Here is a 91,367-nt window from a genome sequence, read left to right as displayed (position 1 = left end):
CAGGTAAGTCAGTGCGAGGTCGGGGAACCTGTGACTATTGTCGTTAATTTAGCGTTGCGAGTGAAGGGTATGTCTTTATTTGTTGGGGTGGATATTGGTGCTAGCTGTGTGGATGTTGTGGCCTGTGAGGAGGGGAAGTTTGGCAAGCCCAAGCAGTACAAGCAGTCTCCGGATGGACACAATTCACTGGTGTCCACGATGAAGAAGCGTCAACCGAAGTGCATCGTCATGGAAGCAACGGGCGTGTATTACTTTGATCTGGCGGTAGCTCTGGCTGAGGCAGGTCTGCCTGTGGCGGTGATCAACCCCAAGAGCACCAAGCACTTCGCCAATATCAAACTACAGAACAGCAAGACCGACAGCATAGACGCGGCGCTGCTGGCCGAGTACGGCATGCGTATGGAGCCGCGGTTATGGACACCGCCAGATCATCACCGTCAGTCCATTCGAAGCCTTGGAAGGCAGATTAACCGCCTGACCGGTAGCCGAACGCAGGCAAAGAACCGCCTCCATGCCATGAAGGCCACCCAGTCTACGCCCACGCTGCTTGTTGAAGATGAGCAGGAGGCGATTGAGATGCTGGATCGGCGTATTGACCGGCTCAAACAGGCTGCGATGGAGCTTCTGGAACAATCAGCTGAGCTCAAACGCTTGTATACGCACTTCTGCGCGGCCAAGGGCATCGCGGAGGCAACGGCCCTCTCGTTGCTCGCTGAACTATGCGTCTTGCCGGATCACCTGAAATCCGCTCAGGTAAGTCGTCATGCGGGGCTGGATATACGCCTGCACCAATCCGGAAGCAGCGTTCATCAGGCCTCACGGATCAGTAAAGTGGGGAATGTGTACATACGCTCTGCGTTGTATATGCCTGCCATGTCAGCCGTGCGCTTTGATCCGAATGCCAAGGCATTTTACGAGGCCCTGGTGGCCCGCGGGAAAACCAAGTTACAGGCTCTTGTGGCTGTAATGCGTAAGTATCTGACAGGCCTGTGGGCCTGTATTAAGACGGATACTCCGTTCGATTCCTCGCTGCTTTTTAGTGATTGCCATGCGAAAAATGCTTGCGCTTGAACAGGGTATCTACAAGTAAACCTGTGGTTGGTCGCGGTCAGGCCCGCTCCTACATTCATGCGGACACGTTGATTGAAAGGAAGGGAATTGTTGAGTTGGTAGGGCTGTTTTACAGGCATAAAAAAAGGCGGCCTAAGCCGCCTTTTTCTGTAACTCCCAAAGGGAATTACTTGCCCATCGCCTTGCGAATTTGCTGCAGGGTACGCAGCTGTGCAGTGGCTGCTGCCAATTGAGCCGCGGCGCGCGAATAATCGATATCGGCGCTTTGGTTCGTCATGGCATGCTGAGCTTCTTTCTGTGCTTCCAGAGCAGCGGCTTCGTCGAGGTCGTCGGCGCGCAATGCTGTGTCGGCAAGAATGCTCACAACATTGGGCTGGACTTCGAGGTAGCCACCGGAGACGTAGTAAACCTGCTCTTCGCCGTTGTCCAGTACGATGCGTACGGGGCCGGGCTCGAGTGAGGTTAACAGCGGGGCGTGACCGTAGGTCACACCCAGGTCACCCTGAATGCCATTGGCAACGATCAGTTTGGCGCGGCCGGAGAAGATTTCCTCTTCGGCGCTTACGATGTCGCAATGTATTGTCATAGCCATATCTTCAGCCTCTTAGGCGTGAAGCCCGCTTGCGCGGACTTACAGTTTTGACGCTTTCTCGATTGCTTCTTCGATGGTACCAACCATGTAGAAAGCCTGCTCTGGCAGGTGATCGTAGTCACCGTTCAGAATGCCTTTGAAGCTGGCGATGGTGTCTTTCAGAGACACGTACTTACCGGGGCTGCCGGTGAAGATTTCAGCAACGTGGAAAGGCTGTGACAGGAAGCGCTCGATTTTACGTGCGCGTTCTACGGTCATTTTGTCTTCTTCAGACAGCTCGTCCATACCCAGGATAGCGATGATGTCTTTCAGCTCTTTGTAGCGCTGAAGTACAGTCTGTACGCCGCGGGCTACTTCGTAGTGCTCTTGACCAACCAGCAGTGGGTCAAGCTGACGTGAAGTAGAGTCCAGTGGGTCTACCGCTGGGTAGATACCTTTTGCTGCGATGTCACGGCTAAGTACTACCGTTGAATCCAAGTGAGCAAAGGTGGTTGCTGGCGAGGGGTCAGTCAAGTCATCCGCCGGTACGTATACCGCCTGGATAGAAGTGATAGAACCGGTTTTGGTTGAGGTGATACGTTCCTGAAGAACACCCATCTCTTCCGCCAGTGTGGGCTGGTAACCTACCGCTGAAGGCATACGACCCAGCAGTGCTGATACTTCGGTACCGGCCAGTGTGTAACGGTAGATGTTGTCGACGAACAACAGTACGTCACGACCTTCGTCACGGAATTTTTCAGCCATGGTCAGACCAGTCAGTGCTACACGCAGGCGGTTGCCCGGTGGCTCATTCATCTGGCCGTATACCATCGCTACTTTTGATTTCGCGAATTCTTCAACGTTTACAACGCCGGCTTCCTGCATTTCGTGGTAGAAGTCGTTACCCTCACGAGTACGCTCACCAACACCTGCGAATACAGACAGACCGCTGTGCTCAGTTGCGATGTTGTTGATCAGTTCCATCATGTTTACGGTTTTACCAACACCGGCACCACCGAACAGACCAACTTTACCACCCTTGGCAAACGGGCAAACCAGGTCGATAACCTTAATGCCGGTTTCCAGCAGGTCAGAAGACGCTGCAAGCTCTTCGTACTTCGGTGCAGCGCGGTGAATTTCCATGCGCTCTTTTTCACCGATGGGACCACATTCGTCGATGGGGTTACCCAGTACGTCCATGATGCGACCGAGTGTTTCGGTGCCCACGGGTACTTTGATTTTTTCTTTGGTGTTGTCGACATCCAGTCCGCGACGCAGGCCTTCAGAAGAACCCAACGCGATCGCGCGAACCACGCCATCACCCAATTGCTGTTGTACTTCCAGCGTCAGGCCGCTGTCAGTCACTTTCAGTGCATCATAAACCTGTGGCACAGAATCGCGCGGAAACTCCACGTCGATAACGGCGCCGATGACTTGTACGATACGTCCGCTACTCATGTTAGGTTCCTCTTAAAAACCTTAAAAATTTCAAAATCCGTTGCCGGTATCGCCTTATGACGATACCGCTGCAGCACCGCCAACAATCTCTGACAGCTCTTGCGTAATCGCTGCCTGACGGGCTTTGTTGTAAACCAATTGCAGACCGTCGATGATTTCGCCAGCGTTGTCGGTAGCGCTCTTCATCGCGATCATCCGGGCAGCTTGTTCACATGCTCCGTTTTCAACTACTGTTTGGTATACCTGTGACTCAACGTAGCGAGTCAGCAGACCTTCCAGTAGTTCTTCTGGAGTGGGCTCGTAAATGTAGTCCCAGTGATGTTTCAAGCTGTCGTCTTGCTCTGCTTCCAATGGCAGCAGTTGGCGAACAAACGGCGTTTGAGTCATGGTGTTGATAAACTCATTGCCCACCAGGTAAAGACGATCAATCCGGCCTTCGCTATAGGCGTCCAGCATGGTTTTAACAGAGCCGATCAGGTCGCTAACGCTGGGCGCTTCGCCCATGTCGCGCACTGATGCAACAATGTTGCCGCCAAAGCTGTTGAAGAAGCCCGCTGCTTTGCCACCAATCAGGCAAAGATCAACGTCGACGTTTTTGTTGGACCAGCTTTGCATTTCTTTAATAGCTTGCTTGAACAGGTTGGTGTTCAGGCCGCCACACAGACCGCGGTCTGTAGAAACGATAACAAAGCCAACGCGCTTAACGTCGCGCTCTTCCATATATTGATGACGGTATTCCGGATTTGCATTGGCGATATGCCCAACCACTGCGCGCATACGCTGCGCGTAGGGCTTACCCACTTCCATGCGATCTTGAGCTTTACGCATTTTACTCGCCGCAACCATTTCCATGGCGCTAGTGATTTTTTGCGTGCTCTTGATGCTGGAGATCTGGGTGCGTATTTCTTTTGCACCTGCCATGATTAAAAATCCTCAAGCAGTAAAGCGCTCCCGGGAGAGCGCTTTATCCGTCTTACCAAGTCTGTGTTGACTTGAACTTTTCGACCAGTTCTTTGAACTTGCCTTCCAGCTCGTCATTCCAGCTGCCGGTGTCGTTGATCTGCTTCATCACGTCGCTGTATTCAGCGTGTGCGAATGCCAGGATCGCCGCTTCGAAGTCCAGTACCTTGTTTACTTCAACGTCTTTCAGGTGACCTTCGTTCGCGCAGTACAGTGACAGAGCCATATCGGCAATGCTCATTGGGCTGTATTGCTTCTGCTTCATCAGCTCGGTTACGCGCTCACCTTGCTCAAGCTGAGCTTTGGTTGCGTCGTCGAGGTCAGAAGCAAACTGGGAGAAGGCCGCCAGTTCGCGGTACTGAGCCAGTGCGGTACGAATACCACCGGACAGTTTCTTGATTACTTTTGTCTGCGCTGCACCACCAACACGCGATACCGAGATACCGGCGTTCATTGACGGACGAATACCGGCGTTGAACATGTCGGTTTCGAGGAAGATCTGACCGTCGGTGATCGAGATTACGTTGGTCGGTACGAAAGCAGAAACGTCACCCGCCTGGGTTTCGATAACAGGCAGTGCGGTCAATGAACCGGTTTTGCCTTTTACTTCACCGTTGGTGAATTTTTCTACGTACTCTTCAGAAACTCGTGCAGCACGCTCCAACAGACGCGAGTGGAGGTAGAATACGTCACCGGGGTAGGCTTCACGGCCTGGCGGACGACGCAGCAGCAGCGAGATCTGGCGGTAAGCCCAGGCTTGCTTGGTCAGGTCATCGTAGATGATCAGCGCGTCTTCACCGCGGTCGCGGTAGTATTCGCCGATAGTACAGCCGGTGAACGGTGCGATGAACTGCATAGATGCAGGATCAGACGCGGTCGCGGCTACGACAACGGTGTGGTCCATAGCGCCGTGTTCTTCAAGTTTGCGCACAACGGCGGCAATAGAAGAGGCCTTCTGGCCAACAGCGACGTAGACACACTTAATGCCTGAGTCTTTCTGGTTGATGATGGCGTCAACAGCGATGGCTGTTTTACCGATCTGGCGGTCACCGATGATCAGCTCACGCTGGCCACGGCCGATGGGTACCATGGAGTCAACGGCTTTCAGACCGATTTGCACGGGCTGGTCGACCGACTTACGCCAGATTACACCGGGAGCAACTTTTTCAACTGCGTCTGTGAGTTTGGCGTCGATGGGACCTTTACCGTCGATGGGGTTACCCAGTGCGTCGATAACGCGACCCTGAAGTTCGGGGCCTACGGGTACTTCCAAGATACGGCCGGTACATTTACAAGTTTGGCCTTCGGCGATGTCAAAGTAGTCACCCAGGACTACGGCGCCGACTGAATCGCGCTCGAGGTTAAGTGCCATACCGAAATGGCCACCTTCGAATTCGATCATTTCACCGTACATCACATCGGTCAGGCCGTGGATACGTACGATACCGTCTGATACCGAGACGATAGTGCCCTCATTTTGGGCCTCAGCGGTCACATCTAATTTTTCGATGCGCTGCTTGATAATATCGCTAATCTCGGAGGGGTTCAGTTGCTGCATGCTCTGTTCCTCAATCCTATTCTCTTAAACGCTCAGGAATTTACTGCTTCAGCGAGTTTCGCTAAGCGACCGCGCACCGAGCCATCTATAACCAGGTCGCCGGTGCGAACCACAACGCCGCCCAACAGGCTGCGATCTTCGTGGCTGCTTACCTTCACCTGGCGTTGCAGTTTTTTGCTCAAAACGTCGGCAAGACGTTGCTCGGATTCTGAGTCCAGCGCGAACGCTGTCGTCAGCTCGACGTCCACAGATTTCTCCTGGACGGCTTTGTGCGCGTCAAACAATTCGCTGATTAACGGCAGTAATGCCAAGCGCTTGTTTTCTGCGAGAATCCTGATGAAATTTTCACCGCCGGCATTGAGTGCATCGCCGCAGACGTCGATAAATTTCTGCGCTTGCTGCTCGCTGGTGATGGCCGGAGAAGACAGCAGCTTGGCTACCGCTTCCTGGCTGGCGACAGCGGCTGCCGTTGCCAGCATTTGTGACCACTCACCTAATGCCGAAGAAGCCAGGGCGTGCTCGAAAGCCGCCTTGGCGTAGGGTCTAGCCATTGTGCTCAATTCAGCCATGTCAACCTCGCTTACAGGCCTGCGGCCAGCTTGTCGACCATGTCTTTATGAACAGACTCATCGATAGACGCTTCCAGTACTTTTTCAGCACCTGCCAATGCCAGTTTAGCCACCTGTGAACGCAGTGCTTCTTTCGCACGGTTCATTTCCTGCTCTACTTCGGCTTGGGCTGCTGCTTTCAGGCGATCGCCTTCAGTACGTGCAGACTCTTTCGCTTCATCAATAATTTGATTGGCGCGCTTGTTGGCAGCATCAATGATGGAAGCCGCTTCCGCTTTGGCTTCGCGAAGCTGCTTGGCAGCTTTTTCCTGAGCAAGCTCAAGATCGCGACCCGCGCGGTCTGCGGCATCAAGACCGTCAGCAATCTGCTTTTCACGCTCTTCCATTGCCTTGCGAATGTATCCCCACACAAATGCGTGGCAGAACCATACGAAGAACAGGAAGGTGATCGATTGTCCAATCAGTGTGAGATTAATATTCACGCCGATACCTCTGCTATATCAAGTTGCTGAACGTGTCGTATTCCGAATGCGTGCAATTAAGCGGGCAGGCCGGGAACAACAACGAACAGAACGTACATAGCGATACCAACACCGATCATTGGAACGGCGTCGAGCAGACCAGCGATCAGGAACATTTTACCTTGCAGCATTGGCGCCAGTTCAGGCTGACGAGCAGAGCCTTCCAGCAGTTTACCGCCCAGCAGTGCGAAACCAATCGCAGTACCCAGTGCGCCAAAACCGATCATCAGTGAAACAGCAATCAGAGCCAAACCCATGGTAGTTCTCCTACATTTTAAGTTAAGAAAAGTTAGTTAGTTAAAGCAAATACCTTAGTGGAACTGGTCTTCTTCTTCGATCTGGTGCGCCGTTGCCATGTAGACAATGGTCAGTACCATGAAGACGAAGGCCTGCAGTGTAATAACAAGGATGTGGAAAACTGCCCACGCCCACTGCAACACACCTGCAAAGAGTCCCAGAATCAGTCCGGCGCCGAACATTGTGGCGATCAGAATGAAAATCATCTCACCGGCGTACATGTTACCGAACAGTCGCAGACCCAGAGAGATCGGCTTGGAGATCCACGAGATCGCCTCAAGCGCGAAGTTGATTGGCACCAGGAACACGTTCACGTACCACTTGGGGTGATGGAACGGGTGCAGAGTGAGTTCTTTTACAAAGCCCATAAAGCCTTTTTTCACGATGGTGAAGTAAACCATCAGGCCGAAAATGGTGAAGCCCATGCCCAAGGTGACGTTGGGATCAGTTGTGGGAACCACTTTGAAGTAGAAGTGCGGGTCGCCGCTGATCAATGCAGCAAGCTGTGGAATCCAGTCGACGGGCACAAGGTCCATCGCGTTCATCAGGAAGATCCACATGAAAATAGTCAGTGCCATTGGCGCGATCATGGCGTTTTTGTGGTGGAAACCGTCTTTAACTGTTTGGTCGATAAAGCCGATAACCATTTCTACCGCATTTTGTGCGCCGCGGGGAATACCGCTGTGAGCACGCTTGGCGATGCGGGCAAAAAACAACAGGAACAAAAAGCCTAGACCAATTGACCACAACATGGAGTCAACGTGGATAGCCATGAAACCCATGTCCGCCGCTTCTTGGCCGCTGTGTGCCAGCGTCCAAGTGTCTGCCGCCAGCACTTCGTGCACGTGGCCTTCGCTATCAAGGCGCTCGTAGCCAGCAGGAAGCTTGCCATAGGTGAGATTGGTTAAATGGTGCTGGATATATCCAACAGTCGACTGCGATTCAGCTGCCATATGTCACTCTCATTGCAAAACTTAGAAACTGTTTTTTACCTTGCGCCGGTGTTTTTCAACACGGCCACCAGCAAGGTGTTTAAAAGCATACCCACCAGGTATGCCGAAAATACGGCGACGGCGGAAAGGGGTCTAACCATTGCGAACGTGGCGGCAAACAGCCCAACCGTCGCAATAAATTTGCCCGCTTCTGCCCGGTAGAATGATTGATTTACCTCGCGCGCGTATGCCGCGCCGGCGTACTTAAAAACCTGGCGCGCAAAATAGGCATTGGGTAAAACGGAAATCAGCCCACCGATTAACAGGGATTTTGCAACCACCCCGTTAATTGAATATGTAAACCCGCTTGCGACAAGCAGCACGATGCATTGCAGACCATAAATTTTTAGCAGTGGGGGTTTGACGGTGGCTAGCGCAGTTTTCTGCTGCCGCTGTGTTGCTGTCATTGCCCTGTTTACCTGTCGCTGCAACGCATTTTTTGCTTGTCCAAAAAGCGGGGCGAATTATAGGTGGTCATTGGCTAAGGATCAACCGATTTACCATTTATGCGACCAAAGTCTGCAATAAGCACAATTCGCAATTCGTTAACAATATCAGGAATTTAGCAGCACAATTCGCGGGGTTATTTTACCTTGCTACCAGATGGGGTAGCACCGCTACATTGTTGCCACCAAATAAGCTATTTCATATGGCTGAGAATTCCGTCCAATTCGTCCAGGCTGCTGTATTTTATGGTGAGTTTTCCGCGGCCTTTGGCGCCGTGCTGAATTTGCACAGGGGAGCCGAGTTTTTCGGACAGACTGTCTTGTAATTGTTTGATGTCGGGGTCGATGCGCGGGCTGGATTTGGCGGGGCTTTTGGCCTCGTCAACCAAGCGTCGCACCAGGGCTTCAGTCTGGCGCACCGATAAACCTCGGCTGACAACGGTAGCAGCGGCGCTGCTCTGTTGCTCGGCGGGCAGGCCCAGCAGGGCGCGACCGTGGCCCATTTCAATATCGCCATTTTCCAGCAGGGTTTGCACGTCGTCGCGCAGCCCGGTGAGGCGCAGCAGGTTGGTGATGGTGGTGCGCGATTTGCCCACCAGGCCGGCAATTTCAGCGTGGGTGAGTTCAAATTCTTGTTGCAGGCGAACCAGCGCCAAGGCCTCTTCCATGGGGTTGAGGTCTTCACGCTGCAGGTTTTCGATCAGTGCCATCGCCGCCGCGGCTTCGTCGGGCACTTCGCGAATCAGCGCGGGTACGGATTCTAAACCGGCCAACTGGCTGGCGCGCCAACGGCGCTCACCGGCGATAATTTCATAGCGATTGTCGGCGACGGGGCGCACAACAATCGGCTGCATAATGCCCTGGGAGCGAATGGACTCGGCCAGTTCTTCCAGGCCTTCGGCGGGCATTTCGCGGCGCGGTTGGTATTTGCCGCGTTGCAGGTATTCGATGGGTAGGTTTTTCAATTCGCCATCCACGGCGGCGGCGCTCACCGCCGCTGAGGTTATCTCGCTGGCTTGCTCCACGCTCGTCGCGGTATTAGCGATCGCTACCGGTTCTGCGGAGGCGCCCAGCAGGGCGTCCAGGCCTCGTCCTAAACCTCGTTTCTTAGCCATTGATGTGTTCAACCTGTTGTTCGTTCTGGCCGCCCGCGGCGGGCGCTTCAGTGGATGTTGCGCGACGCAAAATTTCCCCGGCCAAGGCCAGGTAGGCCAGAGCCCCTTTGGATTGTTTGTCGTAGTACAGCACCGGCAGGCCGTGGCTGGGCGCCTCAGCCAGGCGCACATTGCGCGGGATGACGGTGCTGTAAAGTTTGTCGCCAAAGTGGTGGCGCAGTTCGTCGGTAACCTGGTTGGTCAGGCTGTTGCGGCCGTCGAACATGGTGCGAAGTATTCCCTCGATACGCAGCTGCGGGTTTATCAGCTGAGTCACCCGGCTGATGGTATTGAGCAGCGCACTCAAGCCCTCCAGGGCATAGTATTCACACTGCATGGGAATGATCACGCCGTCGGCAGCCGCCAGTGCGTTAACGGTGAGCATATTGAGCGACGGCGGGCAGTCGATCAGCACGTAGTCGTAGTCATCGGCGATATCAGCTAGCGCTTCACGCAAGCGGAATTCGCGGCCGATCTCATTGATCAGCTCGACTTCTGCCGCGGTGAGATCCTGGTTGGCAGGCAGTACATCAAAACCACTTTCGGGTGCCACAGTGCGGGTATCTGCAATGGCGCGCTGGGCGACCAATACGTCGTACACCGTGTGCTCCGCCGCGTTTTTATCCACCCCGCAACCCATGGTGGCATTGCCTTGCGGGTCGAGGTCGATAAGCAGCACGCGGCGTTTTGTCGCCGCCAGAGACGCAGCCAGGTTAACACTGGTGGTGGTTTTCCCCACGCCGCCTTTCTGGTTGGTGATCGCGAATATGGTGGCCACGGCCCGGTCCCTATTGATCGCTCGCAGAATGTTCACCGCTGTGCTGGGAGGCGATCACCATCAAGTGGCGGGCCTCGTCGACACCGGGAACGGAAAGAGTATGACAGGCTTCGACGATAAAGTGTTTTGGCAACTGACTCAACTCTTGCTCGGGGTATTGCCCCTTCATGGCATAGAGTTTTCCCTGCGGGGCGAGTAAGTGCTCACAACCGCCAGCCATGTCGGCGAGCGAGGCAAATGCCCGTGAGGTAATGCCGTCAAATCCCTGTTCATCGCGCAGGGATTCTACGCGGCAACAGTGCACCTGCACATTGTCGAGGCCGAGTTGTAATTTGGCCTCGATCAAAAACCGCGTTTTCTTGCCGTTGCTGTCGAGCAGTTCAAACTGGCGCTCAGGGAACAGTATTGCCAGCGGAATGCCCGGCAGCCCGGGGCCGGTGCCCACATCGAGAATGCGCTGGCCATCGACCAGGCTGGCAACACTCAGGCTATCCAGCAAGTGGCGGCTGACCATTTGCATGGGGTCGCGCACCGCTGTGAGGTTGTAGGCGCGGTTCCACTTCACCAGCAAGGCGAGGTAGTTGAGCAGTGCGTCGATATTGGCGTCGGTAAGCGAGAGCCCGAGTTTTTGGACACCCCGCGTTAGGAATTGGCGTTCGTCATTCACCTCAGGCGGACTTCCTTTCCAGCAGACCGCGCTTTTTCAGCGTAATCAGTAACAGCGATACCGCGGCCGGGGTCACGCCGGGAATCCGCGAGGCTTGGGCGAGGGTTTGCGGTCGCGCGTCGCCCAGTTTTTGTTTGATCTCGTTGCTCAGACCTTCGATCACGCTGTAGTCAAAGTCCAGTGGCAACGGCGTTTCTTCATGGCGACGCAGGCGCTCGATTTCGTCTTTCTGGCGCTCGATGTAGCCCGCGTATTTCACGCCAATTTCAATCTGCTCGGCGACATCGTCCACCACTGCTTCGCCGTCTTGCACCATGTCCGCCAAGTCGGCATAACCCAGCTCCGGGCGTTTTAGCAGGTCGAGCAGATTGTATTCGTGACTGATCGGTTTGCTGAACTTGGCCGCCAATTGCTCGGCTTGCGGAGTATTCGGTTGAATCCACGTACTGGCCATACGCTGGCGCTGGCGCTCGATGGCTTCGCGCTTTTCGCAGAACGCGGCCCAGCGCGCATCGTCGACCAAGCCCAGTTCACGGCCCTTTTCGGTGAGCCGCTGGTCGGCATTGTCTTCGCGCAGCAGCAGGCGATATTCCGCCCGCGAGGTAAACATGCGGTAGGGCTCTTTGGTGCCCATGGTAATCAGGTCGTCAACCAGCACACCGATGTAGGCTTCGTCGCGACGCGGACACCACGACTCTTTGCCCTGCGCCAGCAAGGCGGCGTTGGCACCGGCCAACAAACCCTGGGCAGCGGCTTCTTCGTAACCGGTGGTGCCGTTGATCTGACCCGCAAAAAATAAACCGGCAATGAATTTGGTTTCCAGCGAGTTCTTCAGGTCACGCGGCTCGAAGAAGTCGTACTCAATGGCGTAGCCGGGGCGCGTCATATTGGCGTTTTCAAAGCCCTTGATCGAGCGAACCAGCGCCAGCTGAATATCAAACGGCAGGCTGGTGGAAATGCCATTGGGGTAAAGCTCGTGTGTTTTCAGGCCCTCGGGCTCGATGAACACCTGGTGAGAGTTTTTATCGGCAAAGCGATGGACTTTGTCTTCGATCGACGGGCAGTAGCGGGGACCGATTCCCTCGATTACGCCGGTGTACATGGGCGAGCGGTCTAAACCACTGCGAATAATCTCGTGGCTGCGCTCGTTGGTATGGGTAATCCAGCAGCAGACTTGCTCGGGGTGCATGCTTCGGTCACCCAGATACGACATTACCGGGCGGGGTTCATCGCCCCACTGTTGCTCGAGGCCAGCAAAGTTGACGGTTTTTGCGTCAATGCGCGGCGGCGTGCCGGTTTTCAAGCGATCTACCCGGAAAGGCAGTTCGCGAAGGCGGTGCGCAAGTGCAATGGAGGGTTGGTCTCCGGCGCGACCACCGCTGTGGTTATCCAGACCGATGTGGATTTTTCCGCCGAGGAACGTGCCCGCCGTCAGTACAACGCTGCTGGCATAGAATTTCAGGCCGATGTTGGTCACCACGCCGCGAACACTGTCGCCTTCAACGATCAGGTCGTCTACCGCTTGCTGAAAAGTGGCGAGGTTTGCTTGGTTTTCCAGAATTTCTCGCACGGCGGCTTTGTAGAGTACGCGGTCAGCCTGGGCGCGAGTCGCACGAACAGCCGGGCCTTTGCGAGCGTTAAGCACGCGAAATTGGATGCCGCCGCGATCGGTGGCCAAACCCATCGCGCCGCCAAGAGCATCAACTTCTTTGACAAGGTGACTCTTGCCGATGCCACCAATGGCGGGGTTGCAGGACATTTGTCCCAACGTCTCGATGTTATGGGTAAGCAATAGGGTTTGGCTACCCATACGGGCAGCCGCCAAGGCGGCTTCAGTACCGGCATGGCCACCACCGATAACAATGACATCGAAACGCTGCGGATAGTCCACAAAACACCTGAATGAGTAATTTTACTGGGGGCGAAATTATACGGGGTTCTGGGTGGGCTGCAATGAATTGGTGAATTTTTAATCAATTCTTTTTTTGTGTTTAAAGAATAAGATTTTATGAATATATATGTTGATAGTTTTATGTTTTTTTATTCTTGATACTGATGTTAAGGAACACCTTTTCTGTGAGTAAGATTAATAAGTTATTGTATCTAATAGTTTTTTACGATGTATAACTACCGTTTTTATCCACAGATATCCTGTCATCTTGGTGTGGGCTGTTTGGGGATGAAATGTGGATAAATCGGCGTGCTGTGGCGGCTTGTGAGTAAGTGCCGCTTTATAGACGGGTTTTTCACAAGCTCAGCCGCGGCTATCCCGGTCTTATCCTTGGGATAAATACTCTAAAAATGGGCTTAGGACAGCTGTTTAGCAATGCTATTGCGCAATTGCTCTAGCGATACCGGTTTGGAGAGGAAGGCGTTCATACCTGCATTTAAGCAGCGACGTTGCGTTTCTGGGTCGGTGTTCGCCGTTAGGGCGATTACGGGGGTGTGTTGATGCAAGCGTCTGCGGAGCTGCAGCGTCGCTTCAAAACCGTCCATAATCGGCATTTGCAGATCCATTAAGATCACATCGGCGTGGTGTTGCTCCAGTTGGCGGATAGCTTCGGCGCCATTGTTCGCCGTAATGACGTCTGCCCCCCAACCTTCGAGGCTGCGCGCGACCAACAGCTGATTGACCGGGTTGTCTTCAACCACCATTGCGGTGAGCCCAGAGAAACACTGCTCATCATCCACCGTGTTCTCCTGTGCTTGCGCAGCCAGCTTGCGATAGCGCGTGCGCCACACCACGGTGAAACAGGAGCCCTCACCGGGCTGGCTGCTCAGCTGGATCTCGGCCTGCATCAGCTCGCTCAGTCGCTTGACGATGGCCAGACCGAGCCCTGAGCCACCATAGCGGCGAACCGTGGAGTTATCGGCTTGGTGGAAGCTTTCAAATATATGGGCCTGCTGCTCTGGGGTAATGCCGATGCCGGTGTCGCTAACGCGCAGTGTTAATTGCACCGCTTCTGCATCGATAGGCTGTTGCTCCAGACTTACATCGACCTTGCCCTGGTGGGTGAACTTGACCGCATTGGCAGCGAGGTTGATAACAATCTGTCGCAGCCGGGTCTCGTCGCCACGTATTTCGATACGGCGCAGATCTGGGTCGATATGGGTGTTAAAAACGATACCTTTACTTTGCGCATCCAGCTTCATGGGTTGAAGGATTTCGCCGAGCAGTGACTGTGGCGGGAAGAAGCGCTCTTCGAGCTCCATATCGCCTTTTTCGATGCGTGAGTAGTCGAGGATATCGTTGACGATGTGGAGTAAATGCTCGCTGGAGCTTTTGGCAATATCCAGGTAGTGGCGTTGGGATTCATTCAGTTCGCTTTTTGCCAGCAGCTGCAGCATGCCCAGTGCGCCATTCATGGGCGTTCTGAGTTCGTGGGTCATGGTGGCCAGGAACAAGCTCTTGGCCATACTGGCCTCTTCTGCTTCGCCTTTGGCGAGTTTCAACTCTTCTACATAGTCGCTGAGTTCGCGCTGCTGGGCTTCTATGGCGTCGGCCATGTCGTTGATATGGCGCTGCAGTTCGCCGAGTTCGCCACGCGCTAAGTGCTGGATGCGGCTGGCGTGCTTGCCGCTGGCGATCTGTTGCGTGACGTGCTGAATTTCGCTGAGCGGTCGCGACAAACGGCGGCTGACGCGAAGGGCAAAGGCGGCGCCAAGAAGAATTGCCAGCAGTGCAATACTGATGGACACAGCGATAATGCGGCGCTGCAATGCGTTTAGCCCGGCATTGGAGATATCCAGCTCCAGTCGCCCAAGGATATTGTTGATGGGCGGCAGCTGTTCACCGGTGATGGCGTCCGTTAGGGCGATGCTGCGCTGCTCCAACAGGATGCTGATGGTGTTACCGGGCCCGTTTGCGGTGTTTCGGGTGACGCTAATAGGTTTGCTATCGCCAATGCGATAGACGCGTAAGGCGATAATATCGCCCTGCAGCGCCGATTTGAGAATGTCATTGAGTTGTTTGTCGTTGCCGCTAATCAGTGGAAGTTCGATCAAGGCCGCGACGTTTTCCGCAATGCGTTCACCCAGGTCGATCTGGTAGCGTTGGGCATCGCTGAGTCGGGCGGCAAGTGAGTAGGAAAACAGGGCAATAAATAACACCAGCATCGGTGCCAGGCTGGCAATTAAAATCTGTTGAAAGAGGCTTCTTCGCGCGCGCATTTACTGCCCCCTCAAGGTGTTGAGTAGGCTTTGCTCGTCGTCGATTACCAACCCCAGAGAATCGGCGACGTTGCGGTTGACGGTGATACTGTAGCGCTGGGGATAGCGCGCTTTGGGCAGGCGGCCGTGATCCCGGTAATGATTGATCATCGCTTTTGCTTCAGCGGCGTAGTCGCTGGGTTTTGATACCACAGACGCCAGGGCGCCAGCGCTGACAAAGCCGGCGTTTGGACCAATAAGAAAGTTTCGGTGGCGATAGGTTGCCAGTAGCACGCTGCGGATGGTACCGGCGTTATAGAGATTTTGCTCGGGTGTTGCCAGCAGCACATCGCTGCGCTGGATCAAGCGATTTAATTTGCGCTGCGAGGCTGACCCGTCGGCCGGTATTCGTTCACTATTAAATTGGTACTGAGGGTATTGGTCGGTGAGCTGGTCGAGTTGTTGGTGATAACTGGGGCTTTTCCAGGCCATGGCAATTCTCGCGGGCTTGCCCTTGAGTATTGCGTCAATCAGCTTCATTTGCCGGGCTATAGGTTGGTCTGAGTAAACGGCACTGGCATTGTCGGCTCGATAGGGGCTAAAGCGCACACTGTTTGCATACAGCGCTAGTTTGGCCGGGTAGTGAGCGCTGTTGATCATTGGCAGCAGCCCGTCGGAGACAAGCAACAGCACTTCTCCGGCTTGGTTTGAGTCTGGGAGTTCGTTGATATAAACCTGTAAGTGGTAGTCGCTCGGGCTGGCAATTTCGCTGGCAAGTTGCCGTAGGGAAGCGTTATCCACAGGGAGCACTAGGTCGACCTTTAAAGGTGGTTTATCACTGCCATACGCCGCCACTGCCAGGAGCAGTAGTAGCGCGTATTGAAGTCCTTTAAGCAGTGTTTTCAAGGATTCCTTCCTCGAGGTTGATATGCATTACGGCTAGTAGCGCAGGCTCAGTGTTAATAGCTGTCGCAGTTCTTCTCGGTAAAAATTATCCGATAACAGTTCGCTGTTATCGTCATGCTGATATCGTGCCACGTAGGCTAATTGCACTTCAGCGCCGCGTAGGGCCAAGGTGTGAGCCAGCCGTAAATCTGATCGTGAAAAGGTATTTTTCCCCCGGCGACGAGTGTTTTGGCTGTAATAGCGGCTAATTGAAAGCTGAGTATTGCTTAAAAATTTATAACTGAGCAGCGCGCTGAAACTATTGCTGGGAGTGAAGCTCTCCTCATTTTGAGTTGTGGTGTCGGAGTTGATGTAGGCGTAACTGGCGTGGAAAAGCCAGTTGGGCGATGGGCGATAATCCAGCTCGGTTTCTATGCCTTGTTGGCGCAGCCGGTTGCTGTTCTCCGGGGAGAATTTATCCAGTGCTGTGGAGTCTGACACAAGGTTACTTAGGTGGTCGCGAAACAGTTTTATATCCCACTGCAAGCCGATGTGTTGAAAGTTGGCGTAGTAGCCAATTTCGCGGGAAGTAATTTTCTCCGCCCGTAAATCTGGGTTCCCGGTTGCTTTCACAACATAGTCGCCGCTCGTTTGGCCATTGTGCGTGGGGGTGACGTTTTTCGCGCGATAGGTCCAATCGGCAGTGGTTTCCAGTAGGTCGGGGCTGCGCACCGCCTCGGAGTAGACGGCGCGAAAACTGTGATGGTTATCCAGATGGTAGTGTAGTGAAAGTCTGGGTGAGAGGTGGTCTTTATTGTCGTTGCTGTCCTGTTCCCACGACGCACCGACATTGCCCGTAACACGATCGCTGAATCGGTATTCGGCATTGGCAAACAACTGGGTGCTGTCACTACGGCGGTTACCATTGTAGTACGTCTCGGAGCTAACCCGGTTGTGTTTGAAGTGAATGCCAGCCACCGTTTTTAGGTCTGGTGACCACACCATGGTGTCTTGAAACTCAATGTCCTGGCGAGTTTGTCGGCTGTTTTCGTTGGCATCAACGCGCACCAGTGGTGAGGGATGGGTGGGCTGACCAATGAACGCAGGAGGTAGTACCGCCTGCCATTCTTTTTGCTGCTTTTGACCGGAGTAGTCAACGCGTAAGTGTTGATGGTGGTCTTTGCTCAAGTCCCAACTAATTTTGGCCGAAACAAAATGGTTGTGGTGACGGGTATCGGGTGAGGTGACATCGATATCGGCGAAGTCATCGATCACCCAGCCTTGTTTGTAGCCCATGGCCAAGCTGATGTTGGCCTGGTCGAGGGCCTTTTCATAGCGCAGGTTCAGTGTGTCGCTATTGTCGCTGTCGCGGCGGTCTTCACCGTCGCGGTTGATTTCAAAACCATCATCGCGACGGCTTTGGAGGCTCAAACGGTATTTGCCGCCCTCAAAGCTACCGGCGTGGCTGAGCAGGTAGTCCTCGACCTGGTTATCACCCTTGCGGGCTTGCAGGTAGAGTTTGTCGGCGTCGTCGGGGTGACGGGTAATAATATTGATAACGCCCAAAAACGCATTGGCGCCGTAACTTGCCGTGGAGGGGCCCCGGACGACTTCGATACGTTCGATGTCTTCAATTGCCAGGGGAATATCGTTCCAGTTTACCGTCGCCAGGCCCGCTTGGTAGATGCTGCGTCCATCTATCAGCACCTGCATACGCCGCGAATCGCGATAATTTGTGCCGTGGTAGCTGACTACGTGGTTCCAGCCGTCGCGTGCACCAACTGATGTGCCGGGTATCAGCCGAAATAATTCGGGGATACGGCGTATTCCCGATGCGATGATCATTTGACGGTCGATCACACTGACACTGGCGGGAACCTCGCTGCGGCTTTGTTTCAGGCGGGCGGGTGTAAGCACAACGGGAAGTGCCTCGTTATCCCACAGCTGGGCATGGCTGGGCATGGTGGCGGCGCTGCTGGCGACCAGTATTAACAATAGAGAGTGGCGGGTAGCGTCAGCCATAGAGACTTCCTTGTGGCGGAAAATTTTAACGGTAGTAACTTACGATAAGTGTAGCTGGGGTCTCACAACTATTTCGCAAATTGTACTGCGCATGAAGTGATTATGGGGATAGCTATTTTCCGATACAAAAACTGGAAAAGATGCGGCCTAACAGATCGTCGGATGTGAAGGCACCGGTGATTTCTGACAGGCTTTGCTGGGTGAGGCGGAGCTCTTCGGCGAGCAGTTCGCCGGCATTGTAGTGGTGGAGCTGGTGTTCGCCTTGCAGGAGGTGCTCGCGGGCGGTATTCAGTGCTTCAATGTGACGCCGCCGGGCAATAAACGGGCTGTCGCCGTCTTCAAACCCTACGCAGCGTTTGAGGTGGTTGCGCAGCAGGTCGATGCCCTGCTCTGCCTTGGCACTAAGGTAGAGCGTGGGCAGCTCACCTTGCGTGTCCTCGCGCACCGTTTCGCCACTCAAATCACATTTATTGAAAATCAGGCTGAGTTTGCCGGCATTGGCGTGCTCGGCGAAGGTGTCGGGTATATCGGCGTGGCGCTGTTGGTGGCTATCGACGATCAGCAGTACACGGTCCGCTTTGTCGATTTCCTGCCAGGCTCGGCGAATGCCCTCTTGTTCCACCGGGTCATCGCTGTCGCGCAGACCGGCGGTATCAATGATGTGCAGCGGCATGCCGTCAATCAGGATGTTTTCGCGCAATATGTCCCGCGTGGTGCCGGCAATGTCGGTAACGATGGCCGACTCTCGCCCGGCCAGGGCATTAAGCAAGCTGGATTTACCGGCATTGGGTTTACCGGCAATAACAACGGTCATACCGTCGCGAAGCAAACTGCCTTGCTGGGCGGCGTTGCTGACGTGCTGAAGCTGCTGTTTGATCGCGCTCAAGTCGTCGGCGACGCGGCTGTCACTAATGAAGTCGATTTCTTCTTCCGGAAAGTCTATCGCCGCTTCGACATAGATCCGTAATACCGTGACGGCTTCTACCAGCTGGTCTATCTCGCGACTAAAGGCGCCATCGAGTGAACGCATCGCCTGGCGAGCGGCTTGTTCCGAGGCGCTATCGATCAAGTCGGCGATGGCCTCAGCTTGGGCGAGATCGATTTTGTTGTTCAAAAATGCGCGCTCGGAGAACTCGCCAGGACGCGCCATGCGGGCACCGGCACGCAGGCAGGCCTTGAGCAGGCGGTCCATAATTACCGGGCCGCCGTGACCCTGCAGTTCCAGAACATCTTCGCCGGTAAAGGAGTTGGGGCCGGGGAAAAACAATGCCAGCCCCTGGTCGATAACATCTGTTTCGTTGTCGACAATCTCTCGAAAATGGGCGAAGTGGGCACGGCGAGGTTGCGGGCTGCGATCCATCAGCGCAGCCGCAATAGCCAGGCTTTTACTGCCCGAAATACGAATGATACCAACGCCGCCTTTGCCGGGCGGCGTGGCAATGGCGGCGATAGTGTCTTGCTGGCTCATCGCTTAACGAGACGGCAAGCCAGCTTTTTCAATGCGCTTGGTAATGATGTACTGCTGAATAATCGACAGGGTGTTGTTGACTACCCAGTACAGCACCAAGCCCGCGGGGAAGAACAGGAAGAAGAAGGTAAAGACGATGGGCATCCACTGCATGATTTTCGCCTGCATAGGATCTGCCGGTGGCGGATTCAGCTTCTGCTGGATGAACATCGACGCACCCATAATCAGCGGCAAGACAAAATAGGGGTCCATCGCTGACAGGTCATTAATCCACAGCATAAAGGGTGCATGGCGCAGCTCAACACTTTCCATCAGCACCCAGTACAGAGCGATGAATACCGGCATTTGCACCAGCATAGGCAGGCAGCCGCCGACGGGGTTAATTTTTTCTTTCTTGTACAGCTCCATCATTGCCTGAGACTGCTTTTGACGGTCGTCGGCGTAGCGCTCGCGCAGCTCCATTAGTTTCGGCTGCACCTTGCGCATATTTGCCATGGAGGTGAAGGCTTTGGCATTAAGCTGGAAGAAGGCGGCTTTTACCAACACGGTAACGCCAATAATCGCCCAACCCCAGTTGCCGAAGACGCTGTGGAGTTTGGTCAGCAGCCAGAACAAGGGTTGCGCTATCCACCACAGCCAGCCGTAGTCGACGGTGAGCTCCAGGCCGGGAGAGATTTCCTCCAAACGGTACTGGTCTTTAGGGCCGATATAAATCGCCGCGCTCAAGGTGCCCTGCTCACCGGCAGCAACCGTTTGCGACGGTGAGGTGAAGCGAACGATATTTAAGCCCTGGCGCGTAACAACGGTCTTAAAACTGTTGTTGGCAGATTGGTCGGGCACCCAGGCACTAAGGAAGTAGTGTTGGATTATGGCGACCCAGCCACCTTCCATTTGCTCATTCAGTGGCTTTTCTTTCAGCTTGTGGAAGGCCAGTTTGTTGTAGGGGTCTTCGCTGCTGGAATAGGCGACACCCATAAAGGGTTTCATCGCGAACAGGCCGTCGTCGTTGACGCCGGGGTCGACACTGTTGTCCCGCTTCAGCTGGCCAAACAGTGAGGCACTAAAGGCTTCACTAGAGCGGTTTTCAACGAGGTAGTCGAGTTTCACCAGATAGTCGCCACGCTGCAGGGTGTAGCGTTTAGTGATAAGAATGTCGTCGCTGTATTGGTAACGCAGGTTAGCGGAAACACTGTCCTGACCTTCTTCTAAGGAGAAGCTCTCAAGGTTGGCGCTAAACATGGGGCGGCCCTGCGCTGTGTCGGTGGCGTTTTTACCGATTAAGCCACTCTGGGCCACATAGCTGCGACGCTGGTTGTTTTCGAGCAGTACAAAGGCTTCTTCTTCGTCAATGCTGTCGCGGTGCTCCAAGGTAGCGGCATAGACAATGTCGCCGCCCTGTAGGTCGATTTTCAGGTCCAGAACATCATTGCGAATATGAATGTAGCGGCTGTCTACGCCCTTATCGGCGAAGTCTTCAACGCTGTTGTCGACATTGTCGGCGGTGGGTAAATCGTCACTGCCAGCGTCGTTGGTGGGCAGAGAAACGTCGGCATTGGTGGGTTGCTCAGCCAGTGCGGCGGCCGCTGCCAGCGGAGCAGTGTCGCCGCCGTCAAAGTTTTTCCATTCAACCAGCAGCATAAATGAGAGCGCGGCGATGGCGGCGATAAGTAGGTAGCGCTGAATATCGATCATTGCTTAATAGCCTTGATTGAGTTGTTTTCGTTTTGGCAGTGATGGCAGGGTGGAACGGGGTCGTAGCCGCCGGGATTTAACGGGTGGCAGCGACCGATGCGGCGCAGGGCAAGCCAGCTGCCACGCAGGGCACCGTGCTCGCGGATAGCGTCGATAGCGTAATGGGAACAGCTGGGATAGAAACGGCAGTGTGGTGCCATCAGCGGACTGATGCACAGGCGGTAAAACTTGATGCAGGCGATAAGTAGGCGCTGCAAGGTTTAACCCTCTTGCTTGCGCAGTTGCTTCTCGGCGCGCTTTTCTAACTGTCGCCACAACTGTTTGCAGGTTCTATGCAAAGTGGGGTTGTCGAGCTTGTCGACGCCCTTTCGAGCCAGCACGATAACATCGATACCCGGCAATCGCGACTGCTGCATTCTGAAACTCTCTCGGACGATGCGTTTCAGGCGATTTCGCTGTGCGGCTAAGCGTACGTTCTTCTTGGCAACAACAAGGCCAAGCCGAGGATGGTCAAGGCCGTTGGCATTCGCTAGAAATAATAATTCGGCGGTAGAGACCTTCAGACGAGATTGGTCGAATACAGCCTGGTAGTCGCCGGCATTGAGTAGGCGCAGTGATTTATCAAAGCCGAATTCCACTGCAATACCGGTACCTTAATCTAGCGCTTGATTATGCAGACAGAACAGCACGGCCTTTAGCGCGACGACGGTTCAATACTTTGCGGCCGTTCTTGGTTGCCATGCGAGCACGGAAACCGTGAGTGCGGGCGCGTTTCAGGTTGCTTGGTTGAAAAGTTCTTTTCATGATCTTGTCCGTTCACAGTGTCGTTATACGACGAGTTCTTTGTCTCCCGCCGGGATTAAGCGGCAATGGAGCACGAAAAATCGGATCGCGAATTTTAGTGGACGGCACCGCTAATAGCAATGCCTATAAGGCGTTAATTTGCCAAGCCGCTTGTCGGCTTCGTTATCGGAATTTCAGGCTGGTTGGGGCTGTTTGCTATATGTTTTCGATGATAACACCCTATTGACAAGTTATTCACATCTTGATCCCGGGGTTATCCACATGTTGTTCTGGCTTATCCATAGAGTCTTATTGTTTATCGTTATATATCATTGAAATTTAGGTATTTTTTAACGATTCATGATTGTTGATAAAGTCGAGTAGGTGTGGATAAGTTTGGGTTGAAGGCGTAGAATGTCCGGCTTATTTACAGATTTAGCTGGGTTTTATCCCGCTTAAGCGACGCCTTTGTTGTGGTTGGAAGGTGGGTGTTCGCTGGGCGGGTATTTTTGGTTTTGGGAGTGTTATTTTGTCTGACGCCATATGGCAGCGGTGCTTAGCGGTTCTTCAAGAGGAGTTGCCCGCGCAGCAGTTTAATACCTGGATTCGGCCGCTGCGCTTAGAGGTCGGAGAAGGTTGGTTGCGCCTGCTGGCGCCTAATCGCTTTGTTAGAGATTGGGTCAACGATCGATTTTTTGCTCGAATTGAAGAACTGGTCGCCGAGTTCGCTGGCGGCCAAGGCTTCAATGTTGAGCTGGCGATTGCCGATCGCCAGCAATCGGCGATGGCGCGTCAACGCCCTACGCCTTCTGTCAGTTATGGAGAGGACCTGACCCGAAGCCCTGCTGCCACAGAGAACCCTTCCGCGGGGGATGAGGCCGTTGCGCCGGTGCCCGCCCCGGCAATTATCCAGTCCTCCACTGCGGTGTCGGCAGCACCCAATACCAGCTCCCAGCGGCAAGTGGAAGTTGAAGGTGGTATCCGCCATCAGAGCTCCTTGATGGAGGGCTATACCTTTGAAACCTTTGTAGAGGGTAAGTCGAACCAACTTGCCCGCGCGGCCGCAAGCCAGGTCGCTGAGAACCCCGGGCGCGCTTATAACCCGCTGTTTTTATATGGTGGGGTTGGCTTGGGTAAAACTCACCTTATGCACGCGGTGGGTAACTCCCTGGTGCAACAAAACCCCAATGCTCGCGTGGTATATCTTCACTCTGAGCGCTTTGTTGCCGATATGGTTAAGGCCCTACAGCTCAACGCGATCAATGAGTTTAAGCGCTATTACCGCTCGGTTGATGCGCTGTTAATTGATGATATTCAATTTTTCTCCGGGAAAGAGCGTTCCCAGGAGGAGTTCTTCCATACCTTTAATGCCTTGCTGGAAGGCGGTCAGCAGATGATTCTTACTTGTGACCGTTACCCCAAGGAAATTAAGGGGTTGGAAGAGCGATTGAAGTCGCGTTTTGGCTGGGGGCTTACCGTGGCGGTAGAGCCGCCTGAGCTGGAAACGCGGGTGGCGATTTTGCTGAAGAAGGCAGAGCAAGAGAATATCCCCTTGCCCTCTGATGCGGCGTTTTTTATTGCCCAGCGTGTTCGCTCGAATGTCCGCGAGCTAGAGGGCGTGTTGAAGCGGGTCATCGCGAGTTCGCGGTTTATGGCCAAGCCCATCGATATTCCGCTGATTAAAGAATCGCTAAAAGACTTGCTGGCGCTGCAGGATAAGCAGGTGAGTTTGGATAATATCCAGCGCACCGTCGCAGAGTATTACAAGATTAAAATCGCCGACTTAATGTCCAAGCGTCGCAGTCGATCAGTGGCGCGTCCGCGGCAGTTAGCGATGGCGCTATCTAAAGAGTTAACCAACCACAGTTTGCCGGAAATTGGCGAGGGCTTTGGTGGCCGGGACCATACGACGGTGTTGCATGCCTGCCGCAAAATAAAGGAATTGCGCGACGCCGATGCCGATATCAGAGAAGACTATAAGAATTTAATAAGACTTCTGACAACCTAATGTTTTTAGGTCAGTTTTTATAATAAAGTGTAGTCTGTTACGGCCTGGGAAAGCGGCCCTGCGACCAGCAAAAACCAACGGGAAGACAACGAATGAAATTTTCTATTTCTAGGGACGCTTTGATCAAGCCCCTGAACCTTGTTGCCGGTGTTGTTGAACGCCGCCAAACACTGCCTATTTTGGCGAATGTTCAGTTAGTGCTGGATGGTCAGCAACTTTCGCTGACAGGTACGGATCTCGAGGTGGAGCTGATCGGTCGTGTGGATTTGACTGAAGAGGGTCAGGCGAGCGAGCCGGGAGAAATCACGGTACCTGCCAAAAAATTGGTGGATATTTGTAAGGCCCTCCCCGAAGGCTCGGTGATCGATGTTAGTCAGGATGAGCAGAAACTCATTATTAAATCCGGGCGCAGCCGCTTTCAGCTGTCCACCCTCCCCGCCAGCGATTTTCCCAGTGTTGAGCAGGGTCACGGCGGTCAGCGTTTCAGCCTAAAGCAAGGCGATTTAAAGCGCTTGATTGATCGCACCAGCTTCGCCATGGCCCAGCAGGATGTTCGCTACTACCTGAACGGCATGCTGTTTGAGGTGAACCCCGGTCTGTTGCGTGTTGTCGCGACCGATGGTCACCGGTTGGCGATGGCCAGCTTCAATGGCGACATCAATGTGTCCAATGGCGCTCAAGTGATTTTGCCACGCAAAGGGGTGATCGAGCTGGGTCGTCTGCTCATTAATGAAAACGATGATGCGGAGCTTTTTGTGGGTAGCAATCACATTCGTGTGGTCACCCGCGATTTCACATTCACGTCTAAGTTGATAGACGGAAAATTCCCCGACTACGAGCGTGTACTGCCCCGCGGCAGCACCAAGACGGTATTGGGTAGTCGCGCAGAGCTTAAGCAAGCCTTCGCACGCACCGCTATTTTGTCTAACGAAAAATACCGCGGCATTCGCCTGTTACTCAGCAGCGGCAACTTACAGATAGTGGCTAACAACCCCGAGCAAGAAGAAGCGGAAGAGATCGTGGCCGTGGATTACGAGGGCGATAGCTTGGAAATTGGTTTCAACGTGAGTTATTTGCTGGATGTGATGTCGGCAATTAATGGCGAAACCGTGAAGTTCTCGCTGTCGGACGCCAACAGCTCGGCCTTGGTGGAAGAGTCTGAGAGTAGCGATAGCCAATATGTTGTTATGCCGATGCGCTTGTAAGGCGCTGGCAATTACGGATGTTAGTGAGTTTGATAGCGGCCGCCAGCGATGGTGGCCGTTTTTGTATTCTGCCCTTCCCTTTCTGTTCGCGGACCTGTGACGCCCGATGCGGTTAAGTGAATTACACATCGCCAATTTTCGTAATCTGCGGCGCTGTGAGCTGAGTAACCTCTCTACCTTTAATTTTATCCACGGAGTGAATGGTAGTGGCAAAACCTCTGTGCTGGAGGCGATACACATGCTCTCGCTCACGCGGTCATTTCGCTCGCGAAAGATTAATAGTGTGGTGAATTTCGACGCCCCCTCTCTGCTCGTGAGGGGGGCACTGGTTGATGGCGAACATAACGATAGTCGGATACTTGGTATTCAGCGGGGGCGAGATAAGTCGCTGCTCGTTAAATATGCGGGTGAGCGACTCAGGTCCTTCGCAGATTTAGCCGGCCTGCTTCCAGTACAGTTGATCAACCCTGATAGCTTTCAGTTGTTTGAAGGTTCGCCGACTGTGCGCAGGCAGTTTCTCGACTGGTCAGTGTTCCACGTGAAACATCTTGGTTTTTACGAGGAGTGGTCGAGGTATAGAAAAGCGGTAAAGCAGCGAAATACACTGCTCAGACGTGGTAAACTATCGGATGCAATGCTCTCCCCTTGGGAAGACGAAATTGCGCTGACAGGGGCGAAAATCACGTCTATGCGCCGTGCGCAATTTACTGAGCTCGAGGAGGCGTTTGTAGGTCTCCTTAACCAGCTTCAGGGTGAGTCTGGCCAGGACGGAAGTAATCTTCTGGATGCCTCGCGCTTTACTATGCGCTTTATCAGTGGCTGGGATGATGACGAAGGCCGTTTAGGCGCAGAGGAGTTGCGTCGGCTTTTAAACGAGTCCAGAGAGCAAGACCTGCGGCAAGGATTTACACGAGTGGGCCCTCATCGAGCAGATATTCGCTTTGGTTACGGTGGTACTAACGCGGCTGAAGTGTTGTCGCGTGGGCAGATTAAGACTTTGGTTTGTGCGCTGAAGTTGGCGCAATGCGGTTTGATGCGGCGGCAAAATCTCGATGTGTTGTTGTTAGTTGATGACTTGCCCGCAGAGCTGGATCGAGAGCGCCGCGCTGCTCTATTTGGAGTGATCGCAGGTATGGATATGCAAGTTTTTGCGACCTCCATAGAGGCGTCAGATTTGGATGACGCATGGCTGGGTGACGCGAAAGGAATAAGAAGGTTTCACGTGGAACATTATACCAACGCCTAGTTTCAGCCAGCGGCGTGTGGGCGACAGGTAAATAAAAAGGACTTGCTGCTGGGCAAGGCTCTTGTGTGTAGAGGTTTAGAATGACTGAAGAAAACAAAAATTACGATTCCTCCAGTATCAAGGTGCTAAAAGGCCTAGATGCCGTGCGTAAGCGTCCCGGCATGTATATCGGTGATACCGATGATGGCTCTGGCCTTCATCATATGGTGTTCGAAATCGTCGATAACTCGATTGATGAGGCCCTGGCCGGCTATTGCAGCAAGATACAAATCATCATCCACCCTGATGAGTCAGTTACCGTTTGTGACGATGGCCGCGGTATTCCCACTGAGATCCATGATGAAGGCGTATCAGCGGCAGAAGTTATCATGACCGTTCTGCACGCCGGCGGTAAATTTGACGACAACACTTACAAGGTCTCTGGTGGTCTCCACGGTGTTGGTGTATCCGTGGTAAATGCCCTCTCCGAAGAGCTGCGCCTCACCATTCGTCGGGGCGGTAAAGTTCACGAGCAAGTCTATCGCCACGGTGTACCCGACGCTCCACTGGCGATTATTGGCGATACTGAACGCAGCGGAACGGAAGTCCGTTTTAAGCCCAGCAAAGAAACCTTCACCAATATTGAATTCCACTTTGATTATCTCGCGAAGCGTATTCGCGAACTGGCTTTCCTGAACTCTGGTATCAACATCGAGCTGATCGATGAGCGAAGTGGTGAAAAAGAAGTTTTTTGTTACGAAGGTGGTCTTAGCGCCTTTGTTGAGTACCTCAACAACAATAAAAGTGCTGTTAACGATGTTTTCCACTTCACTACCGAAGCGGATGGCATAGGTGTTGAAGTCGCCCTTCAATGGAATGATGGCTTCCAGGAAAATATATTCTGTTACACCAACAATATTCCCCAGCGTGACGGCGGCACCCATTTGGCGGGTTTTCGGGCTGGTCTGACGCGTAATCTGAATAGCTACATTGAAAGTGAAGGCCTGGCAAAGAAGGCTAAGGTATCCACGACAGGGGATGATGCTCGAGAGGGCCTAACTGCCGTTATTTCAGTTAAAGTCCCCGACCCCAAGTTCTCCTCGCAGACCAAAGACAAGCTGGTTTCCAGCGAAGTGAAAACGGTTGTCGAACAAGCAATGACCGCTAAGTTTGGTGACTTCCTGCTGGAAAGCCCCAGCGAAGCTAAGCAGATCGTCCAAAAAATGCTGGATGCGGCCCGTGCCCGTGAAGCGGCTCGCAAGGCCAGGGAAATGACTCGCCGCAAAGGCGCCCTGGATATTGCAGGCCTGCCAGGCAAGCTTGCAGACTGCCAAGAAAAAGACCCCGGGCTTTCTGAACTGTACTTGGTGGAGGGTGACTCGGCGGGTGGATCGGCTAAGCAGGGCCGCGACCGTCGCACTCAGGCTATTCTGCCTCTCAAGGGTAAAATATTGAATGTTGAGAAGGCGCGCTTCGACAAGATGCTCTCCTCTGCTGAAGTTGGCACCATTGTCACGGCCCTTGGCTGCGGCATTGGCAAAGAGGAATTCAACTTAGAAAAGCTGCGTTATCACCACATCATCATCATGACTGACGCCGACGTAGACGGCTCGCACATTCGTACCCTGCTGCTGACCTTCTTCTTCCGTCAAATGCCAGAGTTGATTGAAAACGGTTATGTCTATATTGCCCAACCGCCCCTGTATAAAATTGGGCGCGGAAAGCAGCATCAGTATTTGAAAGATGAGGCTGCCCTGGCCAGCTACTTAACCCAGAATGCGCTTGATGGTGCAGCGCTATACGTAAACCCGGACGCGGCACCGATCAGCGGTGCAGGCCTGGAAAAGCTGGTGACCAACTTCCGGAAAGTTGAAGATATCACCCAGCGGTTATCGCGCATTTATCCTGCGCGATTGTTGCGTGAAGTTGTCCACCTACCCACCGTTAAGGCCGATCAACTCGGCGAGCGGGCAGTGATGGATAACTGGTGCACCGCGCTGGCAGAGGTCACCGTAGAGCTCGAGGCCCGCGATCCGCAACACCGCTACGATGTGCGAGTAGTGGAAGACAATGAACTGAATATCTTTGTCCCTGAGGTGGAAATAACCTCCCATGGAGTAAGTACCCACTATCGCTTTGGGCGTGATTTCTTCAAGTCTTCAGATTATCAAAGCATTGCAGAACTCGGTGAAAGCCTGCAGGGGCTGCTCGAAGACGGCGCCTATATTAAACGCGGTGAGCGCACCCAAGAGGTGGAGAGCTTCGACGAGGTGATGAACTGGCTAATGGCCCAGGCAGAGCGCGGCATCAATGTGCAGCGCTATAAAGGGCTGGGTGAAATGAACCCAGATCAGCTGTGGGAAACCACCATGGATCCGGATGCCCGACGCATGCTGCGGGTCACGATTGAAGACGCGATTGCCGCCGACCAGATCTTTACCTGCTTGATGGGTGATCAGGTCGAGCCTCGCCGCGACTTCATCGAAAGCAATGCCCTGAAAGTAGCTAACCTGGATGTCTGATCCCAGGCACTAAAAAAGCCCGCGAGTCGCATCGATTCGCGGGCTTTTTTTTGTGTTGATTCCGGCTAAGGCATTTTATCGCAGTGTTGTTCGATCCATTCTGCGGCTTGTTCGGCCAGGGCCTTTGGGTCACCGTCGTGAGTGTCAATCAGCTCCCCTATCCACAGCGTGACTGTACCTGGCCGAATAAGCAGGCTTTTGGGTGGCCACAGCCTTCCGGCGTTGTGAGCGATGGGTAAAATGGGGACGCCGGCTTTGACGGCAATGCCTGCCCCTCCCCTAGCGTATTTACCGCGCACGCCGTGGGGGACTCGGGTTCCCTCTGGGAAGATAAGCAGGTTGCAGTCATTGGCCAGGTGTCGAGTGCCCTGCTCCATGGTTTGGCGCATCGCCGCCCGGGGGTTGCTGCGATCGATGCCGATCGCATTCATCATGCGCAGCGCCCAGCCGAAGAACGGTACGGACAGTAGCTCTTTTTTAACCACGGTGGTAACGGGAAAAAGAAACCACTGCAAATAAAAGGTTTCCCACTGGCTTTGGTGTTTTGCCAGGGCGACATAGGGCTGCTGCGTGGGCAATTCGCCGACGACGCGCGTGCGTACGCCACAAATTAGCCGCAGACAAAAGATGATCAGCGCATTGCCAATGACAAAGTAGCGGCCGCGAACATGGAAGGGTAGGAACCACGTGAACACAATACCTGTAACGCTAAAAAACAGCGTAATCAGCGCATAGCTTACAAAAAACAGCCCCGAGCGCAGCCCGAGCCACACTTTGTACGGTAACGTCATCCCTGCTCCCATCGCATCGCTTGCCCGCTATTTTTTAGCAGGCACCAGCAGTGATATATCGGCTACTTCCAAGAACAAGGCTTGTAGCTGTTTGAGTAAGCTGAGGCGGTTATTCTTGAGCGCCGGGTCGTCGGCGTTCACCATGACATCGTCAAAGAAGCGATCAACGGGGCCCTGCAAGACCGCCAATGATTTCAAGCCTGCCGTGTAGTCGCCGGATTCAAATAGCGCCAGGGCTTCTGACGAGCACGCCCCCAGGGCTGAGTGTAGTGCTTGCTCGGCGTCTTCCTGCAATAAGCTCGCGTCGACGGTCGGCGCTACGTCCCCTTCCGCTTTGGCGAGAATATTCGATACGCGCTTGTTGGCGGCGGCCAATGCACTGGCTTCCTTCAACTGGGTAAAGGCTTGAACAGCGTTAACGCGGCGATCAAAGTCGAGGGCATGACTGATGCCTTTGGCATTGACGGCGAGGAAGATCTCACTGGCCACGCCTTTGTCGTCATACCAGGCGCGCAGTCGCTCGAACATGTAGCCGAGGATGCTTTCTACCAGCTCGTCGCTGCCCTTCACCGCGCTGTGTTGGGCAATGGCTTTGACGACCAGTGGGCGCAGATCCAGGTCCAACGCTTTTTCTATCAGAATGCGCATGACCGCCAGTGACGCGCGGCGCAGGGCAAAGGGATCTTTTGACCCTGTGGGCAGTTGGCCGATGCCGAAAATACCGCTTATGGTGTCCAGGCGGTCAGCCAGGGCGACGACCGTGCCGACATCGCCGGCCGGTAATTCATCGCCGGCAAAGCGAGGCAGGTACTGTTCCTGCATGGCCTGGGCAACCGCGGCGGGCTCGCCGTCGTTCTTGGCGTAGTAGGTACCGGCAATGCCCTGCATATCGTCGAATTCCAGCACCATCTCTGACACCAGATCGCTTTTGCTAAGCTCGGCGGCACGGCGCGCCTGCGCGGCGTCGACATTCAATTGCGAGGCAATAAGCGCTGAGAGTTCGGCAACGCGCTCGGTCTTATCAAAAATACTGCCAAGCTTTTCCTGGAAAACGACTTTCTTCAGCCGCTCACGGCGCTCTGCCAATGACGTTTTACAGTCGGTTTCGAAGAAGAACGCGGCGTCGCTCAGGCGTGGGCGAATAACCCGCTCATTCCCATCGATGACTTTTTCCGGCTCGCGACTTTCGATGTTGGACACCGTGATAAAGTGAGGGAGCAACTCCCCCTTGGCATCTACCACGTGAAAATACTTTTGGTGTTCCTTCATCGAGGACACCAAGGCCTCGGCCGGAACCTGCAAGAAACGCTGCTCAAAATTACCCGCTAAGGCCACCGGCCACTCAACCAGTGCGGTGACCTCGTCCAGCAGTGCCGGGTCGATCACCGCCTCACCGCCGAGGCGCTGTCCCTGCTCGGTGACTTGTTGGCGAATTAACTCACGGCGACGACTAAAGTCGGCGATAACACGACCTTCTTCTTCAAGCTGGCGCGCGTAGTCTGCAGGCTTACCCAGTTGCAGCTCGCCTTCGCTGTGAAAGCGGTGGCCGCGACTGCTGCGGCCGATGCGATGACCCATCACCTCACCACTAACAACCTCGTCGCCAAAAATAACGCTTACCCAGTGAACTGGGCGCACAAACTGCTCACGCTTTGCACCCCAGCGCATACGCTTGGGGATGGGCAGAGATGCCAAAGCCTGGTCGATAAAGCCTGGCAGTTTTTCGCTGGCCCGGCTGCCTTCGGCGGTAGAGCGGAAGCACAGCTTGTCTTGCTTGCCGTCGTTGGCGATGTAGTTGCTCAGCTCATCCAGTGCCAAACCATTGCTCTTTGCAAAGGCCTCGGCGGCTTTGGTGGCCTGGCCGTCCTTAAAGGCGACTTTGACAGGCGGCCCCCACTTTTCTATGTCTTTGCTGGGCGCTTGTTCGTCGAGTTGACTAACGACCACAGCAAGGCGACGTGGCGAGGCGAAGCCCTCTACGCCTTCAAAGCTCAGTTCCTCAGCGGTCAATTGCTGGGTAATGCTGTTGGTGAAGGCCTCGGACAGGCTGCTGAGTGCCTTCGGGGGGAGTTCTTCTGTGCCGATCTCTATCAGCAGATCACGCTTGCTCATCAGGCTGTTCCTTTGTCTGCGCGAAATTGTTCGCGCCATACGGCTTTTCGCTCGTCGCTGGCTAGCGGGTAGTCAAGTTGGTTCCGTGCTTCGTCGTAGGCATGGGCCACTGCGCGGGCCAAACCGCGAACACGCAAGATAAAGCGCTGGCGCTCGGTGACCGAAATGGCGTGGCGAGCGTCGAGTAAGTTAAAGGCGTGTGAGGCCTTCATAACCATCTCATAGGCGGGAAGAGGCAGGCCTTTCTCTACCAGGCGCTGGCTTTCTGCCTCGTAGTGGTCGAAGTTGCTGAACAGCTGCTCCACATCGGCCTCTTCAAAGTTAAAGGTCGACATCTCCACCTCGTTTTGGTGGAACACATCGCCGTAGGTCACCTTGCCTTCGGGCCCGTCGGTCCACACCAGGTCATAGATGCTGTCCACGCCCTGCAGGTACATGGCGATACGTTCCAGCCCGTAGGTGATCTCGCCAGTAACCGGGAAACACTCAATACCGCCCACTTGCTGGAAGTAGGTAAACTGGGTGACTTCCATGCCGTTCAGCCACACTTCCCAGCCGAGTCCCCAGGCGCCTAGGGTCGGCGACTCCCAGTTGTCCTCAACAAAGCGTATGTCGTGAACCGTTGGATCGATACCCAGCATGCGCAGCGAGTCGAGATAGAGCTCTTGAATATTATCGGGCGAAGGCTTCATGACTACCTGAAACTGGTAGTAGTGCTGAAGGCGGTTAGGGTTCTCGCCATAGCGGCCGTCGGTGGGGCGTCGGCATGGCTGCACATAGGCGGCATTCCAGCTCTCGGGGCCGATAGCCCGCAAAAATGTGGCTGGGTGAAAGGTGCCTGCGCCGACTTCCATATCGAGGGGCTGCAAAACAACGCAGCCCTGCTTGGCCCAAAACTGTTGCAGGCTCAGGATGAGTCCCTGGAAGCTGCTTACATCTGCCTGGTTCACTGTGATCCCCGTCTACCGCTGTGCGTGGAATAAAAGAAGCGAGGATTATACAGCGTTGCGTGGCTCGCGGCGACGCGTGTGGCCGAGGAATAGACTTGTTATGATCTAGGACCTGTTCACAGTGGTGTGGAGCAACACGGCATGGGAAAACTCATCGGCGCAGTACTCGGCTATTTTACCGGCGGGCTGCTATTGGCAGTGGTCGGATTGGCCATTGGGCATTTTTTCGACCGAGGCCTGAAGCAGGCGATGGGCTTCAACTATGCCGCGCGCCGGGAGCTGCTTCAGCAGGCGTTTTTTGACAGCACCTTTCGCATCATGGGGCATCTCGCTAAAGCCGATGGCCGTGTGTGCGAGCGAGAGATTCATCAGGCAGAAGCCATTTTTACTCAGCTGGGCTTGAGCAGCGAGCGGCGGCGCAGCGCGATAGAGCGGTTTAAGGAAGGTAGCGCCGACGCCTTTGTGCTCGAGGAAGAGGTGTCCCGCTTTTTGGAACACTGCGCTGCTCAGCCGCTGTTAAAGCAAATGCTGATAGAGGCGTTGCTGGCAATGGCGATCGCCGACGGCGAAATAGATGCCGCCGAAGAGGCCGTTTTATCCAGAGTGGCGCAGTTCCTCGGGTTTGCCGCGCGAGACTTTGAGCAACTGCTAAAAATGAGTCGCGCTCAGCAGCACTTTAATTACCATCAACATTCCTCCCGAGAGCAGGCCCATCGCCAGCAACACAGTGACCTAGAGGATGCATACACTGCGCTGGGGGTTAGCGCTGATGTCAGCAATGCTGAATTGAAGAAGGCCTATCGCCGGCTGATGAGTGAGCACCACCCAGACAAGCTCATTGCGCGCGGTGTACCTGAGGATATGCTGAAGATTGCGACCGAAAAGTCTCAGGAAATCAGAGCGGCTTACGATCTGATTCGCCGTCATCGAGGAGTGAAGTAACTTTCCTGTCACATTTAACGTCGGTGTCACATAGCGGCGCTACACTGCCCGTTATCACAGATTGGTCTTGTCGACGTGTTTACCATTCGAAGCGGTTTTATCGCCTGTTGTATTATTCTCAGCGCCTGTGGTGGCGGGAGTTCATCGGGCAGTGACAACACTAGTGTGCCCGCTGATAACAGCGAGCTGACGATTATCGGCGAAACGGAAGTCGCCGCACAAAGTACGCAAATTCTGTTAGCACAGGATAACAGTGATAGCGCGACGACTGCGCCGTGGCAGTGGACGGTGGTCTCGGGCCAGCCCCTGCTGGAAACCGCCGAGGTTGATGAGGACCGCTTCCAATACCGCAGCGTGGCGCTAAACGGCCCTGCCAGTATTCGTGTGCGAGTTCAGCGTCAAGCTGCCGACGGGGAGCCCCGATCTGCCGAAACCTCGATTCAGTTAAGGCCGGCTAACGATACAGCAATGGCGCCGCGGGTGGATGCCGGTTCAGATAAAGTGGCTGATGAAGGGGAAGAAATTACGCTCTATTCCTCGGTAACGGCGCGCAACGGCCGCAGTATCAGAGCCCTTTCCTGGCAGCAAACGGCGGGACCGAGTGCCACGATTATTGGCGCCAGTGACCAAGACAGCTTGCATCTCCGCCTGCCCCAGGTTGAGCACGATGACACCCTGCGCTTTCGTCTGAGTGCCCGGGATAGCGGCGGCTTTATCGGTAGTGACAACACCTCGGTCCAGTTGCGCAATGTGTTTCAAAACCGTCTTCCCGTTATTGATGTAGGCGATAGTTTCGACGCGCGTGGCCGTGAGCGGGTGAGCCTTAGTGCATCGGCGATTGATCCCGACGGCGACATTGTCAGTGTGCGTTGGCAGGGCTTGGGTGAAGATAACGACCTTGTGATAGATGGGGCTGACACCCTGCAGGCAAGTTTTGTTGCACCCAACCCCAGTGAGGCACGAGACCTGGTACTGAGGTTGACGGCAACCGACAATAGCGGCGGTAGTGCCAGCGCCGACCTTCGTATCCATCTGTTGCCGGTCGCAAATCGGGCCCCTCAAATCGAGCGTGTTGAGGTCGATCCCGGTGTTGCCTACAGTGGCGAAACCGTTTTCTTGCGTGGCATCGCCAGCGACGCCGACGCCGATGCCATGCAAACACTTTGGCAGCAGGGCGAAACGAGCGGCGATGTGCGTTTGGGCCTGCGCGATGCCGACAAGCCCAATGCCAGCTTTATTGTTCCAGCGCTCAGTGAGCCCGTGCTTGTTGAAATAGCGTGGCAGGTGAGCGATGGTCGCGCGCACACCGAGGAGCGTCGCAGCTTGCAGTTGGTGCTGCGGGAAGCGCAAAGCCCGGATCCTTTGTCGTGCTTAATGGACCCACTGCAACCCGGTTGTCCCCTCTACCCGCTTTCTTCGATACTTGATCCGCAAGCTTTTCTGGCCTGTTCAGACCCGTTAAGCAGCGGCTGCATACTTGGCGACCTCATCGGCCCGTCGCTGCGCCAATGCTTGCGCCAACCTTCTGCCGAGGGCTGCGCGGAGGCTCTGCTGGATGTTACCGAGCCAAGCTATGTGCTTGAGCAAATTGGCCCGGAGGCACCCGCCGATGCCTGCACCCCCGCGTATGATCCGGATAGTTTCGAGGATTACATCGGTGCGATGCACGAGCACACCGCCTACTCTGACGGCACGCCGCTAACCAAGCCTGCGGATGTGTATCGTCGGGTGAAGGAACTTGGCTACGACTTCGTTGCCTCCTCTGACCATTCCGATAACCTGGGCATTCCCCTCTCCACGGGCATAGGCCGGGCAGAATGCCCACCTGAAAACTTCCTCTACTGCCTGTTTTTGGTTGACGAGCAACGCCCGCAGGATGCACTGGCCAAGTGGGCGGCGACGCTGAGTCAAAGCAATGCCGCCACTACCGATAATTTCACGGCTATACGCGGCTTTGAATGGACCTCGGACCGATTCGGCCATGCGAATGTCTACTTCTCGCGCAATATCGTCAATGCCAAAACCGGCCCCGGATACGCGGTGAGTATGGCCTTGTTCTGGCAGTGGTTTACCTATCCTGCGCAATTTGGCGGCGGCAGTGATGGACTGCTTAGCTTTAATCACCCCGGCCGTGAAGATGCGTTGGAATCCGCCTTTGAATTTGCCGGCGGTGACCCGGCTTTTACATTCAATGATTTTCGCTATGTCGATACCGCTGACTACCGCGTTGTCGGTATTGAAGTTTTTGGCAAGGGCAGTGAATACGATAGCGATGGGCCGGGCGGGAGCTGGTTGAGTTATGCCCTGGATAAGGGCTGGCACCTCGCGCCGATCAGTTCAGAAGACCATCACGGCATTCACTGGGGTGACCCCGACTTACCTAAAACCGTGATCCGGGCGCGCTCTCGCAGCCTTGATGATTTGCGAGAGGCGCTGTTGGCAAGGCGGATATATGCCGTGGCGCAACACTACAGTGACTTGCGTTTGGACTACCGCGTGGCTGATGCCACCCTGGGAGCGAGAATCCGTCAACCGGCAGGCAGCATGTTGCCTTACCGAGTCTCGGTGAGTCTGCATGGCCAGCCCATGTCGAGCGCTGTGGTTCAGTTGGTTGGGCCGGGCAATAACGTGCTAGCAGAGGCGAGCGGAGGTGAACTGCAGGGTGAGCTTTCCGTAGGCAGCAACAAAAAATACGCCTTTGTTAGGGTGTTAGATTCGGCGAATAATAACCGTCCGGTGGCGTTTTCAGCGCCGATTTGGCTGCTGCCAGGCGACACACCGCTGCCATTGTGCCGCCCGCCTTCGGTCTGGGAGGGGGATAGTTTGCTATACCCCGAGCTGCCTTAGCCTCGCCAGTGCACGCGATAGGCTCCGCTGAGCCATTACCGAATTAATCAGAGCTGCCTTAAATATGCTGAGCTTCGTGGACGTCGGCGTAGCGTTTAGCCCAGTCTGAGAAGGCTTCGGCATTTAGCGCGGGGGTGTAGAGGAAGCCCTGTACCATGTCGCAGTGATGATCTTTTAGCAGGCGTCGCTGTTGCAGGTTTTCGACACCTTCGGCAATAACCGACATGCCGAAGCTGTGCGCCATCGCAATAATGGCGTTTACCAGCGTGACGCTATCTTGGCTTTGGTCGATATCGTGAACAAAGCTGCGATCGATTTTTAGAATATCGAAGGGGTAGCGCTTCAAGTAGCTGAGCGAAGCGTAGCCGGTGCCGAAATCATCCAGCGACAGGCGAACGCCGAGTGCCTTTAATTCCTGGAAGCACTGGCGGAGATTGGGCGTATCGTTGATTAACAGCCCTTCGGTGATTTCTAGCTCCAGCTGCCGTGCCGGCAGACCCGATTGCTGCAGGGCGCGCCGCACCGTATCGACAATCTCCGACTCTTCAAACTGCCGCGCAGAGATATTCACGGCAATGTTAATCTCTGGCAGTCCCGCGCGCCGCCACCGCATTGCCTGTTGGCAGGCGTTGATCATCACCCACTCGCCGATCATGCCAATCATGCCGCACTCTTCTGCAACGGAGATAAACTGATCCGGGCCGGGGTTGCGCAGCTCGTTATTGTGCCAGCGCAGCAGCACCTCCGCGGCAACCAGGCGGTTGCTGCCGATCTCGATAACGGGTTGAAAGTGAAGCTTAAATTCATCGCGTTCTATCGCGCGGCGCAGTTGCGACTCTGTTTCCAGTCGGTATTCGGCCTGGCTGCTCATACCCGCTTGATAGAAAGAGAATTGGTTGCCGCCTTTCCCCTTCGCCGCAAACATCGCCGCTTCGGCTCGGCGCAACAAGGTTTCGGCGTCGCGACCGTGGTCGGGATACTGGCTGATCCCAATACTGGCTGAGACGTTAATCTCGTTGGTGTCTATCAGATAGCGCTCACTCACTTTGCTCAGCACGGTTTCAGCGAAAATACTGGCTTCATCGCTGCAGCTGCCTTCGCCGAGAATGATCAGGAATTCGTCGGCGCCCAAGTGAGCGAGTAGCTGTTCGTCGCTGATGCAGCGTCGCAGGCGCTCGGCCGTCTCGCGGAATAAGCGATCAACCACGTGGTGGCCCAGCGAGTCATTAATGAAGCGGATGCGGTCGAGGTCGAGGTGCAATATGGCAAATCCGCTGGCGTCCTCGCCCTGCTGTTCAATGGTGCGCTGCAGATTTTTTAATGCCAGCTGGCGATTGGGCAAGCCGGTTAACACGCTGTAGTGTTCGCGAACAAACAGCCGGTTGGCGATCGCCTTATTCTCAGAGATGTCCTCACAGCTGAATATATAGTGTTCTATATTGCCCTGCTCGTCTTTGGTCGCCGAGGCCACCGCGGCAACATATTCCTCGCGGTCGGCGAGTTGAATATGCAGCTCGCCCTCCCAGCTTCGCCCCTGCTCAATTGTGCTGCGAATGCGTTGGCGCGTTTCTTCGGAAATCAGCGATAGCAGCCGCTCTATGTCGGCGGTCTCCGGAACGCTGTCATCACTGATGCCGCTGAGGCTGTGAAACTTCTGGTTGGTATAGATGGGCCGAAAGTGCTTGTTGAGCAAAATCAATGCGGCGGGGCTGTGATCCAACAAGGCCTGCAGTTGCCGCTCTTTCGCCTGGCTGCGGCCGAGTCGTGCGCGCAGCGCGTCGAGCTTGCCGCTAAAGGCGATCAGGAAACACAGCATACTCATCGTGAAGATGGCCAGGGCTAGTACCGCTGGGTCGTAGCGGTTTTCGGGCAGTAACAGGCTTGCGGCTGCTAAGGAGGCCGAGCTGGCGAGTGCTAGGGCGAGTTGCGCGTAAGCCATAGTCCATCTTTTGTGTCAGGTTACGGCGCTATGATGGCAGGCAAGGGCTATTTTCGCCAGCATTGTTGCTGACAGTCCTTCCTTGTAATGGCGCATTTATCGATAATAGGGTATTAGTGTCGCCCAATAACGAAAAATCTGCTGTAAACGAGGCTAAAGATGATTCACTCCCATCAAATTATGAAAGGCGCCGTATTGAGCGCCGTGGTTCTGCTCACCGCCTGCGGCGGCGGAAGTAGCGGCAGTAGCTCGGGGGGCGGTCAGAGCGGGGCTAAGCAGTACGACGTTGAGGTGAGGCGCAGCGAGCACGGTATTCCCCATATTAAGGCCGACAATTACGCCAGCATGGGTTATGGCTACGGCTATGTGCATGCGCAGGACAATATTTGCGTGCTGGCCGAGGATTTGATGACCATTCGCGGCGAGCGCGCCCAATACCTCGGTCGCGACGGCAGCTATACCATTATTCCTAACGGCTCGACGGCATCGAATGTCGATTCGGACTTCTTTTGGCGGGCGGTGGCGACTGATGCCGCGATTGCGCCGATCAAGGCAAACAGTGACCCAGAGGTTGTCGCGGCAACGCGCGGCTTTGTTGCCGGTTATAACCGCTACCTGCGCGAGCTGAAGTCGGGCGACCACAGTGGTCGCCACCTCGCCTGTCGCGATGCCGCTTGGCTGACGGAAATCACGGTTGATGACCTCTACCGCCGCTATTTCCGTTTGTCTATTTTGGCGTCATCGTCGGTATTTGTGAACGAGGTGGCCAATGCCGCGCCACCCTCCCCTGATAACCTGCCACTTCCTGTCAGCATTCCTGCGATCTCTGCACTGGATCCCTCTGAGATGCCACTGGCAGGTGAGCAGCCTTTTGCCAGTAATATGTATGCCTTGGGCGCTGAGGCCAGCACTGATGAATCCATGCTGTTAGTGAATCCTCACTTTCCTTGGGAGGGCACTGAACGCCTGTATCTGGCGCATATGCAACTGCCCGATGCCGAGATTATGGGGGCGTCGCTTTACGGTGTTCCTGCGGCGTTAATTGGCTTCAACCAACATGTTGCTTGGAGCCACACGGTGTCTACCGCATACCGTTTTACTTTTTATGAGCTTACTCTGAATCCCGCTGATCCCACCCAGTACTTCTACGAGGGGGAGCTTCGCGATATGGAAGCCAGCGAAATAACCGTCCCTATTCTCGAAGGTGACGGTACGCTGGGCAGTGAAACACGAACCCTATACCGCTCGCATTTCGGACCCATGCTCGAGCTGGCGGTTTCCGGCGTGCCGGTGCTGGAGTGGTCGCCCGCTAAGGCTTATACCCTGCGCGATGCGAACGCTGAGAATAACCGCCTAATCAACCAATTCTTCCGCTGGAATCGCGCGCAAAGTTACGAGGAATTTGTCGATTTGCACGGCAGTGTGCTGGGTGTGCCTTGGGTGAATACGACGGCGACCGGCCCGGGCAAGCCCGCCTACTATGGCGATATTACGGTGGTGCCTAATGTGCCCGACAGCAAGGTTCAGAGTTGTGGCGCCCAGCCTCTGCAAACGGCGCTGGGGGCGCTGCTGCCAGGTTTGCCAATACTCGATGGGTCGCGAGCAGCCTGTGAATGGGATACCGACGCGGATTCGCCCGCGCCGGGTATTTTCGGGCCGGCGAATCTGCCGTCGCTGGAGCGCAATGACTGGGTTCACAACTGCAACGACAGTTACTGGCTGAGCAACCCAGCGCAACCACTGACTGGCTTTGCTGCCATCATTGGCGATGAAGGCGCCGAGCGCACGCTGCGAACGCGACTTTGCATGCTGCAGGTTCAGCGTCGCTTAGAAGGCAGTGATGCGCTGCCGGGCAACCGCTTTACGCCAGACTTGCTACAAACCGTGGCGCTCGACAGTGCTGTGTATTCGGCGGAGCTGGGTAAGCAGGCGGTGTTGGATAGCTACTGCCAGTCGCCGACCTTGCTCGGCAGCAGCGGACCCGTTGACATCAGTCAGGCCTGCTCAGTGCTGTCGGCCTGGGATGGCAAAAACAATCTCGATTCGGTCGGCGGTCATATTTGGCGCGAGTTCTGGCGCGGTGTTAACGCCAGTTCGATTCCCGCCGCGCTGCGCTGGACTACGCCCTTCTCGGCCGACGACCCGGTGAACACCCCTCGCGGCCTCAATGTGCTGAATCCGGATATTGCCCGGGCCTTTGCCGATGCTGTGCAGGCGCTGCAAAGTGCGGGGGTAAGTGAGACTGCCGCCATTCGGGATATACAGCGATCAGGCGTCCACGAGCAGGAAATTCCCATTGTTGGTGGTGAGAGTTTTGCAGGCTCATTCACGATTGCCAGTAGCCCGGCAGGCATTGATGACGGTGCGTATGACGTCACCTACGGCAACAGCTATGTGCAGACCGTGACCTGGGACGCTGAGGGCACGCCTAAAGCCGAGGGTTTTATCACCTATTCGCAATCCACTGACCCGGCGTCACCCTACTACCAAAATATGACGGAAGCTTACTCGGCCAAAAACTGGATTAAATTCCCGTGGACTGAGGCCGAGATTGCCGAAAAAACTGTTGAGGTATTGCGCCTTAGCGAATAGTGGTGGGTTTGCGGCCGATATAGCCAGTCTGCAGCGCGTGTTCGGGGCCTCGCGAGTCGAGGTCTTCGCGGTGTAGCAGTGTTTCGAGGTCGGCATAGGCGCGGCTTAGCTCGCCCTCGCTGAGCAAAAAATCCGGGTTGCTAGGGCCGCGGAGCGTCTGCCGGCGCGAATTAAAGGTTTGGTAGAACAATAGTCCGCCGGGAGCGAGGGCGTCAGCCAGCTGAGCCAAAAGCGGCCGGTGCAAATAGTAACTTACCACAATGACATCGTAGCGCCGCTCAGCGTTGAGGCCCTGCGACTCCAGGTCTCCCCACTTGGCGCTAACCGAAAGCTGCTCACGGCGTGCATAGTCGTTGAGCTTGTCTACGGCGTTGTCTGCGTAGTCAAGGGCGTCGACTGTCAGTCCGGCTTTGGCAAGTGCCACCGCATTGCCACCCAGGCCGCAGGCGACATCCAAGCCATAGCCAGCGTTAGGCAGCCAGTGGTTGTAGGTATTGAGCAGCCAGCAGGGCTGCTGAGGCAGTCTGGCATCGGCATAGCGTTGTTGCCACTTTTGCCTGGACATTAGCGGCGCCAAAAAGCCGGTAACAACAGCACCAGCAGCGTGAATATTTCCAGCCGCCCCAGCAACATGGCATAGCAGAGAATCCATTTGCCGGTGTTGCTGACAGTGCTGTAATTCGCGGCGACTTCGCCGAGGCCAGGCCCCATATTATTGATCGACGCGGCCGTTGCCGAGAATGCCGACAAGAAGTCGAGGCCACAGGCCATCATTGCCAGCGTAATGCCCATAAAAGAGATCAAATACACGCCGACAAAACTCCACACCGCGCTGACAACCTTCGCCTCTACGCGTTGTGAACCGATCTTCAGTGGAATCACGGCGCTGGGGTGAATCAGCTGCTTGAGCTCACGAATCCCCTGTTTGGCGACCAGCATGATCCTGACCGCCTTCATACCACCGCCAGTCGAACCGGCGCAGCCACCAATGAACGACAGCATCAGCAAGCCGATTGGCAAGAAGCTGGGCCACACTGAGAAGTCATCGGCGCCAAACCCTGTCGTCGTCGCGATAGAAACGGTGTGGAAAATGCCGTTCACCACGCTATCGGGCAAGCCTTGGGTGCCGCTCAGTAATAGGTAGCCGCACACAGAAACGGTGGCGGTCGCTATTACGCCCAGGTAGAACTTGGTTTCGGAGTCCATTAAATAGGTGCGGGGGCTGCGCGCGCGCCAGGCGTGGAAGTGGATGGCAAAGCTCATCCCGGACAACAGCATGAACACGCTGCAAATCATCAAAATTAACGGGCTGTCGAAAAAACCCATGCTGGCATCGTGGGTTGAAAAGCCGCCGATGGCCACGGTGGAGAAAGCGTGACAGATCGCGTCGAAGGGCGTCATTCCCGCCAGCCAGTATGCCAGTCCGCAGCTTGCCGTTAGCGCCACATACATCAGGAACAACACTTTCGCGGTGCCGGTAATACGTGGCGTCAGCTTGTTATCCTTTACCGGCCCGGGTGTTTCCGCGCGGTAGAGCTGCATGCCCCCGATGCCGAGTATTGGCAGGATCGCCACGGCGATAACGATGATACCGATGCCCCCCAGCCACTGGAGAAACTGACGATAGAACAATACCGACACCGGCAGTTCATCGATGCCGACAATCACCGTCGCCCCGGTGGTGGTTAGCCCCGAGATCGACTCGAACACTGCGGCACTAAAGGATAGGCCCGGATTGTCCGCCAGAAAAAACGGCAGCGAGCCGAAAACGCCCAATACCGTCCAGAATAGCGATACCACCAAAAAGCCATCGCGAATACCGAGGTCGGGCTGCTTGCCCTGGCTGATCAGCCACAGCAGCAGTCCGACGCTAAAGGTGAGTGCAAAGGCGTAGCCGAAGGCGTGCAGCGCACCGTCTTGATAGATCGCCGCCAGCGCAGCGGGCAGCGCCATGGTCAGGCTAAATACCATGAGCAACATGCCGATAATGCGACTTATCGTGATCAGGTGCATGCGCGGTCTCGTTTAGAAGAAGGTGAAGCCGACGGAGAATAGCTTTTCCACCGCCTTAATTTTGCTTTTGTCCACCAGGAACAGGATCAGGTGGTCTTCACTGGCTACCGTTAGGTGGCTGTGGGCGATAAGCACCTCGTCACCGCGAACGATGGCGCCAATGGTCACGCCTTCGGGCAGGTCTATTTCGTCTAGCCGTCGGCCCACTACTTTCGAGGAGCGGCTGTCACCGTGGGCAATAATTTCCAACGCCTCCGCCGCGCCGCGCCGCAGTGAGTGAACGTTGTAAATATCCCCGCGACGAACGTGGGTAAGGAGGCTGCCGATGGTAATTTGCTGGGGGGAAATTGCTATGTCGATCTCGCCGCCCTGCACCAGATCCACATAGGCCGGGTTGGTGATCAGGGTGACGACTTTTTTCGCGCCCATGCGCTTGGCCAGCAGCGACGACATAATGTTGGCCTCGTCGTCATTGGTCAGGGCCAGAAAAACATCAGTTTCTTCGATATTTTCCTGGGCGAGCAACTCGTGGTCTGAGGCGCTGCCGTGCAGCACGATGGCCTTGCGCAACTGCTCGGATAGCGTACGGCAGCGGTTGTAGCTGCGCTCGATAATTTTTACGTTGTAGCGGCTTTCGACGGCACTGGCCAAACGCTCACCAATGTTGCCGCCGCCGGCGATAATCAGGCGTTTGTAGCGCGTATCTACTCGTCGCAGCTCGCTCATTACCGGCATGACGTTCTTCTTGGCGGCGATAAAAAATACTTCATCACCCGCTTCAACAACGGTTGTACCGCTGGGGACAATGGCATTCCCGCGACGGAAGATTGCCGCCACACGCGTGTCGATCTGCGGCATGTGCTCGCGGATTGTTGCCAACTCGTTGCCAACCAGCGGGCCGCCGTAATAGGCCTTAACGGCGACCAACTGCACCTTGCCGTCGGCGAAGTCCAGTACCTGCAGGGCGCCGGGGTACTGGAGCAGGCGTTTTATATAGCGGCAAACCAGCTCTTCCGGGCTGATAAAAACATCGATGGGGATGGCGTCGCTGCCGAACAATTTTGACTGGCTGGTATAGGAGCTAGAGCGTATGCGCGAGATTTTCGTCGGTGTGCGATAAAGCGTTGCGGCAACTTGGCAGGCGACCATATTGATTTCATCGCTGCTGGTTACGGCGATCAGCAGGTCTGCGTCTTCTGCCCCGGCGCGGTCAAGTATGTCCGGGTGGGAGGCTGAGCCGCACACCGTGCCGATGTCCAGCCGGTCTTGCAGCTCTCGCAAACGATCCTGATCTTGGTCGACAACGGTAATATCGTTGTGCTCACTGGCTAGGTTGGCAGCCAGTGTGCCGCCGACTTGGCCGGCACCGAGAATAATGATTTTCATGTCTGTTTTGTCGCCGCCGCAGAATATGCGCCAATTGTGCGTTGTTTAGCCGCTCGGGCTCAAGGGTTAATGCCCTGTTGCCGATGCTTTTACTAGCTTAGCGTAGAAGAAGCCGTCGGCACCCTCATTTGAAGGGAGTAGCTGGCGGCCGACTTTTCTATCTATGCCCCACGCCACATCCAATGCGGCGCTGTGGGCGTCGTCGTGGCGTTGCAAAAAGTCCGCGATCTGTTGCTCATTCTCTTCTGGCAGTACCGAGCAGGTGGCGTAAACCAAAATGCCTCCCGGTGCCAGGCACTGCCACATGGCATCCAGAATGCGGCGCTGCAAGCTAACCAACTCGGGAATATCACTGGCGCGACGGTGCAAGCGAATATCGGGGTTGCGGCGCAACACACCGGTGGCGCTGCAGGGGGCGTCAAGCAAAATGCGATCGAAGGGGCGGTCATCCCACCAGGCTTGGGGGGCGGCGGCATCCGCCACTTGGTAGTGGGCGCGAAGCCCCAGGCGCTGCAGATTGTTGGCCACGCGCTCTAAGCGGCCCTCATCAATATCCAGGGCTACCAGTTGCTGTAGCGCCGTTTCCGCCTCCAAAATGGCGCCGCTTTTACCGCCGGGGGCGGCGCAGGCATCGAGCACGCGTTGGCCCGGTTGCAGCTCGAGTAAGTGGGTACACAGCTGGGCGGCCTCATCTTGCACCGACACCGCGCCTGCAAAAAAATCGGGCAGGGCTTCTACACCACAGGGGCTGCTGAGGCGCAGGCCCATAGGCGCGTATTGGCAGGCGGTGGCGTCAATATCGACGGCATTAAGTTTCGCCAAATAGGCTTCGCGGCTCTGTTGCTGTTGGTTGACGCGCAGGCACATTGGCGGGTGGTTGTTATTTGCCTCGAACACGGCGCTGGCCTGCTCGGGCCAGGCGCGCGTTATCGCTTTATACAACCAGGTGGGATGAGCGCTCGCCGCGTCGGCAGGCAGGTCTTTAAACAGTGCTTCGCCGTCGCGTTGGCAGCGGCGCAAAATGGCATTACACAGCCCGGCCGCCCATTTCTTCTTCAGCGTTTTACAGGCCTCGACGGCGCTGCTGATGGCTGCGTGGGGAGGAATGCGAGTAAAAAATAACTGGTAGGCGCCGATGTAAATCAGCATCCGTATATCGCTGTCTTTGCGCTTCAAGCCCTTGCTAAAGCAGGGCTTCAGCGCGGCATCGAGCTGCCAGTAGCGCCGCAGCGTGCCGTAGCAAAGTTCGCGATAGAGTGGCCGTTGCTTTTCCGGCAGGGACTTTTCCTGCAGGGGAATTTGGCGGCTCAGTGACTGACCCTCGACGACGGCGACGAGGCAGCGCGCCGCGGCAACGCGAGGGCAGCTCATGTCGCACCCAAAACGGTGCCTACCGAGAAGCGCGCAGCGTGACCATTGAGAACATCGGCGACAGCCATTTGGCGCGCATTGGGGAGTTGCAGTGAGAGAAGTCGCAGGGCGCCCTCGCCACAGGCGATGACGATGCCGTGCTTGTCACAGCTGAGTATTTCCCCCGGCGACCCATCACCAGAGGTCGGCTCCGCCTGCCATACGCGCAAACGGTCTTCACCGACGCTGGTGTAGCAAACGGGGAAGGGAATAAATGCGCGAATCTGACGATCTATTTCAGCGGCACTGCGCTGCCAGTTGATCTCGCCTTCTTGCTTGTCGATCTTGGCGGCGTAATTGCTCAGTGCGTCATCCTGCACTTCAGGCTGAGCGGTACCGCTGGCCAGCTGGTTTATGGCGTCTATCAGGGCCGGTCCACCCATCTCAGCCAAGCGGTTGTGGAGACTGGCGCTGGTGTCGTGGGGGCCAATGTCGCAGTGCACTTTACGCAGCATGTCGCCGGTATCCAAGCCAGCGGCCATTTGCATAATGGTAACGCCAGTCTCGCTGTCGCCTGCTTCAATGGCCCGCTGGATGGGGGCGGCACCGCGCCAGCGTGGCAGCAGGGAGGCGTGAACATTTACGCAGCCCAGTCGCGGTATATCCAAGACCGCTTGCGGCAGGATCAGCCCATAGGCGACCACTATCATTAGGTCGGCGCCGAGGGCGGCCAGAGCGTCGCGGTCGGCCTGGTCTTTAAAGTTGAGCGGCTGGTAAACGGTGATTCCGGCCTGCTCGGCAAGTTGTTTAACGGGGCTGGGTCGGGGCTTTTTACCGCGGCCCGCTGGCCGGTCAGGTTGGGTGTATACCGCAACGATGTCGTGGTGGCCGTCGTCCAGCAGTGCCTTCAAATGTTGCGCTGCAAATTCCGGGGTGCCGGCAAATACCAGCTTTTGTGAAGTGGCGGCCACTGCCGTCTCCTATGCCTTGCGTTTGTGTTGTTTTTCCAGCTTTCCGCGAATGCGGTTGCGCTTAAGCGGCGACAGGTAGTCGACAAATAACTTGCCCAGCAGGTGGTCGTTCTCATGCTGAATACATACCGCCAGCAGTCCCTCGGGCTCCATTTCAAAAACGTCGCCGTTGCGATCCAGGGCCTTCACGCGAACGTGGCGGGGGCGCTCGACGGTTTCATAGAAGCCAGGCACAGACAGGCAGCCCTCGTCGTACTGGAAGATTTCTTCATCGAGAACGGTAATTTCCGGGTTGATGAACACCAGCGGTTCGCTGCGGTCTTCGCTCACGTCAATGACGACGATCTGCTCGTGTATATCCACCTGGCTGGCCGCCAGACCGATGCCCGGCGCCTCGTACATGGTGTCGAACATATCGTCGATAATCTTGCGAATGCGGTCGTCGACGTTTTCCACGGGTTTGGCGACGGTGCGCAGGCGCGGATCGGGAAATTCGAGAATCTCTAGTACAGCCATAAATGATTGTGACCAAGTTGTCGTGTATGTTGCCCAACTATTGCTACTATAAAGAGTATTCGCAATTGCAGAGCCGTGTATCGGATAGGGTGGCAACGCCTTCTGCTTTTTACAACGATAACAATATGCAGTCGCCGCGACGGCCGACTATTATACCGTGAGAACGGCGGAAATGCCTGATTGTCGCGAACGACCAGGGTGCTACCCCCTTGCTGAGGTCGCTTGAAGGAAAGTGTTATGAGAAAAACTGTGCTGGGCTTGTTGTTTTGTGCGCTACTGAGCGCTGCCCATGCGGGTGATGTTTTGTCACTGAAAGCTGGTCACCCTCAAACCTACGTGGTGAAACGAGGGGATACTCTGTGGGATATCTCGGCGATGTTCCTCGATGACCCCTGGTTGTGGCCCGAGCTGTGGTACTACAACCCCCAGGTTGAAAACCCTCATCTTATCTACCCCGGTGACCTGCTTAAGTTGATGTGGGTGGACGGCAAGCCGGTACTGGTTCGCAACTCTGAGCCGCGCGACACGGTGGTGAAATTGACGCCGCAGATGCGGATCTCCGATGTCAGCGATGCGATTCCCGCGATCCCCTTGGATGTGATTGCTCCCTTCTTAACGCGCAGCCGCGTTGTCGACGAGGGCGAGCTTGAGTCGGCGCCCTACGTGTTGGCAGGTAAGCGTGGCAATATCGTCGCAGGTGCAGGTGATGAAATTTTGGGTCGCGGCGATTTTGAGGATGCCAAAAACTTCGGTATTTACCGCCGGGGTAAAGTATATGTGGATCCGCGCAGCCGCGAGCTGCTGGGGATTGAGGCGATCGACATCGGAACCGCCCACCTACTGCACACCGAGGGCGATATCTCCACCTTGGCACTGAATCGCAGCACGCAAGAAATTCGCCGTGCCGACCGGTTTTTACCGCTGGAGTCACGACAGCTCACCGCGCGCTTTGAGCCTCAGGCCCCGGACCAAGACACTCGCGGGTCAATCATTGCTGTCGAGGGTGGTTTGACCCAAATTGGCAGTATGGATGTGGTGACCTTGAATCTCGGTGAGCGAAATGCGATCGAAGCCGGCGATGTCATGGCGATTTACACCACGGGCGTGATGGTTCGCGATCCCCTGACGGGTGAACGCCTGCAGGCACCAGACGTGCGCGCGGGAATTCTGATGGTGTTCCGCGTGTTCGATAAAGTTAGCTATGCGCTGGTACTTAAGGCCGAGCAAACCTTAAAGGTTGGCGACAAAGTTCGTAACCCCTAAATACTCCCCCCGCGTAGCCTTGCGCTGCGCGGGCCATTGTCGGCAAGGATGCAGACCATGGACGCTGATGCCCTTCTTTGGCTGCTGATTCAGCAGCAGTTGACTATTCCCCCCGCACAACTGCGCGCCTTAATGAGCCTGGCAGGACAACCCCGTCGCTTGGCGGAAATTTCTGCGGACGAGGTTCAGCAGTTTGTGGTGCAGCGCTACGGCGAAGAGGCTCGCAGTGAACAGCTGCTTAGCGCGCCGATGCGCGATCGTATCGCCGGGGTATTAAGCGATAGCAATGCCCTCGCCGCACTGGCGGAGCAGCACGCTCATTGCGAGTTGGTTTGCCTGACCGATGAAGACTACCCCTTGCTCCTAAGCGAGATCGTCGACCCACCACCAATAGTGTTTATGAGGGGGCGGCGAGAGTTGCTGCAGAGCATTATGATTGCGGTGGTGGGGAGCCGTCGCGCCAGCCGCCGTGGCGAGCAAGACGCGCATGCCTTTGCCCAGGCCTTGTCTGCGCATGGCATCACGGTGGTTAGCGGCATGGCAATGGGGGTCGATGGCGCGGCCCACGCCGGCGCCATGCAGGAAGCGGCAGCGTCTGTAGCGGTGTTGGGCTGCGGAGTGGACATCTGCTATCCGCGACGCAACAAGGCGCTCTATGACGCGATGGTTGAGGGCGGGCTTGTGCTTTCCGAGTACCCTCTGGGCAGCCCGCCCCTGCCCCATCAATTCCCGCGTAGAAATCGCATTATCAGCGGGATGAGCTTGGGGGTTTTGGTCATCGAAGCGGCAATCAAAAGCGGTTCGCTAATCACTGCGCGCCAGGCCTTAGAGCAGAACCGCGAGGTGTTTGCCCTGCCTGGCTCGATACACAGTCCAGCCAGCCGCGGTTGCAACGCCTTGATTCGCCAGGGGGCAAAGTTGGTCGAGACCTTAGAGGACATCGTCGAAGAACTCCCCTGCTTGCCGCCGGGGCTCGCTGGTGCTGTATTGGAGAGCCCTGAGGCTGAGCCGCCTGCGTTGCTGGCGCTGTTGGAATTTGCGCCACTTACCCTCGATCAACTGGTCGCGCGCAGCACAATGCCGGTAACGGAGTTACTTAGCGCGCTGGGCGAATTAGAGCTGGCGGGCTGGGTTGAGCAGTGTAGCGGTGGTTGGCAACGCTGCCGCTAAGTTGCAAAGCCGTTCGCCTTTGGGTACTTTTGCCGCGTCTTCCGCTGCCGGCGACCCACTGCTGGCCTTTGCCTGTGCAGGGTCTTGCTTATCATGACAGAACTATCCCGTTATCGATTGCGCTATGCTGCCGACCTACTGCGTGCCGGTGGTGTGGTTTGTCACCCCACCGAAGCTGTCTGGGGGCTGGCATGTGTGCCAGAGAATGCCGCGGCTGTGGCGCGGATTTGCACCTTAAAGCGGCGCGACCCCGAAAAAGGCCTATTGCTGGTTACCGATAGCGTCGATCGCCTTCAAGCCTTGTTGGCGCCGCTGCCTGCCTCGCGGCGCGAAGCGGTATTAGAGAGCTGGCCAGGCCCCTATACCTGGGTGATTCCCGATGAAGAGTTTGCTCCCAGCTGGGTGAGGGGGCGCTTCAGCAGCGTCGCGGTAAGAGTGACTGACCACCCCCTCACCGCTGCCTTGTGCAAGGCCGTGGGTGGATGTTTGGTGTCTACCTCCGCTAACCCGGCATCACTGGAGCCTGCTCGCAGCCAACAACAGGCAGAGCGGTATTTTGCCGGCGCCGTAAACTACTATTTGCCCGGTCGCCTAGGTGGCCGCCGTCAACCCAGCTGTATTCGCGATGCGCTTAGCGGCGACACGCTGCGTTCAGCCTAGGAGCATCACATGAGCACTATCGATATCGCCGCCGTTAAGCAGTATCTCCTGGACCTGCAAGACCAAATTTGCGCCGCCATTGAGCAATGCGATGGCGGTGCCCGCTTTGTCGAAGACAAGTGGGAGCGGGGTCGCAGTCGAGTGATGACCGACGGCGCCCTGATCGAAAAAGGCGGGGTAAACTTCTCCCACGTGCAAGGCGACTCGATGCCCGCCAGTGCAACGGCGCACCGGCCTGAACTGGCGGGGCGCAGCTACCAGGCGATGGGGGTGTCGCTGGTTATTCATCCCCTCAACCCCTATTTGCCAACCAGCCATGCCAATGTGCGATTTTTTGTGGCAGAAAAAGCCGGAGAAGAGCCGGTTTGGTGGTTTGGTGGTGGGTATGACTTAACGCCCTACTACGGTTTTGAAGAGGACTGCGTACATTGGCACCAAGTGGCCTTTGACGCTTGCAAGCCGTTTGGCGACGACGTTTATCCCCGCTATAAACAGTGGTGTGATGACTATTTTTACCTGAAGCACCGCGACGAGGCGCGCGGCGTTGGTGGCTTATTTTTCGACGACCTTAACGAGGGCGGCTTCGATCGCTGCTTCGCCTTTATGCAGGCCGTGGGGAATTCGTACACGGATGCCTATCTCCCCATCCTGGAGCGCCGCCGTGACACGCCCTGGGGAGAGCGCGAACGAGCGTTCCAGCTCTATCGTCGAGGCCGCTATGTAGAGTTCAATCTGGTTTTTGACCGTGGCACCTTGTTTGGTTTGCAAAGCGGTGGCCGCACCGAGTCTATTCTGATGTCACTGCCACCGCTGGTGCGATGGGAGTACAATTGGCAGCCAGACGAAGGCAGCGCCGAGCAAGCGCTGTACACGCAGTTTTTGCCCCCTCGGGATTGGTTGGCCCAGTAATGATGGATGCAGTGGATCAGTACGCCGTATTTGGTAACCCCATAAAACACAGTCGTTCCCCGCAAATTCACGCGGCGTTTGCCGAGCAAACCGGGCAGGCACTGCACTATCGGGCGCATAAGGTTGAGCTGGGGCGTTTTGCCGAAGTGGCATCGGAGTTCTTTCGCAATGGTGGCCGCGGGCTAAATATCACCGTGCCCTTCAAGCTGGATGCCTTCGAATTTGCCGACGAGCTCAGTGGCCGTGCGCGCCGCGCCGGTGCCGTGAATACGCTGGCGCGTGGCGAGGATGGCCGTATCTACGGCGACAATACCGACGGCGTGGGTATGGTGCGCGATATCAATGACAACCTCGGCTGGTCACTGGCGGGTAAGCGAATTTTGGTGCTTGGCGCCGGCGGTGCAGTGCGGGGAATACTCGGCCCGCTGTTAAAACAGCGCCCCGAGGAATTGGTGGTTGCGAACCGCACCCTGGAAAAAGCCGAGGCCCTGGCCGAGTTGTTTGCTGAACTGGGGCCCGTGAGTGGGCAGCCTTTCGAAGCCTTGCCGGGCCGCCAGTTCGATATAATTATCAATGGTACCAGCGCCAGTTTGAGTGGCGATTTGCCGCCGCTGCCCTCCCACATACTCAGCAATGAAGGCAGTGCCTACGATATGATGTACGGCGCTGAGCCCACCCCGTTCATGCGCTGGGCGGCTGCTGAAGCAGCCTGGGCGGTATCAGACGGGCTGGGCATGTTGGTCGAGCAGGCCGCGGAGTCATTCTGCATTTGGCGAGGCGTTCGCCCTGATACACGGCCAGTCATTGAGTTGATTCGCCAATCCCTTTCTCACTGAAAATCGCTTTGCGGGCCCTTCTTGTATGCTGTTGATTCTGACAACCCTCATTCTTGGTTTGGTTATTCTGGTATGGAGTGCCGACAGGTTTGTTATCGGCGCGTCGGCGACGGCGTCGATTTTGGGTGTGTCGACCCTGGTGGTAGGTATTTTGGTGGTGGGGATTGGTACCTCTGCACCGGAAATGCTGGTCTCGGCAATGGCCGCTGCCGACGGCCAGTCGGGGCTGTCGGTGGGGAACGCGCTGGGCTCGAATATCACAAATATCGCGCTGATTCTCGGCCTGACGGCGCTGTACATCCCGCTGCGTGTGCAAAGCAAGTTGATAACCCGAGAAATTCCCCTGCTACTGCTGGTGATGCTGGGCGGCTATTTTTTGCTGCGCGATGGTGAGCTCGGATTTACGGATGGCTGCATACTACTGGGCGGGTTTCTAGCGGTAGTGTTGCGGCAACTGTGGGAAGCCAAGCACAGCCGCGGCGATGCCTTGGAGGCCGAGTACGCCGAAGAAATTCCCAAGGATATGTCGCTGCCCGTCGCCCTGGGCTGGCTGCTAGTCGGCCTAATTTTACTGATGGCATCGGCGCGCATGCTGGTGTGGTCAGCGGTGGAATTGGCGCAGATATTCGGTGTTAGCGATTTGGTGATCGGCCTAACAGTGGTGGCCATTGGTACCAGTTTGCCCGAGTTGGCGGCGTCAGTCGCCGCGGCACGTAAGGGCGAGCATGACATCGCCATTGGCAATGTGATCGGCTCCAATCTGTTTAACCTGCTGGGGGTGATGGCGCTGCCCGGTGTGATTGCGCCCGGCGTCATTGATATGGCGATCGTCGACCGCGATTACCCGCTGATGTTGATGCTAACAGCGGGCTTCTACCTCGTTGCCTTCGGCCCGCGTCGGGCCCCGGAAATCCGCCGCTACGAGGGCGGACTGCTGTTGACGGTATACCTTGGCTATCTGGCTTATCTACTCGTCGACACCGGCGCTATCAGTTTCTAATTCAGCGATGTGGCGATCTTTTAGCTTGCTGTAGTTCGCCGAGCTGTAGCAGAAATAGCGCATTTCCTTTTCACTCAGCGGCCGGGCAGCTTTAGCGGGGCTGCCGACATAGAGGTGGCCACTGGCAAGCCGCTTACCTGGTGGCACCAGGCTGTTGGCAGCTACCACAACATCGTCTTCGATAATTGCGCCGTCCATGACGATGCTTCCCATACCAATCAATACTCGACTGCCAATTTCGCACCCGTGCAGCGTCACGCTGTGGGCAACGGTCACGTCGTCGCCAATGCGCAGAGGATAACCGTCGGGGTTGTAGGGGCCGGCATGGGTGATGTGTAACACGCTGTTGTCTTGAATGCTGCAGCGCTCGCCGATATGAATGCAATGCATATCGCCGCGAACGGTGCTTTGCGGCCAAATGGAGCTGTCGCGGCCAATGTGGACATCACCAATGACAACGGCACTGGGGTCGATAAATACCCCTTCTTCCAACTGAGGTTGATGACCCTCAAAGCGGCGGGTGTAGTTCTCGGCGCGGTAGCCCATTGCGGTGATCCTCGAAACACTGACGGAAGGTCTATTGTAGCGAGCTGGGTGGTCGGCGAACATGCTTTCTGGCCCAGCCTGGGCCTGCGATCTGTTAAGCTAGGGCCTGTTCATTTTTTTGATCATGTGAGTACTTATTCATGTATGCAGAGCAATCTCTTCCGGAATTTTCTCAATTGCGACCGGCCGATTATCCCGCCCAGTGCGAGGAGCTGCTTAATCGCAGCCGCGCCGATGTTGCAGGCCTGTTAGCCAGCGATACACCGCCCAGCTGGCAATCGCTCATGCAGCCGCTGGAAGAGATCAACGATCGCATTGAGCAATTCTGGGCACCCTTGAGCCATCTTCATGCGGTTATCAGCGGTGATGCCTGGCGCGATGCCTACAATAAGTGCTTGCCTCTGTTGACGGCTTACAGCAGTGAGATGGGGCAGAATCGGCCTCTTTATGAACGCGTGAAGGCGCTGTCAGAGAGTGACGAGTTTCAGCAGCTGGCATTTGCTCGCCAGAAGGCGGTGGAAAATATGCTGCGCGACTTCACCCTGTCGGGGGTTGCCCTGGATGGTGAAGAGGCCGCTCGCTTTAGTGAAATACAGCAGCGTCTCAGTGAGTTGTCGACCGCCTACTCCAACCATGTATTGGATGCGACAGATGGTTGGGAAAAATTTGTCGCCGATGCGGATTCGCTCGCCGGTGTGCCGGAGTCGGTACTGGATAACCTCGCCGCTGCTGCAACAGCGGCGGGCCGAAAAGGTTACCGCTTGAGCCTGGACATACCGAGTTATTTGCCGGTAATGCAGTACTGCGACAACCGGGAGATCCGTCGTGAACTCTACGAGGCCTACGTGACCCGCGCTTCTGCACAGTCGCCAAGCGGCGCCCAGTGGGACAACGGCCCGCTGATGGTGGAGATATTGCAATTGCGTGCCGAGCAGGCGCGCCTGCTGGGTTTTGGCAGTTACGCTGAAAAGTCATTGGCGAGCAAAATGGCGCCGTCCTGTGATGCGGTGCTGGATTTTCTGTCGGAGTTAGCGGCTGCCAGTAAACCCGTGGCCGAGCAGGAGCTGAAAGCATTGCAGGCCTTTGCCGCCGAGCATGGTCAGCACGAGCTCGAGGCCTGGGATGTACCCTACTTTAGCGAAAAGCTACGGGAGGCCCGCTATGCAGTGTCTCAGGAAGAGCTGCGCCCCTACTTCCCGGTGGAGCGTGTGCTGGAAGGCTTATTCAAGGTAACGGGCGAGCTGTTCGATCTGGATATTGTCGAGCAAGAGGCGCCACTCTGGCACGACGATGCGCAGTGTTTCGCGCTGCGTCGTGGCGGCGATACCATTGCCGAGTTCTATCTCGACCTGTACGCCCGCGCCAATAAGCGTGGCGGTGCGTGGATGGCAGATTGCCGGGGGCGGCGGATGCTTGGCGATGGCAACATGCAGCGCCCGGTCGCCTTTTTGGTGTGCAACTTTACGCCGCCGAGTGCTGACCGTCCGTCGTTGTTGACCCACAATGAGGTGACGACGCTTTTCCACGAGTTTGGTCACGGCCTTCACCACATGTTAAGCCAGATAGACTGCCTCGCCGTATCCGGAATAAACGGAGTGGCCTGGGATGCCGTAGAACTACCCAGTCAGTTCCTGGAAAACTGGTGTTGGGAAAAATCCGTGATTCCCGATATCTCCGGTCACTACCAAACCGGTGAGCCGCTACCCGAGGCCTTGTTGGAAAAGCTGCTGGCGGCAAAAAACTTTCAGTCGGGTATGCAGATGCTGCGCCAGATAGAGTTTGCACTGTTTGATTTCCGCCTGCATATGCAGACGGACATTGTCAGTGAATCGCAAATCGATGCCCTGATGGCTGAGGTGCGCGACCAGGTTGCCGTGTTGCGGCCGCCGGCGTTTAACCGTTTTCAAAACAGCTTTTCGCATATTTTTGCCGGTGGATACGCAGCGGGTTATTACAGTTACAAGTGGGCCGAGGTGTTGTCTGCGGACGCCTTTTCGCTGTTTGAAGAGCGCGGCGTGATGGATAGGGATACCGGTTTGCGGTTCCGCAAGGTGATATTGGAACAAGGCGGTGCGCGTGATGCGGCGCTGCTATTTACTGAGTTTCGTGGGCGAGAGCCTGCCAATGACGCGCTACTGCGGCACAGCGGTATCGCAGCAAATACTGGAGGGGCCACGCATGGCAACGGAGTTTAAACCCAGGCGTTTTATTGCGGGGGCGGTGTGTCCCAAGTGTGCTGAGATGGATAAAACCGTGATGTATCGCGTCTCAGAGGTTGAGCAAGTGCGCGAGTGCATTCGCTGTGGTTTTAAAGAGTCGATCCGCGACGATGATGTTGCGGTCAACGAGCCGCCGACCCGTGTTAATCAACCCCGCGCTGGCGAAGCACCGCTCGCCCATGAAGATGAGGTAAGAGTCGTTTCTATCCTCGACCCCAAGGCCAAGCCTGAGCGTCGCGATCACTGAGATTGGTAATATCCACGCTTCGCGGAACGCATTTCAGTAATGCTTATCTATACTGTTATGTAAGCGGCCCAGGCCGCCTGAAATGGTTCGCGGAGGTAAAATGATGTTGGAGCTGCTGCCAATACCTTCTTCTCATGTAATTGGGGTAAAGGTGTCTGGCAAGGTAAATCACGACGACATGGCGGAAATCTATGACGCCGTTGAACACAAGCTGGAAAATGAGGAATACCTCGGCATTTATATCGAGTTGGAGCATTTCAAAGGCTTCACCTTGCGTGGCCTGCTTAAAGAAATGCGTCTGCTAGCGCGCTTTTTCAAACATATTACCCGCACAGCCTTGGTTGGCGAGCCGCGCTGGTACAGCCGTGGCGCACAGCTGATTACCCACTGGATGCCCAATGCAGAAATTGAGCACTTCACTGAAATTCAGCGTGATGAAGCGTTGATCTGGGTGAGTGAGCGCGACGCCGGTGCGTTCTCTGGCTGATGCGGTGGCGCATTAGTCGCCGTTAAAGCCGCATTCCTCGGCGCGACGTAATAGGTCTCTCCAGCTGACAATACCGACGGCTTGCTGCGCGCTATCCACAATGGGGATACAGGCAATATCGTTGCGGTTAAAGGCGGCGATGGCGGCGTAAACGTCGTCGTCAGGCGTTAGGCATACCAGCTGCCTGCGCATGATTTGGTGGGCGTGTTTATTTAGGGTTGCCTGGTCTTTAGGCAGTTCCGCCATGGTGCCGATGTTTGGACTGATGGCGGCGGCAAGATCCCGTTGAGAAATACTCCCCCGAAGCTTTCCGCCTTCCACCACCAGCAGGTGGTGGAAGTGGGTCTTCATAAACAACTCTCGCACGGTGCTTAAACGGTCGTCGCTTTCAACGGTAACGACCGGTGAGGTCATGATATCGCGCAGTTTCATGCTCACCCTCCCTGTATGGAATAGCGTTAGCCATCCACGACATCAAAGCGTAATCCAGCATAGTTTTCTAAGCGACCCTGAAGTGTGGTGCCCATGCTGCTCGCCGGTGTCCAAATGCCGCCACCGCATTGCTCGGCATCGATGTCGCGCCCCAAACACAGTGCTGCTTGAGAGATCATCTTGGCGGTTGAGCCATAGCCGGGGTCGCGGTCACCGGTCACTTTGCACTGCAGTTTGCTGCTGCCGTCTTCAAGGGCGTAGAAGCGCATATCAAAGAAGCCATTCAGTTGGTCTTCAGGGCTGGGGCCTTCGCCCGGAGCGGGAAGAAGCTTTTCCAGCAGCCAGCGGCTGGGCTTTATCGCTGCGCCAACCATGAATGCGGCCAGGCCGCTACCAATACCGTAGGCGCTGAGGCGGCCGGACAGCCCCTTGCCCGTGAGCATGGTTTCTTCATAGCGAAAATTTTCGCCATATTTGGAGGCCAGTAAGGCATTGCTGCGGTGAACCACGCGGGTGTTGATTGCGGCCATGATAAAGGGTGACATCCACCGCCCGGTAACGGGGTCGTGTTCGGCCAGGCCTGGGTTGCGTTGACGAGCGCTGTAGGACGCGTCGGTAGCAATTAGATAGGGGTCGGCCATTTGCTTGCGCAGCGCTGGGTCCTTGGAGGCTTCCTTCATTACATTGAGCAAGCTGGCGAAGGTGCCGCCAGACAAGCCACCCTTGGCAGCTTTCACGCGCATACGAATATCGCTGCTCGGTTTGCCGTGGCGTTGCTCGAATTGCTGCTGCGTGAAGAGGACGCCGAGGTCGGAGGGTATGGAGTCAAAGCCGCAGCAATGTACGATACGCGCGCCGGATTGTTGGGCGGTGGTTTGGTAGCGATCCACCATTTGACGAATCCAGTGCACCTCGCCAGTCAGGTCACAGTAGTCGGTGCCAGTCTCGGCGCAGACCTTTACCAGAGGTTCGCCGTAAAGCGCGTAGGGGCCAACGGTGCTGAGAACAACACGGGTTTTTTCAACGAGCTGGCGCAGTGATGCCTCGTCGTTTGAGTCTGCCAATATAATGTCCGGCTTCTCTCCGCATAGCGCATCGCGGGTTGCCTGCAGTTTACTCTCGCTACGCCCCGCCATTGCCCAACGCAAGGGCGTGTCTTCGCTTTGGTAGGTGCTCAAGTATTCGCAGATAATCTGACCAACGAAACTGCTGGCGCCAAAGACGATGATTTCATATTGGGTTTCGCTCACGTAGCACTCCTTATCAAGATGCATGTGTCCACCGCGGAACGGCAGTGTTGTTATATAGCTTGTATTTGACTCGGTGCAGAGCTGCAGCCGAGGGCTGTAACTATCAAACGGCAATGAATAGGCACTAGTGTAGCTGGGGCGATGCGACTTACCATGATCTCCGATGTCCGGTTGCGAAGTCGTTAGCGCAGGTAGTGAGGGGTGTCTTGCCGGCAGTGGTGGCGATCATCGGGGTCGAGTATTTTGTCGCACTCTTGCAGGGCCCACTCTCGTTGTTGATCGTATTGACCGCTGCCACAGGCGCCGAGCATGGCGCACAGGGCGGCGGTGGTGAGCGCTTGAGCGGCGGTCATTGAGAGTCGCAGTGCGCGCGGTTTTCCCAAAGCGCACTCAAGATGGCACTGCGGGTAATCAAGCCGAGAAGTTTGCCGTCTTCAATCACAGGGTAGAGTTTGGGTTTGTTCTTACCCATATTTTGCGCGAGGTCGACAATATTCTGTTCGGCTTCGACGGCAAGCACCTCGTTGTGCATGACATCGTCAACGTTCGGCACGCCTTCACAGTGGTAACTACTGACCAGCATAGAATGGATGCAATCCTGTTCAGAGACGAAGCCGACAACGCGGTCATTATCGTCCAATACCGGCAGGCCCATAACCCGGCTGCGCAATAGGGTGTCCACGACTTCTCCCAGTGGTGTGTGCATGCGCACGAAGGGTGCGGGGCTGGTCATGATGTCACGGACGCGAATACTGTTGCTCATTGTACTTCCTCCATTTGTGAATACTATACGCCCCTAGCTAAGCTGCTGTCAGTGTTTAGATGGGGACAAAGAGCGACGATTCAACGCCGCCCTAGTCCGTGAGGGTGCCGTCGCGATAGTCGCGCAGCGCTTGCTCAATTTCCGCGTTGCTGTTCATCACAAAGGGGCCGTATTGCACCACCGGTTCGCCAATGGGTTTACCGGCTATCAACAGCGCGCCGCTACCTGGCTCGCCATCAAGTATTACGCTGTCGCCTGGGCTGAGTAGCGCTGCGGTTCCAGCGCAAATACGCTCCCCACCGATTTCCAGGCTGCCGTCATAGCAGTACACCGCAGCGTTGTGACCAGCAGGCAGGCCAAGCTTAAGTGCGCGCGCCGACGTAAAGCGGATGTCGGCGTAGACCGGTTGGGTGCTGTATTGCTGCCCATCTACGCCGTTAACGTAGCCCAGGCTGCTCCCGCCGGGCAGCGCAAGTTCTCCGGCGATATGATGGAGAGAGAAACCTTCACCGCGATACACCGGAATGCGCGCCGAGTTGATATCTTGATACACAGCCGATCGCATTTTCTCATCAGCCGGTAAGTTCACCCATAGCTGAAAGCCGCGCAGCAAACCCTCGCGCTGCTGAGGCATTTCCGAGTGAATCACTCCCCGCCCGGCCGTCATCCACTGCACATCTCCCGGCCCGAGGTTGCCCTCATTTCCCATATGGTCGCGGTGTTGCATGTTTCCGGCGAGCATGTAGGTCACGGTTTCAAAGCCGCGATGAGGGTGGGCGGGAAAACCGGCTATGTAGTCCTCTGCGCGGTCGGAGTAGAACTCATCGAGCATTAGAAAGGGGTCGATGCGATCTCCGGGGGTGCTGCCCAGGCTACGCTTGAGGCTGACCCCCGCGCCATCGCGGGTGTCGCGAGCGGTAATGCGGCGAGTAACGGTTCGCTGTGTCATACCTGACTCCTCACTCTTATCTTAAGAGGCGTGTTTGAACATCGCCTCGCGGGCGTGCTGCCTGGCTTGGTCGGCGGTTTCTGGCCCCATGTTTAGCCCTTCAGCGTAAATGAAGTGGATAGACTCAATGCCCATAAGGCCGAAAATATGGCGCAGATAGGGGCTCTGGGTATCCATTGCGGTGCCGACATACTGGCCACCGCGGGCCGCAAAAATGTGCACGGGGCGGTCATGGAGCAAACCCTGCGGGCCATTTTCTGTATAGCGGAAGGTCTCCCCTGCCCGGGCAATATGGTCGATCCACGCCTTAAATGTTGACGGTACACCCAGGTTATACAGGGGCATTGCAATGACAATTTCGTCGGCGCTGCGGACTTCTGCAATGAGCGCGTCGGACTGTTCCGCGATGGCAGACTGCTCTGCTGAGCGCTTTTCTGGCGCAGTGGTCAGTGCGGCGAAGCGCTGTGCGTCCAGGTGAGGCAATGCCTGTGCGTGCAGGTCGCGGTGGATCACGTTGGTTGACTCGCCTTGGGCGCGCCGGCCCGCGATGAACTCTTGTGCCATTTGGCTGGAATGTCCCTGTTCGCCTGACAGGCTGCTGCTGATGTAGAGAATATTAGGCATGGTGTATTCAACCTTAATTGCTTTGGGAATGGGGTACCTCGTCGTTACTGGCTCGAGGCGGTATATGAGAATGATATGCCCGAGCCATGACTTAAAACACGTGAGAATATTCGCTAGGTTTCATTTAAAAAATAAATCGATAGGTTTAACTATATGTTTTAAAACGTTTTTTCTTCTGCCCACAGAGACTTTCGTCGATTACTCTCGTCTAGGCAAGGTCAAACGAGAGAGTTAATTTTTATGTGTACGCTCACGAGTGGTGTATTCGCGCCCTGCGTACGTGACCGTTTATCTCAGAAATTGAGATGAGTTAGCGTCATACCCTCTGCTTTAAACCAGCAATAGATGTTCCAGCCCTACTCCATCGTTCTGCGGAGAATATTTGCCGTTTGCAGCGATGCTTCTCTGGTCTTTCTGTCAACCCGATGCGCGCTTCCTAATATGCGATGGCCCCAAGCGCGAGGCTTTGACCGTGGATCGTATCGATTCAACGACGAGTGGTTTCAAAATATGATGCGTAACCATGCGCAAAGAATAATATATTATCTGTTGACAATCTTTTCGGATAATTTATTATGCGTTCTAACGTAAAACAAATCATATTTAAGGGCTTTGTGGATGATGAACTTAAAAAGCGCAAAAGAGCTAGTAGCTAGTGTGACCGAGGCAGACATTGTTTCGGAACTCGACGAATTTCAATCGCGCTTTATTGAAAACGAACTATTGAGCTTGCTAATTGCGGGCTATGAGGGAGTGAAGCCTGACCGATTTTTAGAGTTATACAGCTATGCATTCAATGGTGATCTGAGCCAAGTAACCGAGGATGAGGATTGGTTTGACGACGCAATTTGCCTTTGCTCCATGATTGATACGCTTTTTTGCATGTTTGACGAAATCAGTGGGTTTGTAGCGACTCATGACGCGATTGATGTCGTGCATGACGCGGCGTTTGGCCGATTTAGGATTGATTTGGCTCGTATAGCTGAGGTAACCGGTGAGGAAAATGACTATGACGGAGAGCGCCAAATTAGCTTGCGACAGATTGCGATCCTGTGCCGTATGAAAGAGGCAAGTATCCGTAATGCATTAAGTCAAGACGCCAATGCTCCAGTCGGTAGAAAGGTTGGCAAACAAGTGTTCTTTGATTCCTCCCAAGCCCATAAGTGGATGCTGAAGCGCAGGGGATACCAGCCAACGTTGTTACCGGAAGATGCTGGCATGCTCCGGAAATATCGAAACGGAATCAAATATGATTCGGCGTACATCGGTGGTGAAAAAATCGATCGTAGCCTTGATATCAGTTAGTAGTCGTGACCCCTGCGGGCGGTGGGGGAAATAACACCCGCAACCGTGCCTACGACATGCTCCAGCCTGTTTACCAGGTCTTAGTGTCGGATAGCTCGGAAGAGCGAGCAGCGAATGGGGGCTGCAAGTAATTCCAGTTGTCAGAGGTGAACGGCTGACTGCGGGAAAGACCGCATTAATAAACTTACTTTAAAGGAAGCGCTGACATGATGAACTCATTCGAAATTCGAGATGGCTTGTTACAAATTCTTTCGCTTCGAGAAGATGAAATTCGGGAAACTGAAAAAATGTATGAGTTTGACTTAGGCGCTGGCTGTTACTGCTATGTTAAGCGTCCCTACCGAGGAACTGGTATGGACAAGGAATATTATGCGACGAGGACTTACCCTCTGGTAATACATAAAAATTGGATTAATCAGCAAGAGCTCCTTCAAACTTCGGAAATTGAGATTGGCCCCCTTTATAAAAATACCAATATGGGCCAATTCCCCAGGCTCGAGGGAAGTAGCACGAAAATAGGGCTGAGTGTTGCCATTGATAACATGGCTGCGTTGCGAACTCTGATCGGCACTATCGGCGTACATTAACGACCAAAATTCGAACTATTGAGCAGCAAAACTTCCCGGCGTCTTGAATATAACCAAAGCATAAGTGAGTTGAAGCTATGAACGAGTTACATCAATTTTCAGAATATCTAAAGACAGACTACATGCCGCTTTCAGAGGGCCTGCCTGATGAGCTTCAGATCGATGTGAGTGGAGATTTCTCTATGTATTATGCTCCTTTCGAATTCGTAAACAGCGAGGCGAGTGTAATTATTTGCGGAATCACTCCTGGTTTGTCCCAAGCTAAAATAGCGCTAGCAGAGGCTCAGAAAGCCCTCCGCGAAGGGGCAACCGTTGCTCAGGCAGCTTATCGAGCAAAGCACTCTGCGAGTTTTGCCGGGCCTATGCGACGCAATCTCGTTTCACTTTTGGACTCTATCGACGTGCACGGTCTTCTGGGTATCGAGTCAACCGAACAACTTTTCACAGACCGGACTGATCTCGTGCATTACACGTCAGCGCTACGCTATCCCGTCTTTAAAAATGGAAAGAACTACAGTGGTACGCCGTCGATGGTCGCTACACCGTTTCTCCGCAATATCGTCGACTCTACCTTGGGGGAAGAGCTAGCGCGTTTTAACGAAAAAACTCTGATAATTCCGCTGGGTGGAAAAGTCGAAGAGGCCCTACTTCACCTGTCCACGAAGGGGTTGATTCGGCGAGGCCAAATACTGAGCGGAATTCCACATCCATCGGGGGCTAATGCCGAAAGAATCCAGTTCTTCCTTGGTAGGAAGGAGGAGTCTGATCTTTCTAAGAAAACGAATGCCAAGATTATCAATCAAGGAAGGGAGGTGGCTATAGGCATTGTGGCGGGACTAAGATGAGTCGGCGGCGCTTCAGAACGGAATGTAGTTATATCTAGATTGTAGACTTGATCCTGGAATTGGCATACCGCGATTGTTTGATCGGTTGAGATTTTTGGATCGAGTAATAGTCAATTTAGAGCGAGCAAAAATGGAAAAAGTGCCAGAGACAGACAGCGAATACATGGCGTTCGTTGATGCCTTGTATGACGAGTTTCCCTCAATGCTCCGGTGGCATAACAGCGCCACCGGGCAAGACGAGTTCGCGTGTTTTGGCGCCGATCCTGCCTGGTTGCCGTCAATCCGAAAGATGCTCGCAGATCTGCAGTTTTTGTACTCGATCAACAGTTTAGAGCTTCCAGTCTTCAGCGATTTCAAAGCCAAACGAGGACGTCTATCCATTCACTGGGATGGAGGCTGTCCATTAGCTGATGAGGTAATCGATGCTCTTGAGGATGTAATAAACGCCGCAAACTGAATCGCTTCGCTCTATCAAACTGGATCTACAAGCCGTGAGAGCTGAGCAACTTTGCTATTTCAGGTGAGCCGTGCGCTAACGCGAATTCAAAATAGGAGTTAAAGCTTGGAACGCTACAAGGTGCTACACCTTTGTGGATGATGGCTTCAACCGCTTTGAAGTCTTTGCGCTTTATGGCTTGGGGTAGTGAATTCAAAGACTTATGGAGCTGCCTTTCATGGGTCGAGTTCTGCTCGGACTCCATTCTACTTTTGTGTTGGTTGGCCTTTATTTTTCTTGTTCTCGCTCGTTCTGCGTCGATCAACTTACAGTCAGCGATAGATTGTGCTTCTCGGTAGATTAATGCCCCAAAGGGATCGTATTCGTTTGTGCGGTTGTGGCGGATCCATTCCGAAAGCGGTTTTTCGCCAGATGGGTCGAGATCCACATAATGTTTATACATTTCACTTACCGGCGAAATACTGCCCCCAGTTCCCTTGCCAGAAAGCCGCCCCCAGGTAATGAACCCCTTGATGAGGCTTTGGAGATCTTCAGAGCTGAGTGACTGCCACACCTGTTGCTGGAAATTTAGGGCGTCGATTGGCTCTGTGGAGATAATCTCGCGACATATGTTCTCGATGAGGTGTTCATCAATAGACCTGCCTAGCTCGATAAGTTGTTGAATTAACTCAGAGTCGCTCATGTAATGCCGCTCTAATTTGGAAAAACCGTACGCTCAAATTCGCCAATGATCTCCTCAACTGGTGGCCATATAGTTACTAATTCGCCACGTTGATCGAAAATCTTTCCGTGATTTCGGTCGGCAATAATTTTCATTTGGATGAAGTTGGTAGCAAAGGCGGGATCGTTGACCGCATTGGCTAATTGGCTTTCAGTGATTGTTGTCTGTCCGCTTCTTCTAAGATCGAGGTAAGCCATGAGAATTTGAGTATTTTTCTGGTCTTTGCGTTTGGCCCAAAGCTTTAAACGCCGAGCCACCTTGTTGATCTCGGACGTGTCGCTTAACGCGATCGTAGCTTTCTTCGTGCTTCCAGAGGTTGTCATCTGCGCCTCAAGTTTATTGAGATTAACTATCGCGTCGACTAGCTGATCGTGTATCTCCGTTCGATCTGCGCCGTTCGACACCTTGAAGGCACAGATTTTCAACTGAGATTTCAATTCCAAAAAGATGTTTCCGGCATCACTCATTGGGTTCCTCCCCTCGTTAGAGGACAGTTTCAATCGCAATTAACTTAAAGTCAACAAAAGACTAATTTAGTCTAATTAATGTTTTGGCTTCAGGAAGCTCTTGTCGTAGTCGAGGGTTTGCACTGGTTGTGCCTTGAGTATATTTCCTTCATTAATATATGCTATTATGGAAACATCATGTTCCATTAATGCTTTAATTAGAAAGGTATATTTCCATTATGCCAACACCTCATCATATTTCTCCAGGGGTTAAACGAACCCTGTTGGTACTTGGGAAGGATCTCAAGGAGGCGCGCCTGCGACGCCGTTTGACGGCTGAGGTAGTGGCCGAGCGAGCCGGTATCAGCCGGCCAACCTTACGCCGAGTCGAGGCTGGTAATGAGGGTGTGTCTATGGGGATATACGCCTCGGTGATGCAGGCGGTTGGGCTGCTGGACAACCTTAAGGGGGTGGCGGACATCAGCAATGATGCTGTCGGCAGAGCCATTATCGGTGAGCAGTTGACGCCGCAAAGAGCGAAACGGAAGTCCAAAGAATGAGCAAGCACCCTCCCATTGAAGTTTGCATGGCGTTTGAAGGAGAGACCCATCTCGTCGGTCGTTTAGCGTTCACGGACGGAAGGCGCCAGCCAAATGCGCGCTTCACCTACGATGACAGCTGGTTATTGCGTCCGGGCGCATTTTCTATCGATCCCGACGCGCCGCTGACTCAAGGAACACACTTTCCAAGTAACGCTGAATTCTTCCGGGGGATTGGTGACTCTGCGCCAGATAAATGGGGGCGGAGCATTATGCAGCGGCGGGAGCTGCGCCGTGCAAAGCACGCTGGCGAGCGTGCTCGTACCTTATTTGAGCATGACTACCTCATGGGGGTAGCAGACTTGCCTCGCATGGGCGGTATTCGTTTTCGCTATGAAGGCAGCGAGATCTTTGAGAAGCCTCTTGATGGTGAGGGTGTTCCAACGTTGATCGCCCTACAGGGGCTTTACGAGGCTGCGGGCCGAATTGAGCGCGGTGAAGAGACAGACGAGGATATTTCGCTATTGTTCTGCCAGGGCTCATCCTTGGGTGGAGCGCGCCCTAAGGCGTCGATTTGCTTGGATACTGGCGAATTGTGTATTGCGAAATTTCCTAAAGAAGCCGATGACTATAGTATCGAGCGCTGGGAGTCAGTTGCTCTTACCTTGGCGGAGATGGCGGGTCTTTCCGTGTCCCAGCACCGCTTAGTTCAGGTGCTGGGACGGAATGTTTTATTGTCGATACGGTTTGATCGAGATGGCCAGCGACGGATCCCCTTCATGTCGGCGATGGCCAGGTTGCAGGCCAATGATGGTGAATCTGGTAGTTATCTTGAACTTGTCGATGATATCGCGCAAAACAGTAACCACGCCAAACGAGATCGCGTTGAGCTATTTAAGCGTGTGGCCTTCAATGTGCTGATTTCCAATGTTGATGACCATTTGCGTAATCATGGATTCCTGCACGTGGATGGCGGCTGGAGTTTGTCACCGCTGTACGATGTGAACCCCACTCCCCCGGTAGTGAAGGCTAGAGTACTGACAACCGCCATTGATGAAAGCTATCGTCACTGTGATATTGATATCGTATTGGATACAGCTGAGTTCTATGGCCTGTCTGCAAAAGATGCCAAAGCCATCGTCAAGGAAGTTGCAGAAGCGACGGCGCAGTGGAAAACCGTAGCGACAAGGAAAGGGGCACCAGAGTCAGAGCTTAGGCTTATGGAAGTTGCGTTCGAGCACGATGACCTGGACAAAGCACTGGCATAGTTGGTTAAGAACACAGGTATAACACTTGTGTTTGCGATGATTTCCTTAGTGATCGTATATGAACCCCAAGTATTCCCTGCCGCTTGTTAGTGCAGTCGTTAATCGGTCGCTGACTTGATATAGGTCTAGCTGATTTCCACTAGGACTAGCTTGATAAATTGGATGGATCCCATTTTCAGCTAAGAGCGTGCGAAGCGCTTTTTTACGACGAGCTGTAAAGTGGGCAATTCTATTCAAGCTAATCAAACTTGCTGCCGATTCGCTGAAGTCGTTGCCGCCGAGCTCGAGATTTAAGGCATTGCAAGCGCGAGCTGCAGTGGGTTTCGACGTTTTCCACCAGTGCGCTAGTGCTTGTTCATTCGCAAGCCGATTATCTGCAATGGCTTTTTGATGAAGGGCGAAATACATGTCTCCCTTTGCTAATCCAAAGGATACATAGTCTGATTTTGTATACGCAGTGACACTCTTATTCTTGATGAGTGTCCAGACATCACTTAGAGACGCACAAAAATACTTAAGATGAGGCCTGAGTTCACTCAGCGTCATAAAGTTGTCTGTCACGATCCCCGTTGCTTCAATAATCTGTAGCGATTCGAATGCTGCCATCACTTCATCTAAATCGAATCGACTTCTCTGTGGAATCCGGGACGTATTCAACGCGGGGATATGTCCGGCACTGGCTAGTACATGGAGGTCAGAAACACGCAGGCCCAGCAGACCAGAAAGATCCTCGGCAGTAATGATTCGTGAGAGACTAGCGTGTTGCCTGTCTGAGCGCCAAGACCGCAAGCTTGCAGCTGGGACGTGATAGTCAATTGCGTTTCTTACAGTTTCGTTTTTGGATGACTTATGTACACGGTCAGTATAGTGAACGGGCCGAAACAATATCTTTGTATATGCAGGCTCTTGCTTAAACGGAGCTTGAATGCGGGTTAAAGGCATAGAGATAAGCTTGGTAGAAAGTTGCGCCAGATCAGCGTTCTGTGACGCTAGCCAGTTTGCATAGCCTGTCCGAAAAGCTGCAGAAAACATCAGTCCGGCTGCTTGGTATTGAAGCCTGGTGACATCCTTAATCTTCATTTGTGACAGCGGTGGATGCGGTGTCACCAAATCCATGGGCCGAGCCATGCAATTGACCGCGGCGATTAGCGTGTCTTGATTTAGCTTACCGGTATCGAGCAAGTTAAGAAGAGACTGTGCTGTTACATCCTCAATAGAAGGCTCCTCTTGGTTGGTGGAATACAGCGCTTTACACTTCGGGCAAGTATCGATCTTTCCGCGATTCAAAGAGATCGGGGTATCACAAGCCGGGCATGCCTCAATCAGTCGCACACCATGCGTTCCACAAACGGTATACAGCGCATTGTCCCAAGTAGCGCGTATAAATGGGCGCTCTTGAATGCAAGCCGGGCAAATCGCCGCATAGCCGCGGTAAAGCTGCTTCCGCTGGCTTTCTGCTAGCTCCAGACTGGTTTTACCATCGAAGGATGCATCCAGTTCGCCTGGCTCCATTCGCAAAAGCGGTTCGATTGCAGCCATGACTTTTCGCGCGCTACCGGTGTAAAAATGCGAATCCTCAATCACAAATTTGTGCTTGCCTGGCTCAACTAAAAATGAAGCGGTTGGAAAGCCATTTTCGGTTGCTACGCGACGTAAATAGCCTCTGAAAGACTCTCCATCGATTGGTCTAGGGCGACTATTTAATGCCGGAGTGGTCATGCAAATACCTCCGTACAGTCTGAATGGTCGATTCAAAGGGATGGACGGGGTGGCCGTTCGCACCGTAGAACTCAGGCTTACTGTCGACGAAGCTGTACGCGATACCGATCTCTTCGATAGTTAGTGGGTGATACGTCGGCTCGTAGAAAAGATTTGCCGCAACGATCAAGATTTTCTTGAGAGTGCGTAAATTTCCCCTGCTTGCCATCCATAATCTTGCTGCATTGTCATCAGATGCTAGCTTGGACGTCTTGAGCGGATATTGCTCTAGCAGTTTTACAAGAAAATCTTGGAAATACTCGAACGTTACGCCTGATCGTTTATCAAGCTGAGCGAGCGTAATTGGGCTGCTGAAGCGGCTCAGCAAATGTTCATCAAGCTCAAACACCTTAAGGCCTTTCGGCACGCCAATCAGACCAATGGAGATATTGGTTACGCGCGACAACTCTTTGATGAATTCGCAGACGCGGTCATTGAAGTCGCGATTATTACGGCGAACCAGCTGCTGGAATTCGTCCAGCAAAATCAGCTTTGTCTCGCATACTTTGAGCTGAGTAAACAAGAGTTCCTTTTTCTCCGCTTGGGTCATGCCGCGCGAAATCTTTTGGCCCAAGAGCTTCAAAAGTTGATCTACCAGTGCTGGTACAGTTGCCCCGCCAGTCATTTCTGCATGAACCACGGGGTAGGTAGTTAATTCCTCAGAATCGATCCTGGGGATGAGAGATTTAACTTTTTTACAAATGGCTGTTTTGCCTGAGCCAGGAACACCAACAATCACAAAGTTCAACGATGAAACCCCCGACATCTGATGCGCGAGATTCATGTACTCTAGCGCTTCGCGATTGTGGTCAGCGTCGATCCAACATTCTTCAAAGCGTTGAATTGAATCTTTTTTAGTTGTTTCAAGTGTCATGCTGTGCGATTACTCCCAATATAAGTTGCGGGTGATGCGGCGTGGAAATGGTGTTGTTTGGCTGCTTTCGATTTCTTCAGCGGATTCGTTTTCGTGATCAAATACAGTTGTCTCAGGAACGCCACGAGTACTGCGTAGTGCCTCCTCCATTTGTGCCTCCTGACGTGCGCTGGCAATGTCCACGGCGACGGAGATCGCCGCATTGCGGTGGCTGGTTTCTGTAGCACTGCGCCTAAGATCTTTTGCGCGCTGTCTTGCATGCGCTTTGATTTCAGCATCTGTCATGCAAGAAAGAATATTGATGTCTTGCATGTCAAAATAAGCCGGATTGATCAGCAATTGACGGCGTGCCAGTTCGGATCTTTCAACCGATGCATCGCGGTTAATTCGGGGAATTGTCATGATTTCATCTGTAATGGGGTTTTTGACTTGAATCGAATCAGGTTTAGTAATGGCCCATTTGATCGAGACTTTACGATTGCCTTGGTCTCGGCCCTCGCCGGATAAATCACGAGCGAGTCGTTGAAGCTCACGATTGTTGTATTTATAGAAGTCGGCCCCAACTTTGATCTGGATACCTTTGCCCAGCATGATGGTCTTGGTTTGTTCCTCGCCGATGAAATTTTTTGCCTCAATCGGGTTGGCTGGCATGGTTGGCGGGAGAAGCATGGCTTCTCGCTCCCAGTGGGCCGTGCGCGTTAAACCTTCGCGATTCGAAGAATTAATCGCCTGATTGAATTTATCGATGATGTATCGATGGAGCAGAATTGAATGCTCAAGCTCGGTGAGAACCGGAGTGACTTTTTCGTGCAGTGATTTGTCTTCTGTGTCGTCATAAGACCCGTCCAATTTGAGGGTAAATTGACGTTTGACTACACCATTGATCACTTCAATAAGCGCTTTGTCTTCGGGGGTGCGTGTTCTAGTGAGCATGGCGCCCACAAACATCATGTCGAGTAATCGATCAACGTTTCCGTTGTTGAAAGCGGTACCGGCATCCATTACGCATTCAAACACTCGCCCCCGGACTGGCCACGGGTTTTGGGTGCCGTAAGTTTCTTGGATACCGGTCTTTCCAAAAAACGCACTCTTGATGCACTCAAGGACAAACTCGGAACTCTCGCTACCGGTGTAGTAGTTCGTGGAGAGGCCCATAAACGCCGTCGTTTCGCCTTCGACGGCGAAAATATGCCGCGGTGAATGTTTCAGCGGAGAAAAATCATAAGAACTCAGGAGCTTGATGGGCTCAACAAAGCCGTCAAATAGCGCACGTGCCATAAATCCAAAGAAAGGCGTTTCACTTTGTACGCAGCGATCAAACTCCTTAACAGCTGCAGCACCGACTTGAGCTTTCAAGCGATCACGCTGGGGAATATTGCGCTGGAACCACCTGCGGAAGGTGTCCTTGGAGATGGGTTTGCCATGAAGGCCGCGTTCGTAATGCGCACGGACATGCCGTTCGTGAGCCTCAGCAAAAGACAGGTGCGTTTTTTTCATCAAATGCGTATAGAACATCTCCATGGACAATTCATATTGTTCTTCATAGATGTTGTTTGATCGCGTCATCGTCATGTTTGGGCATTCTGCTGTCATTTTCACTGTTAATAGGGACGTGGCTGGGAGTGAGTAAACGCTTCTCAGCCACGCTCTAAGTTAAGCAACAAGCTGACGTTGCTTGATCGTTTTACAACGAAGGTCGATAAGGGCTGCTGGGTTGTGCCGTGCTGCACGAAGTCTTGCAGCCCATCGGCGGACAGTGGATGGGCGAGCATAATTGGCATGCCCGTGACGCTCTCCGATACTTCGGCAAACGGCCTCTTGATCGGCCGCAGAAACGACGTTCATTGAGAAAAAGCGCGCATACGGCAAGCGATACGCGACGATATTGCGTTCGTAATCCGTGGCCATATCCAATGTAAGCTGGGCGTTACTCCGCCATACCTCTGTATCGAATCCGTATGTATGGGGAATTAGCCGTCCGTCTTCGTAAGCTGCCTCGAGCACTTCTCGCGACTCGATGCAGGATTGGCCCGAATCAAGCTGCTCAAAAACCACGCGTTTGAAGTCCGAAAAGACGATCCGGTAAAGAGTGCCGTTATACTCAAATTCCGTGTCTACTTTGAAAGTCATCATCATTTGATCCTCGTGATCTCGGAGGAGAAGGTGATATCCCGCTCCATATCCGTTTGTAGGTGGCCGTGGGCCAAACCGAACCACACGGCATGGGTTGTGTAGGTTTTCTCTGCCAATTGCATGGCTAGTTGGTGCATCGAGGCGGACTCGCCGACGGCAAGCATCTCGAGTAGTGCATTCACCTCCTCCTGAAGGGGCTCTAAGCCAGTCTTGTAGATGTAAAATCGGCGTAAATTCCGTAAATGAGCGCGAGATGGCATTTGGTCGCGAGTGACTAGGATCAAGCGCCTGCCGTTCGCCGCGAAAAACCGCTGCAGTAGCGTGAATTTGGTCGTGAATTTTGTGTCTTCGAGCGCTTCGTCCGCTTTGATCTCAATGAAGAACCCCTCTCCACGCTTATTCACACCGAAATAATCGGCGGTGTAGCGGCGTCGACCGTTCCAGCCTGTTACCGAGTCCACCCTTGAGTTAAGAAAACGGAACTGTTTGCTGAAATCGCTCCACAACGCGAAGTTGGCTTCCAGGTGACCCTCGCAGCGGTGCCGAGGCATACCAGGCATAGCAATAGAGGTGTGCCGATAGATCCGGACGATCGGTGAGCTCTTGCCCGGGCGTTTTGCCAGGGAGGGCTCAAGCTCTGTTTCGGTCTCAGGCGTTCTTGGGCGCATTTCCGGTTTCCACATTGGGCTGATCAAAAAACGTACTATTGAAAAAATCACAATTAACTTTAAAAAACAAACCTAAGCATATGATTTTCATATATTTAATAGCCGGTATAATAAATCTCGTACGCTGTTATTTAGTGATAACGGATTGCAGCCCTAAATCCGGACAGATTTTTTTAAATTATTTTTTTGGAGGCGGCTGTGGTAATTTGAAGGGCTTATTTAGGCGCCAAAAAAGTCAATAAAAACAAAGGGAAAGAGGAGCGTGAAAAAAGAGAAGGAAGAGCTGGTTGGCAGAATTTCTATTGTCGTCGCTGAGCGCGCATCCGATGAGGGGTTTCGAAAAAAGGCACTGTCTGTGGTTCGAGCCAAGATGGGTGCTACGGTCAAGCGTGAAGCAGAAATGCCAAATATTACCGAAGATGCCTTGGGCGCAACCGCGATTAAGATTCTGGAAAAGCTGCCCGAACGCCCTCTCTTTAAGTTGAAGCGCATGGCTGGAACTGCAGGGAAGCCTTCAGCGGAAGTGATTGATCGTTACTTAATGCGCAGTGTGGTCAATTACTGCAATGACAGGCTTAGACGCTGGACTCTGGGTGATGAAGAGGGCCGGATAGGCAGCAGGGCACGAGGGCGGCTTCCCGTCACAATCGAGAGGGAGCTTGGCCAGGAAATCGAAAATTGGGATGCGGTTGGGTCAACGCCATTCGAAATGGACAAGCTGGAGCTGGTTTCATTGATGGCACGTTTAGAAGCATTCGGCATTAGTGATGAAGACAAGGCTTATATTGATGCGCTTTATCATGGATATAGCTATGAAGACCTAGCGAAAAAGCATGGTGGAACCGAGGGTAAATACAGAAAACGTCTGAAGCGGGTTTTTGATAAGCTTCAGTAAGCGGCTTTTGCAACAGGCGATTTATCTATCACATGTGTGCTCTCGCGATTTTTTCATTCTCCCACGAAACAAAGTATGCGTTTCTAGGCAGTTCTTCATAGTTCATCGAGCCTTGAGATCCTGCCAATGCCCCCATAGACTGTATAGAAAATGCCATTTGCCATTTACTGCCAAGTTTGACGAAGGTCATGTCATTTGAATCTTGATGAATTGCTCGCGTTTTAGATGAGTGGGGCCAGACCCACCAGACATATGGCATTGTGGTTTTTCCGGACTTAATTTTAAAAAGCATTTCGTACAGCAACTCACGGACAGTTAGTTCTTCATTTTCCGAAACGATGCTCTTAGCCAATTCAAAATTGTGAGGATTCAGCCAGCTCTCAAAAACGGTGACGTTTGTCAGCATTTTCGTAGGTAGCGCAGGGGTCGCGACGCCATTTATCCACGGTGCCGCTAATTTGAAGTTCGTACCTTTTCGAAGTACGGAATCATTTTCAGGCAAATTGTCTCTAGCAAACTTCCGCCAGATTTTCTCAACATTGTTATCCATAACAATTGTTCCTTCTATAAAATTAGTTAACTATATGCATTGATAGAGACTGCTAAAATATGAGCATCCCCCCGATATTTTTGTTGATCCGTTTCTCTTGATCATAAACCTACCATTTTTAAAAAACAAAAAGTTAGGGCGGGCTGGTTGCGAAAGTTAGCCCCCCAATTAAGTGGACTACCAAAAACGTTTTTTATCCTTTTGATAGCACTGATACGCAAGTACCCAAAACGAGAGCAAGGCAAACAGGGCCACTTTGTCATATCTTTTAGCGAACTTTTGAACAAAGGTTTCCTCTAGCCATTTCATAGGGCCATGCAGCTCGAAGTTGGATAGCGCGTAATTCCCCCATAGATGGATACCGATAAAAAACACAACTCCGAGGGCAATCGCCCATTGTGTCCGCCTTGAACGTGCCAATATATACAAGAACTCATCGAACGACTGCCTCATGGGAACCCTCAAGCCGTTTTTAACTTTGAAGTAGCAAGTCGGAGAGCGGTCTGTGCGCCAGCCTGGAGCTGGTGATCAGGTCAGCTAAATGCGCTTCCATAACACGTCTTCCGACATTCTCGATCCACTCCAATCATCAACGAATATTGACGATGTGTACGGCTGAGGCCACTACCTCACCCGCTTTTACAATTTCACAAATCATCTCGTGACGCCCTCGGTAGGCGGTGCGTCGCCAGATAGTGAGGTTGTCTGAGGTTGCGAGATGGCCCATGTCATTTGCGGCTTCGGCCTCGTCCCCTGAATTGACGACTCTCCATTTAACCGTAAAGGGTGCTGGCACATTTGTTTTCGCTTCAAATTTCAGGTGCTTCATTTTGGGTACGATTCGACCGCTTTGTATGTTGCGAGCTGTCAGAAATCCGCCATCCTTTTTCGATATTCCCATTGTGAGTTTCACATTGTAGCTTTGGTCATTTGCTGCGTTCTTAGAAATCGACTCCGTAGAGATCTCCCAGAACTGATGCTGGAACATATAGTTCCAGGCCTTCTTGGCTTTCTCCTCAGTGCATTCATCCTCCATTAGAACATCGAGTTCTTTGGTCACTGAGTTAAGATGTTTCTTGAGGCTATTTACCTGTGTAATGAATTTCTGCTTGTCGGTCAGCTTTTGTGTGGCGTCGACTGGATTGTATACGTCGCAACTTGATTCAAGCCGAGTGTTGATTGCGCAAAGGGTGTTGAGCAAGGCAATATCGTCCCGATCCTTGTCTGGCTTGTAACATTCGGCGACAAGTGCGCTAATGATAAACCCGCCGGGGAGATTCCAACCTTCCCGCGCTTTTGTGAAAGCTTTAATCCATCGAACGATCCGCCGCATCTGTTGTGGGCCAACGCTGGGTTTTCCGAAAAAAGTTTCAGAAGGACTTTGCTCAGTAACTTCTTCCGTGAACCAGCTTGTGATCGCTTTGGGATCTCGCTCTGTCCAGCTCGCACCGGCGTGCTCAATAATGTCTCCGAGCCACCCTTCACTGCGACGATAGACCGCTATATCAACGTGATACCCCTCCGCGTACCAAATTGTGACAGCATTGGTTCTGGCTTCGGGGTCTTTCACGAATCCGGATGACTTTAAATTAATCGCTTCAGCAACCCTTTTTCGCGCTTCCAGAGGGGAAGCGGGTAGGTCGTCTTTTTCGAAAATCACCGCGATATCAATGTCGTAGTCATTGTTTGATGACTTATTGGCCGTATGCATGGCAATACTACCCTGCAGGAGGTTCTTGACGTAAACCGGGTGACCGAGTTCTTTGAGTCCATCGCTGAGCCGGGTTAAGTTGGTGTCGCGGAGAGACCTGAGCCGATTCATTTCCTCTTTGAGTCGAACATGGTCTTCATAAAATGCATTCAGCTCGTTATGCATGTTGTACTGGGGCATGAGAGCCTCCTGCAGCGTGATGGGCATTGAACCGGGCGGACGGATGATCTGGGTTGTTAAATGACAGTGACCAGGCGTATTTGGGAATGCTTTGCGAGGAGTAGTTGTAAACGATGATTTCCGGGTCAATTCGTTCGCTGATGCAACGACCTAGAGCAAAGCTAAGTGACACGGGCCCAGCATAGAAGACGTGGATTCGCCGGCGGTTGGGGAATTTGTTCTTTATAACTTCCAGGGTTTTACGGAATTCAGTGCAGACTTGGGCAATTTGATCATGACTTGTGATCAATTGGCGCGTTGGTTGGCGTGCGTTAATTTCCGCAGTTGCCAGAATACTGGATAAACCAAGCTCGGCGATTTCTGTTGGGTGAATGGGGTAGCTGATACCGATGGCGACGACGACGTCGCCCGAGGCGTCGGAGGACTCCACGCAATCAATCTTTGTGAAGAGGTCAATCGCGCGAGTGATGCCTGATAGCTGATCCCAGCGGCCGGAGTCATTATTGAGATCGTACAGATCTACTCGATATTTGCTATCTGATAGAAGGTAACCAAGGTAAAAAGCGAGCGGTACATGGGGTAAACCATAATAGGCGATGGGCGAGTCTGCCCCGGAACTCAGAAAGCCACTGAGTTGATGGGGGACGCGATCTAGTCGACGTATAGCCGTCTCGTGGTCGTCGAGCACTCCCTTGGTATAAGAGTCACTGTGGTCTACATCGATTTCCCGGTAGGCCGCGAGGCGTTGTAGAACTGGGAGGTCTTTTTGAACGGCCTCCTGCGGGAATGACCCCAGCGAATTATGCCTGATCCCAATCACTTCGCGATTCTGTTGGCGCGGGGCCCAAAAATGGTTGACGAGTATCAGCAGGGTGCCAAACGAAACAATAGAAGTGCCTGTGACGGGCATTGGTTCTGAAGCGGAGAGTTGGCCAAATGAAGTTTTGGCCAAGAACAGGTTAATGAGGTCGATGACGATGGGTGGGGAAATTAGATAAAGCCCAGCAATGGCTAGGCAGTAACCAACCTTCCCGGTTATTGACCGAAAGGTAAGCCGTAGAGCTATCTCGATATAATCATCAACACTTTTCAAGGACGCCATCTCAAACAAAGATACTTAAGATCCACTATACTAATCAAAATGATGATGTCAACAAATTAAATTGACGCCGAAGGTGGTGTTGTCTACGATCGGTCTCCATTGTGGTCATAAGTAGAAACTGCCGTGGATGACATAGCCCAAATACAGCGAGAGCGCTTAGCCTACATCGACTTCAGGTTGTATTTTTTGGGATCGGTGGGGCGCAACGACCTGGTAAAACGATTTGGCATCAAGGAAGCGGCTGCAACCCGTGATCTGGCGCAGTATCGCGACCTGGCGCCGCAAAATATCGAATACGACACAAAGGCGAAGCTATACAAAGTATCGGACGAGTTCTGCCCGTTGTTCCGATATAAGCAAGAGCGGGTACTGTCAGCGCTGTCAAAAGGGATTGGTGACGACTCAGTACTGGATCAGAAGGGTTTGATTCCCTGCGAAACGCCATCCCAGCTCAGTAACCCTGACCTCGACGTGCTTTCTGTGCTGACCCGGGCGATATATAACCGATTGCCTGTTGAAATTGAGTATCGGTCGCTGTCCAGTGGCTTTTCTAAGCGTGAGGTCGTCCCATTTTATCTGGTGGATAATGGCCTCCGCTGGCATATTCGCGCCTATGACCGCCGGCGAAATCGCTTCACTGACTTTGTCATAACCCGGATAACTCAGCCCAAACTGCTTGCAGACAGTCGAATTGAAGAACACGAGGAGTCCAAGGAAGATATCCAGTGGAACCGTATTGTGGAGCTGGAGCTCGTCGCGCATCCTCGGCTAGACCATAAGGAAACTATTGAGGCTGATTACGGCATGATTGATGGTGTTCTGCCCCTAAAACTTCGGGCAGCAGTGGCGGGCTACCTGCTTCGGCGATGGAATGTGGATTGTTCTGCCAAAGGTATTCTAGATGGCGCCGAATACCATCTTTGGCTGAGAAATCGCCAAGCGCTGTATGGCGTCGATAATCTGATGCTTGCTCCGGGATTTGAAGCTGACCCCCTATAGCAATCCGAGCTTCTTAAGTACTCTAATCGCTCAACTTAGCAATGGAATTGCATGAAATGATCTATTTATACCTATTTTCACGATGCTTTGTGAAATTTTTAGAGCCCCTGGGTTACCCGGAAATCGCGAGCCGCGCGGGTGCATTCCGTATACAAATACTAGCTAAGAAGTGATAGGAATATTCGAATGACAAGTAACCAACAACGTGCTGCCCTGCAACGCCAGATCTGGGCCATTGCCAACGATGTACGCGGCGCGGTCGACGGCTGGGATTTCAAACAGTACGTACTCGGCACCCTCTTCTACCGTTTTATTAGTGAAAATTTCTGTGCCTACATTGAAGGGGGCGATGACAGCGTAAATTATGCTGAATTACCCGACAGTGTGATTACTCCAGAGATCAAAGACGACGCTATCAAAACCAAAGGCTATTTCATTGCGCCTAGCCAGTTGTTTACTAATGTTGCGAAAAACGCGCACAGCAATGAAAGCCTGAATACCGACCTGGCCTCGATCTTTTCTGCTATTGAGGCTTCGGCCAATGGTTACCCCTCTGAGGGCGATATCAAAGGTCTGTTTGCCGATTTCGACACAACGAGTAACCGCTTGGGCAATACCGTGAAGGCCAAGAACGAGCGCTTGGCAGCAGTGCTTAAAGGTGTAGCCGAGCTTAATTTTGGCGACAGCCACGATGGCGCCTTTGAGAGTAACCAGATTGACCTATTTGGTGATGCCTACGAATTCCTGATATCCAACTACGCTGCCAACGCGGGAAAATCCGGCGGTGAGTTCTTTACCCCGCAGCACGTCTCAAAGCTAATTGCGTTGCTGGCGATTCATGGCCAGGCCAGCATTAACAAGCTATACGACCCGGCATGCGGCTCAGGCTCACTGTTGATGCAGGCCAGAAAACACATCGACATCCACCGCATTGAAGAAGGTTATTTCGGCCAGGAAATCAACCACACCACCTACAACCTGGCGCGCATGAACATGTTTTTGCACAATATCAACTACGATAAGTTCGATATTAAGCTGGGCAATACACTGATCGACCCACAATTTGGCGACCAGAAACCATTTGACGCGATTGTTTCCAATCCGCCCTATTCGGTGAAATGGATCGGCAGCGACGACCCAACGTTGATCAACGACGAGCGCTTTGCTCCAGCCGGTGTATTGGCGCCCAAATCCAAAGCCGACTTTGCCTTTGTACTGCATGCGCTCAGTTATCTGTCCAGCAAAGGCCGTGCGGCGATTGTTTGCTTCCCCGGTATCTTTTATCGCGGTGGTGCCGAGCAGAAAATCAGAAAGTATCTGGTGGATAACAACTACGTCGAAACGGTGATCTCACTGGCGCCCAACCTGTTCTTTGGCACCACCATCGCGGTCAACATTTTGGTGTTGGCGAAAAACAAAACCAGCACCGATACACAGTTTATTGATGCCAGTGGCCTGTTTAAAAAAGAAACCAATAACAACATCCTCACCGATGCCCATATCCAGCAGATCATGGAGGTGTTTGATAGCAAGGAGAATGTCGATCATCTCGCCAGATCAGTTCCCTTTGATGAGGTTGCTGGCAACGATTACAACCTGTCGGTGAGCAGTTATGTCGAAGCTGAAGACACCCGCGAAGTGGTGGACATCACCAAGCTGAATGCCGACCTGAAAACCACTGTCGCCAAAATCACCCAGCTGCGCCAAGACATTGATGCGATTGTGGCGGAGATTGAACGCGAGGAGCAGGGCGCATGAGCGATTTAAATTATTTGGAAAAACTGCTAGATGGGGTCGAGGCGGAGTGGAGACCACTTTCCGATGTGGCCGAATATGTCCGAGGTCTGACTTATAGTAAAGCCAATGAGAGTAGCGATGGATCAGGCTACAAGGTTCTGAGAGCAAATAACATTACGCTTTCCGGCAGCACCATTAATTTCGATGATGTAAAAATTGTGACGCATGAAACCAAAGTAAAGGCTTCTCAAAAACTGTATAAGAACGATATTTTGATAAGTGCCGCAAGCGGCAGTCGAGAGCATGTCGGAAAAGTCGCCTTTATCAATTCAGACATCGACTTCTATTTTGGCGGATTCATGGGGGTTGTTAGGTGCCTTCCTGGTATCAGCCCGCGATTTTTGTTCCATGTGCTCACAAGCGGAATTTTCCAAAAATACCTCGATGAAATGCTTAATAGCTCGACCATAAATAATTTAAGCTCATCGGTAATGAATGATTTCCAAATCCCCATACCCTGCCCAGATAACCCCAAAAAATCGCTGGAAATCCAGGCCGAAATCGTCCGTATTCTGGACGCATTTACCGCCATGACCGCCGAGCTGACCGCCGAGCTTAACCTGCGCAAAAAACAATACAACCACTACCGCGACCAGTTGTTGAGTTTTGAAGAAGGGGAAGTGGAGTGGAAGACGTTGGGGGAGCTGGCCGAGAACCTCGATTCAAAAAGAAAGCCAATCACGAGCGGCTTGAGGGAAGCAGGAAGTATTCCGTATTACGGTGCGTCTGGCATTGTCGATTACGTTAAAGACTATATCTTCGATGGCGATTTTTTGCTCGTTTCTGAAGATGGTGCAAACCTATTGGCGCGAAATACACCAATAGCATTTAGTATCAGCGGCAAAACCTGGGTTAACAATCATGCCCATGTGCTTAAATTCGAGACCTATGCAGAGAGAAGATACGTTGAGTATTACCTGAATAGTATTGATTTGACGCCTTATATTTCTGGTGCTGCGCAACCGAAGCTGAACAAGAAAAACTTGGAAAGCATCCGTATACCAAACCCTTCGCCAACAGAAAAAGATCGAATCGTTTCAATCCTCGACAAATTCGATGCGCTAACCAGTTCCATTACAGAAGGTTTGCCCCGCGAAATCGAGCTGCGCCAACAGCAATATGAGTATTACCGCGATTTACTGTTGAGTTTCCCAAAGCCTGATGCCGAGGTGGCAGCCTAATATGAGCAAGACGCTGACGGAGATTGCGGAGCAGTTAAATGTGCCAAGAACGGTGAGGAAAAAGAAGAGCGCTGAAGTCGAAATGGTCACGCAAGTTCCTAAAGTACAGCTGATTTATGCTTTCAACGGAACGGGAAAAACCCGTCTTTCTCGTGAGTTCAAGCAGCTGATTGCACCCAAAGATAATGGCGAGGATGACGAAGCCATTTCGCCACGGGAGAAAATCCTCTACTACAACGCCTTCACCGAAGATCTCTTTTATTGGGATAACGATTTAGAATCCGATGCGGCCCCTAAGCTGAAAATTCAGCCGAATACCTATACCGACTGGTTGCTAACGCTGCTGAAAGACTTGGGACAAGATGCGAATATTGTTAAGTACTTCCAACACTTCGCCAATGACAAGTTAACCCCCCATTTCAGTGAAGACTATGCCGAGGTCACCTTTACGCTGGAGCGAGGTGATGACAAAGGCACCGAGCCTCTGAAAATATCCAAAGGCGAAGAAAGTAACTTTATCTGGAGTGTTTTCTACACGTTACTGGATCAAGTGATCACAGTCCTTAATGTGGCGGAGCCAGAGAACCGTGAAACAAACCAGTTTGATCAGCTGGACTATGTATTCATTGATGACCCAGTGAGCTCATTGGATGAAAATCACCTGATCGAACTGGCCGTCAACTTGGCTGGGCTCATTAAGTCCAGCAAGTCTAATTTGAAGTTCATTATCACTACCCACAGCCCGCTCTTTTATAACGTGCTCTACAACGAGCTAAACAGCAAAGCGTGTTATTTATTAGAACGGTTTGAAGATGGCTCCTTTGCACTGCTGGATAAACACGGCGATTCCAATAAGAGCTTCTCTTATCATCTGTATTTGAAGCAGACACTGGAAAAAGCCATCGCCGACAACACGGTGCAAAAGTACCATTTCACGCTGTTGCGGAACCTGTATGAAAAGACAGCGAGCTTTCTGGGCTATCCAAAATGGTCAGAACTCTTGCCCGATGACAAGCAGGCGTATTTAAACCGCATTATTCAATTTACCAGTCATTCAACATTGTCGAATGAAGTCGTCGCCGAACCCAGTGGGCCTGAAAAGAACACAGTAGGCTTGCTACTGAACCACTTGGTCAGAAATTACGGCTTTTGGCAGCAGGAAGAACAAAATGGTTGATTACACCAAGCCCATCGCCGAGTCGAACCGTTTCATCGTACTCGATAAATACACTCAGGAATGGAAGGTGGCCGAAAGCTACCAGAGCGAAGGTGACCTGGAGCGCGAGCTAATTCAGGATTTGGTCAATCAAGGATATGAATACTTGCCTGCGCTGAATAATCCGGAAGCCATGCTGGCCAATGTGCGGGTGCAACTGCAATCCCTTAACGGCGTTGAATTTTTAGAGGGTGAGTGGAAGCGCTTTGTCGAAACTTATCTGGATAAGCCCAGCGATACCATTATCGATAAAACTCGAAAGATTCACGATGACTATATCCACGACTTTGTGTTTGACGATGGTCGCATCAAAAACATTTATCTGGTGGATAAAAAGAACATCGCCCGCAACAAGGTGCAGGTGATCAAGCAGTTTGAGCAAGCCGGCAGCCATGCCAATCGCTACGATGTCACCATTCTGGTGAATGGTTTGCCGTTGGTACAAATCGAGCTGAAGAAGCGCGGTGTGGCCATTCGTGAAGCCTTTAACCAAGTACACCGATACAGCAAAGAGAGCTTTAACAGTGAACATTCACTGTATAAGTACTTGCAGTTGTTTGTGATCTCTAACGGAACCGATAGCCGCTACTTCGCCAACACCACCCAGCGCAACAAAAACAGCTTCGACTTCACCATGAACTGGGCGAAGGCCGATAACAGCCTGATTAAAGACCTGAAAGACTTTACCGCCACCTTCTTCCAGAAGAACACCTTGCTGAATGTGCTGCTGCATTACTCGGTATTTGATGTGAGCGATACGCTGCTCGTGATGCGCCCCTATCAGATAGCGGCCACCGAACGCATTTTGTGGAAGATAAAAAGCTCGTTTGAGGCGAAGAACTGGAGCAACCCCGAAAGCGGCGGCTTTATCTGGCATACCACAGGCAGCGGTAAAACTCTGACCAGCTTTAAAGCAGCTCGCCTGGCCACCGAGCTGGAGTTTGTCGATAAGGTGTTTTTTGTGGTCGACCGTAAAGACCTCGACTACCAGACCATGAAGGAATACCAGCGCTTCTCACCCGACAGCGTGAATGGTTCAGATAGCACCGCTGGCCTCAAGCGTAATATCGAAAAAGACGACAACAAGATTATCGTCACCACCATTCAAAAGCTCAACAACCTGATGAAGAGCGAAGGTGATCTGGCTATATACCACAAGCAGGTGGTGTTTATCTTTGATGAGTGCCATCGCAGCCAGTTTGGTGAGGCGCAAAAGAACCTGAATAAGAAGTTCAAACGTTTCTACCAGTTTGGCTTTACCGGCACGCCTATCTTCCCGCAAAACGCCTTGGGTGCAGAAACCACCGCCAGCGTGTTTGGCCGTGAGCTGCATTCCTATGTGATTACCGATGCCATCCGTGATGAGAAGGTGCTCAAATTTAAGGTGGATTACAACGACGTTCGCCCGCAGTTTAAGGCTATTGAAACGGAACAGGATGAGAAAAAACTAACCGCGGCGGAAAACAAAGAGGCACTACAGCACCCCGACCGCATCCGGGAAATATCCCAATATATTCTGAATAACTTTCGTCAGAAGACCCATCGCTTGCAGGCAAACGCCAAGGGATTTAACGCCATGTTTGCGGTCAGCAGCGTGGATGCGGCCAAGCTTTACTACGAATCGCTCAACACGTTGCAAGCGAGCAGCGACAAACCTCTGAAAATTGCCACCATCTTCTCCTTTGCTGCCAATGAAGAGCAGGACGCCATTGGGGATATTGCCGATGAGAGTTTTGAAGTGTCGGCGATGAACAGTAGCGCCAAAGAGTTTTTAAGCGCTGCCATTGGTGACTATAATGCTTTCTTTAAAACCAATTTTAGTGTGGACAGCAACGGCTTCCAGAATTACTACCGCGACCTGGCCAAGCGGGTTAAAAGTAAAGAGATCGACCTGCTGATTGTGGTGGGCATGTTCCTTACTGGCTTCGATGCGCCAACACTGAATACCCTGTTTGTCGATAAAAACCTGCGCTACCACGGTTTAATGCAAGCCTACTCGCGCACCAATCGTATTTATGACGCCACCAAAACCTTTGGCAACATCGTCACCTTCCGTGATTTGGAAATGGCCACGGTAGATGCCATTACCTTGTTTGGCGATAAAAACACCAAAAACGTGGTGCTGGAAAAAAGTTATAAAGAATACATGGAAGGCTTTACCGATGTCGTCACAGGTCAGGCGCGACGCGGGTTTATGGAGGTGGTCAGTGAACTAGAGCAAAAATTTCCAGACCCAAGCGCCATTGAAAAGGAATCCGACAAGAAAGAATTCGCCAAGCTGTTTGGCGAATACCTGCGGGTTGAAAACATCCTGCAAAACTACGACGAGTTTGCCAGTTTGAAGGCGCTACAAAACGTGGATATGAACGACCCGGAAGTCGTTGAAGCCTTTAAAGCCGAGCACTATCTGGATGATGAAAAGCTCGCTGAGCTGCAAACCATCCGCTTACCTGACGAGCGTAAGGTTCAGGATTATCGTTCGACCTACAACGACATTCGCGACTGGCAGCGCCGCCAGAAGTCAGCCGACGAAAAAGAGAAATCCAGCATCGACTGGGATGATGTGGTGTTCGAGGTGGATCTGCTCAAATCGCAGGAGATTAACCTAGATTACATTCTGGAGCTGATCTTCGAGCACAATAAAAAGAACAAGAGTAAGGCCGACCTGGTGGACGAAGTGCGCCGAGTCATTCGCGCTAGCATAGGCAACCGTGCCAAAGAAAGCCTGGTGGTGGATTTTATCAACCAAACCGATCTGGATCAGATAGGTGACAAAGCCAGCGTTATTGAAGCCTTTTTCGCCTTCGCTCAAGTGGAGCAGCAACGCGAAGTTGAAGAGCTGATCAATGCAGAAAGCCTGAATGCGGAGGAAGCCCGGCGCTACATCACGACATCCCTCAAGCGGGAGTATGCCAGCGATGCTGGAACAGAGCTAAATGCCATCTTGCCCAAAATGAGCCCGCTAAACCCCCAGTACCTAGCGAGGAAGCAGGGTGTTTTCCAAAAGATCGCTGCATTTGTAGAGAAGTTTAAAGGGGTCGGCGGAAAAGTTTAACGCTTTCTCCATTGTGCTATGAGCCGCTCTTAATAAGAATTATTCCTATGCGCAACTGCGCATAAATCCGCCATTCTCAAAAGCAACGCGTTTCGACAGGTGCCTCCCGTTGCTGAGTGTGGTGAGTTGCGATGGGAGTAGTTAACTATTGATTTAATTGTTTAAAAAGCGCAATTTTAGCGGCTAAACAATCGAATAAGTTGATGTGTTATGCGCGGACCTCGGACGAATCTCGACCAATGGCACTGTTTTATGGCGGTGGTGGATGAAGGGAGCTACTCCAAAGCGGCGGAAAAATTACACAAGAGTCAGTCGGCCGTTACGTATGCGATTCAAAAGCTTGAAGAGCAACTGGCGGTCGCCCTGTTTGAAATAAAGGGTCGTAAAGCCGAGTTGACCGACGCCGGACAGCTTTTTTACCGCCGCGGCCGCGCCCTGCTCGATGAGGCATTGCGAGTGGAGGCATCTGCAGTAACCCTCGCCCAGGGTTGGGAGCCACAGCTGCGGATTGTCAGCGACGCGTTGTTTCCGCAATCCGCCATGTTGGATTGCCTTGAGCGGCTGGCTGTCGAATGCCCGGAAACGCGCCTGGAGTGCGTGGAAACGGTGCTCAGTGGCGCCGAGGAAGCATTGCTCGAGCAGCGATGTGACCTGGCGATCACGGGCATTGTTCCGCCGGGCTTTTTGGGCGACCCGCTGTTGAGAGTCCGGTTCATTGCCGTCGCTCACCGCGACCATGCCCTGCACCAGCTTGACCGGGCGCTGAGCTACCAAGATCTGCGTGCCCATCGCCAGATTGTGGTGCGCGACTCCGGGGCGCGACGCCGCAGGGACTCCGGGTGGCTCGAGGCTGCGCAGCGCTTGACGGTGAGTCGAATCGATTTTTCAGTGCAAGCCGTTTGCCGGGGGGTAGGCTTTGCTTGGCTGCCTGAAGTTGTGATTCAAGAACCACTCAACAGTGGATTACTCAAGCCGCTGCCGCTAAACGAGGGCCGCGAGCGCTTCGCCGAACTCTTCATTGTATTGCCAGAGCGGGAGTTGGCAGGCCCCGCAGCGCGGCGGGCCGAGGCGTTGATAAAAAACACCGCGGCCGCTTTGACCTGCGATCGCCAACGCTGATGCGCAATTAGTTCGCTGCGATGATCTGGGTGTTGTGGCGTTGAGCTAGTGCATTGAAGGCGCTGGCGTAATCCTCAAGGCGATCAACGGCATAGTTATAGACAAACGGGTCGGAGCCTGTGCAAGACTCGAGACGCGTACTGGCGCTGGTCAAATACGTATCAACGCTATCGCGCAATTCTGCCAAGCGCTCCAGATTGTTGGTATCGCTAGCGGGCAGCGCTGGCGCGCCCATTATCGCGGCCAAGGCGCAGGCCGCTTGGCTTCCCGCTGAAAAAGTCGCTAGGCTGATAAAGAGAGCAACGAGAGGGAAAACTTTCATTTCAAAAACCTCAAAATACGGGCATGTCGGTTGGAAGGCATGCTACCAAACGAAACAAATTTTGTAACAGTGGTTACGACCGGTTTTTCTGTTTGGATGAGGTTTTGTTGATTTATCACAAAAAGTTAATGAACTTCAGTAAATGTGCTTGCATCTTTATCGGAATGAAGTGTTACTGCTGGGTGTGCTGTGCTTCCAGCGTTTTTCTGAGAATAACCAGAAGAAACACGCGGCCAGCGTCAGGCCGCGTGTGGCATTGAAGGCAGCAAAGGCCAGCCAGAGGCCGTGGTTGCCCCAGGCCGTGCATGCCCACCACAGTGGCAGGTACACAACAAATACGCTGAACAGCATGCAGTACTGCATGGCGCCGGTGCGCAGCGCCCCGATAAAAATGCCGTCGTAACAATAACTGGCCACGCTTAGCAGTGGCAGCGCGATCAGCCAGGGGTAGTAGTGGTTGGCGGTGGCCTGAACATCAGCGATGCTGGTCATCAGTGACAGGATGAGTGGTTTGCCGGTGGCGAGGATCAGGCTCGCCGCCAAGGCGGAATACAATGACCAGCGGCCACAGGTTTTACAAACTTCCAGAAAGACGCCCCTGTCGGCCTGTTTGTAAGCGCGGCCGGCTAGCGCTTCTGCCGCATGGGCAAAGCCGTCCATACCGTAGGCGGCGGCCAGTGCGAGCTGCATTAAAATTGTGTTGGCCGCCAAAATCACTTCGCCGTGTTTGGCTCCCTGGGCGGTAAAGAAGCTGAAACTGAATAATAGTGCGGCGGTGCGAACAAGAATTTGTGCATTGGCGCTAAGCAGGCGCCGCATCGGTATGCCTCTTTGCAGGCTATTGAGCCGGCCCCGGCGTATGGCGCTACCAAGGGGTTGTCGAACGGCATAGAGGCCGAGGGTGAAGCCAGCGTATTCACTGGTTGCGCTGGCGATTGCGGCGCCCTCACTGGCCATGTTCAGGCCGACAATTAGCAGCAAATCCAAAAATATGTTCAGGGTGTTGGTAAACAGTGCGATTGCCAGTGGCCAGCGTGCTTGCTGTTGCCCGAGTAACCAGCCGGTGATCGCGTAACTGGCAAGCACGGCCGGCGCGCTAACTAGGCGGATCTGTAAATAGCTGTCGGCCAATGGCCGCAAATGGCCCTCTGCATTCATTAAGGTCAGGCCGGGCGACCGCAATGCTGGCGATATCAGCCAAACTGCGCTGCCGAGTGCGAGGCCGAGTAGCAGGGCTTTGATCAGCAGGCTGTCGCTATGTTCAAGGCTCTGAGCGCTGGCTCCGGTGGTGCCCATGCGCAGGAAGCCGAAGGTCCAGTAGCACAGAGACAGAATGCTCGCACCAATCGCCACGGCGCTGAGGTGGCTGCTGTCTGCAAGGTGGCCAAGTACGGCGGTGTCGACCAGGCCGAGCAGTGGCACGGAAAGGTTGGCGAGGATCATTGGCCAGGCTAGGGACCAAATTTTTGCATTCAAGGGAGTGGCTGTGGGGGTGTTGGGCATGTTTCTGGCATCTCGGCGTTGCCGCAAGTGTAATCGGCTGACGCGGATGTGCACAGCTGCGGTGCGCCTCGCCGTATATTTTTTAAACGGCGCGGCTTTTCTCATTGCCTATATCTAGTGGTATGCGCTGAGTAATAATGCTCTAACTGGTATATTTTCACTGACTACGCGCAAATTTGGCGGTGTGGCGGGCAGGTGCTCTGATGTTTCGTAGTAGCCTTGCTGGTTTCTTCAGGTTTATAATTGCGGCGTTTTGTCGCACCCAAAGCTAATTCGGTGTGGGCAAGCGCGCAATTTCGGGGGGAGTGACGTTGCTTGGCGGTGGGCCAGGGCAGCGTTTTTTGCGTCCGTATAGCTATTCTGACCGTGAGTTCGCAACTGCGTTCCATATATAAGAAAGCGTCTAGCGTGTCTGCCTGTCGTCGATCGGCGAAGGGATTCTTATAACTTATACGGAGACACGGGAGATGTATCAACAAGCGAAACGGCTGTATAAGCTGGCGCTTTGTCCTGTGCTGATGCTGCTGAGCCTGCTTAGTACTGGCGCATGGGCGACGGAGGGTAACCCCCAGCGTTGGCAAACAAATATGACGCCAGGCGTTACCGAGGTCGGTGCCAAAATCTACGACCTGCACATGTTTGTATTTTGGGTGTGTGTGGTAGTCGGTATCATCGTTTTTGGCGTGATGTTCTACTCGGTCTTTGCTTATCGCAAAGAGCGTCATGAAGAGCCAGCCACTTTCCACGAAAACACTAAGCTGGAAATCGCATGGACGGTCGTGCCATTCCTGCTGTTGATCGTTATGGCTGTGCCTGCGACCAGCACCCTGATCGAAATTTATGACACCGATGACGCAGAGCTCGACGTTCTGATCACCGGCTATCAGTGGAAGTGGAAGTACGAGTACATTAATCCCGAAGGCGACAATGTTAGCTTCTTCTCTAACCTGCTGACTGACAAAGCTGAAATCGGTAACAACGAAGCCAAGGGTTCGAACTACTTGATCGAAGTAGATGAGCCGCTGGTGATTCCGGTTGATACCAAAGTTCGCTTCCTCGTCACCGCAAACGACGTGCTGCATGCCTGGTGGGTACCTGCACTGGCCGTTAAGCGTGATGCGATTCCGGGCTTCATCAACGAGGCGTGGACCAAGCCGACTGAAACCGGCGTATACCGCGGGCAATGTGCCGAGCTGTGTGGTCGCGATCACGGCTTTATGCCGATCGTTGTCAACGTTGTTGAAGAGCCTGAATACAAAGCGTGGATGGCGACTAAGCAAGCTGAGGCCGCTGAGATCAAAAAGCTGATGGCGCAAACCTTCTCTATGGATGAGCTGGTTGAGCGCGGCAAGGGCATTTACAACCGCTCTTGTATGGCTTGTCACGGTGCCAACGGTGAAGGCGGTGTGGGTAAACCCATTGCCAATAGCCCTATTGCTACCGGCGAAGTTACAGCGCACATCGATGTGCTGGTTAACGGCGTCCCAGGTTCTGCGATGCAGGCCTTTGGTGGTCAGCTGAACGACGTCGACTTGGCGGCGGTCGTTACCTATACCCGTAATGCCTTTGGCAACAACATGGGTGACAAGGTACAGCCGATCGATGTGTATAACTTCAAGAAAGGTCAGTAGGAGGATTCACCATGGGTGCTCACGGACCTGCTAAAGGTTTGACCCGGTGGTTAACCACCACCAACCACAAAGACATCGGCTCGATGTACTTGTGGTTCAGTTTCGCTATGTTCCTGCTTGGCGGCTCGTTCGCCATGATTATTCGAGCAGAGCTGTTCCAACCCGGTTTGCAAATTGTTGAGCCGGAGTTCTTCAACCAGATGACCACCATGCACGGCCTGGTCATGGTATTCGGCGCCATTATGCCGGCCTTCGTCGGTTTGGCGAACTGGATGATTCCAATGATGATCGGCGCGCCAGATATGGCACTGCCGCGTATGAACAACTGGTCCTTCTGGATCCTGCCGCCCACATTCCTGTTGTTGGCGTCTACGTTGTTCATGGAAGGTGGCGGACCTAACTTCGGTTGGACATTCTACGCGCCGCTGTCGACGACCTATGCGCCACCGAGCGTGACCTTCTTCATTTTCGCCGTACACGCGATGGGTATCTCGTCCATTATGGGCTCGATCAACATTATCGCTACGGTTGTGAACATGCGCGCGCCTGGCATGACCTACATGAAAATGCCGATGTTCGTGTGGACGTGGTTGATCACTGCTTTCTTGCTGGTGGCGGTAATGCCCGTACTGGCCGGCGCAGTTACCATGATGTTGATGGATATTCACTTCGGCACCAGCTTCTTCTCAGCAGCGGGTGGCGGTGATCCGGTTTTGTTCCAGCACGTGTTCTGGTTCTTCGGTCACCCCGAGGTATACATCATCATTCTGCCTGCCTTTGGTGTGGTGTCTGAGGTTATCCCAACCTTCTCGCGCAAGCCCCTGTTCGGCTATGCATCGATGGTTTACGCGACGGCCTCTATCGCCTTCCTGTCGTTCATCGTGTGGGCTCACCACATGTACACAGTAGGTCTGCCGATTGCTGGTGAGCTGTTCTTTATGTACGCCACTATGCTGATCGCAGTACCAACAGCGGCGAAGGTGTTCAACTGGATTACCACGATGTTCAAGGGGTCTATTACCCTTGAAACGCCGATGCTGTTCGCTATCGCCAAGGTGTTCCTGTTCACCGTGGGTGGTTTCTCTGGTCTGATGTTGGCGATTGCGCCGGCTGACTTCCAATACCACGATAGCTATTTCGTTGTTGCTCACTTCCACTACACCATGGTGGCAGGTGCGATCTTTGCTCTGTCTTCTGCCGTGTACTACTGGCTGCCTAAGTGGACTGGCAAGATGTACAACGAGACCATGGGTAAAGTGCACTTCTGGGTGTCATTCATCGGTTTCAACCTGACCTTCTTCCCGCAGCATTTCGTGGGCTTGGCAGGTATGCCGCGTCGTATCCCTGACTACAACCTGATGTTTGCTGACTTCAACATGATGTCGTCTATCGGTGCATTCATCTATGGCTCTAGCCAGCTGTTGTTCCTGTTCAACATTGTTCGGACCATCACGCACGGCAAGCCGGTCAACGACGACAAAGTTTGGGATGGTGCAACCACTCTGGAGTGGACCGTACCTAGCCCGGCGCCTTACCATACTTTCAGTACACCACCGGAAGTTAAGTAAGAGGAGTCGGTACCATGGCAAATGCAACGCAGCGTAACGTTATTCAAACCACTGGTAAGTTGCTGGTGCTTGTTGTCGCGATGTTTGCCTTTGCCATGTGGGTGATGCCACCACTTTACAATGCGCTTTGTGAGGTGTTGGGTATCAACGGCAAAACAGGTGGCCGCTATGA

The 91,367-nt window shown here is 53.7% G+C and carries 83 protein-coding genes (1 of these 83 cut by a window edge); 33 read left to right on the top strand and 50 right to left on the bottom strand.

The genetic code is table 11. The features are described 5' to 3' along the window. Positions 1-1,071, top strand: a 1,071-nt coding sequence (locus H573_RS0105925) for an IS110 family RNA-guided transposase (protein WP_205618900.1), incomplete at its 5' end; no start/stop codon positions are given. Between the two features lie 166 nt (positions 1,072-1,237). On the opposite strand, the gene H573_RS0105920 is transcribed toward H573_RS0105925, so the two are convergent. The 21 genes from H573_RS0105920 to rpmH all read right to left on the bottom strand — a co-directional run bounded on the left by H573_RS0105920 (position 1,238) and on the right by rpmH (position 22,062). Beyond that, positions 1,238-1,663: a F0F1 ATP synthase subunit epsilon gene (locus H573_RS0105920; RefSeq protein ID WP_027873458.1), complete on the bottom strand. Its 426-nt coding sequence runs from the start codon at positions 1,661-1,663 to the stop codon at positions 1,238-1,240. A 39-nt stretch (positions 1,664-1,702) separates the two neighbouring features. Further along, a complete protein-coding gene (atpD, locus tag H573_RS0105915; protein WP_027873457.1) occupies positions 1,703-3,100 on the bottom strand; it encodes a F0F1 ATP synthase subunit beta in 1,398 nt (465 codons plus the stop codon). A gap of 54 nt (positions 3,101-3,154) precedes the next feature. Next, positions 3,155-4,021 (bottom strand): F0F1 ATP synthase subunit gamma, encoded by an 867-nt coding sequence (gene atpG / locus H573_RS0105910; RefSeq protein ID WP_027873456.1) that lies wholly within the window; start codon positions 4,019-4,021, stop codon positions 3,155-3,157. A gap of 52 nt (positions 4,022-4,073) precedes the next feature. Next, complete coding sequence (gene atpA / locus H573_RS0105905) at positions 4,074-5,618, bottom strand: F0F1 ATP synthase subunit alpha (RefSeq protein ID WP_027873455.1); 1,545 nt, start codon at positions 5,616-5,618, stop codon at positions 4,074-4,076. Positions 5,619-5,650: 32 nt separating this feature from the next. Further along, complete coding sequence (locus H573_RS0105900; protein ID WP_027873454.1) at positions 5,651-6,187, bottom strand: F0F1 ATP synthase subunit delta; 537 nt, start codon at positions 6,185-6,187, stop codon at positions 5,651-5,653. 11 nt (positions 6,188-6,198) lie between these two features. Beyond that, positions 6,199-6,669 (bottom strand): F0F1 ATP synthase subunit B, encoded by a 471-nt coding sequence (locus tag H573_RS0105895; protein WP_027873453.1) that lies wholly within the window; start codon positions 6,667-6,669, stop codon positions 6,199-6,201. Between the two features lie 56 nt (positions 6,670-6,725). Then, positions 6,726-6,965 (bottom strand): F0F1 ATP synthase subunit C, encoded by a 240-nt coding sequence (gene atpE, locus H573_RS0105890; protein WP_022958922.1) that lies wholly within the window; start codon positions 6,963-6,965, stop codon positions 6,726-6,728. Between the two features lie 54 nt (positions 6,966-7,019). Further along, positions 7,020-7,958 carry a F0F1 ATP synthase subunit A gene (gene atpB, locus H573_RS0105885; protein WP_027873452.1) on the bottom strand — a complete coding sequence of 313 codons (939 nt, stop codon included), beginning with the start codon at positions 7,956-7,958 and terminating at the stop codon, positions 7,020-7,022. Between the two features lie 35 nt (positions 7,959-7,993). Further along, the gene (locus tag H573_RS17220) at positions 7,994-8,404 is read right to left on the bottom strand and encodes an ATP synthase subunit I (RefSeq protein WP_051171043.1); all 411 of its coding nucleotides are present in this window, start codon (positions 8,402-8,404) and stop codon (positions 7,994-7,996) included. Between the two features lie 233 nt (positions 8,405-8,637). Continuing rightward, positions 8,638-9,558 carry a ParB/RepB/Spo0J family partition protein gene (locus tag H573_RS0105875; RefSeq protein ID WP_027873451.1) on the bottom strand — a complete coding sequence of 307 codons (921 nt, stop codon included), beginning with the start codon at positions 9,556-9,558 and terminating at the stop codon, positions 8,638-8,640. Then, a complete protein-coding gene (locus H573_RS17215) occupies positions 9,551-10,375 on the bottom strand; it encodes a ParA family protein (protein WP_036255792.1) in 825 nt (274 codons plus the stop codon). The genes H573_RS0105875 and H573_RS17215 overlap by 8 nt, the downstream gene beginning before the upstream one ends. A 10-nt stretch (positions 10,376-10,385) precedes the next feature. Next, positions 10,386-11,042, bottom strand: coding sequence for a 16S rRNA (guanine(527)-N(7))-methyltransferase RsmG (gene rsmG / locus H573_RS17210; RefSeq protein WP_036255790.1), 657 nt, complete (start codon positions 11,040-11,042; stop codon positions 10,386-10,388). A 1-nt stretch (position 11,043) separates the two neighbouring features. After that, complete coding sequence (gene mnmG, locus H573_RS0105860) at positions 11,044-12,933, bottom strand: tRNA uridine-5-carboxymethylaminomethyl(34) synthesis enzyme MnmG (protein ID WP_027873450.1); 1,890 nt, start codon at positions 12,931-12,933, stop codon at positions 11,044-11,046. Between the two features lie 416 nt (positions 12,934-13,349). Then, positions 13,350-15,212 (bottom strand): ATP-binding protein, encoded by a 1,863-nt coding sequence (locus tag H573_RS17205; protein ID WP_051171042.1) that lies wholly within the window; start codon positions 15,210-15,212, stop codon positions 13,350-13,352. After that, a complete protein-coding gene (locus H573_RS0105850) occupies positions 15,213-16,097 on the bottom strand; it encodes a type 1 periplasmic-binding domain-containing protein (protein ID WP_027873449.1) in 885 nt (294 codons plus the stop codon). A 33-nt stretch (positions 16,098-16,130) separates the two neighbouring features. Next, positions 16,131-18,098 (bottom strand): TonB-dependent receptor plug domain-containing protein, encoded by a 1,968-nt coding sequence (locus H573_RS0105845; RefSeq protein ID WP_027873448.1) that lies wholly within the window; start codon positions 18,096-18,098, stop codon positions 16,131-16,133. A 112-nt stretch (positions 18,099-18,210) separates the two neighbouring features. Continuing rightward, positions 18,211-19,566, bottom strand: coding sequence for a tRNA uridine-5-carboxymethylaminomethyl(34) synthesis GTPase MnmE (mnmE, locus tag H573_RS0105840; protein WP_027873447.1), 1,356 nt, complete (start codon positions 19,564-19,566; stop codon positions 18,211-18,213). 3 nt (positions 19,567-19,569) lie between these two features. After that, positions 19,570-21,258 carry a membrane protein insertase YidC gene (gene yidC, locus H573_RS0105835; RefSeq protein ID WP_084497940.1) on the bottom strand — a complete coding sequence of 563 codons (1,689 nt, stop codon included), beginning with the start codon at positions 21,256-21,258 and terminating at the stop codon, positions 19,570-19,572. Further along, the gene (gene yidD / locus H573_RS0105830) at positions 21,255-21,515 is read right to left on the bottom strand and encodes a membrane protein insertion efficiency factor YidD (protein ID WP_027873445.1); all 261 of its coding nucleotides are present in this window, start codon (positions 21,513-21,515) and stop codon (positions 21,255-21,257) included. The genes yidC and yidD overlap by 4 nt, the downstream gene beginning before the upstream one ends. Positions 21,516-21,518: 3 nt before the next feature. Then, positions 21,519-21,896, bottom strand: coding sequence for a ribonuclease P protein component (rnpA, locus tag H573_RS0105825; protein WP_027873444.1), 378 nt, complete (start codon positions 21,894-21,896; stop codon positions 21,519-21,521). A gap of 31 nt (positions 21,897-21,927) precedes the next feature. After that, entirely contained in the window at positions 21,928-22,062 is a 135-nt protein-coding gene (rpmH, locus tag H573_RS19270) for a 50S ribosomal protein L34 (RefSeq protein ID WP_084497939.1), read from the bottom strand. Between the two features lie 508 nt (positions 22,063-22,570). Here rpmH and dnaA point away from each other — a divergent pair. The 4 genes from dnaA (at position 22,571) to gyrB (ending at position 29,001) form a co-directional block, all read left to right on the top strand. Next, entirely contained in the window at positions 22,571-24,049 is a 1,479-nt protein-coding gene (gene dnaA / locus H573_RS0105820) for a chromosomal replication initiator protein DnaA (RefSeq protein WP_027873443.1), read from the top strand. 92 nt (positions 24,050-24,141) lie between these two features. Then, a complete protein-coding gene (dnaN, locus tag H573_RS0105815; protein ID WP_027873442.1) occupies positions 24,142-25,254 on the top strand; it encodes a DNA polymerase III subunit beta in 1,113 nt (370 codons plus the stop codon). Positions 25,255-25,360: 106 nt separating this feature from the next. Next, positions 25,361-26,500, top strand: coding sequence for a DNA replication/repair protein RecF (gene recF, locus H573_RS0105810; protein WP_027873441.1), 1,140 nt, complete (start codon positions 25,361-25,363; stop codon positions 26,498-26,500). 80 nt (positions 26,501-26,580) lie between these two features. Further along, positions 26,581-29,001 (top strand): DNA topoisomerase (ATP-hydrolyzing) subunit B, encoded by a 2,421-nt coding sequence (gene gyrB / locus H573_RS0105805; protein ID WP_027873440.1) that lies wholly within the window; start codon positions 26,581-26,583, stop codon positions 28,999-29,001. Positions 29,002-29,066: 65 nt separating this feature from the next. On the opposite strand, the gene H573_RS0105800 is transcribed toward gyrB, so the two are convergent. The 3 genes from H573_RS0105800 to glyQ are packed head-to-tail and all read right to left on the bottom strand — an operon-like array spanning position 29,067 to position 32,854. Next, entirely contained in the window at positions 29,067-29,792 is a 726-nt protein-coding gene (locus H573_RS0105800) for a lysophospholipid acyltransferase family protein (protein WP_036255788.1), read from the bottom strand. Positions 29,793-29,819: 27 nt separating this feature from the next. Beyond that, positions 29,820-31,904, bottom strand: a complete 2,085-nt coding sequence (glyS, locus tag H573_RS0105795; protein ID WP_027873438.1) for a glycine--tRNA ligase subunit beta — start codon at positions 31,902-31,904, stop codon at positions 29,820-29,822. Continuing rightward, positions 31,904-32,854 carry a glycine--tRNA ligase subunit alpha gene (gene glyQ / locus H573_RS17200; RefSeq protein ID WP_036255786.1) on the bottom strand — a complete coding sequence of 317 codons (951 nt, stop codon included), beginning with the start codon at positions 32,852-32,854 and terminating at the stop codon, positions 31,904-31,906. Before glyQ ends, glyS begins: the two co-directional genes overlap by 1 nt. 141 nt (positions 32,855-32,995) lie before the next feature. On the opposite strand from glyQ, the gene djlA reads away from it, so the two are divergent. Together djlA and H573_RS0105780 are read left to right on the top strand one after the other, a co-directional pair. Then, positions 32,996-33,796 (top strand): co-chaperone DjlA, encoded by an 801-nt coding sequence (gene djlA, locus H573_RS0105785; RefSeq protein ID WP_027873437.1) that lies wholly within the window; start codon positions 32,996-32,998, stop codon positions 33,794-33,796. Between the two features lie 75 nt (positions 33,797-33,871). Further along, the gene (locus H573_RS0105780; RefSeq protein WP_027873436.1) at positions 33,872-36,643 is read left to right on the top strand and encodes a PKD domain-containing protein; all 2,772 of its coding nucleotides are present in this window, start codon (positions 33,872-33,874) and stop codon (positions 36,641-36,643) included. Positions 36,644-36,701: 58 nt separating this feature from the next. Here the strand turns inward: H573_RS0105780 and H573_RS17195 are convergent, their stop codons facing one another. After that, positions 36,702-38,582, bottom strand: coding sequence for a putative bifunctional diguanylate cyclase/phosphodiesterase (locus tag H573_RS17195; protein ID WP_051171041.1), 1,881 nt, complete (start codon positions 38,580-38,582; stop codon positions 36,702-36,704). A 159-nt stretch (positions 38,583-38,741) separates the two neighbouring features. Between H573_RS17195 and H573_RS0105770 the strand changes: the two genes are divergently transcribed. Then, positions 38,742-41,174 carry a penicillin acylase family protein gene (locus H573_RS0105770; RefSeq protein WP_036255785.1) on the top strand — a complete coding sequence of 811 codons (2,433 nt, stop codon included), beginning with the start codon at positions 38,742-38,744 and terminating at the stop codon, positions 41,172-41,174. On the opposite strand, the gene H573_RS17190 is transcribed toward H573_RS0105770, so the two are convergent. From H573_RS17190 to def, 6 genes are all read right to left on the bottom strand, one after another. After that, positions 41,164-41,739, bottom strand: coding sequence for a class I SAM-dependent methyltransferase (locus H573_RS17190; protein WP_051171040.1), 576 nt, complete (start codon positions 41,737-41,739; stop codon positions 41,164-41,166). The two genes, H573_RS0105770 and H573_RS17190, sit on opposite strands and share 11 nt — an antisense overlap. Then, positions 41,739-43,187 carry a TrkH family potassium uptake protein gene (locus H573_RS0105760; protein WP_027873434.1) on the bottom strand — a complete coding sequence of 483 codons (1,449 nt, stop codon included), beginning with the start codon at positions 43,185-43,187 and terminating at the stop codon, positions 41,739-41,741. Before H573_RS0105760 ends, H573_RS17190 begins: the two co-directional genes overlap by 1 nt. Before the next feature lie 12 nt (positions 43,188-43,199). Beyond that, on the bottom strand, positions 43,200-44,573 hold the full coding sequence (gene trkA, locus H573_RS0105755) for a Trk system potassium transporter TrkA (RefSeq protein WP_027873433.1): 1,374 nt from the start codon (positions 44,571-44,573) through the stop codon (positions 43,200-43,202). A 66-nt stretch (positions 44,574-44,639) separates the two neighbouring features. Then, a complete protein-coding gene (gene rsmB / locus H573_RS0105750) occupies positions 44,640-45,944 on the bottom strand; it encodes a 16S rRNA (cytosine(967)-C(5))-methyltransferase RsmB (RefSeq protein ID WP_027873432.1) in 1,305 nt (434 codons plus the stop codon). Beyond that, positions 45,941-46,894 carry a methionyl-tRNA formyltransferase gene (gene fmt, locus H573_RS0105745; protein WP_027873431.1) on the bottom strand — a complete coding sequence of 318 codons (954 nt, stop codon included), beginning with the start codon at positions 46,892-46,894 and terminating at the stop codon, positions 45,941-45,943. Before fmt ends, rsmB begins: the two co-directional genes overlap by 4 nt. Before the next feature lie 9 nt (positions 46,895-46,903). Further along, positions 46,904-47,410 (bottom strand): peptide deformylase, encoded by a 507-nt coding sequence (gene def / locus H573_RS0105740; protein WP_027873430.1) that lies wholly within the window; start codon positions 47,408-47,410, stop codon positions 46,904-46,906. Positions 47,411-47,647: 237 nt separating this feature from the next. Here def and H573_RS0105735 point away from each other — a divergent pair, with 237 nt between their 5' ends. From H573_RS0105735 to H573_RS0105710, 6 genes are all read left to right on the top strand, one after another. Next, positions 47,648-48,673, top strand: a complete 1,026-nt coding sequence (locus tag H573_RS0105735; protein WP_027873429.1) for a LysM peptidoglycan-binding domain-containing protein — start codon at positions 47,648-47,650, stop codon at positions 48,671-48,673. Between the two features lie 57 nt (positions 48,674-48,730). Beyond that, positions 48,731-49,843 carry a DNA-processing protein DprA gene (dprA, locus tag H573_RS0105730; protein ID WP_027873428.1) on the top strand — a complete coding sequence of 371 codons (1,113 nt, stop codon included), beginning with the start codon at positions 48,731-48,733 and terminating at the stop codon, positions 49,841-49,843. A 93-nt stretch (positions 49,844-49,936) separates the two neighbouring features. Continuing rightward, positions 49,937-50,503 (top strand): L-threonylcarbamoyladenylate synthase type 1 TsaC, encoded by a 567-nt coding sequence (tsaC, locus tag H573_RS0105725; RefSeq protein WP_036255782.1) that lies wholly within the window; start codon positions 49,937-49,939, stop codon positions 50,501-50,503. Between the two features lie 9 nt (positions 50,504-50,512). Next, positions 50,513-51,412, top strand: coding sequence for an oxygen-dependent coproporphyrinogen oxidase (hemF, locus tag H573_RS0105720; RefSeq protein WP_027873426.1), 900 nt, complete (start codon positions 50,513-50,515; stop codon positions 51,410-51,412). 2 nt (positions 51,413-51,414) lie between these two features. Beyond that, positions 51,415-52,248 carry a shikimate dehydrogenase gene (gene aroE / locus H573_RS0105715; RefSeq protein WP_027873425.1) on the top strand — a complete coding sequence of 278 codons (834 nt, stop codon included), beginning with the start codon at positions 51,415-51,417 and terminating at the stop codon, positions 52,246-52,248. A gap of 25 nt (positions 52,249-52,273) precedes the next feature. Then, positions 52,274-53,248, top strand: a complete 975-nt coding sequence (locus H573_RS0105710) for a calcium/sodium antiporter (protein WP_027873424.1) — start codon at positions 52,274-52,276, stop codon at positions 53,246-53,248. On the opposite strand, the gene H573_RS0105705 is transcribed toward H573_RS0105710, so the two are convergent. Beyond that, complete coding sequence (locus H573_RS0105705; protein WP_027873423.1) at positions 53,216-53,794, bottom strand: gamma carbonic anhydrase family protein; 579 nt, start codon at positions 53,792-53,794, stop codon at positions 53,216-53,218. The genes H573_RS0105710 and H573_RS0105705 overlap by 33 nt on opposite strands. Before the next feature lie 140 nt (positions 53,795-53,934). On the opposite strand from H573_RS0105705, the gene H573_RS17185 reads away from it, so the two are divergent. From H573_RS17185 to H573_RS0105690, 3 genes are all read left to right on the top strand, one after another. Then, positions 53,935-55,989 (top strand): M3 family metallopeptidase, encoded by a 2,055-nt coding sequence (locus H573_RS17185; RefSeq protein WP_051171039.1) that lies wholly within the window; start codon positions 53,935-53,937, stop codon positions 55,987-55,989. Beyond that, positions 55,973-56,260, top strand: a complete 288-nt coding sequence (locus tag H573_RS0105695; protein ID WP_027873422.1) for a YheV family putative zinc ribbon protein — start codon at positions 55,973-55,975, stop codon at positions 56,258-56,260. The genes H573_RS17185 and H573_RS0105695 overlap by 17 nt, the downstream gene beginning before the upstream one ends. Positions 56,261-56,360: 100 nt before the next feature. Continuing rightward, on the top strand, positions 56,361-56,747 hold the full coding sequence (locus tag H573_RS0105690) for a SpoIIAA family protein (protein ID WP_161624243.1): 387 nt from the start codon (positions 56,361-56,363) through the stop codon (positions 56,745-56,747). 12 nt (positions 56,748-56,759) lie between these two features. Here the strand turns inward: H573_RS0105690 and H573_RS0105685 are convergent, their stop codons facing one another. The 6 genes from H573_RS0105685 to H573_RS0105660 all read right to left on the bottom strand — a co-directional run bounded on the left by H573_RS0105685 (position 56,760) and on the right by H573_RS0105660 (position 60,765). Continuing rightward, positions 56,760-57,179 carry a CBS domain-containing protein gene (locus H573_RS0105685; RefSeq protein WP_027873420.1) on the bottom strand — a complete coding sequence of 140 codons (420 nt, stop codon included), beginning with the start codon at positions 57,177-57,179 and terminating at the stop codon, positions 56,760-56,762. A gap of 26 nt (positions 57,180-57,205) precedes the next feature. Further along, complete coding sequence (locus H573_RS0105680) at positions 57,206-58,429, bottom strand: saccharopine dehydrogenase family protein (RefSeq protein WP_027873419.1); 1,224 nt, start codon at positions 58,427-58,429, stop codon at positions 57,206-57,208. A gap of 182 nt (positions 58,430-58,611) precedes the next feature. Beyond that, a complete protein-coding gene (locus H573_RS19505) occupies positions 58,612-58,782 on the bottom strand; it encodes a hypothetical protein (protein ID WP_154653844.1) in 171 nt (56 codons plus the stop codon). Next, a complete protein-coding gene (locus H573_RS0105670) occupies positions 58,779-59,192 on the bottom strand; it encodes a CBS domain-containing protein (RefSeq protein ID WP_036255781.1) in 414 nt (137 codons plus the stop codon). The genes H573_RS19505 and H573_RS0105670 overlap by 4 nt, the downstream gene beginning before the upstream one ends. Before the next feature lie 91 nt (positions 59,193-59,283). Next, complete coding sequence (locus H573_RS0105665; protein WP_027873417.1) at positions 59,284-60,141, bottom strand: pirin family protein; 858 nt, start codon at positions 60,139-60,141, stop codon at positions 59,284-59,286. 21 nt (positions 60,142-60,162) lie between these two features. Next, a complete protein-coding gene (locus H573_RS0105660) occupies positions 60,163-60,765 on the bottom strand; it encodes an FMN-dependent NADH-azoreductase (protein WP_027873416.1) in 603 nt (200 codons plus the stop codon). A 618-nt stretch (positions 60,766-61,383) separates the two neighbouring features. Here H573_RS0105660 and H573_RS0105655 point away from each other — a divergent pair. The 4 genes from H573_RS0105655 to H573_RS0105640 all read left to right on the top strand — a co-directional run bounded on the left by H573_RS0105655 (position 61,384) and on the right by H573_RS0105640 (position 63,959). Beyond that, positions 61,384-62,070, top strand: coding sequence for a hypothetical protein (locus H573_RS0105655; protein ID WP_027873415.1), 687 nt, complete (start codon positions 61,384-61,386; stop codon positions 62,068-62,070). Between the two features lie 206 nt (positions 62,071-62,276). Beyond that, the gene (locus H573_RS0105650; protein WP_027873414.1) at positions 62,277-62,657 is read left to right on the top strand and encodes a hypothetical protein; all 381 of its coding nucleotides are present in this window, start codon (positions 62,277-62,279) and stop codon (positions 62,655-62,657) included. 77 nt (positions 62,658-62,734) lie between these two features. Further along, a complete protein-coding gene (locus tag H573_RS0105645) occupies positions 62,735-63,502 on the top strand; it encodes a hypothetical protein (protein ID WP_027873413.1) in 768 nt (255 codons plus the stop codon). Between the two features lie 130 nt (positions 63,503-63,632). Beyond that, positions 63,633-63,959: a hypothetical protein gene (locus tag H573_RS0105640; RefSeq protein WP_027873412.1), complete on the top strand. Its 327-nt coding sequence runs from the start codon at positions 63,633-63,635 to the stop codon at positions 63,957-63,959. 25 nt (positions 63,960-63,984) lie between these two features. On the opposite strand, the gene H573_RS0105635 is transcribed toward H573_RS0105640, so the two are convergent. Together H573_RS0105635 and H573_RS19650 are read right to left on the bottom strand one after the other, a co-directional pair. Further along, positions 63,985-64,641 (bottom strand): hypothetical protein, encoded by a 657-nt coding sequence (locus H573_RS0105635; protein ID WP_027873411.1) that lies wholly within the window; start codon positions 64,639-64,641, stop codon positions 63,985-63,987. An 11-nt stretch (positions 64,642-64,652) separates the two neighbouring features. After that, on the bottom strand, positions 64,653-65,147 hold the full coding sequence (locus H573_RS19650; RefSeq protein WP_205618899.1) for a hypothetical protein: 495 nt from the start codon (positions 65,145-65,147) through the stop codon (positions 64,653-64,655). 218 nt (positions 65,148-65,365) lie between these two features. Between H573_RS19650 and H573_RS0105625 the strand changes: the two genes are divergently transcribed. Continuing rightward, on the top strand, positions 65,366-65,686 hold the full coding sequence (locus tag H573_RS0105625) for a helix-turn-helix domain-containing protein (RefSeq protein ID WP_027873409.1): 321 nt from the start codon (positions 65,366-65,368) through the stop codon (positions 65,684-65,686). Further along, a complete protein-coding gene (locus H573_RS0105620; RefSeq protein ID WP_027873408.1) occupies positions 65,683-66,933 on the top strand; it encodes a type II toxin-antitoxin system HipA family toxin in 1,251 nt (416 codons plus the stop codon). Before H573_RS0105625 ends, H573_RS0105620 begins: the two co-directional genes overlap by 4 nt. A gap of 45 nt (positions 66,934-66,978) precedes the next feature. On the opposite strand, the gene H573_RS0105615 is transcribed toward H573_RS0105620, so the two are convergent. From H573_RS0105615 to H573_RS0105595, 5 genes are all read right to left on the bottom strand, one after another. Beyond that, positions 66,979-68,652, bottom strand: coding sequence for a TniQ family protein (locus H573_RS0105615; RefSeq protein WP_084497936.1), 1,674 nt, complete (start codon positions 68,650-68,652; stop codon positions 66,979-66,981). Beyond that, the gene (locus H573_RS18880) at positions 68,630-69,565 is read right to left on the bottom strand and encodes a TniB family NTP-binding protein (protein ID WP_027873406.1); all 936 of its coding nucleotides are present in this window, start codon (positions 69,563-69,565) and stop codon (positions 68,630-68,632) included. The genes H573_RS0105615 and H573_RS18880 overlap by 23 nt, the downstream gene beginning before the upstream one ends. 9 nt (positions 69,566-69,574) lie before the next feature. Continuing rightward, entirely contained in the window at positions 69,575-71,137 is a 1,563-nt protein-coding gene (locus H573_RS0105605; RefSeq protein ID WP_027873405.1) for a hypothetical protein, read from the bottom strand. A gap of 81 nt (positions 71,138-71,218) precedes the next feature. Then, positions 71,219-71,698 carry a hypothetical protein gene (locus H573_RS0105600; protein ID WP_205618898.1) on the bottom strand — a complete coding sequence of 160 codons (480 nt, stop codon included), beginning with the start codon at positions 71,696-71,698 and terminating at the stop codon, positions 71,219-71,221. Further along, on the bottom strand, positions 71,698-72,366 hold the full coding sequence (locus H573_RS0105595; RefSeq protein WP_154653843.1) for a hypothetical protein: 669 nt from the start codon (positions 72,364-72,366) through the stop codon (positions 71,698-71,700). The genes H573_RS0105600 and H573_RS0105595 overlap by 1 nt, the downstream gene beginning before the upstream one ends. Positions 72,367-72,628: 262 nt before the next feature. On the opposite strand from H573_RS0105595, the gene H573_RS0105585 reads away from it, so the two are divergent. Further along, positions 72,629-73,261, top strand: coding sequence for a hypothetical protein (locus tag H573_RS0105585; protein WP_027873402.1), 633 nt, complete (start codon positions 72,629-72,631; stop codon positions 73,259-73,261). Positions 73,262-73,289: 28 nt separating this feature from the next. Here H573_RS0105585 and H573_RS0105580 read toward each other — a convergent pair whose 3' ends face one another. The 3 genes from H573_RS0105580 to H573_RS0105565 form a co-directional block, all read right to left on the bottom strand. Then, entirely contained in the window at positions 73,290-73,811 is a 522-nt protein-coding gene (locus H573_RS0105580; protein WP_027873401.1) for a hypothetical protein, read from the bottom strand. Positions 73,812-74,400: 589 nt separating this feature from the next. Then, positions 74,401-75,702, bottom strand: a complete 1,302-nt coding sequence (locus H573_RS0105570) for a nucleotidyltransferase (protein WP_027873399.1) — start codon at positions 75,700-75,702, stop codon at positions 74,401-74,403. After that, positions 75,680-76,795, bottom strand: coding sequence for an SAVED domain-containing protein (locus H573_RS0105565; protein ID WP_161624242.1), 1,116 nt, complete (start codon positions 76,793-76,795; stop codon positions 75,680-75,682). Before H573_RS0105565 ends, H573_RS0105570 begins: the two co-directional genes overlap by 23 nt. Positions 76,796-76,927: 132 nt before the next feature. Here H573_RS0105565 and H573_RS0105560 point away from each other — a divergent pair, with 132 nt between their 5' ends. The 6 genes from H573_RS0105560 (at position 76,928) to H573_RS17175 (ending at position 86,171) form a co-directional block, all read left to right on the top strand. Next, positions 76,928-77,803 carry a WYL domain-containing protein gene (locus tag H573_RS0105560; RefSeq protein WP_027873397.1) on the top strand — a complete coding sequence of 292 codons (876 nt, stop codon included), beginning with the start codon at positions 76,928-76,930 and terminating at the stop codon, positions 77,801-77,803. Positions 77,804-77,989: 186 nt separating this feature from the next. Then, complete coding sequence (locus tag H573_RS0105555) at positions 77,990-79,561, top strand: type I restriction-modification system subunit M (RefSeq protein WP_027873396.1); 1,572 nt, start codon at positions 77,990-77,992, stop codon at positions 79,559-79,561. Then, complete coding sequence (locus tag H573_RS0105550) at positions 79,558-80,781, top strand: restriction endonuclease subunit S (RefSeq protein WP_027873395.1); 1,224 nt, start codon at positions 79,558-79,560, stop codon at positions 80,779-80,781. Before H573_RS0105555 ends, H573_RS0105550 begins: the two co-directional genes overlap by 4 nt. 1 nt (position 80,782) lies before the next feature. Then, positions 80,783-81,958 carry an ATP-binding protein gene (locus tag H573_RS0105545; protein WP_027873394.1) on the top strand — a complete coding sequence of 392 codons (1,176 nt, stop codon included), beginning with the start codon at positions 80,783-80,785 and terminating at the stop codon, positions 81,956-81,958. Further along, positions 81,951-85,052, top strand: coding sequence for an HsdR family type I site-specific deoxyribonuclease (locus tag H573_RS0105540; RefSeq protein WP_027873393.1), 3,102 nt, complete (start codon positions 81,951-81,953; stop codon positions 85,050-85,052). The genes H573_RS0105545 and H573_RS0105540 overlap by 8 nt, the downstream gene beginning before the upstream one ends. 210 nt (positions 85,053-85,262) lie before the next feature. Further along, positions 85,263-86,171, top strand: a complete 909-nt coding sequence (locus tag H573_RS17175) for a LysR family transcriptional regulator (RefSeq protein WP_036255774.1) — start codon at positions 85,263-85,265, stop codon at positions 86,169-86,171. A gap of 7 nt (positions 86,172-86,178) precedes the next feature. Here the strand turns inward: H573_RS17175 and H573_RS0105530 are convergent, their stop codons facing one another. Next, on the bottom strand, positions 86,179-86,493 hold the full coding sequence (locus tag H573_RS0105530; RefSeq protein ID WP_154653841.1) for a hypothetical protein: 315 nt from the start codon (positions 86,491-86,493) through the stop codon (positions 86,179-86,181). 156 nt (positions 86,494-86,649) lie between these two features. Next, a complete protein-coding gene (locus tag H573_RS0105525; RefSeq protein WP_027873391.1) occupies positions 86,650-87,996 on the bottom strand; it encodes an MATE family efflux transporter in 1,347 nt (448 codons plus the stop codon). Positions 87,997-88,463: 467 nt separating this feature from the next. On the opposite strand from H573_RS0105525, the gene coxB reads away from it, so the two are divergent. The 3 genes in view from coxB to H573_RS0105510 are tightly spaced (at most 14 nt apart) and all read left to right on the top strand, a layout consistent with a single transcriptional unit that may run on beyond the window. Then, the gene (coxB, locus tag H573_RS0105520) at positions 88,464-89,627 is read left to right on the top strand and encodes a cytochrome c oxidase subunit II (RefSeq protein ID WP_027873390.1); all 1,164 of its coding nucleotides are present in this window, start codon (positions 88,464-88,466) and stop codon (positions 89,625-89,627) included. Positions 89,628-89,638: 11 nt separating this feature from the next. Then, positions 89,639-91,195, top strand: a complete 1,557-nt coding sequence (gene ctaD, locus H573_RS0105515) for a cytochrome c oxidase subunit I (RefSeq protein WP_027873389.1) — start codon at positions 89,639-89,641, stop codon at positions 91,193-91,195. Between the two features lie 14 nt (positions 91,196-91,209). Further along, a protein-coding gene (locus tag H573_RS0105510) for a cytochrome c oxidase assembly protein (protein ID WP_027873388.1) crosses the window boundary here: on the top strand, positions 91,210-91,367 show its beginning. 409 nt of this gene lie beyond the right edge of the window; only the first 158 of its 567 coding nucleotides appear in the window; it begins with the start codon at positions 91,210-91,212; the stop codon falls past the right edge of the window.

Source organism: Neomelitea salexigens DSM 19753 (assembly GCF_000422345.1).
GTDB classification, from domain to species: Bacteria; Pseudomonadota; Gammaproteobacteria; order Pseudomonadales; family Spongiibacteraceae; genus Spongiibacter; species Spongiibacter marinus_A.
This window is presented reverse-complemented; position numbering and strand designations above follow the sequence as displayed.

What these genes read in the sequence shown, in the direction of transcription:
- H573_RS0105875 (WP_027873451.1), bottom strand. Translation starts at nt 9,558, where the DNA reads ATGGCTAAGAAACGAGGTTTAGGACGAGGCCTGGACGCCCTGCTGGGC.
- aroE (WP_027873425.1), top strand. Translation starts at nt 51,415, where the DNA reads ATGGATGCAGTGGATCAGTACGCCGTATTTGGTAACCCCATAAAACAC.
- rpmH (WP_084497939.1), bottom strand. Translation starts at nt 22,062, where the DNA reads ATGAAAAGAACTTTTCAACCAAGCAACCTGAAACGCGCCCGCACTCAC.
- atpA (WP_027873455.1), bottom strand. Translation starts at nt 5,618, where the DNA reads ATGCAGCAACTGAACCCCTCCGAGATTAGCGATATTATCAAGCAGCGC.
- H573_RS0105660 (WP_027873416.1), bottom strand. Translation starts at nt 60,765, where the DNA reads ATGCCTAATATTCTCTACATCAGCAGCAGCCTGTCAGGCGAACAGGGA.
- ctaD (WP_027873389.1), top strand. Translation starts at nt 89,639, where the DNA reads ATGGGTGCTCACGGACCTGCTAAAGGTTTGACCCGGTGGTTAACCACC.
- H573_RS0105900 (WP_027873454.1), bottom strand. Translation starts at nt 6,187, where the DNA reads ATGGCTGAATTGAGCACAATGGCTAGACCCTACGCCAAGGCGGCTTTC.
- recF (WP_027873441.1), top strand. Translation starts at nt 25,361, where the DNA reads ATGCGGTTAAGTGAATTACACATCGCCAATTTTCGTAATCTGCGGCGC.
- H573_RS0105655 (WP_027873415.1), top strand. Translation starts at nt 61,384, where the DNA reads ATGATGAACTTAAAAAGCGCAAAAGAGCTAGTAGCTAGTGTGACCGAG.
- def (WP_027873430.1), bottom strand. Translation starts at nt 47,410, where the DNA reads ATGGCTGTACTAGAGATTCTCGAATTTCCCGATCCGCGCCTGCGCACC.
- coxB (WP_027873390.1), top strand. Translation starts at nt 88,464, where the DNA reads ATGTATCAACAAGCGAAACGGCTGTATAAGCTGGCGCTTTGTCCTGTG.
- trkA (WP_027873433.1), bottom strand. Translation starts at nt 44,573, where the DNA reads ATGAAAATCATTATTCTCGGTGCCGGCCAAGTCGGCGGCACACTGGCT.
- H573_RS17195 (WP_051171041.1), bottom strand. Translation starts at nt 38,582, where the DNA reads ATGGCTTACGCGCAACTCGCCCTAGCACTCGCCAGCTCGGCCTCCTTA.
- H573_RS0105650 (WP_027873414.1), top strand. Translation starts at nt 62,277, where the DNA reads ATGATGAACTCATTCGAAATTCGAGATGGCTTGTTACAAATTCTTTCG.
- H573_RS0105735 (WP_027873429.1), top strand. Translation starts at nt 47,648, where the DNA reads ATGAGAAAAACTGTGCTGGGCTTGTTGTTTTGTGCGCTACTGAGCGCT.
- H573_RS0105580 (WP_027873401.1), bottom strand. Translation starts at nt 73,811, where the DNA reads ATGGATAACAATGTTGAGAAAATCTGGCGGAAGTTTGCTAGAGACAAT.
- H573_RS0105920 (WP_027873458.1), bottom strand. Translation starts at nt 1,663, where the DNA reads ATGGCTATGACAATACATTGCGACATCGTAAGCGCCGAAGAGGAAATC.
- H573_RS18880 (WP_027873406.1), bottom strand. Translation starts at nt 69,565, where the DNA reads ATGACACTTGAAACAACTAAAAAAGATTCAATTCAACGCTTTGAAGAA.
- H573_RS17175 (WP_036255774.1), top strand. Translation starts at nt 85,263, where the DNA reads ATGCGCGGACCTCGGACGAATCTCGACCAATGGCACTGTTTTATGGCG.
- H573_RS17190 (WP_051171040.1), bottom strand. Translation starts at nt 41,739, where the DNA reads ATGTCCAGGCAAAAGTGGCAACAACGCTATGCCGATGCCAGACTGCCT.
- H573_RS0105690 (WP_161624243.1), top strand. Translation starts at nt 56,361, where the DNA reads ATGATGTTGGAGCTGCTGCCAATACCTTCTTCTCATGTAATTGGGGTA.
- H573_RS0105845 (WP_027873448.1), bottom strand. Translation starts at nt 18,098, where the DNA reads ATGGCTGACGCTACCCGCCACTCTCTATTGTTAATACTGGTCGCCAGC.
- tsaC (WP_036255782.1), top strand. Translation starts at nt 49,937, where the DNA reads ATGACAGAACTATCCCGTTATCGATTGCGCTATGCTGCCGACCTACTG.
- H573_RS0105800 (WP_036255788.1), bottom strand. Translation starts at nt 29,792, where the DNA reads ATGACGTTACCGTACAAAGTGTGGCTCGGGCTGCGCTCGGGGCTGTTT.
- H573_RS0105635 (WP_027873411.1), bottom strand. Translation starts at nt 64,641, where the DNA reads ATGAGCGACTCTGAGTTAATTCAACAACTTATCGAGCTAGGCAGGTCT.
- H573_RS0105615 (WP_084497936.1), bottom strand. Translation starts at nt 68,652, where the DNA reads ATGACCACTCCGGCATTAAATAGTCGCCCTAGACCAATCGATGGAGAG.
- H573_RS0105600 (WP_205618898.1), bottom strand. Translation starts at nt 71,698, where the DNA reads ATGATGACTTTCAAAGTAGACACGGAATTTGAGTATAACGGCACTCTT.
- H573_RS0105540 (WP_027873393.1), top strand. Translation starts at nt 81,951, where the DNA reads ATGGTTGATTACACCAAGCCCATCGCCGAGTCGAACCGTTTCATCGTA.
- atpB (WP_027873452.1), bottom strand. Translation starts at nt 7,958, where the DNA reads ATGGCAGCTGAATCGCAGTCGACTGTTGGATATATCCAGCACCATTTA.
- dnaN (WP_027873442.1), top strand. Translation starts at nt 24,142, where the DNA reads ATGAAATTTTCTATTTCTAGGGACGCTTTGATCAAGCCCCTGAACCTT.
- H573_RS0105645 (WP_027873413.1), top strand. Translation starts at nt 62,735, where the DNA reads ATGAACGAGTTACATCAATTTTCAGAATATCTAAAGACAGACTACATG.
- H573_RS0105705 (WP_027873423.1), bottom strand. Translation starts at nt 53,794, where the DNA reads ATGGGCTACCGCGCCGAGAACTACACCCGCCGCTTTGAGGGTCATCAA.
- H573_RS0105570 (WP_027873399.1), bottom strand. Translation starts at nt 75,702, where the DNA reads ATGCCCCAGTACAACATGCATAACGAGCTGAATGCATTTTATGAAGAC.
- H573_RS17220 (WP_051171043.1), bottom strand. Translation starts at nt 8,404, where the DNA reads ATGACAGCAACACAGCGGCAGCAGAAAACTGCGCTAGCCACCGTCAAA.
- H573_RS0105695 (WP_027873422.1), top strand. Translation starts at nt 55,973, where the DNA reads ATGGCAACGGAGTTTAAACCCAGGCGTTTTATTGCGGGGGCGGTGTGT.
- H573_RS0105595 (WP_154653843.1), bottom strand. Translation starts at nt 72,366, where the DNA reads ATGCGCCCAAGAACGCCTGAGACCGAAACAGAGCTTGAGCCCTCCCTG.
- H573_RS19650 (WP_205618899.1), bottom strand. Translation starts at nt 65,147, where the DNA reads ATGAGTGATGCCGGAAACATCTTTTTGGAATTGAAATCTCAGTTGAAA.
- H573_RS0105625 (WP_027873409.1), top strand. Translation starts at nt 65,366, where the DNA reads ATGCCAACACCTCATCATATTTCTCCAGGGGTTAAACGAACCCTGTTG.
- gyrB (WP_027873440.1), top strand. Translation starts at nt 26,581, where the DNA reads ATGACTGAAGAAAACAAAAATTACGATTCCTCCAGTATCAAGGTGCTA.
- H573_RS0105670 (WP_036255781.1), bottom strand. Translation starts at nt 59,192, where the DNA reads ATGAGCAACAGTATTCGCGTCCGTGACATCATGACCAGCCCCGCACCC.
- yidC (WP_084497940.1), bottom strand. Translation starts at nt 21,258, where the DNA reads ATGATCGATATTCAGCGCTACCTACTTATCGCCGCCATCGCCGCGCTC.
- H573_RS0105525 (WP_027873391.1), bottom strand. Translation starts at nt 87,996, where the DNA reads ATGCCCAACACCCCCACAGCCACTCCCTTGAATGCAAAAATTTGGTCC.
- H573_RS0105545 (WP_027873394.1), top strand. Translation starts at nt 80,783, where the DNA reads ATGAGCAAGACGCTGACGGAGATTGCGGAGCAGTTAAATGTGCCAAGA.
- H573_RS0105550 (WP_027873395.1), top strand. Translation starts at nt 79,558, where the DNA reads ATGAGCGATTTAAATTATTTGGAAAAACTGCTAGATGGGGTCGAGGCG.
- H573_RS0105685 (WP_027873420.1), bottom strand. Translation starts at nt 57,179, where the DNA reads ATGAAACTGCGCGATATCATGACCTCACCGGTCGTTACCGTTGAAAGC.
- H573_RS17185 (WP_051171039.1), top strand. Translation starts at nt 53,935, where the DNA reads ATGTATGCAGAGCAATCTCTTCCGGAATTTTCTCAATTGCGACCGGCC.
- hemF (WP_027873426.1), top strand. Translation starts at nt 50,513, where the DNA reads ATGAGCACTATCGATATCGCCGCCGTTAAGCAGTATCTCCTGGACCTG.
- H573_RS0105640 (WP_027873412.1), top strand. Translation starts at nt 63,633, where the DNA reads ATGGAAAAAGTGCCAGAGACAGACAGCGAATACATGGCGTTCGTTGAT.
- glyS (WP_027873438.1), bottom strand. Translation starts at nt 31,904, where the DNA reads ATGAGCAAGCGTGATCTGCTGATAGAGATCGGCACAGAAGAACTCCCC.
- djlA (WP_027873437.1), top strand. Translation starts at nt 32,996, where the DNA reads ATGGGAAAACTCATCGGCGCAGTACTCGGCTATTTTACCGGCGGGCTG.
- H573_RS17205 (WP_051171042.1), bottom strand. Translation starts at nt 15,212, where the DNA reads ATGCGCGCGCGAAGAAGCCTCTTTCAACAGATTTTAATTGCCAGCCTG.
- dprA (WP_027873428.1), top strand. Translation starts at nt 48,731, where the DNA reads ATGGACGCTGATGCCCTTCTTTGGCTGCTGATTCAGCAGCAGTTGACT.
- mnmE (WP_027873447.1), bottom strand. Translation starts at nt 19,566, where the DNA reads ATGAGCCAGCAAGACACTATCGCCGCCATTGCCACGCCGCCCGGCAAA.
- H573_RS0105770 (WP_036255785.1), top strand. Translation starts at nt 38,742, where the DNA reads ATGATTCACTCCCATCAAATTATGAAAGGCGCCGTATTGAGCGCCGTG.
- atpG (WP_027873456.1), bottom strand. Translation starts at nt 4,021, where the DNA reads ATGGCAGGTGCAAAAGAAATACGCACCCAGATCTCCAGCATCAAGAGC.
- atpD (WP_027873457.1), bottom strand. Translation starts at nt 3,100, where the DNA reads ATGAGTAGCGGACGTATCGTACAAGTCATCGGCGCCGTTATCGACGTG.
- rsmB (WP_027873432.1), bottom strand. Translation starts at nt 45,944, where the DNA reads ATGAGCTGCCCTCGCGTTGCCGCGGCGCGCTGCCTCGTCGCCGTCGTC.
- H573_RS0105665 (WP_027873417.1), bottom strand. Translation starts at nt 60,141, where the DNA reads ATGACACAGCGAACCGTTACTCGCCGCATTACCGCTCGCGACACCCGC.
- H573_RS19505 (WP_154653844.1), bottom strand. Translation starts at nt 58,782, where the DNA reads ATGACCGCCGCTCAAGCGCTCACCACCGCCGCCCTGTGCGCCATGCTC.
- H573_RS0105605 (WP_027873405.1), bottom strand. Translation starts at nt 71,137, where the DNA reads ATGACGATGACGCGATCAAACAACATCTATGAAGAACAATATGAATTG.
- atpE (WP_022958922.1), bottom strand. Translation starts at nt 6,965, where the DNA reads ATGGGTTTGGCTCTGATTGCTGTTTCACTGATGATCGGTTTTGGCGCA.
- H573_RS0105710 (WP_027873424.1), top strand. Translation starts at nt 52,274, where the DNA reads ATGCTGTTGATTCTGACAACCCTCATTCTTGGTTTGGTTATTCTGGTA.
- H573_RS0105555 (WP_027873396.1), top strand. Translation starts at nt 77,990, where the DNA reads ATGACAAGTAACCAACAACGTGCTGCCCTGCAACGCCAGATCTGGGCC.
- H573_RS0105620 (WP_027873408.1), top strand. Translation starts at nt 65,683, where the DNA reads ATGAGCAAGCACCCTCCCATTGAAGTTTGCATGGCGTTTGAAGGAGAG.
- H573_RS0105530 (WP_154653841.1), bottom strand. Translation starts at nt 86,493, where the DNA reads ATGAAAGTTTTCCCTCTCGTTGCTCTCTTTATCAGCCTAGCGACTTTT.
- H573_RS0105760 (WP_027873434.1), bottom strand. Translation starts at nt 43,187, where the DNA reads ATGCACCTGATCACGATAAGTCGCATTATCGGCATGTTGCTCATGGTA.